This is a genomic window from Streptomyces sp. E11-3, from assembly GCF_046540415.1.
In the GTDB taxonomy this organism is placed as follows: Bacteria; Actinomycetota; Actinomycetes; order Streptomycetales; family Streptomycetaceae; genus Streptomyces.
Window position 1 is genome coordinate 100275 of sequence record NZ_JAZGRL010000003.1, and the last position, 112425, is coordinate 212699.

The window sequence follows — 112425 nt, forward strand, 5'->3', positions numbered from 1 at the left end:
ACCACACCCCTGGCCGGGGGCCCCCCGCCGGGCGGGGGGGGCCCCCCACGTCATGTCAGCCGGGGCCGAGGCTCAGCCGCAGCAGCCGCCGCACTGGCAGGGTGCCCCCTGCTGGCAGCCGCAGCCGCAGCCCGAGCCGCAGCCGCAGGCGCCGAGCAGGGGCAGGTGGACCACTTCGACCGAGTGGTCGTCCTGGTGGGCATCGGGCGTGGGGGTATCGGCCATGGGACCCTCCTCGAAGGCACTGTTGGCTGCCCCCATTGCATGCCCGCCCAACCCGGCGCATCAACGGCGCACGGAGGCTCGACGGCGGAGAACCCGGGCCGAGTGGCCCGTTACGCGCCCTCGACCGGGGCCGACGCGCTCTGCAGCTCGTCCGCGTGCTCACCCGTCACCAGGTAGACCACCCGCTTGGCGACCGAGACCGCGTGGTCCGCGAACCGCTCGTAGTAGCGGCCGAGCAGGGTGACGTCGACGGCCGTCTCGATGCCGTGCTTCCAGCGGTCGTCCATCAGGTGCTGGAAGAGCGTGCGGTGCAGCAGGTCCATCTCGTCGTCGTCCTGCTCCAGCTGGAGCGCCAGGTCGATGTCCTTGGTGATGATGACCTCGGCCGACTTCGCCATCAGGCGCTGCGCCAGCTGGCCCATCTCCAGGATGGTGGCGTGCAGGTCGTTGGGCACGGCCGACTCGGGGAAGCGCAGCCGGGCCAGCTTGGCGACATGCTGGGCCAGGTCGCCGGAGCGCTCCAGGTCGGCGCTCATCCGCAGCGAGGTGACCACGATGCGCAGATCGGTCGCCACGGGCTGCTGGCGGGCCAGTAGGGCTATGGCCCTGGCCTCCAGGTCGTGCTGCAGATCGTCGACCTTCTGGTCGCCGGCGATCACGCTCTCGGCGAGCTTCAGATCCGCGTCGAGCATGGCCGTCGTGGCGCGCCCGATCGCCGACCCGACCAGCCGGGCCATCTCGACCAGCCCTTCGCCGATCGAATCCAGTTCCTCGTGGTACGCGTCCCGCATGGAAGGTCCCTTTCCTGATACGTGCCGGGGCTATGACCCCCACGCTCCCATGTTCGAGCCGCAACGCGACCGATAACGGCCCGCCGTATGAATCGACCCTGTCTCCGAGGTGAACTCTGGGAGACGGCCCACGGTTCCCATGCGCCCCGCAATTCCGTCCCTTCGCGGCCTGCCGGGTGGATCTCACCACCCAAATGAACCAACCGCATATCCATGGTGAACTCTCGGCGACGAGTGTCCGAGATGACACGGGCATCGCTGTGGCCGGGGCTTATCCCATGCCTAACCTGGAGACATGGACGTGAACGCGGCGGTCGCCGCAGCTGCAGCGATCGCCGGAGCGTGTACCGGCGCCATCGCCATGCTGGCGTTTCGCTGGAGCGAGCGCGACCAGAGACGCCCCACCCGAACCTCCCTGCACACCGACGCCGTCCTGCCGCCCGGCGTCGACACCGTGCTCTCGGTACTCCGCTCATCCGCGGTCGTACTCGACGAGGGCGACGCCGTGGTCAAGGCGAGCTCGGCGGCGTACGCCCTGGGTCTGGTGCGCGGCGGGAAGCTGGCCGTCGAGCCGATGCTCCAGATGGCCCGTGACACCCGCAGGGACGGCGAAATACGCCAGGTCGAACTGGACCTGCCCCGGCGCGGCACCGGCCGCGGCGAGGCGCTCGCCGTCTCCGCCCGTGTCGCACCCCTGGGCTCACGGCTGATCCTCCTGCTGGTCGAGGACCTCACCGAGGCCCGCCGGATCGAAGCCGTACGCCGCGACTTCGTCGCCAACGTCAGCCACGAGCTCAAGACGCCCGTCGGCGCGCTCTCGCTGCTCTCCGAGGCCGTCATGGACGCCTCGGACGACCCCGAGGCCGTAGAGCGCTTCGCGGGCCGTATGCAGATCGAGGCCACCCGCCTGACCAACCTGGTCCAGGAGCTGATCGACCTCTCGCGCGTGCAGAATGACGACCCCCTGGAGGACGCCGAGGCCGTACGCACCGACGAACTCGTCGCCGAGGCGATCGACCGCTGCCGCCACCAGGCCGGTACGAAGGAGATCACCATGGCCGCCGGAGGCACCGGCGACCTGCGCATCTGGGGCAACCGGGGCCAGCTCGCCGCGGCCCTCGGCAACCTCGTCGAGAACGCCGTGAACTACAGCCCGGCCCGCACGCGCGTGGGGATAGCCGCGCGCCGGGTCAACGCCCCTGGCGGCGATCTGATCGAGATCGCGGTCACCGACCAGGGCATCGGCATCTCGGAGAAGGACAAGGAACGTATCTTCGAGCGCTTCTACCGCGTCGACCCGGCGCGCTCCCGCGCCACCGGAGGTACCGGCCTCGGCCTGGCGATCGTGAAACACGTAGCCGCCTCGCACGGTGGGGAAGTAACCGTGTGGAGCTCCGAGGGACAGGGCTCCACCTTTACGCTGCGGCTGCCGGAAGCAGGCTCCGTACGCGACCGCAGAAAGCCACTCATAGCCGGGGGCCTCGACGAAGAGGGCCGCCCCGAAGACGGCGACGAAGCCGTCAACGAAGCCACCAACGACACCACGAACGAACAAGCTCGCGAGACCCGCGCGCCCATTCCTGCCCCGGAGGTCCTTCCGTGACCCGAGTGCTCGTCGTTGAGGACGAGGAATCCTTCAGTGACGCCCTGTCGTACATGCTCCGCAAGGAGGGCTTCGAAGTAGCCATCGCGGCCACCGGCCCCGACGGGCTCGACGAGTTCGAGCGCAACGGCGCCGACCTCGTACTGCTCGACCTGATGCTGCCGGGGCTGCCCGGCACGGAGGTCTGCCGCCAGCTGCGCGGCATCTCCAATGTGCCGGTCATCATGGTGACCGCCAAGGACAGCGAGATCGACAAGGTCGTGGGCCTGGAGATAGGAGCCGACGACTACGTCACCAAGCCCTTCTCGTCCCGCGAGCTGGTCGCCCGGATCCGCGCGGTGCTGCGCCGCCGCGGTGAGCCGGAGGAGGTCACTCCCGCGGCCCTGGAGGCGGGACCGGTTCGGATGGACGTCGACCGGCACGTGGTCACCGTCTCCGGCGGCAAGGTCGACCTGCCGCTGAAGGAGTTCGACCTGCTGGAGATGCTGCTGCGCAACGCGGGCCGGGTGCTCACCCGGATGCAGCTGATCGACCGGGTCTGGGGCGCCGACTACGTGGGCGACACCAAGACCCTGGACGTCCATGTGAAGCGGCTGCGGGCCAAGATCGAGCCGGACCCGGGGGCGCCGCGTTACCTGGTGACGGTGCGCGGGCTCGGGTACAAGTTCGAGCCGTAGGCCGTACGCGCCACCACGTAGAGGCACGTGAAGGGCCCCACCGCGGGAAGCGGTGGGGCCCTTCACGTGTCGGTCCGCGTGTCAGTCGCGGTGTGCTCAGTGCGAGGCGTCGCTGTCGGCCCCGTCGGTGGCGCCGCCGGTGGCCTCGCCCACGGCCCCGTCAGCGGCCTCGTCCGTGGCGTCAGCGCCGGGAGCCCCAGTGGCCTCTCCCGTGCCGTCTGTGCCCGGCGTGGCCGCGTCCGTGGCCCCGTCCTCGGGCTCCTCGACGGGCTCGGTGGTGGCGGACGCGTCCGGCTTGGGGGACTTCGGCGCCTTCGGGGCCTCGGGGCCCCACTCGCTGAAGTAGCCCGTCGCCGGGACGACCGCGGACTTCAGCGTGATGTCGCCGGTCTTGCTGAAGGTGAAGGTGATCGGCTGGGCGTTGCCCTCGGCGGCCGTGCCGTTGCCCTCGGCCAGTACGGCGGACGCGTTGCCCTTGCCGCCGATGACGACGGAGCCGCCGGCCGGCACGGTGATCGGCCCGGAGCCCTCGGCGGGCTTGAGCTCGGCGTCCTCTTCGATGCCCTTGACCTTGATCGCGTCGAGGGTCTGGTCCTTGTCGCCCTCGTTGAAGAGCGTGGCGTTCACGACGGCCGGGCCCTCGGCGCCGGGCTCGGGCTGGGTGATCAGGGTCGAGTTCTGGATCTTGATGTCACCGACCGAGGTCGCGGCGTTGTCCGGGCGGACACCCAGCGTCTGAGCGTCGTTTCCGGCACCGCACGCGGTGAGAGTGGCGAGCGAGAACGCGAGGGCGGTGGCGGCGATGGCGCCGCGTCGAAGGCTGCGGCTCACGGCGGCGGCAACTCCTAAGCGTGGACGGTAGGGCCGCCCGTAAGGCCGCCCTAAAGGTCTTTCAGCGGGCTCAGGTTACCGAGCCGTCCGCGCGCCGCCGCACCCGACCCGCCCCCAGTGACCAGGAGGCCCGTCCGGCCGTGCCTATACGAGCCAGCCCGGCTGGCCTGTTTGTCCGGCTGCGGGTCCGGGGGGCGTCCCCCGGGAAGGCGCGGCACATATCCGTGCGGACGGTGGTGGATGTGGAGGCTTTCGGGTTTCGGGTAAGGAATGCGGGTCGGTCCGGAGGCGGCCGGGGGAATTGATCATCAAGGATGATCGCGGGTGCTTCCGCCGGCTCACGTGATCAATTCCGGATTCGCCCCACACCCGCCTCGCACACTCTGTCTCGTACGCCTCTGTTGTCACCGAACGGAGTAGCGGAAGCCACGGGCGTCGAAGTGTGCAAACCGGGACGTTCGGCCGCCCAGACGGCCCATCGCCGCCCGGTAACGGGCACGTTTCAGCTTCCCCGGACAGCGGCTCCGACCTGCGAATACCCGCCTCCACAAAGCCTCCGCAGCACGTTCCTGTTGCTGTTGTCAAGCCCCGAGATATGCCCTGACCTGCGAAAACGCCATTCAGAAGACGCCGTTCTCGTGTTACCCTGGATAGCCACGGAAGGGGTACCTGTCACATGACGTTCAAGGTTGGCGACACCGTGGTCTATCCCCATCACGGGGCCGCGCTGATCGAGGCCATCGAAACTCGTCAGATCAAAGGCGTGGACAAGACCTACTTGGTGCTCAAGGTCGCCCAGGGCGACTTGACTGTTCGTGTGCCAGCGGACAATGCAGAGTTCGTCGGCGTGCGCGACGTTGTCGGTCAGGACGGGCTGGACCGGGTCTTCGAGGTGCTGCGTGCACCGTATGCCGAAGAACCGACCAACTGGTCCCGGCGCTACAAGGCAAATCTCGAAAAGCTCGCCTCCGGCGACGTCATCAAGGTCGCCGAAGTGGTGCGTGACCTGTGGCGTCGTGAGCGTGAGCGCGGACTGTCCGCGGGTGAGAAGCGCATGCTCGCCAAGGCGCGCCAGATTCTGGTGAGCGAGCTCGCCCTCGCGGAGAACACCAACGAAGACAAGGCCGAGGCCCTGCTCGACGAGGTTCTCGCGTCCTAGCGTCCGCCTACGCGAACGCATCCGGACCACACGCAACCGGATAGTACGAAAGACATGCCGCGGTGCCCGCTGGCCAGCTCTGTCGCAGAGACTGTGTTGCCGGGCACTGCGGCACGTCTGTATCCGCTTACCCTGGCCTACCCCGCGCGGCCTGCCCCGCTTACTCTCGCCTGGTGTGAGCCGGGCGCCTGGTGTGCCGGGCCCGGACGGCTGGTGCTTGACCGGTTGTCACGGAAGGGTCCGGTCAGAAAGGCTCGCGCCCGGCACGCTGTGGCCATACCCATGTCGGCTGAGGACACAAACCTGAACGCGCACCTGATGTCAGACGAATCGCACGCTTCTCCGCAGTCCACCGCCCCGCACCTGACCGCCGCGGTCATCCCCGCCGCGGGCCGCGGGGTACGGCTCGGCCCCGGCGCCCCCAAGGCGCTGCGCGCGCTGAGCGGCCTGCCCATGCTGATCCACGCCGTACGGGCGATGGCCGCCTCGCGCGGCGTCTCGCTGGTGGTCGTCGTGGCCCCGCCCGACGGCGCCGTCGAGGTCAAGAACCTCCTCGACGAGCACGCACTGCCCGAGACCACCGACTATGTGGTCGTGCCCGGCGGCGACACCCGCCAGGAGTCGGTACGGGCCGGCCTCGACGCGCTGCCCCCCGGCATCACCGAGGTCCTGGTGCACGACGCGGCCCGCCCACTGGTGCCCGTCGACACGGTGGACGCGGTGATCGAGGCGGTACGCGGGGGAGCCCCCGCCGTGGTCCCCGCGCTGCCGCTGGCGGACACCGTCAAGCAGGTCGAACCCGCGACGGAGTCCGGGGCGCCGGAGCCGGTCGTGGCGACGCCCGAGCGTGCTCTGCTGCGGGCCGTACAGACCCCGCAGGGCTTCGACCTCGCGACCCTGATCCGCGCCCATGAGCAGGTCGCCCTGAACGGCGAGGGCGCCACCGACGACGCGGGCATGGTCGAGCAGCTCGGGGTCCAGGTCGTGGTCGTACCGGGACACGAAGAGGCCTTCAAGGTCACCCGGCCGCTGGACCTGGTACTCGCCGAGGCCGTACTCGCACGCAGGAGGGCCAACGATGGCTTCTGACACACAAGGGAGCCAGATGCTGCCCCTGGTCGGCATCGGCACCGATGTGCACGCCTTCGAGGAAGGGCGTGAACTGTGGTGTGCGGGCCTCCTCTGGGAGGGGGAGCGGTACGGCCTCGCCGGGCACTCCGACGGGGACGTCGCCGCGCACGCCGCCTGCGACGCGCTGTTCTCGGCGGCCGGGATCGGCGACCTGGGGGCGCACTTCGGCACCGGCAGGCCCGAGTGGGCCGGAGCGTCCGGGGTCGCCCTGCTCACCGAGGCCGCGCGGATCGTACGGGCCGAGGGGTTCGAGATCGGCAACGTCGCCATCCAGGTGATCGGCGTACGCCCCAAGGTCGGCAAGCGGCGGGACGAGGCGCAGAAGGTGCTCTCCGCCGCCGTGGGCGCGCCGGTCTCCGTCTCCGGGACCACCACGGACGGGCTGGGGCTCACCGGGCGCGCGGAGGGCCTGGCGGCGATCGCCACGGCGCTGGTCGTACGCGGTAGGTAGGCAGGTAAGCAGGCAGGTAAGTAGGCAGGCAGTACGCGCGCGTCGCAGGGCGCCCCACACCATCGGGTGAACTCACGCCGCAGGGGCGCTCTGTTTCCCTGATCGGCCGTGGGTTATCCACAGGCGGCACAGGGCACTGCCGCGAGCGCACTACCCTTGTCGCGTGACTATTCGGCTGTACGACACCAGCGCCCGGCAGATCCGTGACTTCTCCCCGCTCGTCCCGGGCTGCGTCTCGATCTACCTGTGCGGCGCGACGGTGCAGTCAGCCCCGCACATCGGGCACATCAGGTCGGGGCTGAACTTCGACATTCTCCGCCGTTGGTTCGCCTACCGCGGCTACGACGTGACCTTCGTGCGGAACGTCACCGACATCGACGACAAGATCATCGCGAAGTCGGCCGAGCAGGGCCGCCCCTGGTGGTCGATCGGGTACGACAACGAGCGCGCCTTCAACGAGGGCTATGACGCGCTCGGCTGCCTGCCGCCCACCTACGAGCCGCGCGCCACGGGCCACATCACCGAGATGGTCGAGATGATGCGCGGCCTGATCGAGCGCGGCCACGCCTACGCCGCCGACGGGAACGTCTACTTCGACGTGCGCTCCTTCGAGGGCTATCTGCAGCTGTCCAACCAGGAGTTGGACAACCTGCTGCAGCCCTCGGGGGAGGGCGAGACCGGCAAGCGCGACCCGCGCGACTTCGCCATGTGGAAGGCGGCCAAGCCGGGCGAGCCCAGCTGGGAGACCCCGTGGGGCCGCGGGCGCCCCGGCTGGCACCTGGAGTGCTCGGCGATGGCCCACAAGTACCTGGGAACCGCCTTCGACATCCACGGCGGCGGCCTCGACCTGGTTTTCCCCCACCACGAGAACGAAATCGCGCAGGCCAAGGCCTTCGGCGACGACTTCGCCTCGTACTGGGTGCACAACGCCTGGGTGACCATGGCCGGCGACAAGATGTCCAAGTCGCTGGGCAACTCGGTGCTGGTCAGCGAGATGGTCAAGAACTGGCGCCCGATCGTGCTCCGGTACTACCTGGGCACTCCGCACTACCGCTCGATGATCGAGTACAGCGAGGAGGCGCTGCGCGAGGCCGAGTCAGCGTTCGCGCGGATCGAGGGGTTCGTCCAGCGCGTCGTCGAGAAGGCCGGGGCCGTCGAGCCTGCGGCCGAGGTCCCGGCGGCCTTCGCCGAGGCCATGGACGACGACCTCGGGGTCCCGCAGGCGCTCGCCGTGGTGCACAACACCGTGCGCCAGGGAAACTCCGCGCTCGCCGCCGATGACAAGGACGCGGCCGCCCAGCACCTCGCCGAGGTGCGCGCCATGCTCGGCGTACTCGGGCTCGACCCGCTGGACGCGCACTGGGCCGGCGAGGCCGAGAGCGGCCAGGACCTCCACAGCGCCGTGGACACCCTCGTACACCTGGTGCTGAAGCAGCGTGAGGCGGCCAGGGAGCGCAAGGACTGGGCCACCGCCGACGCCATCCGCGACCAGCTGAACCAGTCGGGCCTGGTCATCGAGGACGGCCCGGACGGACCGCGCTGGAGCCTCGGAGCGCGCTGAGCCACCGGCTCCATGTGCCGCGCGGCCCGCAGGGCGGCACACTTTCCATACGTAACGCACATTCGCAGAAATCAGGTAGGTCATGGCCGGGAGCAGCAGCAGCCGCCGTACGTCCAACAAGAAGGGCGCGCAGGTCGGCAGCGGCGGAAAGCGCCGCCGCGGCCTTGAGGGCAAGGGCCCGACCCCGCCCGCCGAGATGCGCAAGAAGCACAAGAAGAACCGTATGGCCACCGCCCAGGCGAAGAAGGCCGCGGCCCGCCGCCCGGTCGCCCGGCGCGGCGGCAAGGGCACATCCGAGCTGGTCGTCGGCCGCAACTCGGTCGTCGAGGCGCTGCGCGAGGGCGTACCGGCGAACACGCTCTATGTGCAGCAGTTCATCGACAACGACGAGCGGGTGCGCGAGGCGCTGCAGCTCGTGGCCGAGCGCGGCGGCATCAACCTCATGGAGGCGCCGCGCCCCGAGCTCGACCGGATGACCAACGGGCTCAACCACCAGGGCCTGGTCATGCAGGTCCCGCCGTACGAGTACGCCTTCCCCGAGGACCTCGCGGCCGCCGCCTTCGACGAGGGCGAGGACCCGCTGATCGTGGCCCTGGACGGGGTGACCGACCCGCGGAACCTGGGCGCCGTGGTGCGGTCGGTGTCCGCGTTCGGCGGCCACGGCGTGGTGGTGCCCGAGCGGCGCGCCGCCGGTATGACCGCGGGCGCCTGGAAGACCTCGGCCGGTGCCGCCGCGCGTACCCCGGTGGCCCGGGCGACCAACCTCACCCGCGCCCTGGAGGCGTACAAGAAGGCGGGCGTCGCCGTGGTCGGCCTCGCCGCCGACGGCGAGCACGAGGTCGGTGAACTCGAGGCGCTGCGCGGCCCCGTGGTGATCGTGGTCGGCAGCGAGGGCAAGGGTCTGTCCCGGCTGGTCGGCGAGACCTGCGACTACCTGGTGCGCATCCCCATGCCGGGCGGAACCGAGTCCCTGAACGCCGGTGTGGCGGCGGGCGTCGTGCTGTACGAGGCGGCCCGGCACCGGAGCTGACCGGCGCAGGCGCTGGGCCGAACGGCGCAGTGAGCCGGTAAGCCGTACGGCGCAGAGCGCCCGTAGCCCGTACGGCCCCCGGTGACCTTGACGCGACCCGGACAGATCAGGCGGGTCAAGGCAGTGTCCTAAACACACATCACTCGGTTAGATGAGTGTGGACACCAGAACGCCCCGCACACCCACGGGGGGACCCTCGGGATTCGACGACGGCCCCGCGCTGAGCATGGTGAAGGTTCCGTGCGACCCGGCGCAGGTCATCGTCAATCACGCGAGCTTCCGCGTGCAGCTCCCCGCCGCGCAGCCCCCGTCCCCGCGCATCACCCGGCCCATGGCGGGCGCCGAGGCGCAGACGGCGCGGATTCCCGTGGCCGCCGCCGGAGCCGCGGCGGGCGCCGTCGGGGGAGCCGCCGCTGGCGCCGCCGCGGCCGGACGGCGCCGCGCGCCGGTCGTCTGGAGCGGGAGGTCCGAGCCGGGCGATCTCGCCGCGACCGGTCTGCTGCAGGCCGTACGGAGTTCCGGGGTGCGGCACGGCGACACGTTCGACGACGTCTTCGACGCGGACGCCACCCAGGTCATCCCGCGCATCGACGCCGACGACGACGCCGCGCAGACCGTCGAGACACCACAGGTCTACGGCCAGCGCGGCCCCAGCGGCGACGAGACCCGGATGCTGCCCGTGGTCCCGGAGGCGGGCGACGGATACGCCGACGGGCTCTTCAGGCCGGACCCCGAGGACGAGTTCGACCGCTACGAGGACGACGCGGACGACGAGCCCGTGGTCGTGCGCAGGCACGGGGCCGACCCCGTGCGGCACGCCTACTACCCCGGGCGGCGGATGAACCTGGGCGTGGTGCTGCTCCCGCTGCGCGTCTTCCTCGGGTTCATCTCCATCTACGCCGGCATGGGCAAGCTCTGCGACCCCGTCTACTTCGACGGCGGCGAGCGCGGCTCCATGGTCAAGTGGCTGAGCTCGCTGCAGCCCTGGGCGCTCGCCGAGCCGATGCGGGACTTCGCCCTGTCGCACCCGGTCGGCGCCGGGCTGACCATCGCCTTCCTCCAGGTCATCGTCGGCGTGCTCACGGTGCTCGGCCTCTGGCAGCGGGTCGCCGCCTCGGTCGGCGCCCTGCTGTCCGCCGCGCTCCTGGTCACCGTCAGCTGGAAGGCCGTCCCGGCCTACGACACCCCGGACATCATCTACCTCGCCGCCTGGAGCCCGCTGATCATCGCCGGGGCGCCGGTGTACTCGGTCGACGGGCGGCTGGCCAGCGAGGCCTGGCGCAGGCTCGGGCCGCGCGTGGGGATCTGGGAGCTGCGCCGTCGGGTACTGCGCCGCGGGTTCCTGATCGGCACCGTCGTGGTCGGTCTGACGCTGCTCATCGGCGCGCTGCTCGGCAGTGCCGTACGCGACTCGGGCCGGGTGATCGTGCCCGGGCCCGGCGAGCCGCCGCGCAACGTACAGCCTGGGTCCCCGCTGCCCAGCGAGCCCGGTGCGCGGACCAGTGAGAGCGTGGGTCCCACCGCCTCGGAGGGGCCCACGCGGGGCAACACCACCAGCCCCTCGACCTCGGCGGCGACCCCGGAGCGGGCTCGCGAGTCCAGTACGGCCGGCGCCGAGCAGCCCGCCCAGACCCAGCCCGCCCAGACCCAGGGCACCGTCGGCCAGGAGTCGCCGCAGCAGCAACAACAGCAACAGCAGGCGCCCCCGCCGCCGGCGACCAGCGCCGGGCCCACCACCAGCGGTGGCACCGACAGCGGCGGAGGCAGTACGGGCGGCCCCGACGACGGCGCGTCCGGTGGCGCGACATCGGGCGGGCGTCCGGGCCTGGTGGGCGGCCTGCTCGGCTGAGGAGCCCCGTACGGCGTGCTGAGCGGTACGCGAAGGGGCCCGGCACACATCGCGTGTGCCGGGCCCCTTCAGGCCGTTCAGCGGCGTCTCAACGGTCCTGTGCGGCCAGTTCCTTGGCGGCCTCCGTCAGGTCCTTGGCCGTGTCGATCGCCCGCCAGTACGCGCCCTGCGGCAGCGGATACCCGGCCAGTCGGCGCTCCCTGGCGAGGCGCGGGAAGGTGGTCCGCTCGTGGTCGCCGCGGTCCGGCAGCAGCGAGGCGAAGGCGGGCGAGAAGACGTAGACGCCCGCGTTGATCTGGTACGAGGTCGGCGGGGACTCGACGAAGTCCGTGATGTGGCCGAAGTCGTCGGTCTCGACGGCGCCCCACGGGATGCGCGGGCGGGCCAGCGCGAGGGTCGCCGTGGCGTCCCGCTCGGCGTGGAAGGAGGCCATGTCGCGGAGCGAGAAGCGGGTCCAGATGTCGCCGTTGGTGGCGTACCAGGGCTGGTCCGGGTGCGGCAGGTGGGCGGCGGCGTACTTGAGGCCGCCGCCACGGCCCAGCGGCTCCTTCTCGACGACGGTGGTGACCCGCAGCGGCAGGTCCGCCGTCTCCAGCCACTTCTGGAGCACCTCGGCGAGATGCCCGCAGGAGACGACCGCGTCGGTCACACCCTCCGCCGCGAGCCAGGAGAGCTGATGGCCGATGATCGGGGTCCCCGTGCCGGGGATCTCGACCATCGGCTTGGGCCGGTCGTCGGTGTACGGGCGCAGCCGCGACCCCTGGCCCCCGGCCAGGACGACGGCCTGCGTCGGGAGGGACAGCGGGGCGGCTGCCGCGTGGTTGGGTACAGGGAAGTCACCGGTCATGACCGCACCTTATGCGGCGTGCCCCGGCGGCTCCCAGTGTGGGCCGCAGCGCGGGCCTCGGCCTGGGTCTCAGCTTGGGCCTCAGCGCCTGACGGGAAGGCCCGCTCAGGACTGCTGGGCCGCTACCCCGGAGGCGAAGGCGGTGTCGCACACCGGACGGGCGAAGGACTGGGCGCGGGTGGGGCCGTAGTACTGGACGGCGGCGCGGCCCAGCGCACGGGCGAGCGAGACGCAGTGCGCGGCGAGCGACGGCCTGCGGTCGACTTCCTGCTGGAGGTGGGTGAGGGCGACGCCCGGGTCCTTCTCCTGCAGCTCGGTGAGCAGCTGGTCGCGCAGAACATCCTGCGGGGCGCGGGACTTGGCGCGCGAGGAGACATCCTGGGACGATGCGGTGAGCGTCGACTGCGGGTTGCCCGACCAGTCGACTCGGGTCACCGCCAGCGTTCCGGACAGGACCAGGACAACGGGGAGTACGAGAGCGAGGGTGCGGCCGATACGGCGGGCGGTGGAGTTCAAGGGTGTTCCTCGCGGTGTCGATTCCGGGTGGCCCCCGGCCGCTGGCCGACGGTGTCGTCGGGCCGGGAAAGGGAGCCGGGGAAGCAGTACGCGAGTGAGCGTAGCGGTCGGTGATGATTTGGCGACATTTAGTCACCCTGTCGGGGGATGGTTCGACGCCGTTTTTCGAATTACGGGTTGACGTACGAAATCGAAACGGCCGGTGTGCCGGGGTATTTGTCGACTCTCGGTTTATCGGGGGTGGACGACGACAGCGGCCCCGCACCGAAGTGCGGGGCCGCTGTCGTCGTAACGGGAGGAGCCTCAGTCGGTGAGGCGCTCACCGGACGAGGTCGCGAACACGTGGGTCTCGCCCGGACGCGGCACCACGTGCAGCTGGGAGCCCTTGTCGGGGACCTGGCGGCCGTTGACGCGGACGACGAGGTCCTTCTGCTCGCCGCCGACCTCGGCGGTGCCGTACACAAAGCCGTCGGCGCCGAGCTCCTCGACGACGTTGACCGTGACGGCGAGGCCCGCCGGGGCGTCCTCGGAGTCCTTGGTCAGCGACTTCGCGACGCCGCCGTTCTGCTCGACGATGTCGAAGTGCTCCGGGCGGACGCCGACCGTGACGGTCCGGTCGCCCTTGTCGGCGGCCGTGGCCAGCGCCTCGCGGTTGACCGGGACGACGGAGTTGCCGAACTTCACGCCGCCGTCGGTGATCGGCACCTCGACCAGGTTCATGGCGGGGGAGCCGATGAACCCGGCGACGAAGAGGTTGGCCGGGCGGTCGTACATGTTGCGCGGCGAGTCGACCTGCTGGAGCAGACCGTCCTTGAGTACCGCGACGCGGTCGCCCATGGTCATGGCCTCGACCTGGTCGTGGGTGACGTACACCGTGGTGATGCCGAGGCGGCGCTGCAGCGACGCGATCTGCGTACGGGTGGAGACGCGGAGCTTGGCGTCGAGGTTCGAGAGCGGCTCGTCCATGAGGAAGACCTGCGGCTCACGGACGATCGCGCGGCCCATCGCGACACGCTGGCGCTGACCGCCGGAGAGCGCCTTGGGCTTGCGGCCCAGGTACTCGGTGAGGTCCAGGATCTTCGCGGCGTCCTCGACCTTCTGCCGGATCTCCGCCTTCGGCACGCCCGCGATCTTGAGCGCGAAGCCCATGTTGTCGGCGACCGACATGTGGGGGTAGAGCGCGTAGTTCTGGAACACCATGGCGATGTCCCGGTCCTTCGGCGGCAGGTGCGTGACGTCGCGGTCACCGATGTGGATCGAGCCGCCGTTGACGTCCTCCAGGCCCGCGAGCATGCGCAGGGAGGTGGACTTTCCGCAGCCGGACGGGCCGACGAGGACGAGGAATTCGCCGTCCGCGACGTCGAGCTCGAGCTGGTCGACGGCGGGCTTGTCGCCACCCGGGTAGATGCGGGTCGCCTTGTTGAACGAGACAGTGGCCATGGGTATGGGCCCCCTTCACCGGCAGGAACGTGCCGGACGATCCGAGTAAAGGAAGAAAATGGGTCTAGTCCACCTGGGTGAACCTTCCGTGACGCTACCTGGTGCTTTCGCGTCTGTCAGTACCTGAACGACAACGAAACTATTCGCGGCAGGGGCATGTCACCTCTCATTACCTCCCGTCACCTCCCGTCGCCTTCACGCCGCGATCCGTACCCGGCGCCGGTGGGCAACCTCGTAGCCCTGGGAATGGGGTGCTGTGTAGAGTGAGCAGGCCCTTCGCGCGCGGTCGTCGATCGTGCGCGATGCCCCCTTAGCTCAGTTGGCCAGAGCAACGGTCTTGTAAACCGTAGGTCGTCGGTTCGATTCCGACAGGGGGCTCCATCAGGCAAAATGCCTCGGACCTTGACTGGTCTGGGGCATTTGCTTTGCGCAACGCCGATACTGGTCGGTATGCGATCAAGAGTCCCGTTGTCCGTCGATCAGAGCCCGTTCGCCGCTCCCGGGGAGCGTGGGTGGCGGTTGTGGCGGGCGCTTGCCGAGGCGTTCGGCGGCGGACTGCTGATGATCTTGACGTACGGCCTGATGGCTGAGCTCGGCAGTTCGTTTGATGCCGGGCCAACGCTGCTGTTCGGGGCCGGCGCGCTGGCGCTGCTCGTGGTGCGGCGGCGGTTCCCGGTGCTGAGCCTGTTGGGGCTTGCGGCGGTCATGGGGGTGCTGCAGGCCGTCGGGCTGCTGACGGCGGTGGTGGCGTACACGACGACGCGGCAGATCGCGGAGCCCCGGCGGCGTGTCGTGGTGCTGGCGGGCGCGTCGGCGCTGACGCTGCTGGCCAGCGTCGAGCTCGGGTCGGGGATATGGGGCGGCGGCAGGACGTACGCGCTGGCGCTCGGTGCGGTGCTCGCGGCGACCACGGTGATCCTGCCGGGTCTGGTGGGCACCGCGGCGGGGCAGCAGGACCGGCTGCTGCGGGCGCTGCGGGAGCGTACCGCCGCTGCCGAGGAGGCCCACCGTCTCGCGGAGAGCGAGTCGCGGATGCATGAGCGGTCGCGGATCGCCGCCGAGATGCACGATCTGCTGGGGCACCGGCTGAGTCTGATCTCGCTGCACGCGGGCGGGCTGGAGATGGGGCTGGAGAAGCAGGCCCCCGAGTTGCGTGACGAGGCGGTCCTGGTGCGCCAGGCCACCCGCGACGCGATGCGCGAGCTGCGTGAAGTACTGGGTGTGCTGGGGCCGTTGGGGCGCGATACCGGGACCGATGCCCTCACCGATGCGACGGGTACCCGGGCGGATATCGCGGCGCTGGTGGAGGAGTCGCGCGGCGGGGGCATTTCGGTGGAGCTCAGCTGGGAGGGCCCCGATGTGGACGGGCGCGCGGCGCGGGTACGGCGGGCGGTGCACCGGGTGGTGCGCGAGTCGCTGACCAATGTGCACCGCTACGCGGCCGGTTCCCATGTGACGGTGGCGGTCGCGCACACGGAAGAGCAGGTGGCGATCCGGGTGCGCAACGGGGTGCCGCACACCCCGCCGGACGCGGTCACCGGACTCGGCTCGGGGCGGGGTCTGACCGGTCTGCGGGAGCGGGTCGCGCTGCTCGGCGGGAGCCTGGTGGCGAGTGGGACGCCTGGGGGTGGGTTCGAGGTGGCGGCGGTGATTCCGGCTGATCCCGGCGATACCGTCGAGGCTGATCCCCGTGATCCCCGTGATCCCCGTGATGCCCGTGAGCCCGGCGATGCCGTCGAGGGGGGCGCTTCCTCCCTGGCCGTCTCGGAGCAGCGCGCCGCCGGCGCCCCGGAGCGCGTCGCGTTGCGGGAGGCCGGGGGTGTCCAGCGGCTGGCGGGGCTCACCACCGGGCTGCTGGGACTCGCCGGGATCGGCGTGCTGATGGTGCTGGGGATGGCGCTGGTGGAAGCGGCGCAGCCGGGGCCCGACTACGTGGAACCCGAGGAGATCAGGATCGGGATGTCGGAGTCGGAGGTACGGGACATCGTCTTCGGGGACGACGACGCGGTACGGGCCGCTGCGGCGGGGCGTGAGCCGGACCGGCCGGAGGGGACGACCAGCTGTCTGTACCCGTACTCGGGCAGCGAGTACGCGAGCGGTGACATCAGGGACGAGCGGTTCGAGATCGTTCGCTACTGTTTCGATCGTCACGGGCTGACGGCAGTTGATCGGTTCACGGTGCCGATGGTGCCGGTCGAGGGCGGCGGGAGCGGTACGGATGGCTGACCAGGTACGCGATGGGGCCGACCGGTCCGGTGGGGCGGTCCGGGTTCTTCTCGCCGACGACGAGGAGATGATCCGGCACGGCGTGCGGCTGATCCTGCGGCATGCCGACGGGATCGAGGTGGTCGGCGAGGCGGCCAACGGCGCCGAGGCGGTGGCGCTCGCCGCGGAGCACCGTCCCGATGTGGCGCTCGTCGATATCCGGATGCCGGTGCTCGACGGGCTCGCGGCGATCGAGCCGCTGCTCGCGCTTGATCCCGCGCCGCAGGTCGTCATGCTGACGACCTTCGGCGACGAGGAGAACGTGACGCGGGCGCTGCGGGCCGGGGCGACGGGGTTTCTGCTCAAGGACGAGGGCCCGCAGGAGCTCATCAGCGCGGTGCGGGCGGCTGCGGCGGGGGACGCGGTGTTGTCGCCCGGGGTGACCGGGGCGGTGATCCAGCGGATGCTGCGCGGGGCCGCGCCCGCGGATACCGGTGCTCGCGCCGACGCGTCGGGCGGGCAGCGGCTCGCACAGTTGACGGGGCGTGAGCGGGAGGTGCTGGCGTTGCTTGGCGAGGGGCTGTCCAACGTGGACATCGGGCGGCGGCTCGGCATTGGCGTGGGGACGGTCAAGACGCACGTCGGGGCGATTTTGGAGAAGACGGGGAGTGGGAGTCGGGTGCAGGCGGCCGTGCTGGCGCATCGGGTGGGGTTGGTGGGCTGACGCCCTCCGCTGCGGCCGGACCGGAATCCGCCGGCGATGGTGGATGAAGCCTCTGCCTGAAGCCTCTGCCTGAAGGCAGACCCGGTGTAGTCCTGAGGGACTACGTGCCCCGCCCGGCCCGACCTTTGGCAGGTAGGAGATGCACGCCCTGCGGGGTACGGAGTGGAGGGTGCGGCGCGCTGAGGATTAAGGGGAGTTGACCGCCCCCCTCAGGAGTCTTCATGTCCCAGGCCGCCTCTGCCGTCGTCCCCACCCTCGCCGCCGCCCGCGCCGTGGACCTGAGCAAGATCTACGGCACGGGCGAGACCCGGGTCGTCGCGCTGGACTCGGTGTCCGTGGAGTTCGGGCGGGGGCGGTTCACCGCGATCATGGGCCCTTCGGGCTCCGGCAAGTCGACGCTGATGCACTGCATGGCGGGCCTGGACTCGGTCTCCTCCGGGTCGGCCCGTATCGGCGAGACCGAGCTGTCCGCGCTCGGCGACAAGCGGCTCACCCACCTGCGTCGGGACAAGGTCGGCTTCGTCTTCCAGGCCTTCAACCTGCTGCCCACGCTGACCGCGTACGAGAACATCACGCTCCCGATGGACATCGCGGGCCGCAAGCCCGACAAGCCGTGGCTGGAGCAGGTCATCCAGACCGTCGGCCTGTCCGGACGGCTGACGCACCGGCCCAGCGAACTCTCCGGTGGTCAGCAGCAGCGGGTCGCGGTGGCGCGGGCGCTGGCCGCCAAGCCCGACATCATCTTCGCGGACGAGCCGACCGGCAACCTCGACTCCCGCTCCGGTGTCGAAGTCCTGGGGTTCCTGCGGGAGTCCGTACGGGAGCTGGGCCAGACCGTCGTCATGGTCACCCACGACCCGGTGGCCGCCTCGTACGCGGACCGCGTCGTGTTCCTCGCCGACGGCCGCATCGTCGACGAGCTGCACGAGCCGACCGCCGACGGCGTACTCGACCGGATGCGCCGCTTCGACACCGCCGCCCGTACGAGCTGACCTCCGCGAACTCCGCCACCAAAGCACCCAGGACTGACCAACCATGCTCCGTACCGCCCTGCGCAACGTCCTCGCGCACAAAGCCCGACTGGTGATGACCGCGCTCGCGGTCCTGCTCGGTGTCGCCTTCGTCGCCGGGACCCTCGTCTTCGGCTCCACCGTCGGCGAGGCCTTCAAGAACCAGTCGGCGAAGAATCTGAAAGACGTCGCGGTCTCCGTCCAGCAGGAGTACGTCCCCGGTCCCGACGGGGACGAGTCCGACGAGGGCAAGACCGCCCTGGACCGTGAACTGGCCGACCGGATAGTCAAGTTGCCCGGCGTCGCCTCCGTACGGCCCATGGTGAACGGCACCGCCACCATCGCCAAGAAGAGCGGCGGACCCGTCAACGACGCGGGCAGCTGGCAGAACATCGCCGCCAACTACGTGCCGGGCAAGGACGGCAAGGACAGCCGCTACCCCCTCAAGGACGGTCGCGGTCCGGCCGCCAAGGGGGAGATCGCGCTCGACGCCAAGACCGCCGACAAGGCCGGGTACCAGGTCGGCGACACCGTGCGCTTGGCCACCGAAGGGCCGACGCTCACCAAGAAGCTGGTCGGCATCGTCTCCACCGACGACCCGGCGGTCACCGCGGGCGGCACCCTGGCGCTGTTCGACACGGCCACCGCCCAGCAACTCTTCCTGGCCCCCGGCTACTTCGGCGAGATCGTCGTCGCCGCCAAGCCCGGCACCGACCAACTGGCCCTCACCGGCGACGTCCAGCACGTACTGCCCAAGAAGGGCGCCACGGCCGTCAGCGGCAAGCAGCTGGCCGACGACCAGGCCAAGCAGATCGCCCAGGACAGCAGCGCCATGACCAAGACGCTGCTGGTGTTCGCCGGAATCGCCCTCTTCGTCGGCGTGTTCATCATCGCCAACACCTTCACCATGCTGATCGCCCAGCGCAGCCGCGAGATCGCCCTGATGCGCGCGGTCGGCGCGTCCCGCCGCCAGGTGGTCCGCTCCGTACTGGTCGAGGCCGGGCTGCTCGGACTCGCCGCGTCCGCCGCCGGGTTCGCGCTCGGGCTCGGCATCGCGGCGGGCATGCGGCCGCTGCTCAACGCCGGGGGCGCGGGGCTGCCGGACGGTCCGCTGGTCGTCGGCGCGGACGCGGTGCTCGCCTCGCTGGCGGTCGGTGTGCTGGTGACCGTACTGGCCGCGTGGCTGCCGTCCCGCAAGGCCGCGAAGATCGCCCCGGTCGAGGCGATGAGCACCGTCGACGCGGCCCCCACGACACGCTCGATGGTCGTACGCAACGTCATCGGCGCCCTGCTCACCGCGCTCGGTGTGACGGTCATGCTGTACGTGTCCACACTCGACGGCAGCGACGCCAGCGACGTCGGCCTCTACCCCGCGATGCTCGGTTCCGCACTCACGCTGACCGGCATGATCGTGCTCGCCCCGCTGCTTTCCCGCCCGCTGGTCTCCCTCGCGGGCCGGGTCACCACGCGTCTGTTCGGCGCCAGCGGCAAGCTGGCCAAGGAGAACGCGCTGCGCAATCCGCGCCGTACCGCCGCGACCGCTTCCGCGCTGATGATCGGGCTCACCCTGATCACCGGCCTGACCGTGGCGGGCAACTCGGCCCAGGCGGGCATCGACAAGATGGCGACCGAGGGGCTGCGCGCCGACTACAAGGTCGCCCAGACCAACTACCGGCTGCCCGACGACTCCGCCCAGAAGCTGGCGAAGGTGCCGGGCGTGGCCGCCGCCGCGCCGATGAGCTCGGTGGGCTTCGACACCGGCGCCGGGTACGCCACGCTGACCGGTACCGACCTGGACGAGTTCGGCAAGGTCGTCGACCTGAAGTTCCGCAGCGGAGCGCTGGCCGACCTCGGCGACGGGCGGATCGGGGTCTCCCGGCAGATCGCCGAGAAGTTCGGCTGGGGGACCGGCGACACGGTGAAGCTGGAGTTCTACGAAGCCAAGGACGGCGCGGAGAAGAAGCGCACGTTCCAGGTCGCGGGCGTCTACGAGGGCAACGACTACGCGGGTGACGTACTCGGCACCGCCAAGGACATCGCGCCGCACCGCTTCCGCGACGACGCGCTGGACAACGTGCTGGTGAAGGCCGAGGACGGCGCGTCGGCCGGGCTCGACAAGCAGCTGCGCGACGCGCTCGGCGACAGCCCGCTGCTCACCGTCCAGGACCACGACCAGCTCAAGGAGGAGAGCGCCGGATTCATCAGCACGATCCTCTACATGATGTACGGACTGCTCGGGATGGCCGTGGTGATCGCGGTGCTCGGCGTGGTGAACACCCTGGCCATGTCCGTCTTCGAGCGCACCCGGGAGATCGGGATGCTGCGCGCCATCGGCCTCGACCGCAGCGGCGTGAAGCAGATGGTCCGCCTGGAGTCGGTGGTCATCTCGCTCTTCGGCGCGGTGCTCGGCATCGGCGTGGGCATCTTCCTCGCCTGGGCGGGCGGCAGCCTGACGGGTCCCGGGTTCGCGGAGTACGAGACGGTGCTGCCGTGGGGCAGGCTCGGGCTGTTCCTGCTGATCGCCCTGGTGGTCGGCGTACTGGCGGCGATCTGGCCCGCGCGCAGGGCCGCGCGGCTGAACGTCCTGGGGGCGATCAGCGCGCAGTAGGGACGCGGTGCGTAGGAGCGACGCGGTGTGCGCCGGGCGGGCCGAACTCGGCCCGCCCGGCAGGATTATTCTGCGGGCATGATCCGTTTCGCCACGCCCGCAGACATCCCCGTCATCCACGCCATGGTCCGCGAACTCGCCGAGTACGAGAAGGCGCTGGACGAGGCCAGGGCCACCCCGGAGCAGCTCCACGAGGCGCTGTTCGGGGAGCGCCCGGCCGCGTACGCGCACATCGCCGAGAACGCCGACGGCGAGCCGGTGGGCTTCGCGCTGTGGTTCCTCAACTTCTCGACCTGGCGCGGCGTGCACGGTATCTACCTTGAGGACCTGTACGTACGCCCCGAGGCGCGCGGCGGTGGCCACGGCAAGGCGCTGCTCACCGAACTCGCCCGGGAGTGTGTGGAGCACGGCTACGAGCGGCTTGAGTGGTCCGTCCTGGACTGGAACGAGCCGTCGATCAACTTCTACCGGTCGCTGGGCGCGCTGCCGCAGGACGAGTGGACCGTGTACCGGCTGACGGACGAGGCGCTGACAAAGCTGGGGTCGTAGGTCTCAGCTCCTCTCTTCCCCTTCCCTCCTCTTCTCCACCTAGAACTCATCTACCGTGTGCGGGAGTTGGGCCGTGCGCAGGGCCGCGTCGAGTGCCGCCGCCGTCCCCGGCGTGTGCTCGGTGGCCAGGCCCGCCTGGACCAGAGTGCTCACGCGGGTGTCGCCCAAGTAGCACGTGGCGAGATCCCGTACGTCGATCGACAGGTCCGCGGCGGCCTGCGTGCTCTCGTACTTGCAGCCGTCGGGGCCCGCGGTGAGGCGGTGCGGGCCCGAGTTGTCCGGCAGATGGCCGTCGTGTACGTCCAGCACGACGTCGACCGGGGCGGCCCAGGACCGGCTGCGCAGTGCCGTACGTACGTCGATCAGGCGCACCCACAGGGCGGGGAGTTCGGTGGTCACCCGCACCTGGTCGCGGTCGGCGGCGAACAGCAGCAGCGGATCGTCCGCCGGGCGCCACCAGGCACGCACCTTGTCGGTCAGGTCGACCGTGGTGAGATAGCGCCACAACGCGGCGGCCACGGCGGGGGTTTCGGCCTCCAGCTCGTCCAGCCGGACCAGGCCGGGGGCGTCGTCGCCCGACTTGGTGCGGTAGATCGCGTACCCGGCGAGCGGCTCGCCGAGCGCCACGATCCGGGGCGGGGACAGCGCCTCGTCCTCGTCGTCCTTCTCCGCCATCCACTCGTCTCGCCACCACTGCTCGGTGCGGGCGAGGCGTCCGGCGCGTGCCGTGCGGGTGCGGTCGTAGAACGGCGCGAGCAACTCGGGCGCGTCGGCCGGGTCGACCAGGCGCAGCGGGCGCTCGTCCGGCTCGATGCGCAGCCGCAGCGGGGTCCGGGAGTCGATCTCGACCGTGCGGCCCCGGGTGCCGGGCCCGAAGCCGAACCGGCCGTAGATGGCGTCCTCGGAGGCCCAGAGCGACGCGGTCGGCCACCCCTCGGCGGCGCAGGTGCGGTACAGCTCCGCGATCATCCCGGAGAGGACGCCGCGGCGCCGGTGGGTGGGGGCGACGGAGACGAAGGACAGCCCCGGGGAGGGGAGTTCGCCGCCGGGCACGGACATCGTGAAGGGGTTGGCCGCGGCGAAACCGACCAGCTCGTCACCGTCGTACGCGCCGATGCGCAGGCAGTCGCGGAGCACCTCGTGGTAGTGCTTGCGCTTGTCCTCGGCGGGTGAGGCATGGAAGACGAGGTAGGAGAGGGAGAGTGCGCGGTCGATCTGGGTCTCGGGGACCTCGCGGAACTCGATGGCGGGGGCGTTGTCCGGTGCGGAACTGTGGTCCATATTCCGGACGATAGTCTCAGGAAGTCGTACGGGCCTCCGGTTTTTGTACGGACGTACTGATTTCGGTCAGGTGTCTGGCGTGCGTGGCGCGTGCCACCGCCCCCAAGTCCGCTTGAGGTCAAGCGGTGATCTGCCGCCGCACGGCACCGAGCGCCAGCGTCGCCGCCTCCACCGCGCTGGTGAAGGACACCTCCGAGAGCACCCCGGGCGCCGCGACCTGGTCGCCCGCGAGATAGACACCGTCGCCGCGGTCGATCGCGGGACGGTCACGCCAGGTGGTGCCGGGCCGGTCCACGGCCCCCGTGCGACCGGTCGCCAGTGCCTCACGGCGCCAGGTGGTGCGCTCGCGCCAGCCGGGCATGCCGAGGTCGAGCAGTTGCTCGGCGCGCAGGACGCCGTCCTCCTTGGACTCGCCTGGCCCGACCGGTACCTGACCCTGGATGAGTTGCTCACCCTGCGGCGCGAGGCTGGGGTCCGCGGCCGAGAAGCGCTCGATCCAGCCGGGGGCGTCGAGGTCGGAGACCACGAAGGCGTCACCCCTGTGGCGGCGTACGGCCAGATCGATCAGGGTCGTACGGCCGCTCTCCCCGCGCAGCGACGCGTCGCCGAGTAGGCCGCGGGCGGCGTCGAGTGAGGTCGCGACGATCACTGGTCCGTCCTTGGCGCGGGCGGCGAGGGTGCCGCTGTCGACACGGACCGTTGTCTCGATCCGTACGCCCAGGTCCCAGGCGCGCCCGGCCATCTTGTCGATCAACGAGCTCCAGCCGCCGCGCGGGTAGTGCGCCTCGGGCGGCAGTGCGGTGGCCCGGCGCAGCCGCGCGTGCACGAAGGCGGCGGAGAGTGCGCCGGGGTCGTGGTGGAAGAGGGCCACGGCGGCGTAGTGGGCGGCGGCCCTGGCCCCTTCGTCGCCGACCTCGTCCGTGGCCCAGGAGAGGAAGTCCCGGTCCACGGGGGCCTGTTCCGGCTTGCGGCGCAGCAGCCTGAGCATCGCCAGCGGTGGGATGCGGCGCAGGGCGCCCCGGTGGCGCAGGCGCAGCCGGGCGGCCTCGAGCGGGGGCAGCGGGGCGAGCGGTGGGAGCAGGCCGCGCTGCTTCAGCCAGGTCCAGTGCGGGCCGCCGTTGTAGAGGGCGTGCGGTCCCTCGTTCGTACGGTACGGGCCTGCCTCGGCGGTGCGGGCGCGGCCGCCGAGGGTGTGGTGGGACTCGAAGAGGGTGACCTGGGCTCCGGACTCGGCGATGGTGATGGCCGAGGTGAGTCCGGCGAAGCCGCCGCCGATGACGGTGATGCGGTGGGACATGGCTTCGGTCTCCTTGGGGCGCTGTGGGTGGGTGTCACTGCGGGTGTCACTAAGGAGACGTGCTGGGGGGTCGGGGATGTGACATCGCGGGTCGCGGTGTCAGGGCGCGTTGTCAGTGGGGTGGTCCAGCATGGGGACATGGCAGCGAAACAGGGAGCGGCGCGAGCGGCGAAGGTGCGGCAGGCACGGCGGCCGGAGGTCCGGCTGCCGCCGCTGACGCCCTTCGACGGCGGCGCGCTGGAGCCGGACGGTGACTACGACGGCCTGTCCTTCCGGGACCTGGACCTGGCGGGGCAGGAGGGCCGGGGCGCCCGGTTCCTGGACTGTGCGCTCGACGGATGCGCGCTGGACGAGACCTCACTGACGAACGCCCGCGTCATCGACTCCCTCCTCACCGGTACACGGGGCGTGGGCACATCACTGGCCGGTGCGTCGCTGCGTGACGTGGAGCTGGTGGACGCGCGGCTTGGCGGGGTGCAGATGCATGGTGCGGTGCTGGAGCGGGTGGTGATCCGGGGCGGCAAGATCGACTACCTGAACCTGCGGGCGGCGCAGCTCAAGGACGTCGTCTTCGAGGGGTGCGTGCTGGTTGAGCCCGACTTCGGCGGGGCGTCGCTTGAGCGGGTCGAGTTCGTGGACTGTGCGGTGAAGGGGGCGGACTTCAGTGGCGTTCGGATGCGGGACGTCGACCTGCGGCGGGCCTCGGTGGTGGAGATCGCGCGGGGTGCGGATCGGCTCGCGGGGGCGGTGATCAGTCCGGCGCAGCTGGTTGAGCTGGCGGGGGTGTTCGCGGCGGAGATCGGGGTGCGGGTGGAGCCGGCGTAGGGGGCTCGAATGGAGCCCGTCCGGCGGTTGAGGACAATCTTTGAGCCCGGCCGGTGTCTGAGGCCTTTCGGGAAGGGGCGGGGTGGGGGCCGAAATCCCACCCCTGGAGCGGAAAGCAGGGGGACGGGCTGTGCGCGAGCGGATGTGGGGGCGCGTGCGCGCCGGGGTCGCGGCGCTGCGGGAGCGTGGCACCGCCGGGTTCGGGGACGGGGCCATGNACGGGGCACCGCAAACGGCGCAGGGCCCCGGCTGGTGGCCGGGGCCCTGCGCGTGGTTGAGCCGGGTCGGGTCAGACGCCGACGCCGAAGTCCTGGGCGATACCGGACAGGCCCGAGGCGTAGCCCTGGCCGACCGCGCGGAACTTCCACTCCGCGCCGTTGCGGTACAGCTCGCCGAAGACCATCGCGGTCTCCGTCGCGGCGTCCTCGCTGAGGTCGTAGCGGGCGATCTCCGCCTCGCCGGCCTGGTTGATGACGCGGATGAACGCGTTCCGCACCTGGCCGAAGTTCTGGCTGCGGGTCTCCGCGTCGTAGATGGAGACCGGGAAGACGATCTTGTCGACCTCGGGCGGCAGGCCCGCGAGGTTGACCTTGATCTGCTCGTCGTCGCCCTGGCCCTCGCCCGTGACGTTGTCACCGGTGTGGACGATGGTCTGGTCCGGAGTGGACTTGTTGTTGAAGAAGACGAAGTGGCCGTCCGAGACGACCTTGCCCTCGGCGTTGACCGCGATCGCCGAGGCGTCGAGGTCGAAGTCGGTGCCGGTGGTCGTGCGGACGTCCCAGCCGAGGCCCACCGTGACGGCGGTCAGGCCAGGTGCCTCCTTGGTAAGCGAGACATTGCCGCCCTTGGACAGGCTTACAGCCATGGAAGTCCCTTTCCCCTAGACGTGATGCGGGCTTCGCACCGGACACGAAGCTACCGTCATCCGCATTAACGCGGACAGGGGACCCAGAGGTTCCTCAAGCGTGGCGATCTTCTGGGTGATCTTCCCGAAGCGTGAAGTGGACTAGACCTTTCGCGATGCTCGGGCCAAACTGTCCGGGTGAGACACGTCATCGCCCTCGATGTGGGCGGCACCGGGATGAAAGCCGCCCTGATAGGGGCGGACGGCAGCGCGCTGCACGAGGCACGCCGGGCGACCGGGCGCGAGCGCGGCGCGGATGCCGTGGTCGCGTCGATACTCGAGTTCGCCGACGAGCTGCGTGCCTATGGGGAGAAGCACTTCGGGGAGCCCGCGGTGGCTGTGGGTGCGGCCGTTCCCGGCATCGTCGACGCCGAGCGTGGGGTCGCCGTGTACGCGGCGAACCTGGGCTGGCGCGACCTGCCGCTACGGGAGCTGCTCAGTCACCGGCTCGGCGGCGTGCCGGTCGCGCTCGGCCACGATGTGCGCACCGGCGGGCTCGCCGAGGGGCGGATCGGCGCGGGCCGGGGTGCCGACCGGTTCCTGTTCGTTCCGCTCGGTACCGGGATCGCCGGAGCCATCGGGATAGACGGTGTGATCGAGCCGGGGGCGCATGGGTGCGCGGGCGAGATCGGGCACATCGTCGTACGCCCTGGTGGTGCGCTCTGTGGGTGCGGTCAGCGCGGCTGTCTGGAGCGGCTGGCCTCGGCGTCTGCTGTCACGCGCGCGTGGGCTGAGGCGAGCGGTGACCCGGACGCGGACGCCGCCGACTGCGCGCGCGCCGTCGCCGCGGGTGAGGCGAAGGCGGTCGCGGTGTGGCAGGAGGCAGTGGACGCGTTGGCCGACGGGCTGGTCACCGCGCTCACCCTGCTGGACCCGCGCACCCTGATCATCGGTGGCGGTCTCGCCGAAGCGGGGGAAACCTTGTTCACACCGCTGCGGGCGGCCGTGGAAGAGCGCGTGACGTTCCAGAAGCTGCCCGACATCGTTCCTGCCGCCCTCGGGGACACGGCGGGCTGCCTGGGCGCGGGCCTGCTCGCTTGGGACCTGCTGACATCCATTCCTTCCACGGAGGTTCGTGCCTGATGGCCGCACGCAAGGTACTCACCGGCGCCCGGGTGGTGCTGCCCACCGGAACCGTCACCGGCGGCCGGGTGATCGTCGACGAGAGCGGCCGGATCGCGGGCCACGCGCCGGACGGCACCCCCGCCCTCGACCTCTCGGGCCACTGGGTCGTCCCCGGCTTCGTGGACATCCACAACCACGGCGGCGGCGGTGCCTCCTTCACCTCCGGCACGGTGGGCGAGGTCCTCACGGGTGTGCGGACCCACCGTGAGCACGGCACCACCACGCTGGTCGCCTCCACCGTCACCGGTGACATGGACTTCCTCGCACAGCGGGCCGGGTTTCTGTCCGAGCTGGCCGAGCAGGGTGACATCGCCGGGATTCATTTCGAGGGGCCGTTCATCGCGCCCTGCCGGAAGGGTGCGCATAGTGAGGAACTGCTGCGTGACCCTGATCCGGCCGAGGTCAGGAAGCTGATCGACGCCGCGCGCGGCACCGCCAAAATGGTGACGCTGGCTACTGAGCTGCCTGGCGGTGTCGACTCCGTGCGGCTGCTGGTCGAGCATGGCGTGATCGCCGCCGTTGGGCACACTGACGCCACGTACGAGCAGACCGTCGAGGCGATTGACGCGGGTGCCACCGTTGCCACGCATCTGTACAACGCCATGCCGGGCCTCGGGCACCGTGCCCCGGGGCCGATCGCGGCCCTCCTGGAGGACGAGCGGGTCACCGTCGAGCTGATCAACGACGGCACCCATCTGCACCCGGCCGCCCTGGAACTCGCCTTCCACCGCGCGGGCTCCGAGCGCGTCGCCTTCATCACCGACGCGATGGACGCGGCCGGGTTCGGAGACGGCCGGTACATGCTCGGCCCGCTGGAGGTCGAGGTGAAGGACAGTGTGGCGCGGCTCGTCGACGGCGGCTCCATCGCGGGCTCCACACTCACCCTGGACCGCGCCTTCAAGCGCGCCGTGACGGTGGATGAGTTGCCTGTTGAGGACGTCGTTCGCGCGATCTCGGCCAACCCGGCGAAGCTGCTCGGGATGTACGACACGGTCGGCTCGCTGGAGGCGGGCAAGGACGCCGACCTGGTGGTCCTGGACGCGGCGTTCGACCTCAAGGGCGTGATGCGCAAGGGTGAATGGGTGGTGGAGCCCCAAGTGGGGTGATTTGCCCGTACGTTGTCGGGGGGGATGGTGTGTAGGCGGTTGGCTCCGGAGTCTGGGCCAACCGCCTTCTGTTTGGCATGATCAGGCCCGCACGCGCGTTCCTCACGCACTTCATGTACTTCACGTTCTTCCGGGGGTGGCACCCGTGATCCTCACGGTCACGCTCAACACTGCCCTCGATGTCACCTACCGGGTCCCCCGACTGACTCCGCACGCCTCGCACCGCGTCCGTGAGGTCACCGAACGCCCTGGCGGCAAGGGCCTGAACGTGGCGCGGGTGTTGGCCGCGCTCGGGCACGAGGTCACGGTCACCGGGTTCGCGGGCGGCGACACCGGGGCGACCGTACGGCATCTGCTGGCGCGGGACGCCGCGACGGGGCCCGGGTTGCTCACCGACGCGCTGGTGCCCGTGTCAGGTGCGACGCGGCGCACCATCGCCGTGGTCGACGCCGCGTCCGGTGACACCACCCAGCTCAACGAGCCGGGGCCCTTCGTCACCTCCGACGAATGGGCCACCTTCCGCACCCGGTACGCGGAACTGCTCGGCTCCGCGCGGGCCGTGGCGCTGTGCGGCAGCCTGCCGCCGGGGGTGCCGGTGGGGGCGTACGCCCACCTCATACGCGCCGCCCGCACCGCGCGCGTGCCCGTCCTGCTCGACACCAGTGGGGAGCCGCTGCGGCGGGGGATCGCCGCGCGGCCCGACATCGTCAAGCCGAACGCCGCGGAGCTGGCCGAACTGACCGGCTCCCAGGAGCCCCTGCGCGCCACCCGCGACGCGCGGGGGCGGGGCGCCCACGCCGTGGTCGCCTCACTCGGTCCCGAGGGGCTGCTCGCGGTCACCCCTGAGGGCGGCTGGCGGGCCGCACCGCCCGCGCCCGTGTCCGGCAATCCGACGGGAGCGGGGGACTCCGTGGTCGCGGGGCTGCTGGCCGGTCTGGTCGCGGGTGAGCCGTGGCCACGGCGGTTGGCGCGAGCGGTCGCGCTGTCGGCGGCGACGGTGCGGGCGCCGGTGGCGGGGGAGTTCGACAGCGGGGCGTACGAGGGGGTGTTGGCACAGATCATGGTGACTGGGGGTGTCACCACCGCATGACCAGCCCTCTGACGCGAAATGACCTTTCTGGAAGTTGACATGACCAGATATGATCATGTGCATGTCTCTTTCGAAGCCTCGATTCCGCAGGACTGTCCAGCTCGCAGGCACTGCCCTGGGAGCCCTCATTCTGACAGTGGCGACGTCGAGTTCCGCCCAGGCCTACCCCACGCGAGCAGAATGCTCGACCACCGGTGCCTGGGGGTACGTCTATGCGGATTGGTATGGCGCTGATACCCGGATCGACTTCAGCATGACCTTCGCGGACACGAAGGCCGATGGGCACCACGCCAGAGCCCGACTCATCACCAAAGATGTCAACGGCGTGAGGAAGAACTGGGCGTGGCACAAGGATACGAACGGTGCCAATAACGGCGGCGTCAATTACAACTCCTACGCCATCAACAGCTCGGGTATCTTCGACTGGGGCATACAGGTAGCTAGGTATGAAGGAAACACCTACCTGAACTCGTGCACAGATTGGGCCATCGGCTGACCTGAAGGACTGAGGGGCGTCATGGTTTCTCTACGACCGTGCCGCCCCTCACCCATTGCTCGGTCGCGCCCCCTTCCCGAAAGGCCTCGCCGACCGGGCTCAAAGACGGCCTCAAGCATCGGCGGGCTGAGATCCAGAGGAGCAGCATGCCGATCGTCCGCACTGGTGAACTCGTCGCGGAGGCCCAGGAGAAGGGCCACGGGCTCGCCGCCTTCAACGTCATCACGCTGGAGCACGCCGAGGCCATCGCCGCCGGTGCCGAGCGGGCGGGCGCGCCCGCCGTGCTGCAGATCTCCGAGAACGCCGTGAAGTTCCACGGCGGCAGGCTCGGCGCGATCACCGCTGCCACCGCCGCCGTCGCCCGCGCCTCGTCCGCCCGCCTCGGGCTCCACCTGGACCACGTCGAGTCGGTCGAACTGCTGCGGGCCGCGCACCCCGAGGGGTTCAGCTCGGTGATGTTCGACGCCTCGAAGCTGAGCTACGGCGACAACGTCAAGGCGACGGCGGACGCGGTCCGCTGGGGCCACGAGCGCGGCATCTGGATCGAGGCCGAGCTGGGCAAGGTGGGCGGTAAGGAGGGCGAACCGCCGCTGGACGCGCACGCGCCCGGCGTCCGTACGGAACCGGCCGAGGCCGCCGCGTACGCCGCCGCGACCGGGGTGGACGCGCTGGCCGTCGCGGTCGGCTCCTCACACGCGATGACGGAGCGCACGGCGGCCCTGGACCACGCGTTGATCGCCCGGCTGCGGGATGCTGTGCCGGTCCCGCTGGTGCTGCACGGCTCAAGCGGCGTACCGGACGCGGAGATACGGCGTGCCGTCGCCTCCGGCATGGTGAAGGTCAACGTGGGCACGGCCCTCAACACGGCGTTCACCGCCGCGGTACGCGCCTTCGTCGAGGCCCACCCGTCGACCGTCGACCCCCGGAAGTACCTCGCCCCGGCGCGTGAGGCGATGGCCGGGACGGTGGCGCATTTCCTGGGGCTGACCAGCTCCCGGGCCTAGCGCCAGCCCTTTTCGAGTGACAGCTGGTCGAGGTTGACCTCGCAGGCGTTGCCGGTCTCGCAGGAGATCTTGATGATGTTGGTGCCCTTGGTGAGAAGGACGTTGGACCAGGTGTTGGTCCAGCCCCGCTCCCATTCGCCTTCCTTGGCCTTGGCGAAGTTCTCCATGTTCAGCGGCCGGTCGTGCGCCTTGCCGTTGACCGTGAGCGTGGTGTTGGCGTCCTTGCCCGGCACGCCGTAGGTCACGTTCAGCGTGTACTTGCCGTTCTTCGGGATGTCGTTGACCGTCCAGGTCGCCGACGCGCCAGGCGTGTTGAGGCCCGCCACATACGTGCCACCGGTGGCCTTCGCGCCGTCGACGTCCGACGCCGTGACGGCGCCGCCCGCCAGGGTCAGGGAGTTCGCGTCGGACTGAGGCAGCTCCACCTCGTCCTCAGGATCCTTCGCGTCCTTCGACGGCTCGTCGGACGGCTTCGCCGTGTCCGCCGGGCCCTGGGTCTGCTTCTGCTCGTCCTTGCCCGCCTGGTCGTCCTTTTCGCCCGAGTCCCCGTTGATGACCGCGACACCGATGCCGATGACCACGGCGGCGACCACGGCCAGCGCGCCGATCAGCAGCATCTTGGTGTTGGGGCCGCGGCCCCGGCCGCCGCCGCCCTGGGCGGGCTGCTGCGGCGGAGTGGCGGGAGGGCCACCCGGGAACGTCTCCGGCGCGGCGTAGTGCGCCTGGTTGTACGAGGGGGCCTGCTGCTGGCCTGGGATCTGGGGGGCGTGCGCGGGTGCCTGTGGGGGCTGGCCGTACTGGCGCTCGCCGACCGTGCGGACCTGGTTGTAGGAGCGGCCGCCGCCCGGGTAGCCATAGCCGCCGCCACCGCTCGGTGGGGTGGCACCGGCGGCCTGGCCGTCGGCGTACAGGTAGCCGAACGGGTCGTCGTCCTCGGGCTTGCTCGCGCCGTTGTCGCCGGGCGTCATGCCAACCGCTCCTCTTACAGGTCGAGTGTCAGGCGAGCCTACCCGCTCTGAGTGACACTTCACGGGGCTGTTACCGGCATGACATCGCTGACCTGCGACTATCCCGCGCGCCTGTGCTGCTTCGCACGAGATCGTTTCTCTACGTACATCCTTTGGTCAGCTGACTGCAGTACTTCCTCCGCCGACATCCCGCAGTGTGCCCATCCGATGCCGAAGCTGGCCCCGACCCGGACCGCCCTGCCGTCCACCCGGATCGGCGGGATGATCGCGTTCCGCAGGCGTACGGCCAGGTCCTGGGCGTCCGCGCGGCCGAGTCCGTCGGCCAGGACGACGAACTCGTCGCCGCCGAGCCGGGCGACCGTGTCGCCGTCCCGGACCACGTTGGTCAGTCGGCGCGCGACCTCGATGAGTACGGCGTCGCCCGTGTGGTGCCCGAAGCGGTCGTTGATCGACTTGAAGCCGTCGAGGTCGCAGAAGAGTACGGCCAGGCCCTTGGTGCCGTCGTCGGTGTCCCCTTCGGGCGCGACGGTGTGTACGTGGTGGTCGAACGCCTCGTCGTAGGTGCCCGACCCGAGGCCGGAGCCGAAGGGGTGGGAGCCCGTGTCGTAGCCGTTCGTGTCGTAGCCGTGGGCGGGGTAGGCGTGGGTGTCGTACGCGGTGACGTCGTAGCCGGCCGCCAGGGGAGCGCCGCCGTACGCCGCGTCCAGGGTGTCCACCGCGCTGGGCTGCACGGACTGCGGGCGGCGGCACAGGCGGGCGCCGAGCCGGGCGCGGAGTTCGGCGTTGTTCGGCAGGCCGGTGAGCGAGTCGTGCGAGGCGCGGTGCGCGAGCTGCAGCTCGCGGCGCTTGCGCTCCTCGATGTCCTCGACGTGGGTGAGCAGGAAGCGCGGCCCGTCGGCGGCGTCGGCGACCACGGAGTTCCGCATCGAGACCCAGAGGTAGGTGCCGTCCCGCCGCCCCAGTCTCAGCTCGGCCCGCCCGCCCTCGGCGGACGTACGGAGGAGGGTGCCTATGTCCTCGGGGTGGACGAGGTCGGAGAAGGAATAGCGGCGCATCGCGGACGCCGGGCGGCCGAGCAGGCGGCACAGGGCGTCGTTGGTGCGCAGGATCCGGCCGTGCTGGTCGCCGCCCATCTCGGCGATGGCCATGCCGGACGGCGCGTACTCGAAGGCCTGCCGGAAGGATTCCTCACTGGCCCGCAGCGCCTGCTGTTCCCGTTCGAGTCTGACCAACGCGCGTTGCATGTTTGCCCGCAAGCGAGCGTTACTGATTGCAATGGCGGCCTGGAACGCGTACATCTGGAGCGCCTCGCGGCCCCAGGCGCCCGGCAGGCGGCCGTTGCGCGGCCGGTCCACGGCGATGACGCCCAGAAGCTCGCCGCCGGCCGAGCTCGCCGCGTACATCGGCGCGAACAACCGGTCCGACGGATGCCACTCGTCCTCGAACCGCGGCTCGGGTCCCTCGGTGTACCACTGCGGTACGTCGTCGTCGTCGAGTACCCAGCCCTCGGTGTGCGGAATGAAGCGGAGGTCGCCCCACGCCTCGCCCATGCTCAGACGGCGCTCCCAGGAGGCACGGGAGCCCACGCGGCCGGTGATGAGCGCCTCGGCAGCGGCGTTACCTGCGAAGGCGGCGACGACGAGGTCGCCGTCGGGGCGTACGAGATTGACACACGCCAGCTCATAGCCGAGGCCGTTCACGATGCCGTCGGCGACCGTCTGCAGCGTGTCTGCCAGGCTTCGCGCCGTGTTCAGGTCGGCGACCACCTGATGCAGCTGCCGCAGGGTCGCAAGACGGACGTAAGGCTCCGACTCGGTCTCCATGCTTCGCTCTCCCCGAGACCTCGACAGCAACTCCAGGATTCGCAGTGTCCTCAGTGTCTGTTGGCTCCCACGTGGCCTCAGCCACTGAATCACAGCGAGCAGCTCACCCGGTACACAGGGTCAACGAAATATGAGTCCTGTGACTCAAGTCACAGGAAGGGGTGAAGGGGTGGGGAGTGAGTGCGGGGCGCCTCTGTACGTTTTCTGAACGCAAACTCAGTGGTATGTGAAGGTGGCGTGCGAGTGGGGTGGGAGCGGCGCGCGGAGGCGCCGCGTGCTCGGGCTGTGGTCCTAGGACCGGGCTCCGCCCAGGGCCCGATGCGGGGTCGGGTCCGGCGCGGCTAGCGTTTCCGGCGTGCTGAAGACTCCTGCCGTCCCACGCGTCCCCCACCCCTCAGAGCAGCCCGCTGTGCATCCTGATGGGGTGAGCAACGACGACTTCCGCGCCGCCATGTCCCGGCTGGCCGCAGGCGTGGTGCTGGTGACCGCGCGCGAGGCAGCACTGGCCGACGACGGGCCGGCGGGGGAGGACGTGGGTATGACGGCGACCGCCTTCGTGTCCGTCTCGCTCGATCCGCCGCTGGTCATGGTCAGTCTGCGGGAGGGCTCCCGGATGGACGACCTGCTCGCCGAGCAGCCGCTGTGGGGGGTTTCGGTGCTCGCCGAGAGCCAGCGGCACATCGCGGGGCGGTTCGCGATGAAGGGGCGGATCAGCGACCGGCTGCTCTTCGCGGACATCCCGTACGCCCGTGGGGAGGTGTCCGGGTCGCCGCTGGTGGGCGGTGCGCTGGCGACCCTGGAGTGCCGTACGGAGCAGATCGTGCGGGCGGGGGACCACACGCTGGTGATCGGGCGGGTGCTGAGCGCGTCGCTGCCGAGTGCGGAGGGCGGGCCGTTGATGTACTTCCGGGGCCGGTACCGGCAGTTGGGCTGACTTCCGGCTGCCGGGCCGACCGGGAGGGGTTCGGTCCCGTCACCATCGGTCCCGTCACCATCGGTTCCGTCACCAATCGCGGCCGGAGCGGCCCCGCTTCGTCTCGCTGCGGGCCTTCTTCTGGCGCAGCCGCCGCTCGTTGATGCCCCGGGGGATCCTCGTCGCGCGCCGCGGCTTCGGTGGCGGCGCGGTCGCCTCGGCCAGCAGCGAGGCCAGGCGGGTGGCCGCCATCTCGCGGTTGCGCCACTGCGAGCGGTGCTCGGATGCGCGGACCGCGATCACTCCGCCGATCAGCTTGGGCGCGAGCCGCTCCAGGGCGCGCTGCTTCCACACCTCGGGCAGCGACGAGGTGTTCGCCAGGTCGAAGCGGAGCTCCACCTGCGAGTCGCTGGTGTTCACATGCTGCCCGCCGGGCCCGGACGACCTGGAGAAACGCCAGACGAGCTCGGCCTCCGGCAGGGAGACCGAACCGCGGATGACATAGGGACCAGGCATGCGCACCATGATTCCGTGCGCCCCCGGCCCCCGTCACCCCGTTTTCGGCCCGGCGGCCGTGATTCTCAGCTCAGGATCACGCTGCGGGACAGGTTCCGCGGGCGGTCCGGGTCGTAGCCCTTCGCCTCGGCCAGCGCCACCGCGAGGCGTTGCGCGCGGATCAGGTCGGCCAGCGGGTCCGCGTCCTGGCGGGCGACCAGATGGCCGCCGACGCGGTCCACGTCACCGGCGAGCCCCTCGGGCAGCGTGCCGAACATCCATGCCACCCGGCCGGGACCCGTGATGGAGATCGGGCCGTGCCGGTACTCCATCGCGGGGTACGCCTCGGTCCAGGCCCCCGCCGCCTCGCGCATCTTCAGCCCGGCCTCGAGCGCGAGCCCGTACGTCCAGCCACGGCCCAGGAACGTCCACTGCTCGGCGCCGAGTACGGCTTCGGGCAGTGGCTCGGTGACCGCGAGCTCCGCGTCGACGGCGGCCTCGGCGATCGACTTCACACCTGGTACGCCGTCCCCGAGCCCGGCTCGCAGGAAGGCCAGGGCCGTGGTCGCGAAGCGCGTCTGGACCACCGACTCCTCGTCCGCGAAGTCGAGCACCGCCACCTGGTCCGCCGCGTCCATCACGGGGGTCTTGGGGTCGGCGGTCAGCGCCACCGTCGCGGTGGTGCCGCGCAGGTCGCCGAGCAGGGACAGCACCTCGGTCGTCGTACCGGAGCGGGTGATCGCCACCACCCGGTCGTACGGGCGGCCCACCGGGAACTCCGACGAGGCGAAGGCGTCCGTCTCGCCCTGGCCCGCGGCCTCGCGCAGCGCGGCGTACGCGATCGCCATGAACCAGGACGTGCCGCAGCCGGTGACGGCGACCCGCTCGCCCGGTCGCGGCAGCCCGTCGAAGTCGGCGGCGGCCTTGGCCGCTCGGCGCCAGCAGGTGGGCTGGGTGGCTATTTCGGCTGCGGTACGGGACATGCGCGGCGGCTCCTCGAACGGGCGGTGCGGCAGGACGAGATGTGCATAGCAGCCGTGGCGACCGAGGGGCAACGGTGCGAGTGGTGTAGACCTCCAGGCAGAGGTGGTGTAGACCTCCCTGTGAACAACAGGAAAACTCGCAGTTCATACAATCAGGACGTCACGGGGGGACCGACTGAAACAGATGAGAGTAGGAAAAGCTGTGCACCGGCGGACAACAGGGCTGATCGCGGCGGTAGTCGCACTGGGCATGACGGCCACGCTGGCCGGCTGCGGCAGTACCGGTTCTGATGAGGTGACCCTCAAACTCGTGGCCGCCGACTACGGCGACAGCGCGGACAACAGCTCCAAGAAGTACTGGGACGACCTGGTCGAGGAGTTCGAGAGCAAGAACTCCGGCATCAAGGTCGAGGTCACCGTGCTGCCCTGGACCGACGTCGACGCCAAGGTCGCCGAGATGGCCGAGAAGGGCGAGGCGCCCGACATGGCGCAGATCGGCGCCTACGCCGATCACGCCGCCAAGGACCGCCTGTACACCGCCGACGAACTGCTCTCCATCTCCGTGCAGTCCGACTTCCTCTCCCCGCTCACCGCCGCGGGCGAGGTCAAGCGGGTCCAGTACGGCATCCCGTTCGCCTCGTCGACCCGGCTGCTCTTCTACAACAAGGAGCTGTTCAAGGCCGCCGACGTCGAGCCGCCGACGACCTGGAACGAGCTCGCGGCCGCCGCCCAGTCCCTGAAGGACACCGGGGTGAAGACGCCGTTCGCGCTGCCGCTCGGCCCGGAGGAGGCGCAGGCCGAGACCATGCAGTGGCTGCTGAGCGGTGGCTCCGGCTACACCGACCAGATCGGTACGTACACGCTGGACTCGCCGCAGAACATCGACACCTTCAGGTGGCTGAAGAGCGAGCTGGTCGCCAAGGACCTGACCGGCCCGGTCCCGCCTCAGAAGCTCAACCGGCAGAAGGCCTTCGACGCCTTCGCGCGTGGCGAGGTCGGCATGCTCAACGGCCACCCCACGCTGATGAAGCAGGCCGAGAAGGGCGGCGTGAAGTACGGCATGGTGCCGCTGCCCGGCGTCAACGGCAAGGCCAAGGCCACCATGGGCGTGGCGGACTGGATGATGGCCTTCAAGGCGAACGGCCACCGCGACGAGATCGGCACCTTCCTCGACTTCGTCTACAGCGAGGAGAAGGTCCTGGACTTCTCCGCCCGCTACGACATCCTGCCGGTCACCAGTTCCGCGGCCGAGGCGCTGGCTGCCGATCCGAAGCACAAGGCGCTGCGCGCGTTCCTGGAGGAGCTGCCGACGTCGGAGCTTTACCCGGTGGGCAAGACGTCCTGGGCGAAGGTGAGCGCGGACATCAAGAAGAGGATCGGCGCGACGGTCGAGCGGGGCGGCGACCCGGTGACGACCCTCAAGGAGATGCAGAACGCGGCGGTGGCGGCGGACAACAGCGCGGGCTAGGCGGGGCTGTCAGTGGGCGCGGCTACGGTTTGGGTATGACGGAACAGACCGGTCCCTCCGAACGCTCCGGTCCCTCCGAACGCTCCGGTCCCTCCGAACGCTCCGGCTCCTCCGGTCTCTGCGAGCGCGATGCCGCCGTGCTCGCGGTGGAGCGGCAGAGCTGGCCGGGGGCCGGGGCCAAGGAGCGCGCCATCAGGGAGCGGCTCGGCATCTCGCCCACCCGCTACTACCAGTTGCTCGGCGCGCTCATAGACGACCCGCGTGCCCAGGCCCACGACCCGGTGACGGTGAACCGGCTGCGGCGGCTGCGGGACGCGCGGCGGGCTCGGCGCTGATTGGTCCCGGCGTTGATTGGTCCCGGCGTTGATCGGTCCCGGCGGCGCGGCCCGCCGACGCCCCGCATATGCGTCCGTACGCGGGGCGTGCGCCCGGCCGTAGCTGGATAGGGTCGGGGCATGGGCAGCCAACCGCACTCCCGTTCGTCCGACCCCGCGTCTGACCTGCCGACGCCCGTGACCGCCGCCGGGCGCGAGGGGCTCGCCGCGCTCCTCGACCGGCCCCGGCGTGCCGTCGTGGCTCTCGACTTCGACGGTACTCTCGCCGAGATCGTCTCCGACCCGGAGCAGGCGCGGGCCCACCCCGACGCCGTCCCCGCGCTGGCCGAGCTGGCGCCGAAGCTCGGCTCGGTCGCGGTGCTGACCGGGCGTCCGGCCGGGGTCGCCGTACGGTACGGCGGCTTCGCGGGGGTGCCGGGGCTTGAGCACCTGGTGGTGCTCGGGCACTACGGCGCCGAGCGCTGGGACGCGGTGTCCGGGCAGGTGCAGGCGCCCGAGCCGCACCCCGGAGTCGCGGCGGTCCGCGCGGAGCTGCCGGGCTTCCTGGACGAGCTGGGCGAGTGGCGGGGCACCTGGATCGAGGAGAAGGGGCGGGCGGTCGCCGTCCACACCCGGCGTGCGGCGGATCCCTCCGCGGCCTTCGAAGCCCTGCGCGGTCCGCTCGGTGAGCTGGCCGAGCGGCACGGGCTTGTCGTCGAGCCGGGCCGCTTCGTACTGGAGCTGCGTCCGCCGGGCGTCGACAAGGGCGCGGCGCTCACCTCCTACCTCCGCGAGGTGTCCGCGGAGGCGGTCCTCTACGCCGGGGACGACCTCGGCGACCTGGCGGCGTTCGCGGCGGTCGAGAAGTTGCGGGGGGAGGGGGTGGCGGGGCTCCTGGTGTGCAGCGGCAGCCAGGAGGTGCCGGAGCTGGCGGACCGGGCGGACGTGGTGGTCGACGGCCCGTCGGGTGTGGTGGCGCTGCTGGGCGCGCTGGCGTCGCGGTTGCCGTAACAGACGGAAGATTCCCCAATCCCGCCCCTTCCCGAAACTGGGGGCAAGCCCCCAGACCCCCTTTGGCCTCAAACGCCGGCCGGGCTGAATTTCTGACCTCAGCCGCGTAGCTCCGTCAGCTGATCCAAGAACCACTGCGCGGGCGGCAGCGAAGTCGCCGCCGCGGCCAACCGCTTCGTGCGCTCCGCCCGCTCCGCGGACGGCATCACCAGCGCCGAGTGCAGCGCCGCCGCCGTACCGGACACATCGAACGGGTTCACCACCACCGCGTCATCGCCCAGCTCCTCGAACGCCCCCGCCTCCCGCGACAGCACCAGCGCACACCCCTCGTCCGAGACGACCGGCACCTCCTTGGCGACCAGGTTCATGCCGTCCCTGATGGGGTTGACCAGCGCCACGTCGGCCAGCCGGTACGCCGCGAGCGACCGCGCGAAGTCGTCCTTGACGTGCAGGACGACGGGGGTCCAACCAGGCGTCCCGAACGTCTCGTTGATCTCGGAGGCGACCCGCGAGACCTCCGCCGTGTACGCGCGGTAGATCTCCAGGTCCTGCCGGGACGGATAGGCGAAGGCGAGGTGCACCACCCGCTCCCGCCACTCGGGGTGCGATTCGAGCAGCAGCCGGTACGCCTGCAGACCGCGCAGGATGTTCTTGGACAGCTCGGTGCGGTCGACCCGGACGATGGTCTTGCGGACGTCACCGGAGGGACCGGTGCCGATCTGCGAGCGCAGGCCGACGAGCCGCTCCTCGACATCGTCCCGCCGCGACCGCTCCCGCAGAAAGTCGGCGTCGGCGCCCAGGCCGTGCACCCCGATCCGCGTAGCGCCCAGCGCGTCCGGGCCGAGCACCCCCGAAACGCACCCCACGAACGCGTCCGCCCAGCGCCGGGTCAGAAACGCGAGGCGGTCCGCCCCGAGCATCCCCCGCAGCAGCTGCGCGGCGATGTCGTCCGGCAGCATCCGGAAGTAGTCGAGCGGCGCCCACGGGGTGTGCGAGAAGTGCCCGATCCGCAGATCCGCGCGCAGCTCGCGGAGCATCCCCGGCACCAGGGCCAGGTGGTAGTCCTGCACGAGCACGGCCGCGTCCGGCGCCGCCTCCGCGGCCAGCGCCTCGGCGAAGGCGCGGTTGTAGGCCTCGTACGCGGCCCACTGGCGCCGGAACTCCGAGCCGAAGGCGGGCTCCAGCGGCGTCTGGTAGAGGAGGTGGTGGACGAACCACAGGACCGAGTTGGCGATGCCGTTGTACGCGTCGGCGTGCACCTCGGCGTCGATCGCGAGCATGCGCACGCCCGCCTCACCGACTCCGCGCCGTACCGCCTCCCGGTCCCCGTCGGTCAGCGCCGCGCAGACCCACAGCGCGTCCGTGTCGGGGCCGATCGCGGAGAGCCCGGAGACCAGCCCACCGCCGCCGCGCTTTGCGTCGAGCGTGCCGTCGTCGCGTACGGCGTACGAGACCGGTCCGCGGTTGGAGGCGACGAGGACCTGGGCGTGGTGCCGTGCGTGGTGCTCGGAAGACATGCGCCCTACCTAGCCCGTGGCGTAATGGTTCAAACGTGCGGAAGGCCGAAGCTGGAAGGCCGACGCACTCGGACGTGTCACGCTACGCGCCGGGTCGTGTACTCGACGATGTCCTCCATGGGCGGGCGCTCCTCCGTGTCCACCGAGTGGGTCAGCGGCTCGAACCCGTCCGCGCCCCGCTCGAACTGCGTCAGCCTGGGGCGTACGAGATGTCCGCGGGCCAGCCGCAGCTGCGCGGTCCGGTAGATCGCCGCGGCCATCCGGCCGAGCGCCCGCCCGTCCTGGTGCCGGTGCTTGCGCACCCCGATATCCACCTGGGCCAGCGCGTCAAGACCCACCGTGTGCAGCGCGTCCACCAGCAGCCCGAGCTCCACGCCGTACCCGACGGGGAACGGCAGCCGCTCAAGCAGCGAGCGGCGGGCCGCGTACTCGCCGCCCAGTGGCTGCACGAAACCGGCGAGGAGTGGCCAGTGGAGGTTGAGCAGCGGCCGTGCCACCAACTCGGTCACCCGGCCGCCCTGGCCGGTCGCCTCGCCGAGCGGACGGTCGTACATGCCCTTCACGAACTGCACATCGGGCTCGGTGAGCAGCGGTCCGACGATCCCGGTGACGAAGTCCGCGGAGAACTCGCGCAGGTCCGCGTCGATGAAGCAGACGATGTCGCCGCTGGTCACCAGGAGCGAGCGCCACAGCACCTCGCCCTTGCCGGGCAGCGCGGGTATTCGGGGCAGAATCGTGTCCCGGTGCACCACGCGGGCGCCCGCGGCGGCGGCCACCGCGGCCGTACGGTCGCTCGACCCGGAGTCGACCACGACGAGCTCGTCGACGAGCGGGACGGCGCGCGTCATCAGCTCGCGCCGGATCGTGGCGACGATCTCGCCGACCGTCTCCTCCTCGTCGAGCGCGGGCAGGACGACACTGACCCGGTTGCCGTGTCGTGCCTTGGCAGCCAGCAGTTCATCGAGCGAGCGGTCGGACACGGACCAGGAACGCCTGGTCAGCCAGCGCTCCACCTCATCGAGCACGTTCGAGGTCCCCCTGGAAGTGAGGTGTACGTGGGGTATGCATGTGATCCATCTCGCGGTTCGGACGACTATCTCAAGTGTCAGGGCCTTCGGTTACAGTCTTGAACAACGCGGATGACCGTCGCATGTCGGGGGCCGTCCAGCGCACAACTTCATACCGCTCATCCAGAGGGGCAGAGGGATACGGCCCGTTGAAGCCCCGGCAACCCTCCAGTCAGTGCTCGTGTGTCGCGAAGCGAGGCTCCTGACTAGGGAAGGTGCCAAATCCGTCTTACGGCGAAGTGCGTCGTAAGGAAGATGAGGAGAAAGGGCCTCGCCTCCATGGCTGTGCAATCTGTCGAAGCAACCACTGCCGACACCACTGGCACCCCCGCCGCGACCGTCTCGCTCGGTCCCGCCGCCGCCCTCTCCTGTCGCGAATGCGGCGAGCGTTTCGCGCTCGGCCCGATCTTCGCCTGTGAGCTGTGTTTCGGCCCGCTCGAAGTCGCGTACGACCTGCCGACCGGTGACCCCGAAAGCCTGCGCAAGCAGATCGAGGCGGGTCCGAACAGCATCTGGCGCTATGCGCCGCTGCTGCCCGTCCCGGCCGACGTCGCCGAGAAGCAGAATCTGAACCCCGGCTTCACCAAGCTGGTCAAGGCCGACAACCTCGCCCGTGAACTGGGTGTCACCGGCGGCCTGTTCATCAAGGACGACTCCGGCAACCCGACCCACTCCTTCAAGGACCGGGTCGTGGCGATCGCCGTCGAGGCCGCCCGCGCCTTCGGCTTCACCACCCTGTCCTGCTCCTCGACCGGCAACCTCGCGGGCGCCGTCGGCGCCGCCGCCGCCCGCTCCGGCTTCCGTTCCTGCGTGTTCATCCCGCACGACCTGGAGCAGGGCAAGGTCGTCATGGCCGCGGTGTACGGCGGCGAACTGGTCGGCATCGAGGGCAACTACGACGACGTCAACCGCTTCTGCTCGGAGCTCATCGGCGACCCGCTGGGCGAGGGCTGGGGCTTCGTCAACGTCAATCTGCGCCCGTACTACGGCGAGGGCTCCAAGACCCTGGCGTACGAGATCTGCGAGCAGCTCGGCTGGCAGCTGCCCGACCAGATCGTCATCCCGATCGCCTCCGGATCCCAGCTCACGAAGATCGACAAGGGCCTGCAGGAGCTCATCAAGCTGGGCCTGGTCGAGGACAAGCCGTACAAGATCTTCGGCGCCCAGGCCGAGGGCTGCTCGCCGGTCTCGGCCGCCTTCAAGGCCGGGCACGACGTCGTACGGCCGCAGAAGCCGAACACCATCGCCAAGTCGCTCGCCATCGGCAACCCGGCCGACGGCCCGTACGTGCTGGACATCGCGCGGCGCACCGGCGGCGCGGTCGAGGACGTCAACGACGAGCAGGTCGTCGACGCGATCAAGCTGCTCGCGCAGACCGAGGGCATCTTCGCGGAGACCGCGGGCGGGGTGACCGTCGGCGTGACGAAGAAGCTGATCGAGGCCGGCGTGCTCGACCCGGCGCTGAGCACGGTCGTACTGAACACCGGTGACGGCCTCAAGACGCTGGACGCGGTGGCTCCGACGACCGGTCCGACCGCGACGATCCGCCCGAGCCTGGACGCGTTCCGCGACGCCGGGCTGGCCCGCTGAGCGGCTCGCCGACCGCCGGCACCGCCGACCCCCCGAATTCCGAAAGGCTGAACACCCCATGAGCGTCAAGGTCCGCATCCCCACCATCCTGCGTACGTACACGGGCGGCGAGTCCGAGGTCTCGGCCGAGGGCGCGACCCTCGCCGAGGTCATCGCCGACCTGGAGAAGAAGCACGTCGGCATCGGCGCCCGCGTCCTGGACGACACGGGCAAGCTGCGCCGCTTTGTGAACGTGTACGTGAACGACGACGACGTGCGCTTCGAGCAGGGCCTTGAGACGGCCACGCCGGACGGCGCCGGCGTCTCCATCATCCCGGCCGTCGCGGGCGGCTGACCCGCCGCCGGTCCGAACCGACAGAATCACCCCCTCCGCAAGAAGCGGAGGGGGTGATTCTGCATGGTTGAGCGCGGTACAGTTGGGAATACTGCTCCGCTTTGCGCGATGAGTGTGCCGAGAGCATATGAGAAGTGCCCGGCATGCCGATAAGAAGCAGCCAAAGTGACGCCGCCATTTGTACCTTGCGTTCCTTTTGCCTGGCCCGACTTGCCCCGACTGTGTCGAATTCTCCAGGTATTTCCGATCAGGCGTGCCCAGATTTCTCGTCCGATTGACCTGTTGCAGAGGGCAGTTGGGCAGATACATTCAGCCGCGGTCGACGCGTTCCGGCGCACACCCCCACCTGTTCTGGGGAGTGAGGTCTGACCCGGATTCGCGAAGTGCGGATCCGCGCAAGGGCCAGTAATAGGGGAGTTAGGCATGGCTCAGGGCACCGTCAAGTGGTTCAACGCGGAGAAGGGGTACGGCTTCATCGCGGTCGACGGTGGTGCGGATGTTTTCGTCCACTACAGCGCGATCCAGATGGACGGGTACCGCACCCTGGAAGAGGGTCAGCGAGTCGAATTCGAGATCTCGCAGGGCCAGAAGGGTCCGCAGGCGGACATGGTCAAGCTCGCCGTCTGATCTCGGCGCGATCGACCACCGACGCACTCACACACGAGAGGTCCGTACTCCTGACGGGGTACGGGCCTCTCGTGCGTCCTGGCGAGCGCGCCTGGACCGCGCCCGGTATCTGCTGTAGTCGCTTGCACTCGCAGGGGTCGAGTGCTAATCATTGGCGTTAGCACTCTCCCAGTGAGAGTGACAGAAGGACTGGGTCGGCGAGGCCCGCTGGCCGGGTGGGGCAAGGAACCACGCAGGCACGCAGGTCGTCCGTCGCGGGCGCCGCACAGTCCATCGACCATCCACCCCAGTCCGGGAGGACCACTTCACATGGCAAAGATCATCGCGTTCGACGAGGAGGCACGGCGCGGTCTCGAGCGCGGGATGAACCAGCTCGCCGACGCCGTCAAGGTCACCCTTGGCCCCAAGGGCCGCAACGTCGTCCTCGAGAAGAAGTGGGGCGCCCCCACGATCACCAACGATGGTGTTTCCATCGCCAAGGAGATCGAGCTCGAGGACCCGTACGAGAAGATCGGCGCCGAGCTGGTCAAGGAGGTCGCGAAGAAGACGGACGACGTCGCCGGTGACGGCACGACGACCGCGACCGTCCTGGCCCAGGCCCTGGTCCGCGAGGGCCTGCGCAACGTCGCCGCCGGCGCCAACCCGATGGCCCTCAAGCGCGGCATCGAGAAGGCCGTCGAGGCCGTCTCGGGCGCCCTGCTCGAGCAGGCCAAGGACGTGGAGACCAAGGAGCAGATCGCTTCGACCGCCTCCATCTCCGCCGCCGACACCCAGATCGGCGAGCTCATCGCCGAGGCCATGGACAAGGTCGGCAAGGAAGGCGTCATCACCGTCGAGGAGTCCCAGACCTTCGGTCTGGAGCTGGAGCTCACCGAGGGTATGCGCTTCGACAAGGGCTACATCTCGGCGTACTTCGCCACCGACATGGAGCGTATGGAGGCCGTCCTCGACGACCCGTACATCCTGATCGCGAACTCCAAGATCGGCAACGTGAAGGACCTCCTTCCGCTGCTCGAGAAGGTCATGCAGTCCGGCAAGGCGCTGCTGATCATCGCCGAGGACCTTGAGGGCGAGGCCCTGTCGACCCTGGTCGTCAACAAGATCCGCGGCACCTTCAAGTCCGTCGCCGTCAAGGCCCCGGGCTTCGGCGACCGCCGCAAGGCGATGCTGAACGACATCGCCATCCTCACCGGCGGCGAGGTCATCTCCGAGGAGGTCGGCCTCAAGCTCGAGAACGCCACCATCGACCTGCTGGGCCGCGCCCGCAAGGTCGTCATCACCAAGGACGAGACCACCATCGTCGACGGTGCCGGTGACAGCGAGCAGGTCAACGGCCGGGTCAACCAGATCCGCGCCGAGATCGAGAACAGCGACTCGGACTACGACCGCGAGAAGCTCCAGGAGCGCCTGGCGAAGCTGGCCGGCGGCGTGGCCGTCATCAAGGCCGGTGCCGCCACCGAGGTCGAGCTCAAGGAGCGCAAGCACCGCATCGAGGACGCCGTTCGCAACGCGAAGGCGGCCGTCGAGGAGGGCATCGTCGCCGGCGGTGGCGTGGCCCTGCTGCAGGCCTCCTCGGTCTTCGAGAAGCTGGAGCTCGAGGGTGACGAGGCGACCGGCGCCAACGCCGTGAAGCTCGCCCTGGAGGCCCCGCTCAAGCAGATCGCCGTCAACGGCGGCCTTGAGGGCGGCGTCGTCGTGGAGAAGGTGCGCAACCTGGCCGTCGGCCACGGTCTGAACGCCGCCACGGGCGAGTACGTCGACATGATCGCCGAGGGCATCCTGGACCCGGCGAAGGTCACGCGTTCCGCGCTGCAGAACGCCGCGTCCATCGCCGCGCTCTTCCTCACCACCGAGGCCGTCATCGCCGACAAGCCGGAGAAGGCCGCCCCCGGCGGCGCTCCGGGCGGCATGCCGGGCGGTGACATGGACTTCTGATCCCTCGCGGATCAACTGTCCTACGCCGTACGCGGTTAGCGGTACGCAGGGGCGGTGCTCTCCCTCGGGAGGGTGCCGCCCCTGTCGCGTGCCCGGGCCCTCCTCTGTGGCGTTTCTCTCGACTGGTCGGCCAGGGCCTGTTGTGGCGGCTGAGGGGTGTTTTGCACGGCTAAAGTCCCGTACGTGAACACGCTCGACACCGTGATCGTCAACATCAACGATTACTTCTGGACCTATCTGCTCATCCCCCTCGTGGTCGGTGCGGGGCTGTACTTCACCTTCCGCTCCCAAGGCGCGCAGTTCCGGATGTTCCCCGAGATGCTGCGCGTGATGCGGGACAAGCCGACCCCCGGCGCCGACGGACGTAAGCCGATCTCGTCCTTCGGCGCCTTCACCATCTCCGCGGCCGCCCGCGTCGGCACCGGCAACATCGCCGGTGTGGCCACCGCGATCACCGTCGGCGGGGCCGGTGCGGTGTTCTGGATGTGGATGATGGCGCTCATCGGCGCCGCGTCGGCGTTCGTCGAGTCGACCCTCGCGCAGCTCTACAAGGTGCGCGGCGCGGACGGCTCGTTCCGCGGCGGGCCCGCGTACTACATGCGGTACGGGCTCCGGCGGCCCTGGCTGGGCGTGCTGTTCGCGGTCACCATCACGGCGACCTTCGGCTTCGTCTTCAACGCGGTGCAGTCCAACACCATCGTCGCGGTGGCCTCGGGGTCGCTCTCGGGCGGCGACGCGGACTGGTTCCCGGCCGCCGTGGGCCTGACGCTGATGGTGCTGCTCGGCGCGGTGATCTTCGGCGGCGTACGGCGGATCGCCACGGTCACCAGCTGGCTGGTGCCGATCATGGCCGTGGTCTACCTGCTGCTCGGCGCCGCCGTCGTCCTGCTGAACATCGGTGACGTACCGCGCGTGTTCACCGACATCGTGGGCGGCGCCTTCGGGCTCCGCGAGGTCACCGGCGGCGCGATCGGCGCGGCGATCCAGCAGGGCATCAGGCGCGGCATGTTCTCCAACGAGGCGGGCCTGGGCTCCGCGCCGAACGCCGGTGCCACCGCCGACGTCACACACCCGGTCAAGCAGGGCCTGGTCCAGTCGCTCGGCGTCTTCTTCGACACGATGCTGGTCTGCACGATGACCGCGTTCATCATCCTGACCACCAACCCGGCGCTGTCCGGGCGGCAGGGCGCCGACCTCACCCAGAACGCGCTCTCGGACACCCTGGGCGGCTGGGCGGGACATGTCCTGACCGTCGTCGTGTTCATGCTCTGCTTCAGCACCCTGATCGGCAACTACTACTACGGCGAGTCCAACATCCAGTTCATGAACGGCGGCAAGAGCGTGCTGATCGGCTACCGCGCGCTGGTCCTGGGTGTCGTCTTCCTCGGCGCGCTGGGCTCGGTGAGCGTGGTGTGGAACCTGGCCGACGTCTTCATGGGCTTCATGGCGCTGGTCAACCTGGCCGCGATCCTGCCGCTGTCGCTGATCGCCCTCCGGCTGCTGAACGACTACCAGGCGCAGCGCAGGTCGGGCCTGGATCCGGTGTTCACCCGGGACCGCGTTCCCGGTCTGCCGGGCGTGCAGTGCTGGGAGCCGGTGGCGGCCGACGGCGAACGCGCCAAGCGCCCAGCCTGACCTGCGACGTCTCACCGTGTGAGATAGCGCACCGCTGTGAGGTCTGGGCAGGGACCAAAGTCCCTGCCTAGAGTCCTGTCACTTGTTAGAAGTGGAAGCGCGTCTTCCACGGTCGGCGGCCATCTACGTACGCGATCCGTACCGTGCCGTCCGAACCGATCCCCCACCCACAGGACCGGGACGCACCTCGCATGAGCACGTTGAACACCTGGATCGTTGACATCAACGATGCCTTCTGGACCTACCTGCTGATCCCCCTCGTGGCCGTGGCAGGCCTCTGGTTCACCCTCCGCTCCAAGGCCGTCCAGCTGAGGCTGGTCCCGGAGATGTTCCGCCTCATCAAGGAGAAGCCGAAGAGCGGCGTCAGCCCCTTCGGTGCCTTCACGATCTCGGCCGCCGCCCGTATCGGCACCGGCAACATCGCCGGTGTGGCCACCGCGATCACCATGGGTGGTCCCGGCGCGGTGTTCTGGATGTGGATGATGGCGCTGGTCGGCGGCGCGTCGGCGTTCGTCGAGTCCTGCCTCGCGCAGCTGTACAAGTCGCGCGGCAAGGAGCCCGGCACGTACCGCGGCGGCCCCGCGTACTACATGGAGCGCGCACTCGGGAAGCGCTGGCTCGGCGTCCTGTTCGCCGTCCTCATCACCCTGACCTTCGGCTTCGTCCTCACCGCGGTGCAGTCGAACACGATCACGGTCGCCGCTGACGGCTCCTTCGGCGGCGTCGACGCGGCCTGGTTCACGCCGGTGCTCGGCATCATCCTGGCCGTACTGCTCGGTCTCGCGGTGTTCTTCGGCGTGAAGCGGATCGCCTCGGTCACCCAGGTCCTGATCCCGGTGATGGCGACGGTCTACCTGCTCCTCGGCCTGGTCGTCGTCCTGCTCAACATCACCTCGGTCCCCGGCATGTTCGCCGACATCATCGGTGGCGCGTTCGGCTTCCGCGAGGTCGCGGGCGGTGCGGTCGGTACGGCGATCCTGCAGGGTGTACGGCGCGGCATGTTCTCCAACGAGGCCGGCATGGGCTCGGCCCCGAACGCCTCGGCCGCGGCCGAGACCTCGCACCCGGTCAAGCAGGGCCTGGTCCAGACCCTGGGCGTCTACTTCGACACCCTGGTCATCTGCACCATGACCGCCCTGGTCATCCTCAGCGCCAACCCGACGCTGGGCACCCGCGGCGGTGCGGACGTCACCCAGTCCGCCTTCAACTCCGCGCTCGGCGGGTGGGCCGGACACATGCTCACCGTGGTCGTCTTCATGGTCGCCTTCAGCTCCATGATCGGTAACTACTACTACGGCGAGTCCAGTCTTCATGGTCGCCTTCAGCTCCATGATCGGTAACTACTACTACGGCGAGTCCAACATCCATGGTCGCCTTCAGCTCCATGATCGGTAACTACTACTACGGCGAGTCCAACATCCAGTTCATCACCCGCAGCAAGTCGGTCATGACCGGCTACCGCGGTCTCGTCCTGGCCTGCGCCGTGCTCGGCGCGATGGGCTCGGTCAGCGTGGTCTGGAACCTCGCGGACATCACGATGGGCGCGATGGTCCTGGTCAACCTGATCGCGATCCTCCCGCTCTCGGTGATCGCCTTCCGGCTGCTCGACGACTACCTGGCGCAGCGCCGGGCGGGCCTGGACCCGGTCTTCACTCGGGACCGCGTGCCTGGTCTGAAGGGTGTGGAGTGCTGGGAGCCGGCCTCGGTTTCCGACACGGAGAAGGCCACGGCGGACGCGGTGCGCTGACCCGCGCCTGTCCTGTCCTGAACCGCCGAAGGGCGGCATCCCACCTGCCGGGGGTGCCGCCCTTCGGCGTTGTGGCGCGGCTCAGCGGGAGTACTCCTTGAGTTTGGCGGTGTCCAGGGTGATGCCGACGGGGTCGGGGAGGCTGACGGCGGCCCCGTACGGGTACGCGGGGCTCTGCGTGTACGCGCCGTTCTGCGGTTCGCTGAAGACGGTCAGGGTGTCGTTGTCGCGGTCGATGAGCAGGTAGACGGGGATGTCTGCCTGTGCGTAGGCGTCGCGCTTCTCGATGCGGTCGCGGCGGTCGGCGTCCCGGTCGTACGACGTCACCTCGANGCGGGTCTTCGGTCCTGGGGTGGGTGGGGCGCACAATGGCTCCATGGACGATCCGACCAGCCTTCCCGGTCCGCCCAGCCCTCTTGAGCAGGCGCTGCACGCCGCTCGTGCGCTGGTGCTCGCGGACCTCGTCGCGCATGACGTGGCCGATGCCGATGTCGTCTCGCTGGTCGAGGACGCGGTTCGGCACCGGCGGTGGTGGGTCGAGCAGTGGCCGGACGGTGTGGAGTTCGTCGCGGGGCTGGTCGCCCAGGACGTTCAGGACGCCCTCCTTGAGCGGTACGGGCGGTGGCCGCTGTGTCCTGTTTGTGGTTCTGGTGATCCGCATGCGCTTGATGTGGAGCCGGAGTTGGGGCCCGATCCGCACTGGGTGTGCGGCAAGGCGGGTGTGGTCGTGACGGCGGTGGGGTCGCTCGGGGCCGTCGCCCGGTGACCCTTTACATTGACCCGCCTACCTGGCCCGGGCACGGGCGCCTGTGGTCGCACCTGGTGAGTGACGTGTCGTTTGATGAGCTGCACGCGTTCGCGGAGCGGATCGGGTGCCCGCGGCGGGCGTTCGAGCGCGATCACTATGACGTGCCGGAGTTCCGGTACGCGGATGCGGTGCGGGCGGGGGCGGTCGAGGTGTCGCCTCGGGAGGTTGTGCGGGTGTTGGTGGGGGCCGGGTTGCGGCGCCCGAAGGGCCGGCCCGCGTAACCGCCGCGCTGGTCTGCCAGTATCGGCGGATGGGGATACCGGGAGTACGGGGAGGAAGGGCCGCTCTCGCGGCCATGGCGGTGCTGGCGGCAGTGGGATGCCAGCCCGACGACCAGCCGACGAGGGCCACATGGGAGCGGGTTGTCAGAGTGGATCTGGTCCGCGCGCTGGACGCGGACAAGGCCGGATACCTGGCGACCGTGGAGCCCGAGACCGAGCCGCAGTGGTTCTGCCGGGCAGAGATCATCGAGCATTCGACGAGCGGCGCCGGGGTGCGCGCCGGGCTGCTCGCGCACTGCCAGGAGTACGGAGCGCGGGACGGGACGCTGGTTCGCGGCACGGGCGAGGTGGTGCCATGGACGGTACTGCTGGACAAGAGGTCGGGGTCGGCGTATTACCGGGTGGTGGAGAAGGAGCGCGCTCCGGACGGCGAGGGCTACACACGGTGGCTTGGGCGGAACTTCTCCGACCACAGCGTCCGGAAGGTGCTCCGCCTGACTTCGGGGGACTGGGACGCCGAGAGCCGTCTGGAGGACGAGGCCCGCAGGCACCACAGGCTGGCGACCGACTCCCCGGTCGCCGACGCTTGACGGACAAAGCCGCCAGAGCCGCTCGGGTTCACCCGGGAAGGATCAGGTACTCGGTGGTACGGTGACGGGCTGTCCACGCCCATCCCCGCCGATTCCCTTCCGGCGGCGCTGGTACGTCGCCCAGGCGCTGCGCGTCGGCGCCAGCGGTTTCCCACCCCGAGATCGCCGAAAGGCTCGTGGTCAGCCCGCTGGCACCGATCGCGTTACGCGCGCAGCTCGTAGGCGATGTTCTCGGGTGTTTCGGAGGTGCGGTGGAACGCCGCGCGTTCCAGGACTGCCTGGGAAGCCGTGTTCGTGGGCAGGGTGTTCGCGGCGACGACGGCCACGTCAGGGGTGGCCAGGGCCCAGGTGCTCAGGGCGCGCAGGGCCTCCGTGGCGTAGCCGTGGCCGCGTGCCGCCTCCACCAGGTCGTAGCCGATCTCGACGCGGCCGTCGAGCGGCGGGCCGTGGAAGCCCATGGCGCCGAGCGCGAGGCCGTCCTCGGTGCGGACGAGCGCGTACATGCCCCAGCCGGGGACGTATGAGCCCTCCGCGGCCGTCTTCGCCACCAGGCCCGCGCCGGTCCGGCTGCCCTCCGCGGGGCCGCCCTCGATCCAGGTGAAGCCGCCGGGGGCGCCCCCGCTTAGGGCGGCGGCCGAGATCGGGGTGATCTCCCGCAGGGTGAGGCGCGCGGTGTGGAGGGTGTGGGTATCGGTGGTCGTCACGGGGCGATTATGCGGTGAGCAGGCGTAGTTCGGTACCGAGATTGTGGCGGGCCTGGTCCTCCCACTGCTCCGCGCCGTACGGAGTGCGGAACAGGCGGGGGAGGGCGAGGAGTTGGCGCAGGATTCCCGCGCGGCCCTCGCGGAAGGCGTCGTCGGGGACGAAGGCGTACTCCTTGCGTACGGCGGCCGCGTAGGCGGCGTATGCGTCGGGGGGTGAGGCGAGGATCGCCAGGTCCGCGTCGCATAGGACCTCGCCGTTGCGGTCGCCGTCCGAGGGGTCGTGCGTGATCGTGAGGCGGACCAGGCGGGTGACCTCGGAGATGTGGGTCTCGGTCAATCCGGCTTCGGTGAGGGCGCGTTCGGCCAGTTGGGCGGAGCGCTCCTCGTTCTCGGAGCGGTCCGGGCGGTAGACCGCGTCGTGGAACCAGGCGGCCAGGCGGACCAGTTCGGGGTCGGTCGCGTGGTCCGCCAGTACGTCGATGTGGTCCAGGACCGCGGTCAGGTGTTCGGGCGTGTGGTAGTGGCGTTGAGGCTCGGACCAGCGGGCGAGCAGGGCGTCCGCGTACCGCTGCGGGATGTCCGGGGTGTCGCTCAGGGCGCGCAGGGTTTCGGTCCAGCGGCGGCGCAGGCCTTCTTGGTCGGTCATGGGCTCATCATCTCTCCTCTATACCCCGGAGGGGTACAGATGGGAGCAGTCGGCCGCCCAGCGCCTCGATGCCGTGCTGCTCGGCAGCCGGGTCCGGTGAGCCGAGGTCGAAGTGGATGCGGTTCTTGCCCGCTTTGGGCTCGGAGACCTTTTGGAAACCCATCCCTGGGCCGCTGCCGCGGGTGAGCCAGATGTACGGCCCGATCCTCGCCGCGATCGGCCTGTCGAGGAGCTGCGCCCAGAACGTGGCCAGGCGTTCGGGATCGGTGCAGTCGGTCACGAGGTCTTTGATGGTCAGGTGGGTGGCCGTCATTCCCTGATGCTCCCCGATGCCTTCGGGGCGCGGGCACTCGGGTGTCCCGGTTGGTGGTCCGGCTGGTCTTCGCACAGAATGTTCGACCATACTGCCGTCGCGTGGAGCAGCAGAAGAAGAACATCGCGCCCTTGCCCGTTGCGGCCGACCCCGTGCACATCCCGGGACTGACGGCACCGGCCGCCGCCAAGCAGGCGGAGGCTGAGGCGGAGCCCGAGGTCGAAGTGGCCGGAGCGGGCGACGTCCAGCCTGACGCCGAGTCCGAGCCCGAGTCCGAGTCCGAGTCAGATGTCGTAGGGGAGGACGCGGCGGCGGATGACGGGCCGGTGTTCTCCGTTTCCGATCGGCGGGGGTCGATCGTCGCCGATCGTGCGGGCGTCCGGTACACGCTGGACGATCAGGAGGCCGACTTCCGCTGGGACGAGATCCTCGCGGTGGAGATCGGCCACTCCCGATTCGGCCGCCGCTTCATGGTCACGGTCCACACCGAGGGCAGCCGGTGGTACCCCAGCGAGATCGTCGCGCCCGACAAGGCCTCCCTGGTGAAATGGGAGGAGGAGCTTGACGCGGTACTGGACGCCTATTTCGAGGAGGAGTAGGCCGGCCGGCCCCTCCGGGGTATGCCGGACGCGTCCCCTCGCGGGTGTCGGTGGGCGCGGCTAGCGTTGGTGTCACACCCGCCCGCCCTGAAGGAGGGGATGGCGATGGGCACCGAAGCCGCCCTCGACGAGGCCCGTGTCGAGGCGTTCGCCGGGAAGCTGATCGACATGTATGCCGCGAGCACGGTCACACTCATGATCGATCTCGCGCATCGCAACGGCCTGTTCGAAGCCCTGGCAGCCGGACCCGGCACCAGCGAGGCACTCGCCGACCGTGCCGGGCTCCAGGAGCGGTACGTACGCGAGTGCCTGGCCGCCCTGGCCACCAGCGGCCTCGTGGAGTACGAGCCGAGCGACCACCGCTACACGCTGCCCGCCGAGCACGCCGTATGCCTCACCGGCGAGGGCTCGATGAACATGTCCACGTTCGCACAGATCACCACCCTGCTGGCGAAGCACGTCGACGGGGTCAGCCGGGCCTTCAAGGAGGGCGGCGGTGTCCCGTACGAGGACTTCCGGCCGGAGTTCACCGAGGTGATGGATGCCGAGTCGCGCGGCACGTTCGATGGTCAACTGCTCACCGGCATGCTGCCGCTGGTCGACGGACTGCCGGAGCGGCTCGAAGCGGGCGGCGTCCGCGCGGCCGACGTCGGCTGCGGCACCGGACACGCGATCAACCTGATGGCCCGGGCCTACCCGAAGTCCACCTTCGTCGGCTACGACCTCGCCCCCGAGCCGATCGAACGGGCCCGGGCGGAGGCCGCCGAGTACGGGGTGTCCAACGCCACGTTCGAGGTGCGGGACATCGCCGAACTGCCCGCGCGGCCACCCTTCGACGTCATCTTCGCGTTCGACTCCATCCACGATCAGGCCGCCCCGCAGGCGGTGCTCGACCGGGTCTGCGAGGCGCTGGTGCCCGGTGGTCTCTTCGTGATGGTCGATGTGCGGGTGTCCAGCCGCCTGGAGGAGAACATCGGCAATCCCCTCGCGCCGTGGGTCTACTCGGTCAGCACCCTGCACTGCATGACGGTGTCCCTGGCTCGCGGAGGCGCCGGGCTCGGCACCGCGTGGGGTGAGGAACTCGCCCGGCAGATGCTCACCGACGCGGGCTTCACGGACATCAAGGTGCACCAGGTGCCGGACGATCCGGTGAACGGTCTCTACGTGGCACACAAGCCTGGGTAGGGATCTGGGCGCCGGACCGCGACCGGTGCCCGGGCGCGACACCGTACGGGGCATCGCCCCCGTATACCTGGTGCCGGTATACGGGGGCGATGCCGAGGGTCGGGTCTCTCCTTCCCCTCACTCGCCCGCGGCCCGGAAGCCGCGCAGCCGCAGGCTGTTGCCGACCACGAAGACCGACGAGAAGGCCATCGCCGCTCCCGCGATCATCGGGTTGAGCAGGCCCATCGCGGCCAGCGGCAGGGCGCCGACGTTGTAGGCGAAGGCCCAGAACAGGTTGGTCCTGATGGTGCCGAGGGTCTTGCGGGAGAGCCGGATGGCGTCCGCCGCAGCCCGCAGGTCACCTCGTACCAGGGTCAGGTCGCCCGCCTCGATCGCGGCGTCCGTGCCGGTGCCCATGGCCAGACCCAGGTCGGCCTGGGCCAGTGCGGCCGCGTCGTTGACGCCGTCGCCGACCATCGCCACCGAACGGCCCTCGCCCTGGAGCCTCTTGACCACGTCGACCTTGTCCTGCGGCAGCACCTCCGCGATCACCTCGGTGATCCCGACCTCGGCCGCCACCGACTCGGCCACCGCCTTGTTGTCACCGGTCAGCAGGATCGGCGTCAGACCGAGCCCGCGCAGCCGGGTGATCGCCTCCGGGCTGGTCTCCTTGATCGCGTCGGCCACCTCCAGCACCGCACGCGCCTCGCCGTCCCAGGCCACCGCGATGGCCGTACGACCGGCCGCCTCGGCCTCGGCCTTGGCGCGCTCCAGCTCCACCGGCAGGTGGATCTCCCACTCGGCCAGCAGCTTGGAACGGCCGACCAGCACCGCGTGGCCGTCGACGATGCCCTGGACACCGAGTCCGGGGATGTTCGCGAAGTCCTCGGGGGTGGGCAGTTCGCCGACCTCGGCGGCCGCGCCCGCGGCCACGGCCTGGGCGATCGGGTGCTCGGACGCGTGCTCCAGCGAGCCCGCGAGCCGCAGGACCTCGGCCTCATCCGTGGACTCGGCGGTGTGCGTGGCGAGCAGCGTCATCTTGCCGGTGGTGACCGTGCCGGTCTTGTCCAGGACGATCGTGTCGACCTTGCGAGTGGTCTCCAGGACCTCAGGACCCTTGATCAGGATGCCGAGCTGCGCGCCGCGCCCGGTGCCGACCATCAGCGCGGTCGGCGTGGCCAGGCCCAGGGCGCACGGGCAGGCGATGATCAGTACGGCGACCGCCGCGGTGAAGGCGGCGGCCAGGCCCGAGCCGTTGCCCAGCCAGAAGCCGAGAGCGCCGAGGGACAGCGCGATCACGATCGGTACGAAGACCGCGGAGATCTTGTCGGCGAGCCGCTGGGCCGCCGCCTTGCCGTTCTGCGCGTCTTCCACCAGCTTGGCCATCCGGGCCAGTTGGGTGTCGGCGCCGACGCGGGTGGCCTCGACGACCAGTCGGCCGCCCGCGTTCAGCGTGGCCCCGGTGACCGCGTCACCCGGGCCGACCTCCACCGGCACGGACTCACCGGTGAGCATGGAGGCGTCGACCGCCGACGAACCCTCGACGACCACACCGTCGGTGGCGATCTTCTCGCCGGGACGGACCAGGAAGTGGTCCCCGACCTGCAACTGCGCGGTGGGGATGGTCTCTTCACGGCCACCGTCGCGGAGTACGGTCACGTCCTTGGCGCCCAGCTGCAGCAGCGCCTTGAGCGCCGCTCCCGCCTTCCGCTTCGACCGGTGCTCGAAGTACCGGCCCGCGAGGATGAACGCGGTCACCCCGGCCGCGGCCTCCAGGTAGATGTTGGAGCTGCCGTCGCTGCGCTCGATGGTGAACTCGAAGGGGTGCGTCATGCCGGGCACCCCGGCGGTACCGAAGAACAGCGCCCACAGCGACCAGAGGAACGCCGCCCACGTACCGACCGAGATCAGCGTGTCCATCGTCGCCGCGCCGTGCTTGGCGTTCGTCCAGGCGGCCTTGTGGAACGGCCAGCCCGCGTAGATGATCACCGGCGCGGTCATGGTCAGCGACAGCCACTGCCAGTACTCGAACTGCAGGGCCGGGACCATCGCCATCGCGATGACCGGCACGGCGAGCAGCACGGCGGTGGTCAGCCGCTGCCGCAGCGGCCGCAGCGCCGCGTCCTCCTCTTCCTCCTCAGACGGCCCATCGGACCCGGCGTCGGTGCCGGACCCCGATCCGGTGTCGGCCGGTGGCGGGGGCTCCTTCGCCGTGTAGCCGGTCTTCTCGACCGTGGAGATCAGCTCCTGTACGGCGATGTCTTCCCGGAAGGTGACCTTGGCCTTCTCGGTGGCGTAGTTGACGGTGGCCTCGACGCCGTCCATGCGGTTGAGCTTCTTCTCGATCCGGGCGGCGCACGAGGCGCAGGTCATGCCGCCGATGGCGAGTTCTACTTCGGTGGCGCCGGGTGTGGTGGTGGTCATGTCTCCTGCTCCTCGGACTGACTCGGCTGCGCGGTGGACGTCCCGATGGAATACCCTGAGGGGGTATCTCGCCTTCGGTCTCCATGTATACCCCCCGCCCGTATCTGACGCAAGGGTGATCCCGACTTGACTTCATACCCCGTGGGGGTATGTTCAATGGCGACGGCCGCCTGCTGGAGCGGCCCCTTTCGAGGGAGACCCACCATGAACACAGGACTGCGCATCACGGTCTTCGCCGCCGCACTCGCCGCGACCTTCGGTACGGCGTACGGAGTGGGCTCGGGCGTCGACCCCGTGGTCGCGAAGGAGGGCCAGGGTCAGCAGCACGGAGGTGGCGGCCACGGCCGGGAGGGCGGCGACGGCGACGGCGATACGAAGAAGGCGAAGGGTCAGCAGGGGGGCGGGCACGGGGTACATGAGGCGACCCCGCCCGGCGGACTCCAGATCTCCGACGGCGGCTACACCCTCGACCTGCTGACCGACCGCGTCGCGGCCGGCGAGAAGGGTGGGCTGAGCTTCGCCATCGAGGACGGCGACGGCCGCAAGGTCACGGCCTTCAAGCGCGAGCACGACAAGGAACTGCACCTGATCGTCGCCTCACGCGACCTCACCGTCTACCGCCACCTGCACCCCGTCCGCGCGGACGACGGCACCTGGTCGGTCCCGGTGAAGCTGCCCAAGGCCGGTGGCTACCGCGTCTTCGCCGACTTCACCCCCGACGCCAAGGGTGCCGAGGGCCTGACCCTGGGCGCCGACCTCGCCGTATCGGGTACGTACAAGCCTGAGAAGCTCCCCGCGCACAACACCGCGACGAAGGTCGACGGCGATGGCGCTGGCGGCTACGAAGTCACGCTCGACGGTGACCTGCGCCCAGGTAGGCCGGGCGAACTCACACTCAACGTCAGCAAGGACGGCAAGCCGGTCAAGGACCTCCAGCCCTACCTCGGCGCGTACGGCCACCTGGTCGCCCTGCGCTCCGGCGACCTCGCCTATCTGCACGTCCACCCGAACGGCGAGCCCGGCGACGGCAAGACCGAGTCGGGCCCCGAGGTCTCCTTCACGGCGACCGCCCCCAGCGCGGGCGCCTACCGCCTCTTCCTGGACTTCCAGCACGAGGGCAAGGTGCGTACGGCGGCGTTCACGGTGCACGCGGCGGGCGGCGCGACGGCGGATTCCGGTGGCGGTGGGGGCGAGAAGGCGGACGACGGTCACGAGCACTGAAAGCCTTCGGCGCCACGCGGCGAAAGCTGAGCACGCGGCGAAAGCTGAGTACGAACCTTCGCGGGGATGAGTATCCGCGCGCAGGCCGTAGCGGTGACCCGGCGACGAGCATGGGGCCACTGCTCGCGGAAGGAGCCGACCGAAGGTGAACCCCCAGACGTACGCGACCCTTTACGGACCCTGGCAGCCCACACCACGGCGTCGGCGGGGGCAGACCGCCGTCGCGGTGCTGGGCGCCGTGCTGTGGGCGGTCACCCTCACGTCGCTCGCCGGGCTGACGTTTCTCGTGGGCCTGTCCGCGCTCTTGGGCTCGGCGGCCGGGGTGCCGGTCGGGGGCTTCCTGCTGAGGTTCGCCCTGGCGGTCGCCGGGGCCGCCGCCGCGCTGGCCGCGCTGGGCTTCGCGCCCGGCGTCCGCCGACTGGAGTGGCCGAACCGCATGCTTCTCCTGGGCTCCCTGGCCTGCCCGGTCCCCGCGGTCCTCGCGATATCGACCTGGATCCAGGCCGGCTGAAAGGCAGGCTCTGAGGACGTGGCGCGCCCGGAGGCGTTCTGGACGTAGGCTGGATATTGGACTAGACCTGTGCAGGGTAGTGCTGGTCTGCGCTGCCTTGTCTCGCCCTGCCCTCATCCGACCAGCCAGAAGGAACCCACCCATGAGCAAGCGTGCAGTCCTGGAGGTGATCGCCCTCGACGCCGAGGACGCCATCGCCGCCCAGGCCGGAGGCGCGGACCGCCTTGAGCTGGTCACGGACATGGCCGCGGACGGGCTCACCCCGCCGCTGGCCGCCTTCGCCGAAATCCGCGCCGCCGTCGACATCCCGCTGCGGGTGATGCTGCGCGCGGCGGACGGCTTCGCCGCGGGCGATGTGGACGCGCTGGTACGGGACGCGCGCGCCCTGCGCACGGCGGGCGCGGACGAATTCGTCCTCGGCTTCCTCGACGAAACGGGCGCGCCCGACATCACCGCGATCGAGCGGCTGGTGTCCGCCCTGGACGGCGCCCGCTGGACCTTCCACCGCGCCATCGACCGCGCCGCCGACCGCGACGCCCTCCGCAAGCAACTCGCGGACCTGCCCGGCCTGGACACCTACCTCACCGCGGGCTCCGCGGCCGGCGTCGACGACGGTCTGCCGACGCTGCTCGCGGAGGCGGCGCGCCGGGGCGAGCCGGGTTACGGGCCGCAGATCCTGGTGGGCGGCGGCCTCGCGCTCGGCCATGTGCCGGGCCTCCTGGCTGCGGGCATCGACGCGTTCCACATCGGCGGCGCGGCGCGGCCGGGCGGCTGGTCGGAGCCGGTCTCCGCGACGGCGGTCGCACAATGGCGCGCGGCGCTTGACGGATAGCCCTACTTCCCCCGGCCTCGCCCTTCTCGGGCTCTCTTCCAGAGCTCGGGAGGGGCGAACCGACGTACCTGCCGCGCATCAGGCCTTACGGACCGCTCCGGTGAATCCGGCGACAAGTTCCTGACCGTTCGCGGCGTTATCCGCCAGGCCACGGGGGTGGAGACGGTCCCTACAGGCCTGACGCCAGCCGACCCGGCAGCTCAGTGCCGTGCACCACCGTCAGACCCGACACCGCCCGCGTCAGCGCCACGTACAACCGCCGCAGTCCCGTCCGCTCGTCCGGCTCCCCGTCGACCACCGCCGACGGCTCGTCCAGCACCACGTAGTCGTACTCCAGACCCTTCGCGAGTGACGCGGGCACCAGCGTCAACCGGGTGTCCGGTGTCGTCTCCTCGCCGGGTGAGAGGTACGTCAGCCCCGCCGCGCCCAGCGCCTCCGCCAGAACCGGGACGCGCGCGTCGGCCGCGATCAGGCCGATGGAGCCCTCGTGTCGGAGGGACGCCACGCACGCCGAGACGGCCGCCGCGGCGAGGTCACCGGCGACCCGCCGCACCTCCAGCGAACCCGGAGCCTCCCGGACCGACTCCACCTCCGCCAGCCCCGGCGCGATCTCCGGCAGCAGCCGCGAAGCGAACGCGATCACCTCGCGGGGGACGCGGAAGCCCGCCGTCAGCTCCTCGACCGCCGCGTCGCCCTTGCCGAGATGGGACAGCGCTTCGGCCCAACTCCGGGTAGCCCAGGGCGTGGTGCCCTGGGCCAGGTCGCCAAGTACGGTCGCCGACCCCGTCGTACAGCGGCGCCCCACCGCCCGGTACTGCATGGGCGAGAGGTCCTGCGCCTCGTCGAGTACGACATGCCCGAGCGAGTGCGTACGGGAGACGAGGTCCGTCGCCTCGTCGATCAGCACCGCGTCCGCCGCGGCCCACTTCGCCGACTTCACCGAGCGCGCGGGCTTCGCCCACAGGATCGCCTTCTGTTCGTCCTGGCTCAGCACGCCCTCCGCGTGCGTGGCGAGGAAGTCCGGGTCGGAGAGGAGCCGGAGCACCAGCTTCGCCGGGTCGACCGGTGGCCAGATCGCCTTGACCGCCGCCTTCACCGCCGCGTTGCGGGCGACCGCGTCCTGCACCCGGTCGTCCGGCGCCTCGCCCGACTGCTCCATCCGCACCAGCACGGCGTGCGCGATCCGCTGCGGAAGGGCCTCGCGCGCGGCCCCGTAACGGATGTCCCGCTCCAGCAACTCGCTGACGATCTCCTCCAGTTCGTAGGCGGGGATACGCCACCGCCGCGAGCCGCGCACCACCATCAGCGCTTCCGTCGGCTGCGTGACATGTGAGCGGACCGCCTGGCGCAGCACCTCGGCCATCCGGGCGTCGCCCTTGATGACCGCGGCCTCGGCCGAGTCGGCCCCGCGTACCTCCACATGGGCCACCAGGTCGTCGACCGTCGCCTGCTTGACCTCCAACTCACCCAGGGCGGGGAGCACTTGCTCGATGTAGTGGAGGAAGGACGCGTTCGGGCCGATGACGAGGGTTCCGGTGCGGGCCAGCCGCTCGCGGTGCGCGTAGAGCAGATAGGCCACCCGGTGCAGGCCGACCGCCGTCTTGCCCGTACCGGGGCCGCCCTGGACGCACACCGTGCCGCCAAGGCCGCTGCGGACGATCTCGTCCTGCTCGGGCTGGATGGTGGCCACGATGTCGCGCATCGGGCCCACGCGCGGCCGCTCGATCTCCTGCTGGAGCAGTTTGCTGGTTCGGGCTGCCTCGGCCGGGTCGGACAGGTGCTCGTCCTCGTACGCGGTGAGGTCACCGGCCGTGTAGCCGAAGCGGCGCCGCAGCCCGATGTCCTGCGGGTCCTTCTTGGAGGCCCGGTAGAAGGGCTGGGACACCGGGGCGCGCCAGTCGATGACCATCGGATCGCCGTCACCGTCGTGGACGTGCCGCCGCCCGATATAGAAGCGCTCGCCGTCCGCCCCCTCCGCCTGGTCGGCGCCCACCGCGTGCAGATAGTCCAGCCGCCCGAAGAAGAGCGGCGTGTGGGAGAGGTCCGCGAGCGACTTGATGCGTTCGTCGATCTGGTGCTGGAGTACGGCGGCGTTGACCCAGTTCGCCGTGACGTCGCGGATGTCCAGCGCCTCGGCATCCGCCCGCATGGCGCTCAGCGCGGCGCGCGACGCGGCCAGGTGGGCGCGCTCGCGGGCCAGCGGATCGGCTGCGTGGTCGGTGTCGGCGTGGGCGGGCGCGGGCACGGGTTGCCTCCGGAGGTGGGCGCGAGTGACGCGGGTCAGGGCGCCGACCGGTTTCCGACCGGGCGGTGGCACTCCGTGAGGGAGGCGGGCAGACGGAGGATTTTAGGTCAGGGCCTCCGGCGCGGGCGAATGGTTTTCGACGCCCCGCGCGTCGAACCCTGAGCCGCCGCGTCCTCCCCGTAGGGGACCCCCTCTGCCCTTGGTCGTAGGCGGCCGACCAGGCGATTCAACCCGCAGGCCGATGTGCGGGAAATGTCGGAATTCCATGATGGATACATGAGCACCGCAGCCCTCACCCCAGCCCCCGCCGCCCGCCCGAGCCCGCCAGGCGGCGCCACCGCCGCCACCGGCGCCCGGCACACCCACCACGTCGGCAACGCCCTGCGCGCCGTCAAGGTCTTCGCGGCCGNCGTCGGCGCTGCGCGCGCACCCCCCGCCCCGTCCCCTCCGGCCGGTTGCGCGTCTTACGCCCGGTGGGGGCGGACGCGCTCGCCGCCGGACAGCCTCCGGTCGGCATCGCGACCGCGGGTGGGTGGGGGCTGCGCCCCGCGCCCATTGCCTCCGGTCGCTTCCGTGGCTGCGGGTGGGGTCGCCCCGCCCTCACACCCCGGCGCGCAGCGTCTCCGCTGGCAGCACCCGAGCTGCCGCGACTGCTGGGTACAGGCCCGCCAGCAGGCCTACGACAAGGCCGATCGCCGGTCCGGCCGCCGTCAGAGAGGGGTCCAGTACTACGACCCAGCCCTTCGCCAGGCAGGTCAGTGCCGTGATCTGGATGCCGATCACCGTGCCCAACGCCCCTCCGGCTGCCCCGACAAGGCCGCTCTCCACACAGAACTGGCCTGCCACGGCTCGCCGGGACGCGCCCAGCGCGCGCCGTAGGCCGATCTCCGCGCGGCGTTCCAGTACGGAGACGTACGAGGTGTTGCTGACGCCCAGCGCGCCCACTCCGAGCGAGACCGCCGCGAGGCCGAGGAACAGCGCCCGAGTCTGTGACTCGACGCCCTGGCGTAGTGAGCGCGGGTCCGGAGGTACGAGGGCCGCCAGCTTCTCCGGAGCGCCTGGTGCCAGGGCGAGTGGCGCTTCGCTGCCTACCTGGTCGGCGGCGCCGAGGTCAGTGTGGATGACCATTTCGGCTGGTGCGAACTCCAGCTTCGCGGGTGCCGCCCGTGCTGCCCAGTAGGGCAGGACGACTGCGCTGGTGAGGTCGGTGTTGCCCGCGGGCGCCTGGTAGACCCCGATGATCGTGAACGCCGTCCCGTTGATGTACACCGTGGGGTTGGGCGTCGCGCCGTCGACGGTGAGCCGGTTCGCCGCGGCCGTGTCCAGGAGGGCCACCCGGTCGCGGCGTCGCTCATGGCCCGCGTCGAACCAGCGGCCGCGGTCCAAGGTGGCCGAGAGCGCCCGTAGGGCCTCGGTCTGGGCGGCGGTGACGGTGCCCTCGGGCAGCTCGTTCTCCGTCCCCGTGGCCAGCCGGGACACCAGTGGGTGATCGGCTGCCCGGCTGAGCAGGCCCGCGGCGCGTACCCCGTTCAACTCACGTGCCTTGCCTGCCGCGGACGGCTCTGGGTGAGGCTGGACGCCGCCGGCGGGGTCTGCCGGGTACTTCACCGTGACCTGGGTGGCCTTGAGCGCGTCGAACTGGTCCGAGACCGCCGAGGCGGCGCTCGCGGTGATCCCGAGCGTGGCGAGTGCCGCGGCCAGGCCGACCGCGATGCCGACCGTGGTGAGCAACGTACGGACCCGGCGGCCGGCGAGGGCGAGGAACGCCTGGGCCAGCAGGTCCAGCGGATGGGTGTGCGGACGCTGGGGCTTGCGGGCACGGCGCCGGTCGGTCCGCGCCCCCGGCGGACGGGAAGCTCTACGCCTGCGAGACACGGCCGTCCACCACCTTGAACACGCGGTCGGCGCGTGCCGCCACATCGAGATCGTGCGTGACCACCACGACCGCCCGGTCGGCGCCCACCAGCCCGTGCAGCAGGTCCATGACGCGCCTGGAGTTGGCCGTGTCCAGATTCCCGGTCGGCTCGTCGCAGAGCACGACCGCGGGCCGGTGGACGATCGCCCGCGCCACGGCGACGCGCTGCTTCTCGCCGCCCGACAGGGTGCCCGGCCTGGCGTCGAGCCGGTGCCCGAGGCCGACCGATTCCAGGGCCTCGACTGCCTGGGGCCTGCGCTGGGCGCGTGGCACGCCCAGGTGGACCAGGGCGAGCGCGACGTTCTGTACGCACGTCAGGTGCGGCACGAGGTGGAAGGCCTGGAAGACGAAACCCAGCGTCGCGGCGCGTAGCGCGGTGCGTTCACGCTCGGCGAGGGCGGTGGTGTCGGTGGCCCGTAGGAGATACCGGCCCCCTGTGGGAGTGTCGAGCAGCCCCAGCACGCTCAGCAGCGTCGACTTGCCGGAGCCGGACGGGCCGACGATGGCGGAGAGTTCCCCGGTACGGATCGCGAGGGTCACGTCGGCGAGCGCGTGCACCGGCGGCGGACCGGGGAAGGTCTTGCCCACACCGGACAGTTCGATGACCGATGAGGTGTCAGCCATCGGTACCGTCCATCCGGCTGAGCAGGACCTTGTCCCCGGACCGCAGGCCGTCCTCGGTAGCGCGTACGGCGGCGAGCCCGTCGAAGGTGAAGACCACCTCGACCGGCACCTCGTGCTGCTCCTTGCCGCGTACCACCGTGACGACGGAGGAGCCTCCGACATCGGTCCAGACCGCGGATACCGGGAGCTTGAAGGCGTCCGCCGGGCTGCGGCGCAGCTCGACCGTGACGTGCTGGCTGGTGCCGCTGGGCACCGTGGCGGGGCCGCCCTTCGGTTTGAACAGGGCTTCCTGCTGGGCCGACTCGTCGTCCTTCGAGCCGCCCGCCGACTCGCCTTTCGCGTTCTCGTCGGAACCCTTCACCGCTCGCAGGGTGTGCAGGCGACCGGAGCGTCCCTTGTACGGGCCTTCGCCGAAGAGGATGCGAGCTCCGTCCGGCAGGTCGCGCAGCTGAGTGCGCTGGTCAGCGGTGAGCGTGGCGCTGATGTGCTGTCCGCCGTTGCCCAGGACCACCAGGGGCTGCTCGGCGTCGCCGCCGACGCGGCCGCCGACTTCGACGACGGTCACGGGGAACGAGCCGATGAAGGCGACCTCGGCGGCGGGCAGCAGTCCACCGGCCACGGTCTGGTCGGATGTGTGGGGTTTGTTGTTCGGGGTGGTGTCCGCGGAGCTCGTTCCAGGGCCTGGGGTTTCCGCCGTACCCGTGCCTCCGTCGGTCTCCGCCCCGTTCCCGGCGTCCGCGTCGCCCTTCTGGTTCCCGGCGGCCGCATCCCCGCCCTGCGCACCGCCGTCGGATGATCCCGTTTCCACGGGCCTCTCGGCGACGGGGGCGTCGTACTGGGCGGCCTCGTACAGCCGCTTCACCGCGGCGGCGGTCGCCGGGCCGTATGTCCCCGTGACCGGCACGCCGTAGGGGGTGTGCAGCGCCTGCTGCAACTGGCGTACGTCCGGTCCCTTGTCTCCGATGCGCAGATCCCGGTATGCGGGGAACCGGCCCGGCAGTACGAGGATGGGACGGCCGGACACCTCGGCCACGGCGGAGCCCGCGGTGACGCTGTCGCCGACCTTCACGGGCAGGGCCGTGACGACAGCGCGTGCGGCTCCTGAGGGCGCGGAGCCGGTGATGGCGCTACGGCTGGCCGCCGCGACGCTGCCGGTGAGGTCGAGCCGTTCCACGAGCGGCTCCTTCGACACCTCGGCGGTGGTCTGCGAGGCGGGCGGCGGCGCGGTGTTGGCGGCGCGCTGCTCCGGGGTGCGGGCCTGAGCGGCGATCCACCACACGGAGGCGCAGCTGCCGAGCAGCACCAGGGCCGAGATGGCGACGGCGGCTGAGCGCCGGGAGAGGCGGAGCCGCTTGGAACGCTCGGTCACCGGGTCGCTCACGAGGTCTTCTGGAGCAGGCGCTGTGCGTTGCCCGAAGCCTTGCTCATCAGATCGCGCCACGCGATGATCTCCGACTCGTGCTCGGCGAGGACCTTGGCGGCGGCTTCGGCGCGGGCCTTGGTCAGGGACTGGTTGAGCTGGCTGTCCTGGGCGCACTTCGCGTCGTCCACGGCGATGGCGATCTCGCGGTCCTGGGCCTTGTCGAGTGCCGGCTCGTCCGTGGGGGCGAGCCCGTCGTAGCCGGTGGACGCCTTCTTGGCCGCGTCGTCGGGCGACTTGATGCCGGACCGCCCGGCGTCCGCCATGCAGGCTGACCACTTCTTGGTCGCCTTCTTCACGCCGGGGTTCTTGGCTATGCCGTTGCCGGTATCGGAGTTCACCGTGTTGGTGACGGTCCAGTGCAGCCGCAGATAGGTCTTGAGGTCGCCGTAGAGCTGCTTGCGGACGTCCGCCATGCAGCCCGACTTTCCGATGGACACCTTTCCCTTGCCGAACTCGTAGGTGACCTGTTCGTCGTCGGGCCCGTACATCGCCAGTGTGTGGGCGGCCTTCTTGCTGCTGGGGAGCTGGTCGAAGGCGTCGGAACTGGTCTGCGTGCCCTCTTCGTTCTCGGTGCGGCGCGGGTCGAGTCCGTAGCCGATCTTCTTCGCGGTCTCCATGGTCGGCGAGCCGAAGGAGCGCTCGGGTTCGGGGGCGCTCGCGCCGCCTTCCTCGGGGAAGACGGTGAAGCCCTTGCCGACCATGCAGCGCCGGATCAGCTTCAGTTCGGCGTCCAGGGCCTGCTGCCTGCTCTCCCGAGAGGCGTCGAGCGCGGCCTGGGCGCGCTGAGCGGACTTGCGCTCGTCGGGGCTCGCCTCCTGGTCCGTGGAACAGCCACTGAGAACCAAGGCCAACGTCACGGGAGCCAGCAGAGCGATGGCTTTGGGTTTCACAGGTGTATTCACTCCGTACTCACCACGCTGAGGTGGCTGCCCCCGGGTCCTGGCGGGCAGCCACCTCAGCGGACTTCAGTTGATACCGGGTCAGCAGCTCTCGTTGAGGCGGTGGCTCGCACCGTCGTCGTTGGCGTCCCAGTAGTAGTTGACCTGGCCGCCGCCGATGAGGCAGATCTCGGTTCCGTAGCTCATCCAACGACCGCCGAACACCCGGGAGCCCTTGGCGCGGCGGTTACGCCACGAGCTGTCGTTCTCGTACACCGCGGGCATGTCGATGTCCCAGCGGGCCGACTCGTACTTCGTCCGGTACATCGAGTTACTGGTACTGAAGTCCCGGTCCTTGTAGACACAGAAGTTGCCGTCGTAGCAGTTCCGGTCGACAGCGTGCGCGGCCGGGGCCACGGCCATGAGGCCGACGACGGCGGACAGGCCGACGAGCGAGGCAGTGATCTTCTTGTTGAGCATGAGTGCTCTCCCTCTCCTTGAGGATGCGATCTGGGCAATCCAGGACAGGAGGAAGGAAGGCAGCCGCCAGGCCTTCCCGCCCCCCCGGCGGCTTCCATGATCATATTTGATGATCGTGGGCACGTCAAAACGCAACGTTGCAGGTCGGGGCTTTGTGGGCCTGCTGGACCACCGGCAGCTCTAGGGCATGGGAAGGGCCGCGTCGGCGGGCTCCGCGGCCGTCGCGTGCCACGGCGCGCCCGGGACCACCAGAGGGGACCCCGTGACCGGGTCGGGGACGACCACGCAGTCGAGGCCGAAGACATCGCGGACCATGTCGGCCGTGACGACGTCCGAGGGTGGGCCGGAGGCCACGATGCGGCCGGACTTCATCGCGACCAGGTGGTCGGCGTAGCGGGCCGCCTGGTTGAGGTCGTGGAGGACGATCACGATGGTGCGGCCGCGGTCGTGGTTGAGCTGGCGGACCAGGTCCAGGACCTCCACCTGGTGGGAGATGTCCAGGTAGGTGGTCGGCTCGTCGAGGAGGAGGAGTTCCGTTTCCTGGGCCAGGGCCATCGCGATCCAGACGCGCTGGCGCTGGCCGCCGGAGAGCTCGTCGACCGAGCGGTCCGCCAGTTCGGCGACGTCCGTGCGGTCCATCGCCTCGGTGACCGCGCGCTCGTCGTCGTCCGACCACTGCTGCCACCAGTGCTGGTGCGGCTGGCGGCCGCGGGCGACCAGGTCCGCGACCGTGATCGCCTCGGGGGCCACGGGAGTCTGGGGGAGGAGGCCGATCTGCTGGGCGATGCGCTTGGTGGGGAGTTTCGTCAGCTCGGTGCCGTCCAGGATGACCGCGCCGGTCTTCGGCTTCAGAAGGCGGCCCAGTGCGCGGAGCGTCGTCGACTTGCCGCAGGCGTTCGGGCCGACGATGACCGTGACCTCGCCGTCGGGGACGGCCAGGTCGAGCTCGTGGACGACCGTGCGGTCCTCGTAGGCGAGGGTGAGGCCTTGGGTGCTGAGCCGGGTCACGACTACTTTCCTCCGGTACGGCTGCGGACGATCAACCAGATCAGGTACGGGGCGCCGACGGCCGCGGTGAGGACGCCGACCGGGAGTTCGATGGGGGAGAGCAGGCGCCGGGCCAGCAGGTCGGCCAGTACGACGATCAAGGCGCCCATGAGGGCGCTGGAGAGCAGCGGGATCTGGGCGGTACGGGTCAGGCGCCGGGTGATCTGCGGGGCGAGCAGCGCTACGAACTCCACGGGGCCCGCGGTGCCGGTCGCCACCGAGGCGAGGATGACGCCGAGCGCGACCAGGCCCAGGCGTACCCGGTTCAGGCGCACCCCGAGCGCGGTCGCCGTGTCGTCGTCCATGGTCACCGTGCGCTGCGCGCGGGCGGCCCAGGCGATCGCGGGCGTCAGGGCGAGCAGCACCCAGCCGATGGGGGCGGCCTGGTCCCAGCCGAGGCCGTTGAGCGAGCCGGTCATCCAGATCATGGCCTGCTGGGCGACGAGGTAGTCGCCCTTGGTCATGAAGAGTGTGGTGAGGGCACGCAGCGCGAGCGCGAAGCCGATGCCGATGAGGACGAAGCGGGTGGCGTGCAGTCCGCCGCGCCAGGCGAAGACGTAGACGAGGGCGGCGGCCAGGACGCCGCCGGTTACGGATACGTACGGCAGGGTGCTGTACGAGGTCAGACCGAAGGTGATCGCGGCGACCGTGAGGGCGCCGGCGCCCTGGCTGATGCCGATGATGTCGGGGCTGGCCAGCGGGTTGCGGGCGACGGTCTGGATCAGCGCGCCCGCGACGCCGAACGCGGCGCCGACCAGGAGGCCCACGACCATACGGGGCAGGCGGAGGGTGCCGACGACCAGTTCCTCGGAGGACGGCCGGCCGAGGATGACCTTGAGTACTTCGGCGGGCGATACGTACGTCTCCCCAGTGGAGAGGTACGCCACGCATACGGCCGCCAGGAGCACGGCGAGGGTGGTCGCGACCATCGCCGCGCGCTTGTGCAGGAGGAACGTGGCCCGGTTGGCGCGGACCACCACGTACCCGGCCGGACGTATTCGGCCTGCGGTGGCCGGTTGCTCGCGTGCGGTGGTGGGTTCGTCGCGCAGGTCCGTGGTCATGCCGGCACCGCCTTCCGGCGTACCAGCGCCACCAGGAACGGGACTCCGATCAGGGCTGTCATGACGCCCGCGGGTACTTCGCCGGGCGGGAAGACGATCCGGCCTATGCAGTCCGAGACCAGCAGCATCACCGGGCCGATCAGCGCCGCCATCGGCAGCACCCAGCGGTGGTCGCTGCCCACGATGGCGCGGGTGATGTGCGGTACCGCGAGGCCGATGAAGGCCACCGGACCCGCGGCCGCCACGGCCGTACCGGTGAGGACCGTCGCGCCCAGGCCGCCGACGATCCGTACCACCGCGACGTTCTGGCCGAGGCCCTTGGCCACGTCGTCGCCGAGCGCGAGGGCGTCCAGGCCGCGGGCCACCGAGACGACCAAGAGCGTTCCGATCAGGAGGAAGGGCCAGATCTGGCCGACGATCTCGGTGTCCCGGCCCGCGATCGAGCCCACCTGCCAGAAGCGGAACTCCTCCAGGGCCGATGCCTTGGTGGTCAGTACGGCCATGATCACGGAGAGCAGGAGTGCGTTGATCGCCGCGCCGCCCAGCGCGAGCTTCACCGGGGTCGCGCCGCCGCGCCCGCTGGAGGCGATGGCGTACACCGCGACCGAGGCGACGGCCGCGCCGACGAACGCGTACCAGATGTAGTCGGCGAGTGTGCTGGCGCTGGTGAACGCGATCGCCAGGACGACCGCGACCGAGGCGCCCTGGCTGATGCCGAGAATCCCGGGGTCGGCGATCGGGTTGCGGGTGATGCCCTGCAGGGCGGTGCCGGTGACCGCGAGGGCCGCCCCGACCATCAGGCCGATCAGCGTGCGGGGTACCCGAAGCTCGCGCACGACTTCGGCGTCGTCGCTGGTTCCGCCGTGCAGCAGGGCGTCGAAGACGACCGACGGTGCGATCGGGCGGGCGCCTACCGCGAGTGAGAGCAGCACCGCGACGGCGAGTGCCGCGATGGCGGCCACCGTCCAGGCGATGCGTCGGACCACTAGCGAGCGTCGTGCGGTCGCGGGGGACACGGGAGACTCGGGAGTCGCAGGGGACTCGGGTGATACGACGGCCATCTGACCCTTTTCGCTGTGAGCTTAGGCTTGGCTAAGTGTACGGGTCGGGGGTCTGGTTCGAGTCGGCAGAATAGGCGCCATGGCATCGCATGAGCTCACCGGCCCTTCCACCCGCCCGTTCACTGTCGGCTTTGACCTGGATATGACCCTGATCGACTCACGGCCCGGGATCAGGGCGGCCTATCAGGAGCTTTCCGCCGAGACCGGGGTGTGGATCGACGCTGATCTCGCGGTCACCCGGCTCGGGCCGCCGCTGGAAGAGGAAGTGGCGCAGTGGTTCCCCGCGGAGCGGGTTCAGGCCATGTGTGAGCGGTACCGCGAGCTGTACCCCACCTATGCGATCGAGCCAACTCTCGTCATGCCCGGCGCCCGTGCCGCCGTCGCCGCCGTCCAGGAGCAGGGCGGCCGCGCGATCGTCGTCACCGCCAAGCACGAGCCCAACGCCAAGCTGCATCTCACCCACCTCGGGATCGAGCCCGACGCGGTGATCGGCTGGCTCTGGGCCGAGGCCAAGGCGGAGGCGCTGCGCGAGTACGGGGCCTCGGTGTACGTCGGCGACCACTTGGGGGACATACGCGGTGCGCGGGCCGCCGGGGCGCTGTCGGTCGCCGTGCCGACCGGGCCCTGCGACGCCGGCGAACTGCGCGCCGAGGGCGCGGATGTGCTGCTCAGCGACCTGACGGAGTTCCCTGGGTGGCTGGCGCGGCACCGCGCCGGGCGAGGCTGAGCGCCCCGGCCAGGGCCGCGCTAGGCGCTACGGCGATCTGCCTTTACGGCGCTACAGCGCTTCGCGGGCCGCGCGGCGCTGCGCCGCGATCGACCGCAGCACCCCCGCACCCGCGATGGCGAACCCCACGCCCATCAGCATGCACACGGCATACGCGACGGGTGGGAACGGCTCCGTGCCCAGGAACAGCGGGGCCACGGTGACCAGAGTGGCCAGCGCTCCCACGAAGAAGACGATCGCGCCGATGCGGACCAGCCGGTCACCCGCGCCATTAGGTGTGTCGCTCACCCGACCAGGGTAGTTCCCTGCGGGCAGGAACCGGACGGGGACGTCTTGTCACCGGCTCACGGACCAATAGTCTTGGTGGTGGCGGGTCAGTCGGCCCGCTGTAGTGCTATCCAGAGCCGTTTCCGTCCGGAGATCCGGGTGGCCCGGCATCGGACCGACGAGTACGAGGACGAGGACAGACGTGCCTACCGGCAAGGTCAAGTGGTTCAACAGTGAGAAGGGCTTCGGCTTCCTCTCCCGCGACGACGGCGGTGACGTCTTCGTTCACTCGTCGGTGCTGCCCGCGGGAGTGGACTCGCTCAAGCCTGGCCAGCGCGTCGAGTTTGGAGTCGTCGCAGGTCAGCGCGGTGACCAGGCGTTGTCTGTGACGATCCTCGACCCCGCGCCCTCAGTGGCGGCCGCCCAGCGCCGCAAGCCGGACGAGCTCGCCTCGATCGTCCAGGACCTGACGACCCTGCTGGAGGGCGTCGCGCAGCAGCTGGAGCGCGGGCGCTACCCCGACAAGGCGCATGGCGCGCAGATCGCCGGGATGCTGCGGGCGGTCGCGGACCAGTTGGACGTCTGAGTCACAGGAGCTTGAGAGCGTCGCGGCCGAGGGGCGGCAGAAGTCCCTCGGCCGCCGCGCGCGTGAGCAGGCCCCGTACCGCCGCGTAGCCGGACTCGCCCAGGTCGGCCGTGAACTCGTTCACATAGAGCCCGATGTGCTGGTCGGCGACGTGCGGGTCCATCTCCTGAGCGTGCTCGAGTACGTACCCGCGAGACGCCTCGGGGTCGTCCCAGGCCATCCGTACGGACGTGCGCGCGGCGTCGGCCAGGGCCCGCAGCGTCGCCTCGCCCAGCGAGCGCTTGGCGATGATCGCGCCGAGCGGGATCGCCAGACCGGTCGTCTGCTCCCAGTGCGCGCCCATGTCCGCCAGGCAGTGCAGCCCGTACTCCTGGTACGTGAACCGCGCCTCGTGGATGACCAGACCGGCGTCCACGCGGCCGTCACGTACGGCGGGCATGATCTCGTTGAACGGCAGCACGACGATGTTGCCGACCCCCGCGTCCAGCGTGTCCGCGGCCCAGAGGCGGAACAGCAGGTACGCGGTCGAGCGCTCGCTCGGTACGGCCACGGTCTTGCCGGTCAGGTCGGTGCCGGGTTCGCGGGTGAGGACGAGGGGGCCGCAGCCTCGGCCCAGCGCGCCGCCGCAGGGGAGCAGGGCGTACTTGTCCAGTACGTAGGGGAGTACGGCGTAGGAGACCTTGAGGATGTCCAGCTCGCCGCGCTCGGCCATGCCGTTGGTGATGTCGATGTCGGCGAAGGTGACGTCGATCTCGGGGGCGCCGGGGACCAGGCCGTGCGCCCAGGCGTGGAAGACGAAGGTGTCGTTGGGGCAGGGCGAGTAGGCGATGCGTAGCGTCATGGAGTCTCCCTCGGCCGGGCGTGGGGGTCCGGGTGGCTCTCCACGTGGCTCGTCATGTGGTTCTCCACGTGGTTCTTTGCGTGGCTCTCCAGTACGGGGGCGAGCCTGCCGCATGCCTGCGTCAGCGCCGCCAGCGCCTCGCCGATCCGCCACGCCGCGCGGTCGCGCGGGCCCACCGGGTTGGAGACCGCGCGCAGCTCCAGCACCGGGCAGCCCCGCGCCGCGGCCGCCTCGGCGACCCCGAAGCCCTCCATCGCCTCGGCGACGGCGCCCGGGTGCCGGGCCTTGAGCCGCGCGGCCCGCTCGGCGGTGCCGGTCACCGTGGAGACGGTGAGTACGGTGCCGGTGCGGGCCCCGGTGGCCGCGGCCGCGTCCCGTACGAGCGCGGCGGGCGGCCGGTGCTCCACGGTCCCGAAGCCGAGCTCGGTCACCGGCAGGAACCCGTCGGCACTCTCGGCGCCCAGGTCGGCCGCGACGATCGCGTCGGCGACGACCACGGACCCGACCGGCGCGTCGGGCTGGAAGCCCCCGCCGATCCCGGCCGACACCACCAGGTCGTACGGGTCGCCCGCGAGCGCGGCGGTGGCCAGCGCCCCCGCCGCACCGGCCGCGGCGGCCGCGGGCCCGACGCCCGCGGCCAGCACGTCGACGCGGGGGGAATCCGGCAGGCCGGCGGTGACGGCGTCCGCCTCCGCGGCGACCGCGGTCACCATCAGTACCCGCATCGGCCGTGCCTCCGCTGGATCAGGTGTCTGGATCAGGCGTCTGGATCAGGCGTCGTCGTTGACGAGCTTGAAGTTCCAGACACCCTTGAACTTGGTGCCGGCCTCGTTCTGCTGCACGACGCTGATGTAGAGCTTGTCCTCCACCTTGCCGTCCTGCTGCGGCGCGAACACGTCGATGCCCGGGAAGCTGCGGAAGGTCTTCTTGAACGGGTTGGGGCTGATGACCTGCTGGCCGTTGACCCACACGGTCCAGCCACTGTCGGAGACCTCCGGGTCCACACCGATGCGCATCGTCTCGCCCTGCGACACCTTGACGGACTTCTTGGACTTCTTCAGGGCGCACTCCACGGCCTTTTCCCGGCTGAAGCCCTTGCCCTCGTCGTAGCAGGTGGCCTCGGCGCTCACCGTGTCGTCGCCGAACGTCATCGTCGTCATGGGGGTCGGCTTTTCGCAGGCCGAGAGAACGAGGAGTCCGGCGGACACGGCACCGAGGGCGGCAACGGTGCGGCGGCCCTTGGCCGCGAGCAGGAAGGTCATGACGCGAAGGCTATCGGGAGCCGGCGGACGTCATGCCACGCGGGGGTGCGGCGTGCCCCGTCTGGCGGCGGCCAACAGCCCGCGTACGGTCGTCAGCCAGCCGAGGCCGACGATACCGGCGCCGACCGCCAGGCCGAGGCCGCCGTTGAGCGGCAGGGCGATTCCGATGGCGCCGCCGATCACCCAGGACATCTGCAGGATCGTCTCGGAGCGCGCGAAGGCGGAGGTGCGGACCAGTTCGGGGACGTCCCGCTGGATCACCGCGTCCAGCGAGAGCTTCGCCAGTGCCTGGGCGAAGCCCGCGGCCGCCCCGAGGCAGGCGATCACCACCGTGCCGTACAGGAGCGTCGCGGCGACCGCCACGGCCAGCACGAACGCGACCACCGTCACGATGATCAGCTCCGGCGCGCGCGCCCTCAGCGCCGAGCCGACCGCCGTACCGATCGCGTTCCCGACGCCCGCCGCGACGCCCACGATGCCGAGGGACACCGCGGCGCTCTGGCCCGCGAGCGGCTCCTCGCGCAGCAGGAACGCCAGGAAGAAGATCAGGAAGCCGGAGAGGCAGCGGAGCGTGGCGTTGGCGACCAGGCCATGCGTCACCGACGGGCCGACCGTACGCAGGCCGATCTTGCGCGGCGACTCCTTCGGGGTGCCCGGCAGGTGTACGTGTACGTGCTCCGCGTCCGCCGCGAGCAGCGCGCGGCGCTCGCCCCTCGCCGAGTCGACCTTGTGCGGCAGTGTGAAGGAAAGGACCATGCCCGTGACGAAGAGCGCGAAGGCGCCGTAGAGCGGCCATGCGGGGCCGATCTGATGCAGCCCCGCGGCGATGGGCGCCGCGATGCCGGTGGCGAGCAGGCCGCCGAGCGTCACTCGCGAGTTCGCCTTGACGAGCGAGAAGCGTGGCGGCAGCAGGCGCGGGACGATCGCGCTGCGGACCACGCCGTACGCCTTCGACGACACGAGCACGCCGAGTGCCGCCGGGTACAGCTCGATACTGCCTGTCGCGACCGCGCCCGAGAGCATGAGGGCGAGCAGCGCCCTGGCCATCATCGAGCCCGCCATCGCTGCGCGGCGGCCGTGCGGAATACGGTCCAGAAGCGGGCCGATCACGGGGGCCAGCAGAGTGAACGGGGCCATGGTGATCGCCAGGTAGAGGGCGACTCGGCCGCGTGCCTCGTCGGTCGGTACGGAGAAGAACACGGTGGAGGCGAGGGCCACGGTGACCATCACGTCGCCGGCGCCGTTCACCGCGTGCAGCTCGATCAGTTTGCCCAGGCCCGACTCGCCCGCGCCGTGCGCGTGAGTGGCCTTTCTGATGCCCTTCGCGGTCCCGGTGAACGGCAGGTGCAGGGCGCGGCCGACGGCGCGGGCTGCCCTGCGTACCGGGCCCGCGTTCTCCGACGACCTTGCGGTGGTCACCCCGACATAGTGCCCCAACACCTGCCACACCGGAGTCGTCCAGACGCCCGGTCGTCGCTTTTGTGGCTGTCCGGCTGTCCGGCTGTCCGGCTGGGGGGCCGGGGGTTATCCCCCGGGTAAGCGCGGTACCGACGCGCTTACCCGGTTCTCGGGACCTTGATGTGGGCCTTGGCCCGCGGAAGAGGTAGCGTGCGTAGCGCGCCCGCGGCGGTTGTTCTTGGCCGCGCGCCTCTTCGCGATCCCGCAGAATGGATGGCGTAGGCGCGCCCGAGAGTGACCGGGCGCGGACGTCGACGCGGCCCATCGGTCCGCTCCGTCCGTGCCCCGTGCCAGGTGAAGGCGCACTCGTGACGGCGTAGGAGAGAAGCGATACCTGTGAGCGCAGCGACAACGCGAAGCCGCACCCCCGACCGCCTGTGCGCCGAGGCGGTCGACCTCGCCAGGGCCGCGGCCGAGGAGGCTGCCGCGCCTGGGGTCGTCGGGGAACATGTCGACGCCGTGTGGGAGGGCGATCGGGTCGTCACTCATCTATTTGAGTGCAAGGAGTTGGGGTACCGGGGGTGGCGCTGGGCCGTGACCGTGGCCCGCGCGTCCCGTGCCAAGGTCGTCACCCTTGATGAAACGGTGCTGCTGCCGGGGCCGGATGCGTTGCTTGCCCCTGAGTGGGTGCCGTGGAGTGAGCGGCTGCGGCCTGGTGACATGGGGCCGGGTGATCTGCTGCCCACGGACGCGGAGGATCTGCGTCTGGAGCCTGGGTTCACCGGTGAGGACGTGCCGCCGCCCAACTCCGCCGTGTCGGAGGAGATGGCCGAGCTGGTCGAGGCGGAGGACGCTGAGCTGGCCGGTGGGGCGCCTGCTGAGCTGCCGATCGCTCCTGTTCGCGGGTCGATCTCCGCCGTGGCCGAGGAACTCGGGATGCGGCGGGCGCGGATCCTTTCGCGGTACGGGCTGCATGTCGCGGCCGATCGGTGGGAGGAGAGCTTCGGCGCGAAGACTCCGATGGCGCAGGCCGCGCCCGCGAGCTGTGTGTCCTGTGGCTTCCTGGTGCCGATCGCGGGGTCGCTGCGGCAGGCCTTCGGGATCTGCGGCAATGAGTTCAGTCCGGCGGATGGGCGGGTTGTGTCGCTGGCGTACGGGTGTGGGGGGCACTCCGAGGCGGCGGTCATGCCTAAGCCGCCGCGGCCGGCGCCGCATGTCTTCGACTCGATGCAGGTCGACCTGATGCCGCTGCGGCCACCGGCCGACTCGGGGTCGGTGGAGCCGGAGGGGCCTGCGGAGGACTTGGGCCACTCGTAGGGCGGCGCCGCGGCGAGGTGGGCCGGTTGCGCGCTGTTTCGTTGTGGGGCGGGGCCGCGCGTCGGGGTGCGTGCTCCGCGCCGGGCCGTGGTGCGGGGTGCGCTCTGTTTGTTGTGGGGCGGGGCCGCGTCGGGGGGTACGTGCTCACGCCGACGTCTGATCCGGTGGTGGCATAGGGATCCCGGTGTGGACCGTCGGCGCTGCGCGCGCACCCCCCGCCCCGTCCCCTCCGGCCGGTTACGCGCCTTGCGCCCGGTGGGGGCGAACGCGCTCGCGACCGGGCACCTCCGCCAGTCGTGCGCCTCACGGCCCGGTGGGGCGGACGCGCTCGCCGCCGTGCACCCTCCGCCAGTCGTGCGCCTGAGGCCCGGCGCCACACCCACCCAGCCCCCACTCGCTACGGGCAGCACCCGTCGCCTACCGGTTGTGGGCAATCGTTCCGCAGGGCGGAACGGGTGGGCACAACCCCTCGCTACGGGGTACCCGTTTCACCAAGCCCGGAGGGCAACACCCTCCTCTTGCCGCGGGGGCACCGTGCAACCAAGCCCGAGGGGCACCCTCACCCCGCCACGGGGCACCGTGCAACCAAGCCCGAGGGGCACCCTCACCCCGCCACGGGGCACCGTGCAACCAAGCCCGAGGGGCACCCTCACCCCGTCACGGCGCACCGTGAAGACAAGCCCGAGGGGCACCCTCACCCCGCCACGGCGCACCCGGGGGCGCCCCGGGTCGGTACGGGGCACCGTGTAAGTAAGGCCCGGGCACCCGCACGCGGTACCTTCGGGCGGCAGCCACCGTGAGAAAGGCAGACCCCCGTGAGGAAATTCGTGCGGCCCGCCCCCGAAGGGACCGACCCCTTCGGTACCGCGCGTCTGCGCCGGGCGGTGCTCGACGCGTGGAGCACCGCCCCGGCCCGCTTCCGGGAGGACGCGAACGCCGAAGAGGATCTCGCGCTCGGGGGGTACCGGGACCGGCTCGTGGTCGAGCTGGCGCAGAACGCCGCCGACGCGGCGGCCCGCGCGGGGACGCCGGGCCGGCTGAGCCTCACCCTGCGCGACGGAGTGCTCGCCGCCGCCAACACCGGCGTGCCGCTCGACGCCGCAGGGGTCGAGTCCCTCAGCACGTTGCGCGCCTCCGCCAAGCGGGAGGGCCACGAGTCCTCCGTGGGACGCTTCGGCGTCGGGTTCGCGGCTGTGCTCGCGGTGAGTGATGAGCCAGCCGTCGTCGGACGTACCGGCGGCGTGCGGTTCTCGCTCGCCGAGGCGCGGGAACTGGCCCGGCAGGCCGCCGCGTCCAGTCAGGGGCTCGATGACGAACTGCGTCGCCGGGACGGGCATGTGCCGCTGCTGCGGCTGCCGATGGCGGCCGAGGGCACCGCCCCGGAGTCGTACGACACCGTGGTGATCCTGCCGCTGCGGGACGCTGCCGCCGAGGCGCTCGCGGAGCGGCTGCTCGACGCGGTCGATGACGCGCTGCTGCTGGCCCTTCCGGGGCTGGCTGAGGTCGTTGTCGAGACGGCGGACGGTACGCGGACTCTCAGGCGGAGCCAGGAGAGCGAGCAGTGCGTTCGGATTGAGGACAGCAGGGAGGGTGTCACCCGGTGGCGGGTTGCCACGGGAGGTGGGGCGCTGGACCGTACGCTCCTGGAAGGACGGCCCGTCGAGGAGCGGCTGCGGCCCCACTGGTCGGTCACCTGGGCCGTCCCGGTGGACGGGCAGGGCGCTCCGGCCCGGCCCCGTACCGGCCCTGTCGTGCACGCGCCGACGCCGAGCGACGAGCCGCTGGGTCTGCCCGCGCTGCTGATCGCCTCCTTCCCGATGGACGCCGCGCGTCGGCATGTCGCCCCGGGCCCGCTGACCGACTTCCTGGTGGAACGTGCCGCCGAGTTGTACTGCGGGCTGCTGGCCGACTGGCGGCCGTTGACCGTCGGAACGGTTGATCTGGTGCCGGGGCCGCTGGGGCAGGCCGAGCTGGACGGCGCGCTGCGGGCGGCGGTTCTTAAGCGGCTGCCGCGGGTGGCGTTCCTGGTGCCGGCGATTCCCGGTGCGGAGGACGACGGCGACGGCGAGGGCGTACGGGGAGAACGGCCTGTGGTGCTGCGGCCGTTCGAGGCGGAGGTCGTGGAGGGGGCTGGTGCCGAGACCGTACGGGTGCTCGCCGAGGTGCTGCCGACGTTGCTGCCCGCCGGGCTTGAGCGGCGGGTCGAGCTGCGGACGCTCGGTGTCGCGCGGGTGTCGTTGCAGGACGCCGTGGACCGGCTGGCCGGGCTTGAGCGGGAACCCGGCTGGTGGTGGCGGCTGTACGAGTCCCTGGCCGGCGTCGACCCGGACCGGCTGACCGGGCTGCCGGTGCCGCTGGCCGACGGACGGACCACCATCGGACCCCGGCAGGTGTTGCTGCCCGGTGCCGACACTCCGGGCGATCTGGCCCGGCTCGGCCTCAAGGTCGCGCATGCGGATGCGGCGCACCCCTTGCTGGAGAAGCTCGGCGCGCTGGCCGCCACCCCGCGTGCCGTGCTGACCACGCCCCAGGTGCGGGCCGCCGTCGCCGGGTCGCTGGATGACGATGTGTGGGACGAGGACGCGCCGGATGCGGAGGAGTTGGCGCGGGTCGTGCTGACTCTGGTGCGGGAAGCGGGACTTGAGCCCGGTGACGAGCCGTGGCTCGGTGCGCTCGCGCTGACCGACGAGGACGGAGAGCTCGCTCCGGCCGGTGAGCTGGTGTTGCCCGGCAGTCCCTTCGCGCAGGTCATGCGGGAGGGTGAGCTGGCCGCGGTGGATGGCGAGTTGGCCGACGAGTGGGGCGAGCAGCCGCTTGCCGCGTGCGGGGTGCTCGCCAACTTCGCCCTCGTACGGGCCAGTGATGTCGTTCTCGATCCGGATGAGCTTGAGCCCAGGGAAGGCGACTTCGCCGAGCCTGATGATGCCGGGCTGCTCGACGCGGTGGATGTGTGGAGCGAGGACGTACTCGACCAGCTGCCGGATTCGCCGGTGCCGCCGGTCGCCACGGAGATCGTCGCCGTGCGGGATTTGGATCTCGTCGATGACGAGCGCTGGCCGCAGGCGCTCGCGCTGCTGTCGCAGCCGCCGCTGCGGGACGCGCTGACGCAGCCGGTGCGGGTGCTGCTGCCGGACGGTACGACCGAGTCCGTACGGCCTTACACCGCCTGGTGGCTGCGCGGCCATCCGGTGCTCGACGGGCGCCGTCCTGCCGGGCTGCGGGCCGCGGGTGGTGACCCGCTGCTGGCTGGACTGTACGAGGATGTGGACGCGGCCGGTTTTGACGACGAGCAGGTGCTGCGGGCGCTGGGCGTACGCACCTCGGTCGCGGCGCTGCTGGACGAGCCCGGCGGTGCGGCCGAGCTGCTCGAGCGGCTCGCCGAGCCGGAGCGGGTTGTGTCGGCTGCCCAACTGCACGCCCTCTACGGGGCGCTGGCCGACCTGGACCCGGAGCAGGTGACGCTGCCGGACGAGCTGCGGGCCGTGGTGGACGGCGAGGTGCGGGTGGTGGACGCGGCGGACGCGGTGGTCGCGGACGCGCCCGATCTGCTCCCCCTGGCCGCGGGGTTGGCGCTGCTGCCGGTGCGTCCGGCGCGGGCGGCGGAGCTGGCGGAGCTGTTCCAGGTGCGGCGGCTCAGCGAGGTGGGCGCTGCGGCGGTTCCGGGCGAGGGTGTTGAGCGGGTGGTACCGGACTCGGTGCGGGTGCTGCTCGGGCCCGCGACCCCGGCGACGTACCGCGAGCACGAGGAGCTGGGTGACCTGGACTGGCGCCGGACGCCGGACGGGACGGTCCATGCGGCGACCCTGGAGGGCGTGGCGGCCGGTTTGGCCTGGGCCACGGCCCAGTGGCCGCGTCGCTTCGAGGTGGCGGCGCTCCTGGAGGACCCGTCCCGTACGGAGGAGCTGGCGCGGGACCGCTGGTTCGACTGACGGCCCTCTCCGGCCGCCGGACCTGGGTGCGTCCCCTCACCTCGGTGGCGAGGGACGCGGTCCTGGCCACCGCTCCTATAGGTTCGATCACATCCCGTTGGAGGACAGACTCGGACCTACGTGAGGGAACTCGCATGAGCACCATCCACCGCACGACCATGACGCCCACCAAGCTGGAGCTGCTCACCGACTGGCTGCCGAAGCAGAGCTGGTACGTGGGCGACGCGCAGACGCCGGAACTGGTCAGGGCCGGAGGCTTCCGTCTGGATGATCCGGAGGGTGCGGTCGGGATCGAGTTCATGGTGGTGGTGGACACCAGCGCGCCCGAGCCGGTGGCGTATCTGGTGCCGATGGCCTACCGCGGTACGGCACTGTCGGACGTCCCCGGCGAGGCGCTGATCGGCACCTCCGAGCACGGGGTGCTCGGCACCCGATGGATCTACGACGGCGTCCACGACCCGGTGGTGAGGGCGCGGTTGCGCGCCCTCCTGCGCGGCGAGGCGATACCGCAGCACCAGAATGAGAGCGACACCCCTGACCCGACCGTCACCGTGCACGGAACCGACGACGGGCTCGACGTTCACATCAACCGCGTCCTGCGGCCGACGGAGGCCGCGCAGGAGCCGTCCGGACGCCTCGTCGCAGGGTGGACCTGGCCGGACGGAACGGCTGCGCGGGGCGTACTCGCCTAAGGCTTTCGGTGGCCCGGCGTCTCGTCGGACTGGCGTCCCGTCCGTACCGCGCGACCTCACTTTCACCCGGCGCATCAACAACGCCTATTCTCATTCGAGTTACGCCGTTGACCAGGCGGAAGAGTCGGGGGGATTCACACCATCATGGGCGGTACGGGTGGGGATGGGCGCGACGAACGGGATGAGCGGGACGAGCGGAACGGCAGCGTCGACGGGGGTATCAAGCCGCTCACGGTGAGCGACCCCGCACGCATCGGGCCGTATCTGCTCCTCGGGCGGCTTGGTGCCGGTGGCATGGGGCGGGTGTTCCTCGCGCGGTCGGACAGCGGGCGGACCGTAGCCGTGAAGGTGGTCCACGAAGAGCACGTGTCCGACGAGCAGTTCAGGGCGCGGTTCCGGCGCGAGATCGAGGCGGCGCGGAAGGTCGGGGAGCGGTACACGGCGCCGGTGCTCGACGCGGGTCCGGGCGACGAACCCCCGTGGGTCGCCACGGGGTACGTTCCCGGGCTCTCGCTTGAGCAGGTCGTGCGGCGGCACGGGCCGTTGCCGGCCGAGTCCCTGCACGCCCTCGCCGACGGGCTGCTGAGGGCGCTGGGGGACATTCACGGCGCCGGGATCGTGCACCGCGACCTGAAGCCGTCCAACGTGATGCTCACCGTGGACGGTACGAAGGTCATCGACTTCGGGATCGCGCGGGCGCTTGAGACGTCCGTCGAGTCCTTGCTGACCAGTACGGGGATGGCCGTCGGATCCCCCGGGTTCATGTCGCCGGAGCAGGTGCGCGGGCAGCGCGCCGGGGTGAAGAGCGATGTCTTCACCCTCGGGTGCGTACTGACGTACGCGGCGACCGGGCAGCTGCCGTTCGGGCAGGGGGCCAGCAACCAGCACGCCGTGATGTTCCAGATCGTGGAGGGCGAGCCCGATCTGACGCGGGTCGCGGACGCCTCGCTGCGGGCGCTCATAGCCCGGTGTCTGACGAAGGACATCGACGGACGGCCGGGCGTCGACGAGCTGTTGGAGGACCCCGGGCGGACGCGTGCCCCTGCCGGGCGCGGCGCCTGGCTGCCCGCCGACGTTGTCGCGCACCTCGCTCAGCAGTCCGCCCGGTTGCTCGACGCCGAGGCGGTGCCGATGCGGGAGGAGCCGGTGGACCTGGCGACCGTCGGGCTGCGGCGTAAGGACGGGCCTCCCGAAGTCGACCCGGCGGGCGACGGCGCCACGACACGGGAGCGGGAACAGGAGCAGGAGCAGGAACGGCGGCCCCGTCGGCGGCGCACGTTCATCGCGCTGCCCATCGTCGCCGTCATCACCGTCGGCGGCGGCACGGTCGCCGTGCTCCAGCCCTTCGGGGGCGGGGACGGAACGCGCGCCCAGCCGCCGGGCAGCAGCGCGAGTGCCACGCCCGGTGTCAGCAACTCGCCGAGCACGCCCAGCAGCTCACCTTCCACGGACGGTAACGGCAAGGGCGAGGAGGACGCCAAGGGCGAGGACGACAAGAAGGAGCAGGACGAGGACAACGGCAAGGACGACGGCAAGGACGACGGCAAGGACGACGGGGACGGGCCGGACAAGCCGAAGGCCCAGGAGAGCGACGGCGGTTCCGGGGCGCCGGTCGCCGACAGCGGTGGTAGTTCATCCGGTGCCGACAGCGGCTCCGGCGGTGGCGGCACCGGCACCAGCGGCGAGACCGACTCGGCGGGGTCGTCCGGCTCTTCGGGCTCGGACGGCGGAGGTTCCTCCGACTCCGGCGGCTCGTCCTCCGACTCGCCGCCGCCCGCCATGAAGGGCTACGAACTCGCGTACACCAACTCCTGTATCGGCGCGTGCGACATGCCGATCAAGGCGAGCTGGTCAGCGATCGACCGAGCGACCAGGTACGACATCCACTACACCAACAAGGGCAGCAACTTCACCGAGAAGAACGTCGACACCATCTACTCCACCGGCAGCACCAGCTACACGATCAAGGGCCCGTTCTCCGGCGACGAGATCTGCGTGACGGTGCGCGCGGCCAACAAGCACGGTGCCTCTGCCTGGGCGGAGACCTGGTGCGACACCGTGCCCTACTAGAACAGGGCCCTGAGAGTCCCTCGCCAGCGCTGCGGGACCTCTACGCCGGCACCCGCCGATCCACCCACCGGAACGCCAACTCGATCCCCAGCGCCGCGACCGCCGCGATCCCGACCGCGCCCCACGGCATCGTCGTACCGACCAGCTGCAGCTTGAAGAAGTCCTGCAGCCAGGGCACGACCATGACCAGGAGGAAGCCGAAGCCCATCGTGCCGATCAGCGCGATCCGCCACCAGGTGTACGGGCGCGCGATGATCGCCAGCACCCAGATGGCGATCAGGAACAGGGTCAGGGTCGCCGCGCTGGTCTCGGCCTCACGGGCGGCGGGCCCGGTGTAGTGGTGGCGGGCCAGCAGGTACGTGGCGAAGGTGGCCGTCGCCGCGATCGCGCCGCCGGGGATCGCGTACCGCATCACGCGTCGTACGAAGTGCGGTTGCGCGCGTTCCTTGTTCGGCGCGAGGGCCAGGAAGAAGGCGGGGACGCCGATGGTGAGGGTGGAGAGCAGGGTCAGGTGGCGGGGGAGGAAGAGGTACTCGACCTGGGTGCAGACCACCAGGAGGGCCAGGAGGACCGAGTAGACGGTCTTGACCAGGAAGAGCGTCGCCACGCGGGTGATGTTGCCGATGACGCGGCGGCCCTCGGCGACGACCGACGGCAGCGTCGCGAAGCTGTTGTTGAGGAGGACGATCTGGGCGACCGCGCGCGTCGCCTCGGATCCCGAGCCCATCGAGACGCCGATGTCGGCGTCCTTCAGGGCCAGTACGTCGTTGACGCCGTCGCCGGTCATGGCGACCGTGTGGCCGCGTGACTGCAGCGCGCCGACCATGTCCCGCTTCTGCTGCGGGGTGACCCGGCCGAACACCGCGTTGTCTTCCAGAGCCTGGGCCATCTCGCCCTGGTCGGCGGGCAGCGTACGGGCGTCCACGGTGTTCTCGGCGCCGGGCAGGTCGAGCTTGCCCGCGACCGCGCCGACCGACACCGCGTTGTCGCCGGAGATGACCTTCGCGGCGACGTTCTGCTCGTCGAAGTAGCGCAGGGTGTCCGCCGCGTCGGGGCGCAGCCGCTGCTCCAGGACGACCAGAGCGGCCGCCCGCGCGCCCTGGGAGACCGTGGGGGAGTCCAGTTCCCCGGCCGCCTGGGCGAGGAGCAGCACGCGCAGGCCCTGCTCGTTGAGGTGGTCGATCTCGGTGAGGGTCGGATCGCCGGTGGGCAGCAGCACGTCGGGGGCGCCGAGCAGCCAGGTGGAGCTCTCGCCGTTGCCCTCGCTGAAGGAGGCGCCGCTGTACTTGCGGGCGGAGGAGAACGGCAGCGACTCGGTGCAGCGCCACTCCTCGTTGTCCGGGTACGAGTCGATGATCGCCTGGAGGGACGCGTTCGGGCGCGGGTCGGACTCGCCGAGTGCGCCGAGGACCTTGCGTACGTACGAGTCGTCCGAGCCGTCCAGCAGGCGCAGCTCGGTGACGTCCATGCCGCCCTCGGTGAGGGTGCCGGTCTTGTCGAGGCAGACCGTGTCCACGCGCGCGAGGCCCTCGATGGCGGGCAGCTCCTGCACCAGGCACTGCTTGCGGCCGAGCCGGATGACGCCGATCGCGAAGGCGACCGAGGTAAGCAGCACCAGGCCTTCGGGGATCATCGGGACGATGCCGCCGACGGTGTAGGCGATGGACTCCTTGAAGTTGTCGTCCTTGACGACCAGTTGGCTGATGACGAGGCCGATCGACGTCGGGATCATCAGCCAGGTGACGTACTTGAGGATGGTGGAGATGCCGGAGCGCAGCTCGGAGTGGACGAGCGTGAAGCGCGACGCCTCCTCGGCGAGCTGCGCGGCGTAGGCCTCTCGGCCGACCTTGGTCGCGGTGAAGGAGCCGCCGCCCGCGACCACGAAGCTGCCGGACATCACCGGGTCGCCGGGCTTCTTCAGGACCGGGTCGGCCTCACCGGTGAGCAGCGACTCGTCGATCTCCAAGCCGTCCGCCTCGACGACGGCGCCGTCCACGACGATCTTGTCGCCGGGGCCGATCTCGATGAGGTCGCCGAGCACGATCTCGGAGGTGGAGATCTCGGCGGCGACGCCGTCCCGGCGGACCGTCGGCTTGGCCTCGCCGATGACCGCGAGGTTGTCCAGGGTCTTCTTGGCGCGCAGCTCCTGGATGATGCCGATTCCGGTGTTGGCGACGATCACGAAGCCGAACAGGCTGTCCTGGATCGGCGCCACGATCAGCATGATCACCCATAGGACGCCGATCAGCGCGTTGAACCGGGTGAAGACGTTGCCGCGGACGATCTCGCCGATGGAGCGACTGCTGCGGACGGGGACGTCGTTGACTTCTCCGCGCGCGACCCGCTCGGCCACCTCGGCGGTGGTCAGGCCGCGGGTGCTGACGGCTACGGCGGTGGCCCCGGTGCGCTGTGCCGTGTCGGGCTCACCTGACGACTCCGGTGAGGGGACCGGGTGTACGGGGTCGAGTTCGGACCCCGCGTCGATGGAGCGCTGCCGCCCCCCGCCTCCCGGCTCAGGTCCGTCGGTGTCGAGATCTGCCCGCTGCGTCATGCCTCTGACGGTACGGGGCCGAGGAGCCGTTCACTCGCCGAGGGGGCCGTAATCAGGGTTCTGGTGGCGCAAGATCAGACCTGGGTACTACGGGGGTGCTAGGAGGGGTCGTCCTTCGGGGCCGTCGCTGCCTCGGCCGCCGCCTGCGCCTCTGCTGCCCGCGAGCGCTTGATCGCGGTGTCGCGCTTGCGCACGTACCAGATGCCGATCAGCCCGAGGCCCGCACCGGCCAGCGGGGTCCACACCCACCACAGGCGGTCGTTGTCCTCGAACCAGCCGTAGAACGGGAGCTGCGCGAGGAACAGCACAAACCAGAGGAGGGTGCCGCCGATGATGGTGGCGACCACCGGGCCCTCCAGGGGCTCCGGCGCCTCGTGCTTGATGGGTCCCGAGAAGAGTCCGGCCATGCGACCAGCTTACGAGGGCGCGGGCACGGGGTGCGCGCACCCCGTCGGTCCCGTACGCCCCAGGGGTCTACGCGCGGAGATAGCGATTTCTTCCTTATGTATTCATACTGAAACGACTTCGGCCTGGCCGCTTTCGTTCGTCGGAAGCCACAAGTGATGCCGGGCTTGAGGTGATTTCTCCCTCTCCCCACGCCTCGAAGGTCACGCATGTCCCCCTCGGCCCCCGCCCAGGCCGCTGCCTCCGGGCCGCCGCAGTCACCGTCGCAGCCGCAGCCCACGCGGGGCGCCCTCGACCGCTACTTCAAGATCTCGGCGCGGGGCTCCACGCTCGCCCGTGAGGTGCGGGGCGGGTTCGCCACCTTCTTCGCGATGGCCTACATCATCGTGCTGAACCCGATCATCCTCGGCAGCGCCAAGGACATGTACGGCAACCAGCTCGACAACGGCCAGCTGGTCACCGCCACCGTCCTCACCGCGGCCTTCACCACCCTGCTGATGGGCGTCATCGGCAATGTGCCGATCGCGCTCGCCGCGGGCCTCGGCGTGAACACCGTGGTCGCGCTGCAGCTCGCGCCCAGGATGAGCTGGCCGGACGCGATGGGCATGGTGGTGCTCGCCGGGTTCATGGTGATGCTGCTGGTCGCCACGGGGCTCCGGGAGCGGGTGATGAACGCGGTGCCGCTGGGGCTGCGGAAGGGCATCGCGATCGGCATCGGCCTGTTCATCATGCTGATCGGGCTGGTGGACGCGGGCTTTGTCTCCCGTATCCCGGACGCGGCGCAGACCACCGTTCCGCTGCAGCTGGGCGGCGACGGCCACCTCAACGGCTGGCCGGTGCTGGTCTTCGTGCTCGGCGTGCTGCTCACGCTCGCCCTGATCGTCCGCAAGGTGCCCGGCGCGATCCTGCTCAGCATCGTCGTGATGACCGTCCTCGCGATGGTCATCAACGCGGTCGCCACGGTCCCGTCCTGGGGGCTGACCACCCCCGAGTGGCCCGGCAATCCGGTCGCCGCCCCGGACTTCGGGCTGATCGGCGAGGTCAGCGTCTTCGGCGGCTTCGGCAAGGTCGGCCTGCTGACCGGTGTCCTGTTCGTCTTCACGGTGCTGCTGTCGACGTTCTTCGACGCGATGGGCACGATCATGGGCGTCAGCGACGAGGCCGGGCTGACCGACAAGGACGGCTATATGCCGGGCATGAACAAGGTGCTGTTCGTCGACGGCATCGCCGTCGCCGCGGGTGGCGCCAGCTCGTCCTCGGCCACCACCTGCTTCGTGGAGTCCACGGCGGGCGTCGGCGAGGGTGCGCGTACCGGCTTCGCGAACGTGGTCACGGGCGGACTGTTCACCGTGGCGCTCTTCCTGACGCCGCTCGCCACGATGGTGCCGTCCCAGGCCGCCACTCCGGCGCTGCTCGCGGTCGGGTTCCTGATCCTGTCCGGTTCGATCGGTGCGATCGACTGGACGGACTACACGATCGCGATCCCGGCGTTCCTCACGATGGTGATGATGCCCTTCACCTACTCGATCACGAACGGCATCGGCATCGGCTTCGTCAGCTTCACCGTGCTGCGGGTCGTCGCCGGGCGGGGGCGTGAGGTGCCGATCGCGATGTACGCGGTGTCGGCGGTCTTCGGCTTCTACTACCTGATGCCGGCGCTCGGGCTGACCTGAGCCCCCACTCCTTTACGCCCCTCCCTCACGGCACGCCGTAGAACTTCTCCGTCTCGTCCACCGCCGCCTTGAAGCGTTCGTCGAAGTCATCACGGGTGAGCGTCCGGACCACGTAGTCCTGGACGCTCATTCCTCTTTTGGCCGCGTGTCGCCGGAGCCGCTCAAGCAGCTCCCCGTCTATGCGCAGGCTGAGCACGTTGGTCCCCATGCGCTTCAGGGTCGCCGGGCGGGGGCGGTCGGTGCGTCACTTTTCGGAATCAGCTCACTCGTATGGGTGATGTTGGTGGCACGTTCAAACTCACTGGTCCTTAGTCAGGGTAATGAGTTACCCTAACGACATGCCGGACCTTTCCCATGGCGACAACGCTGCCGCCGTGAACGCCCTGCGCTCCGCGATCATGCGGCTCAGCCGCCGACTCAAGCACCAGCGGGTCGACGAGTCGCTGAGCCCCACCGAGATGTCGGTACTCGGCACGCTCGCCCGCTGCGGCTCCGCCACGCCGGGCGAGCTCGCCCGCAAGGAGCATGTGCAGCCGCCGTCGATGACCCGCATCGTGGCCCTGCTCGAAGCCAAGGGACTGGTCAGGCTGGAGCCGCATCCCGAGGACCGCCGCCAGAAGGTGGTCAGCCAGACGGAGACCGCCGAGGCGATGCTCGAAGAGAGCCGCCGCAAGCGGAACGCCTGGCTGGCCGGTCTTGCCGCGGACCTGGACGAGGAGGAGTGGGCGAAGCTTCGCGCCGCCGCGCCCGTCCTGGAGAAGCTCGCGCATCTGTAGTTACTGACGGAAACGACGTACCTGAGCCGCAAGGAGGCGAACCTTTTTGAGTACGGGATCCGGAGCAGACTCCGCCCCCGGACCAGCCACCCCCGACCCCATCACCCGCNGATGTACGGGTCCGAGGGCGAGCGGAGCCCGGTGCGGGCCGTCGCGGTGGCGGGCAAGGGGAGCCCGTCGCCCTCCGGAGGCAAGGGGGAGGGCGAGAAGGGGAGTTCGGCCGGTGCGGGTGAGGGGGGTGGCGAGGACGAGGGGAGCCCGAACTACGCGCTGGGGGCCGTCGTCCTCGCCGTCGCGTTCGGGGTGACCTTCGGGCTCAAGCGGCTGCTGCGGCGGAAGTGAGTCGTTCGCCCGGCCGCTCGTCCGGTCACCTGCCCGGTCATACGCTCGGTCACTCGCCCAGGACGCGCACCTCGTAGTGCAGCGTCTTGTCGCGCTTCACCTTGTGGGCGAGCGGCACCAGGAAGCCGTGCAGGAACGGGTACTTGCGGGCGATGAGTTTGGCCGCGTGCCTGTTCTCGTCACTGCCCGCGTCGAGCAGGCGCACCCGTGCCTTGATCTCCGGGCCGGTCGGGGCGCCGCGCAACGTTGAGGGGGCGATCTCGACCTCGGGGTTGTTCCGCATCCGCTTGACCTTCCAGGCCTTGGCGTAGGTGCGGAAGTACGCGTGGTCGCCCTCGACCGCGATGTTCACGGGGGTGCCGACTCCCGTGCCGTCCTTCTTGTGGCTGGTGAGTAGTACGGCGTACTGCTTGACGAAGGGGGCGAGTGCTGGGCTGGTGGGGGTGTCCGGTGTCGTCATGCCTTCCATGCATGCACGGTCCGGGTGTGATGTCACCCGTCCTTTCAGCCCTGTCGCGGTGATTCCCTCTGCTGGGTGCGCTCCGCCGCCAGCTTCGCCAGGCCGTCGAGCAGCAGGCGCAGGCCGAACTCGAAGTGGTCGTCGAAGTCGGTGGAGAACGTGTCCGGGGACAGCGCTGCCTGGAGCGGGAACTCGCCGCTCGTCATGGCCCTTTCGAGATACGGGGCCTGGCTGGCCCAGAACTCGTCGTGGGTCAGGCCGGTCTCCTGGACCGCTTCGGCGGTCTGGATCTCCATTCGGGCCATTCCGGTCGCGTAGTTCTGGGCCGAGACGATCACCGAGATCATCTCGGGGTCGCTGAGTCCCATGTCCTTGAGTGGGGCCAGGGCCAGTTCGAAGCCGCGCAGGGCGCTGGGGCCGAGGAGCATCCGGGCCTGGTTGACCTTGAGCAGCCAGGGGTGACGGCGGAAGAGGTCCAGGAAGCCGCGGGCCATGCCGTCGACGGCTGTGCGCCAGTCCTGGTCCGGGGCGCTGTCCGAGCCCAGGGATTCTCCCTGTACGCGGTCGATCATCAGGTCGAGCAGCTCGGCCTTGCCCGGCACGTACCGGTAGAGCGACATCGCACCGGTGCCCAGCTCGGTGGCCAGGCGGCGCATCGAGAGGGCGGCCAGGCCCTCCGCGTCGGCGACCTCCACGGCGGTCGTGACGATCCGGTCGATGGACAGGCCCGGCTTGGGGCCGCGGCTGGGGCGGGTCCCGGTGTTCCAGAGGAGGTCCAGGCTGCGCGCGATCTTGCCGGCGTCGTCGGTCGCTTCGGTGCTGCTCATAGGGCCAGCTTAGGGCGTCCGAAGAAAAGTGGGTACACCGTACGCGAAATCGGGTACGGTGTACTCGGTTATGGGTACGGCGTACCCAGTTTGGTTGTACGCGTGGTCGTTCTAGTGGTGGGAGAGACCGTGGACACGTATGCCGTGCACGCCGAGGGGCTGCGGAAGAGGTACGGGGGCAAGGACGCGCTGGCGGGCTTCGACCTCGCCGTACGCAGGGGCACCGTGCAGGGCCTGCTCGGCCCGAACGGCGCGGGCAAGACCACCGCCGTACGCATCCTGGCCACGCTGCTCAGGCTGGACGGCGGACGGGCCACGGTGGCCGGACTCGACGTGGCCAAGGAACCGCGGGCGGTACGCCGCAGGATCGGACTCGCCGGGCAGTACGCCGCCGTGGACCAGGTTCTCACCGGGCGGCAGAACCTGGAGATGTTCGGGCGGCTCTTCCACCTGGACGGGCGGCGGGCACGGCAGCGGGCCGCGGAGCTGCTGGCGCGGTTCGACCTGGTGGACGCCGCCGACCAGGGCGTTGAGGGGTACAGCGGGGGCATGCGGCGCCGCCTGGATCTGGCGGCTTCCATGATCCTCGCGCCCGACGTGCTCTTCCTGGACGAGCCGACGACCGGGCTCGATCCGCGCGGTCGGGGTGAGGTCTGGGACTCCGTACGGGCGTTGGTCGCGGACGGCACGACCGTGCTGCTCACCACCCAGTATCTGGACGAGGCCGACAAGCTGGCCTCACAGATCACCGTCATCGACCGGGGGCGCGCCATTGCCGATGACACGCCTGACGGGCTGAAGAGTGCGGTCGGTGGGGATCGGATCGAGGTGGTGGTGGGGGAGGCCGCCGACATTCCGCGGGCCTGGCAGGTGGTCGCCGGGGTGTGCCGGGAGGCGCCCGAGACGGACCACGGGGAGCGGCGGGTGCACGGGCTGGTGCACGACCGCGTCGCCGCGCTCACCGAGGCCGCGCGCAGGCTGCGGGACGAGGGGGTGGCGGTGGAGGATATCGGGCTGCGTAGGCCGAGTCTTGACGATGTGTTTCTGCGGCTGACCGGACACCGTACGGCCGAGGAGAAGGCGGGGGCCGCGGTATGAGTGTCGAGCTGCGGGCGGAGGTGGAGGTGAAGGCGGAGCGTCGGGTGTTCTGGGCGCTCTGCGACAACTGGAACGTGGTGCGTCGCGAGCTCACCCACTATCGGCGCCAACCTGTCAACATCGCCTGGCAGTTGGGGTTTCCGATCATCTCGGTGCTGCTGTACGGGTATGTGTTCGGCGGCGCGATGAAGCCGCCCGGCGAGGGTGGCGACAGTGGTCGGTACCGCGACTACCTGATGGCCGGGATGTTCGTGATGACCATGACCTTCGGGCTGATGAACACCGCGATCACCGTGGTCAATGACGCGGTGAAAGGGGTCATCGACCGCTTTCGGTCGATGCCGATGGCGCCGTCCGCCGTGGTCTCCGGGCGCGGGGTGACCGATCTGATCGTGGCCGGTGCGGAGTTGACGATCCTGGCGCTGACGGCCGTGGCCATGGGCTGGCGCTCCGGCGGCGGGTTCGGCGCGACGCTCGGGGCCTTCGCCCTGGTGCTGCTGCTGCGGTTCTCGCTGATCTGGGTCGGTGTGTGGCTGGGACTGACACTGCCGAACCCGGAGGCGGCCGGGGCGCTGTACGTGGTGGTCTTTCCGCTCACCATGATCTCCAGCATCTTTGTGCCGACGTCGTCGATGCCCGGCTGGCTGGGCACGGTCGCGGCATGGAACCCGATCTCGTCCACGGCCGTGGCCGCGCGTGAGCTGTTCGGCAACCCGGTGGCCGGTGACGGGAGCTGGGTGCAGGAGAACGCCGTGCTGATGGCGGTCGTGTGGCCGCTGGTGATCACGGCTGTCTGTCTGCCGATGGCCGTACGGCGCTTTCAGCGGCTGAGCCGGTAGGGAACGCGCGGTAGGGGCCGCGCCAGTGGCGGGCCCCTACCGGTGACGAAGACTGCTTACTGCTGCTGCTCGATGACGTAGTCGATGCACTTGGTGAGCGCCTCGACGTCGGCCGGGTCGATGGCCGGGAACATCGCGACCCGCAGCTGGTTGCGGCCCAGCTTGCGGTACGGCTCGGTGTCCACGATGCCGTTGGCGCGCAGCGCCTTGGCGATCGCGGCGGCGTCGATCTCGTCCGCGAAGTCGATGGTGCCGATGACCTGCGAGCGCTGCGCCGGGTCCGTGACGAACGGCGTCGCGTACTTGGAGTCCTCGGCCCAGCCGTACAGCGTCCGGGACGAGGCGGCCGTGCGGCCCACCGCCCAGTCCAGGCCGCCCTGGCTGTTGATCCAGTCCAGCTGCTCGGCGAGGAGGAAGAGCGTGGAGAGGGCGGGCGTGTTGTACGTCTGGTTCTTGCGGGAGTTGTCGATCGCCGTGGGCAGGCTGAAGAACTCCGGGATGTGGCGGCCGCTCGCGTGGATGCGCTCGGCGCGCTCGATCGCGGCGGGCGAGAACACGCCGAGCCAGAGGCCGCCGTCCGAGGCGAAGGACTTCTGCGGGGCGAAGTAGTAGACGTCGGTCTCGGCGATGTCGACCGGCAGCCCGCCCGCGCCGGAGGTGGCGTCCACCAGGACCAGGGAGCCCTCGTCGGCGCCCGCGACCCGCTTGATGGGGGCGGCGACACCGGTCGAGGTCTCGTTGTGGGTGTAGGCGTAGACGTCGACGCCCGCCTCGGCCTGCGGGGCCGGGTGGGTGCCCGGGTCGCTGCTGACCACGGACGGCTCGGCCAGCCAGGGCGCGAGCTTCGCGGCCTTGGCGAACTTGGAGGAGAACTCGCCGAACGTGAGGTGCTGCGACTTGTTCTCGATCAGGCCGTGGGTCGCGATGTCCCAGAAGGCGGTGGAGCCGCCGTTGCCGAGGATCACCTCGTAGCCCTCGGGGAGGGAGAAGAGGTCGCGTACGCCGTCCCGCACACGGCCGACCAGGTCCTTGACCGGGGCCTGGCGGTGGGACGTGCCGAGCAGGGAGGTACCGGTGGCGGCCAGGGCCGCCAGCGCCTCCGTGCGCACCTTGGAGGGGCCCGCGCCGAAACGGCCGTCGGCGGGCTTGATGTCAGCGGGAATCCGGATCTCAGCCACGGAAGGAGGGTATCCGGTCCCGCTCGCCGGACGGACGTGTTGTCCGTCCGGTGAGACACGGGGATGAGACGGGCGTGTGGGGCGCGCGGCTCGCGCGGGGCCGGAGGGGCTCGTCAGGCGTGAGGGGCTGGTCAGGCGTTGAGGTGAACCGGGAGCTCGAAGAGGTCGTTCTGGGTGACGACCGGCTTGTTGCGCAGCTCCGTGTGCGGCACCGCGAGGGTGAGGTCCGGGAAGCGCTCGTACAGGGCGGGCAGGGCGACGCCCGCCTCCAGGCGGGACAGGGCCGCGCCGGGGCAGACGTGCGGGCCGTGGCCGAAGGAGATGTGGCGGTTCGGCGAGGTGCGGGTGAGGTCGAAGTCGCCGGCCGTCGGGCCGTGCGCCCTCTCGTCGCGGCCGATCGCGCCGTACGAGACGATCAGCGCGTCGCCCCGCGCGATCACCTTGTCGCCGACCGGGACGTCCTCGGCGGCGAAGCGGATCAGGACGTGCGAGGTCGGGGTCGAGTAGCGCAGGGTCTCCTCGACCACCGCGTCCCAGCTTGCCGCGCCGGTGCGGACGAGGGCCAGCTGGTCGGGGTGGGCGGACAGGTTGACCACCGCGTTGACGATGAGCGAGATCGTCGTCTCGTGACCGGCCGCCACCATCAGCTGCAGGGTGCTGACGATCTCCTCGTCGGTGAGGTGGTCGCCGTCCTCGGAGGCCAGGATCAGAGCGCTGGTCAGGTCGTCGCCCGGCTCGGCGCGGCGGGCCGCGACCACCTTGGCCATCATCTCGGCGAGCTCGCCGAGGGTGGCCACGACCTCCGCGGGCGGGGTCTGGGTGGAGAAGAACTTGTCGAAGAGGACCTTGAGGCGGGGGTGGTCGGCCGCGTCGATGCCCATCAGGTCGCTGATCACGTACATGGGGAGGGGGTAGGCGAACTCGGCCTTCAGGTCGATGGCCTCGGAGGTGGCGGGGAGGCGGTCGAGCAGGCCTGTCGTGAGTTCCGTGATGCGGTCGCGCAACTGCTCGACCCGGCGCGGGGTGAGGGCCTGGGCGACCAGGGTGCGCATCCGGCGGTGGTCGTCGCCGTCGACCGTGAGCATCGAGCGGCCGGGGTTGGCCAGCCCGATCAGCGGCCAGTCGGCCGGTATCTCGCCGCGCTGCCAGGCGCCCCAGACGTTGATGTCCTTCACCAGACGCTTGTCGGTGAGCAGTTGGCGGGCCTCGGCGTGGTGGGTGACCGCCCACACCGGCACCCCGCCCGGCAGCTCACACTCGGCGAGCGGGCCCGCCGCGCGCAGCCGGGCGCTCTCGCCGTCCAGGTCGGTGACGAACGGGTCGAGGGCGATGCGGGTCATCTGGGTTCTCCTGAAGGTGAGGGCGATGAGGCCGTGGTGGGGGTGAACGTCACCGGGAGTGCGGTGAGGCCGCGCAGCCAGGGCGAGGGGCGGCGGGTCAGCGCGTCGGCGGTGGTGGACAGGTCGATGTCGGGCAGCCGGTCGAGCAGCACCTCGATGCCGGTACGGGCGATGACCTCGGCGACCTCCTGGGCCGGGAACGGGCAGCGGTGTTCGCCGTGGCCGAAGGAGAAGTGCGCGTTGTTGCCGCCGGTGAGTGCGGAGCCGTCGGTCCGTACCTGGGGGTCGGAGTTGGCGGCGCCGAGGCCGAGCAGTAGCAGGTCGCCCGCGCTGACGCGGCGGCCGCCGAGCTGGGTGTCCCGCGAGACCCAGCGACCGGCGACGTTCTGCGTCGGGGTGTCCTCCCACAGGACCTCGTTCATGGCCTCGGCGACGCTGTGCCGACCACCGAACAGGGAGGCCGCGAAGCGGTCGTCGGTCAGCATCAGGCGCAGCGAGTTGCCCATCCAGTCGGCGGTCGGCTGATGCCCTGCGGCCATCATCACCATCAGGTCCTGGGCGATCTCCTCGTCCGTGAACCCGGCGGGGTCCCGCAGCATGTGCGAGGCGACGTCGGGGCCGGGGGCGGCGTGCTTGGCCGCCAGCAGCCGCACCATCGACTCGGCCAGGTGCTGCTGGCCCGCCAGGGCGCGCTCCCGGCCGTCGATCATGTCGTTCATCGCGGTGACCAGGCCGGGGCCCTGATCGTCGGGGAAGCCGTAGATCCGGGCCAGGACACGTACCGGCAGCAGCATCGCGTACTCGGTGATGATGTCCGTGTCGCCCTTGCCGCAGAACCGGTCGATCAGCTCGTCCGCGAACTGCTCGGCGTGCGCCTTGAGTTCGAAGGGGTCGATGGCCTCCAGGGCGTGGCTGATCATCGCCGCGCGCTCGCGGTGCCGCTCGCCGACCGTGTAGAGGATCGACGGCTGCTTGCGGCCGATCATCGGCAGCAGCGGCCAGTCGGCGGGGATGTGCTCCCACTGGTTCCACAGGTCGGAGTCGCGGCTGAACAGGACCGGGTCGCCGGTCACCTGGTGCAGTTCGCGGTAGCCGAGTACCAACCACGCCGGGATGTCGCCGTCCAGGAGTACGGGCGCCACCGCACCGTGGTCACGACGTATCTCCCGGTACAGCTCGGCGGGTTCGGTCTGGAACCGGGGGCCGGAGAGGGAGACGGGCGGCGGTCCCGGGGGTGTGCTGGTCGCGGGGGTGGTCACGGGGCGGTCTCCTGAACGGTCTGTGCGGCGGGCTCCCGGTGGGTGTGCTGGGCGTACCGGGTCCTGAGGTGCTCGACGAGGGTGATCAGTACNGGCGCGGTCCGGGGCGATCGTGTCGCGTACGTCGTCGGGGGCGGCGGGGCTCGTGCGGCCGTACGCGGAGGCGGCCGGGCCCCGTACGCCGTCGCCGAGGTGCGCGTCTGCCGGGCCCTGGACCTCGACCGGGGCCGTGTCCCGCGCCGTGGCCACGCCCTGCGTACCGCCTGGAGACGACGCCTCGGCCGGGGCCCCGCCCGCGCTCCGGACGCCGGGCGAGCCCGACGGCGCGTCCTGGTCTTCGGCCAGGGGCCGGGCCGTGGCCTGGCCGCGCACGGGCGCTGGCTCGGGCGCGCTCGGTGATTCGGCTGTGCTGTGTGCCCCGCCGGGGATCCGGTTCGGTGCATCGGTCGACGCCGTGCCCTGTGTCTCCTCCGTGCTCCGCGCTCCGGACCGGCCGTGCGTGTCCGACAGGATCTCGCGTGGCCGGGTCAGAAGTTCCTGCGGGATCAGGAGCAGCACCCCCGTACCGCCGCGTGCCGAAGGGCGGAAGGACACCGTCAGGCCGTACTTGCGGGCCAGGCGGCCGACCACGGCGAGTCCGAGGCGGGTGCCGGAGAGGCCGCCCAGGCCCGTCGCCTCGCCGGACACGGCTCGTTCGGCGCGGCGCAGCTGCACCGGGCCCATGACCAGACCGCTGTCCTCGACGGAGGCGATGACACCGGCCGGCACCTCCTCCACGTACACATGGACCTCGGCGGTCGGCGGTGAGAAGTTGGCCGCGTTGTCCAGGAGTTCGGCCAGTACGTGCATCACACCCTCGGCGGCGTGGCCCGCGACCGCGGCCTCACTCGCCGAGTGGACCCGCACCCGCTGGTAGCCGCCGATGCGGCCCATCGCGCCGCGGAGGATGGACTCCATGACGATCGGCTTGGCCCAACGCCGCCCCGAGCGGGCGCCGGTGAGCACCGCGACCGAGTCGGCTATGCGCCCGGCCTGCGCGGTCCTGTGGTCCAGGTGGAGCAGGTCGGTCAGGACGTCCTCGTCCGCGTGCCGGTTCTCCATCTCCCGCAGATCGGCGAGTGTGCCGGTGGCCAGCGCCTGCATCCGGCCCGCCGCGTTGGCGCAGGCGGCGAGCGCGGCGGCCCGCTCGGACTCGGCGGCCCGCAGCCGCTCGGCCAGCGCGTCCTTCTCGTCGCCCAGCGCGGCTCGCTCGCGGGCGTGGTCCTCGGCCAGCGCGGCCCGCTCGCGGGCATGGTCCTCGACCATCCGGGCCCGCTCCTGGAGCAGCATTCCGGCGTCGTGCTGTACGGAGTTGACCCGGCGCCGCAGCGCACCGGCGGTGCGCGAGGCGTACACCGCCCAGGCCACGGCGGCACTGAGGCCGAGCGCCCCGGCGCCCGCGCCCCAGGCGAGGGGAACGCGCACGGAGTCGGGCGCGAGGAACACGGCCCCCGCGCAGAGCAGTCCCGTGGCGAACACGGAGGTCAGCAGGGCCAGCACGGCCGGGCGCAGCGGAGCGGTCTGCTCGGTCCGGGGGCGCGCGAGGGGGGTTGGCGCGGTCATCAGTCGGTCCTTGATCGGGATCGGCACACTCTGCTCAAGTTGCGGTCACTATAGGAGAGTTAATGAACAAGTTGGGAACGTTCTGGGTCGGACGGCAAGGAAACGGGTGTGGCCATGCGGTCGTGAGGGGTCTCTGCGGGGGCATCCTGAGGAGATGGGTGACCTCAACGACGACCTGACCAGTGACCTGCGGACGGCCGTACGCGGCGAGGTGGACTTCTCCGTCACCGCGCGGGCGCTGCACACCATGGACGCGTCCAACTACCGCCGGGTGCCCAGAGGAGTGGTCGCCCCGAGGGACGCCGACGACGTGGCCGCGGCGCTCGCGGTGTGCCGGGAGCATGCCGTGCCGGTGGTGGCGCGCGGCGCGGGCACGTCGATCGCGGGCCAGGCGACCGGGACCGGCGTGGTCCTGGACTTCACCCGGCACATGCGGCAGATCGTGAGCCTGGACCCACAGGCGCGCACCGCCGTCGTCCAGCCGGGGGTGATCCTGGACGACCTGCGCGGCGCTGCGGGTCGGCACGGACTCACCTTCGGGCCCGACCCGTCGACCCACAGCCGCTGCACCCTCGGCGGAATGATCGGCAACAACTCCTGCGGCTCGCACTCCGTGGCCTGGGGGACGACGGCCGACAACATCCACCGGCTGTCCGTCGTCACCTACGGCGGCGACCCGCTGCGTCTCGGGCAGGACTGGCAGGGCGCCCCGGACGGCCTGCGGGCCCTCGTCGACAGCGAACTGAAGCTCCTGCGCACCGGCTTCCCCGAGCTCCCCCGCCGGATCTCCGGATACGCCCTGGACGCGCTGCTCCCCGAGCACGGCGGCGACGTCGCCCGCGCCTTCTGCGGCAGCGAGGGCACCCTCGGGGTGCTCACCGAGGCGACCGTACGCCTGGTCGACGCACCCCGCGCCCGCGCCCTCGCGGTACTCGGATACGCCGACGAGAGCGCGGCGGCCGAAGCGGCGGCCGGACTGCTGCCGCACGGGCCGCTGACCGTGGAGGGCATGGCGGCCGACCTCGTACGAGACGCGCAGGGCCTGCCGCGCGGCGGGGCCTGGCTGTTCGTGGAGACCGGTGGCACCACCCACGCGGAGGCCCGCGCCCGAGCGGAGGCGATCGCCAGGGCATCGGACGCGCTGGACACGGTGACCGTTACGGACCCGGCCGGGCAGCGCGCCCTGTGGCGCATTCGCGAGGACGCGTCCGGCACCGCGACCCGGATGCCGGACGGCAGTGAGGCCTGGCCGGGCTGGGAGGACTGCGCGGTGCCCCCTGCCCGACTCGGCGCGTACCTCCGGGACTTCCGCTTCCTCCTCGCCGAACACGCGCTGCGCGGCACCCCGTACGGCCACTTCGGCGACGGCTGCATCCACGTACGCATCGACTTCGACCTGCTCTCCGAGCCGGGCGTGGCCCGCTTCCGGCGCTTCTCCGAAGACCTCGCCGAACTCGTCGTCGCGCACGGCGGATCGCTCTCCGGCGAACACGGAGACGGCCAGGCGCGCGCCGAACTGCTCCCCAAGATGTACGGCCCGGACCTGGTCCGGCTCTTCGAGCGCGCCAAGGCCCTGTGGGACCCGGCGAACGGCCTCAACCCCGGCATGCTCGTCCACCCGGCCCCGCTGGACGCCAACCTGCGGTTCGCGGTCCTCCCGCGCGAGCCGGTGGACGTCGCCTTCGGCTATCCGCACGACGGCGGCGACTTCTCGGCGGCGGTCCGCCGCTGCGTGGGCGTCGCCAAGTGCCGCACCACGTCGACGGCGGGCGCGGGCGTCATGTGCCCGTCGTTCCGGGCCACCGGCGAGGAGGAGCACTCCACGCGGGGCCGCGCCCGGCTGCTGCACGAGATGCTCGCGGGCGCGGCGGGCGCGGCGGGCGCGGCGGGTGCGGTGAAGGGCTCCGGCGGCCCGGACGGGACCGGCGCCACGGACGCCGTCGTCACCGACGGCTGGCGCTCCACAGAAGTACGGGACGCGCTGGACCTGTGCCTTTCCTGCAAGGGCTGCCGCTCCGACTGCCCGGTCGGCGTCGACATGGCCACCTACAAGGCGGAGTTCCTGCACCACCACTACGCGGGCCGACGTCGCCCCCTGGCCCACTACTCCATGGGCAGGCTCCCCGTCTGGCTGCGCCTCGCGGCCCCCTACGCGCGCGTGCTGAACGCCGCGACACGCGTGCGCCCACTCGCCGCGCTGGCCAAACGCCTCGGCGGGATCGCCCCCGAGCGGGACATCCCCCGCCTCGCGCCACAGACCCTGCGCCGCTGGTTCGCGGCACGCGCGCGTAGGCGGTCGCAGGCGCCGCGCGACAGCCGGACCGTCATCCTCTGGCCCGACACCTTCACCGACCACCTCTCGCCCTCGGTCGGCCAGGCCGCCGTACGCGTACTGGAAGCCGCGGGCCTCACCGTCGCCCTCCCGCCGAAGGGCGTCTGCTGCGGCCTGACCTACGTCTCCACCGGCCAGCTCGACCAGGCGCGTACGGTCATGCGCCGCACCCTGACCGCCCTGGCCGACATCGGCCCCGACACACCCCTGGTCGTCCTGGAACCGAGCTGCGCGGCCGCCCTCAAGACCGACCTCCCCGAACTGCTCGGCCCCGACGACCCCCGCGCCCAGCGCCTGGCCGACTCGGTCCGCACCTTCGCCCAAGCCCTTGAGGAGCTGGCCCCCGGCTGGACCCCACCGCGCCTGGACCGCCCCGCCGTCGGCCAGACCCACTGCCACCAGCACGCGGTCCTGGGCGACGCGGCCGAACGCCGCCTGCGCGAGAAGGCGGGCCTGACGGGTGAGCTGAGCGGCGGCTGCTGCGGACTCGCCGGGAACTTCGGCTTCGAGGCCGGGCACTACGAGGTGTCGGTGGCATGCGCGCAGGAGCAGCTGCTGCCGTCCGTACGGGATGCCCCCGAGGACGCGGTTCTCCTGGCGGACGGATTCTCCTGCCGTACGCAGCTGGAACAGCTGGCCGGGCGGCGGGGACGGCACCTGGCGGAGGCCTTGGCGGAGGCGCTGGAGGGCAGGGACGGGGACGAGGACAGGGGCGGGGACGAGGAAGGGGCGGGGACGGCTCGCTGACGCCCCACTCGGGCGTCCCGTAACCTGCAAAAGGTGAAGACGGGACTGACTAGGTCCAGTATCTTCGACTGCAAAGTGCCCCGCAGTGAACTAGAGGACAGTCCCGTGAACACAGGCCCGCAGACCGAGCCACAACCCGCCGCGCCCGTCGGTGCCGCGGTCGCGCAGCCCGAGTCGGCCGGGGCGACCGCTGAGCCCGCGGGGCCGGGACGGCGCGTCGGGCGGTGGGGATCGCTCGGGCCGGTCGGGCTGGTCCTCGCGAGCGGGGTCTCGGTGCAGTTCGGGGCCGCCGTCGCGGTGATGCTCATGCCGCGGGCCGGTGCCATCGGTGTGGTCACCCTGCGGCTGGCCGCCGCCGCCGTCGTCCTGCTGCTCATCTGCCGCCCCAGGCTGCGCGGCCACTCGCGCGCCGACTGGGGCACGGTCGTGGCCTTCGGCTTCGCGATGGCCGCCATGAACGGGCTCTTCTACCAGGCCGTCGACCGCATCCCGCTCGGCCCGGCCGTCACCCTTGAGGTACTCGGCCCGCTCGCCCTCTCCGTGTTCGCCTCCCGCCACGCCATGAACGCGGTGTGGGCCGCGCTGGCACTGGTCGGCGTCTTCCTGCTCAGCGGCGGCGGCTCGGGCGGCTTCGGTGGGCTCGATCCGGTGGGCGCGGCGTTCGCGCTCGGCGCCGGGGCGATGTGGGCGGCGTACATCGTCTTCAGCGCCAGGACCGGACGCCGCTTCCCGCAGGCCGACGGGCTCGCGCTCGCCATGGCGGTCGCGGCGCTGCTGATGCTGCCGCTGGGCATCGCCGAGGCCGGGTCGAAGCTCCTTGTTCCCAGCACCCTGGCGCTCGGCGCCGCGGTCGCCGTGCTCTCCTCCGTACTGCCGTACACGCTCGAACTGCTCGCGCTGCGCAGGATGCCCGCCTCCACCTTCGCGATCCTGATGAGCCTGGAGCCCGCGCTCGCCGCCGCCGCCGGATTCCTGGTCCTCAGTCAGGCGCTGTCGGCCACCGATGCGCTGGCGATCGCGCTGGTCATCGTGGCGAGCATGGGCGCGGTACGAACTCAGATGGGGCGCGCGAAGAGGTAGAAGCAGAAGAGGTAGAAGCAGAAGGGGTAGGAGTCCGGGGACGCGCGGGGTGGCCCCGGCGGTTCCCGAGAGGACCCTGAATAGTCCCAGGTACCCATCGGGGCGTGCTCACGTCACAGTGGTGACATCGACCGGACGGCGGCCGCAGGCTCCGTCCCTGCCCCGATTAACGGGGGTGGGCAGGGACAGCAGGTGCACGACAGCACACGCGGCGCCGGCCGGTCGCTGCTCTAGGCGTGCGGTGCGGGAGGGGCGGTGAGGACGGCCAGGTGGTCCTCCCGTACGAGGTTGAAACGCAGCGCGAGTGACACCAGCGCCTCCTTCTTGCCGTGCAGCCGGGTGCCCGGATCGCCCTCCTCGCCCGGGCCGGGCTTGAGGTGCAGCTTCACCGCCAGGTAGTCGATGCTCCAGTTCACCGCGGTACGGCTCACCTCGGGCCAGACCGGGCGCAGCCGTTGGACGACCTGGTCGGCCGTCGGGGCGGGGGCGTGCGGGGCGCCGCGCAGCCGGGGCTCGCAGAGCGCGGCGAGCACCATGAAGTACCGCTTGCTGTGGTCGAGCGGGAAGCCCAGCACGGTCGACGGATAGCCGGAGCCGGAGCCGGAGCCGGAGCGGGGGCCGGAGTCCGCGCTGGTGCCGGGGCCGTGCCCCGTGGCGGTGGGCTCGGCGTCGGGCGCGTCGTGATCCACGTAGTCATGGCGCGGCGCCCATACGTCGAAGGTGAGGAACTCCTCCGCGGCGGGCAGCACGACCCGCGAGAACTCGAACGGTATCGGCGCGCCGAGACGGCCTGGCGCCACCTTGATGTGCTCGCCCGCGCCTTCCGGGTTCTCCACCACGTACGTGGCGACGCGGCTGAGGTTGCTGAGCGTCCAGAAGGTCTTCTCGGCCGTGATGGTCCCGGCCTTGCGGGACACACCGAGGTGCGCGATGCTCAGCTGCCGCGCGCCCTGCTCGGTGGGAAGAGCGCGGCCGAAACGGAGTACCTCGCCGGGCTCCAGCCTGATCTGCCCGCTCTGCTGGGCGTCTGCCATCGGTACCACGATGATGCTGAACACGGTCGGTCTTCCTTCCCGGCTGTCCTGCGAGCACGGCTGCTTCCCGATCCCGCCCCTCTGACCCTAACAACGGCTGCTAAATGGGCGAGAGGCCGTTCAGGGCAGGGGACTTGGGGCCAGCCGCTACCGCCCGGGCGCCCTTCGGAGAGGGGCCGGTGCACGATAAATAATCCAGCACGCTTGATTGTTTATCTGCGGGCTGCCATGCTCGCGGACACATCGACGTCCCGTGAGGGGAGCGCGCCATGTCTGGCTCCATGGCTGTGTCCGTGCTCGACGATCTGCGCGACGAGAGTGAGGAACTCGACCTCGCGGTAGGGAAGTCGAGCGTCCAGAAGTGGGCGTGGCGCACCAGTGCGGAAGGCTGGACGATCGCCCACCAGATCGCCCACCTCGCCTGGACGGACCGGGTCGCGCTGCTCGCGGCCACCGAGCCCGACGCCTTCGCCAAGGAGGTCGAGAAGGCGCTCGCGGCCCCCGAGTCGTTCGTCGACGAAGGCGCCGAAGAGGGCGCCGCACTGCCGCCCACCGAACTGCTGGCCCGCTGGCGCGACGGCCGCGAAGAGCTGCAACGGGTCCTGCGCGCTGCCCCGCCGGGCACCCGGATTCCCTGGTACGGGCCGCCGATGGGGGTCGCCTCGATGGCCACCGCCCGGCTGATGGAGACCTGGGCGCACGGCCAGGACATCGCCGACGGCCTCGGACAGCGGCGGGAGCCGACCGTACGCCTGCGGCATGTGGCGCGGATCGGAGTACGGGCGCGGGACTACGCGTACGGGGTACGGGGGCTGCCGGTGCCCGGCGAGGAGTTCCGGGTCGAGCTCGACGGGGTGGACGGCGAGGTCTGGGCGTACGGGCCCGAGGACGCCGCCCAGCGGGTCACCGGGCCCGCGTACGACTTCTGCCTGCTGGTGACCCAGCGGGCACACCGCGCGGACCTGGCGGTACGGGCCGAGGGCGCGGACGCGGACCGCTGGCTGGACATCGCGCAGGCCTTCGCGGGGCCGCCCGGGAAGGGGCGGGCGCCGAAGCGGGGAGCTAGGGCAGCCACCGGTGAGCCCACGGCGGCCTCCGATGAGTCCGGGGCAGCCACCGATGAGTGAGGCCCCGCGTCGCGGTCCGCTGAGGATCGGCAACGCCTCCGGCTTCTACGGCGACCGCTTCGACGCCATGCGCGAGATGCTCACCGGCGGCCCCCTGGACGTCCTCACCGGCGACTACCTCGCCGAGCTGACCATGCTCATACTCGGCCGCGACCGGCTGCGCGACCCCGCGCGCGGATACGCCAAGACCTTCCTGCGGCAGCTGGAGGAGTGCCTGGGCCTGGCGCGCGAGCGAGGCGTACGGATCGTCGCCAACGCGGGCGGCCTGAACCCGGCCGGACTCGCCGACGCGATCCGTGAGCTCGCCGGGCGGGTCGGGGTCCCGGTACAGGTCGCGCACGTGGAAGGCGACGACCTGCTCGCGCGCGGAGGCTGGGGCGACGGCGTTCTCACCGCCAACGCCTACCTCGGCGGCAGCGGCATCACCGAGTGCCTGCGCGCCGGGGCCGATGTCGTGGTCACCGGGCGCGTGACCGACGCGGCGCTGGTGAGCGGGCCCGCGGCGTGGTGGTTCGGCTGGGGGCCCGAGGAGTACGACCGGCTCGCGGGCGCGGTGGTCGCCGGGCATGTCCTGGAGTGCGGGACGCAGGCGACGGGCGGCAACTACGCCTTCTTCACCGAGCACATGGAGCGCGCGGAGCACGCGGAGGTGTCGCGCCGACCAGGCTTCCCCCTCGCCGAGGTGTACGCCGACGGGTCCAGCGTCATCACCAAGCACCCCGGCACCGGTGGCGTCGTCGACACCGGCACCGTCACCGCCCAGCTCCTCTACGAGACGGGCCCGGCCCGGTACGCGGGCCCCGACGTCACGGCCCGTCTCGACTCCGTACGGCTGACGCCGGACGGCCAGGACCGGGTGCGGATCGAGGGCGTACGGGGAGAGCCACCGCCGCCCACGCTCAAGGTCGGGCTCAACCGGGTCGGGGGCTGGCGCAACGAGGTCGTCTTCGTCCTCACCGGGCTGGACGTCGAGGCCAAGGCGGCCTTGGTACGGGCGCAGTTGGAGGACGCGTTGGGCAAGTCCCGGCCGGTGGAGGTGCGGTGGGAGCTGGCCCGTACGGACCGGCCGGACGCGGCCACCGAGGAGACGGCGAGTGCGCTGCTGCGGCTGGTCGTCCGCGACCCGGACCAGGAGGCAGTGGGGCGCGCGGTGAGCGGCGCGGCGATCGAGCTGGCGCTCGGCAGCTATCCCGGATTCCATGTGACGGCTCCGCCGGGGAAGGGGGCGCCGTACGGGGTCTTCGAGGCGGCGTATGTGGAGCGGGGGACGGTCTCGCACACGGCCGTGCTGGGGGATGGTCGGCGGGTCGCGGCGCCTGGGCCTGGACGGACGGCCGAACTGGCCGAGGTGGAGCCGCCGTTGCTGCCCTCGCCGCTGCCGTCGGGGGTGTGTCGCCGGGCCCCCTTGGGGCTGGTCGCGGGTGCCCGCAGCGGCGACAAGGGCGGTGACGCCAACGTCGGTGTATGGGTGCGGTCCGATGAGGCCTGGCGGTGGCTCGCCCACGCGCTGACGGTCGACCGCTTCCGTGAACTCCTCCCGGAGACAGCCTCCTTGCCGGTGGTCCGGCACGTCCTGCCGAACCTGCGCGCGCTGAACTTCGTGGTGGAGGGGTTGCTGGGCGAGGGTGTCGCGGCCCAGGCACGCTTCGATCCGCAGGCGAAGGCGGTGGGGGAGTGGCTGCGGTCGCGGGAGGTCGACGTGCCGGTGGGGTTGCTGCCGTGAGGTTTCCTTCCCCAATCCCGCCCCTTCCCGTAAAGGATTTCAGCCCGTCCGGCGCTTGAGGGCATCTCTTAAGCCGTCCGCAGGACTTACGGGAAGGGGCGGGGTGGGGGCTAGATCTCTGACCCGCACCCACCCACTCACAGCCCCACCACTCACAGCCCCACCCACACCGGAGGTGACCCCGTGACCACCCTCCCCACCACCCTCGACCCAACATCCCCCGACTACACCGCACACCGCGAGGCCGCGCTCGCCAAGCTCGCCGAGCTGGACACCGAGCACGCCAAGGCNCCATCCACCCCCACCAACCCGCACCCACCGCACCCGTCCGCACCCCATCGCCCCGGAGGCCACCATGGTGTTCCACAGCGAGTTCGCAGACGTACCGGCAGTCGAGCAGCCCATCCACGACGCCGTTCTCGGCCGCGCCGCGGAGTACGGCGAAGCCCCGGCCCTGATAGACGGCGTGGACGGCACCACCCTCACCTACGCCCAGCTCGACACCTTCCACCGCCGTATCGCCGCGGCCCTCGCCGACGCCGGAGTCCGCAAGGGCGACGTGGTCGCGCTGCACAGCCCGAACACCGTCGCGTACCCGGTCGTGTTCTACGCCGCGACCCGCGCGGGCGCGACCGTGACGACCGTCCACCCCCTCGCCACGGCCGAGGAGTTCGCCAAGCAGCTCCGTGACTCCGCCGCGGCGTGGATCGTCACCGTGTCCCCGCTGCTCGCCACCGCGCGCGCCGCCGCCGAACTCACCGGCGGCATCCGGGAGATCTTCGTCTGCGACCAGGCGGAGGGGCACCGGTCGATGCTCGACATGCTCGGGTCCACCGCGCCGGAACCCGTCATCGACATCGACCCGGCCGAAGACGTCGCCGTACTGCCGTACTCGTCGGGCACCACCGGCATCCCCAAGGGTGTGATGCTCACCCACCGCTCCATCGCCACCAACCTGGCGCAGCTCAACCCGGCCATACCGATGGGCCCGGAGGACCGCATCCTCGCGATCCTTCCGTTCTTCCACATCTACGGGCTCACCGCCCTGATGAACGCCCCGCTGCGCAACGGCGCCTGTGTGGTTGTCCTGCCGCGCTTCGAGCTGGACACCTTCCTCGCGGCCATCGAGAAGCACCGCATCACCTCGCTCTACGTCGCACCGCCGGTGGTGCTCGCGCTCGCCAAGCATCCGGCGGTCGAGCAGTACGACCTGTCGTCGGTGCGCTACCTGATCAGCGCGGCCGCCCCGCTGGACGGCGACCTGGCGGTGGCCTGTGCCGAGCGCCTGAGGGTGCCGTTCGTCGGCCAGGCGTACGGGATGACGGAGCTCTCGCCCGGTACGCATGTGACGCCGCTCAACGCGGAGAGCACCCCACCCGGCGCCGTCGGCAAGCTCATCGCCTCCACCGAGATGCGGATCCTGTCCCTCGACGACCCGTCCCAGGACGCCGAACCCGGCGCGGACGGCGAGATCGCGATCCGTGGCCCGCAGGTGATGAAGGGCTATCTGGGGCAGCCGGACGCCACCGCCGACATGATCGACGCGGACGGCTGGGTGCACACCGGGGACATCGGCCGGGTCGACGAGGACGGCTGGCTGTTCGTCGTCGACCGGGTCAAGGAGCTGATCAAGTACAAGGGGTACCAGGTCGCCCCGGCCGAGCTGGAGGCGCTGCTGCTGACCCATCCGCAGGTGGCCGACGCGGCGGTGATCGGCGTGTACGAGGCGGACGGTACCGAGGTCCCCAAGGCGTTCGTGGTGCGGCAGCCCGGCGAGGAGCTGTCGGCCGACGAGGTCACGGCGTACGTCGCCGATCGGGTCTCCCCGTACAAGAAGGTCCGGCGGGTGGAGTTCATCGAGACCGTGCCGCGGGCGATCAGCGGGAAGATTCTGCGGCGGGAGCTGCGGACCAGGGAGAAGGAGACCGGGTGAGCGACGAGAAGGCCGTCGGGCGGCGGGACGAGCGGGGGATCGCGACCCTCACGCTGGACTCGCCGCACAACCGCAACGCACTCTCCGCCAGCCTCGTCGAGGGCCTCGGTGACGCGCTGCGGGCCTGCGCGGACGATCCGGAGGTGCGGGCCGTGGTCCTCACCCACACCGGGGGCACCTTCAGCGCGGGCGCCGACCTCAAGGAACCGCCGAACCCGTACGCGTTCGTCGCGCTGCTGCGGCAGCTGGTCGGGCTGCCCAAACCGGTGGTGGCACGGGTGGACGGGCACGTGCGGGCGGGCGGGCTCGGTCTGGTGGGCGCCTGCGACATCGCGGTCGCGTCGGCGGGGTCCGACTTCGCGTTCACCGAGGTACGGATCGGGGTCGCCCCCGCGGTGATCTCGCTGCCGCTGCTGCCCCGGCTCGAACCCCGCGCGGCGTCCCGGTACTACCTCACCGGAGAGCGCTTCGACGCGGCCGAGGCGGCCAGGATCGGGCTGGTCACCGAGGCCGCGCCGGGGGGTGTTGACCAAGCGCTCGCTCCGATCTTGGACGGGCTGCGCAGGGCAGCGCCGAGTGCCCTGGCCGCGACGAAGGAACTGCTCGCGGCTAGTGTGCTGAGAGTCTTCGACCGGGACGAGGAGCAGCTCGTACTGGAGTCGGCGCGGCTCTTCAAGTCTCCCGACGCGCGCGAAGGCATCACCGCATTTATCGAACGACGGGACGCCGCATGGGTGTTGTAACCCCGCCAAACCGCTTTGACCACGTTGCCCGCTCGGGTCAGCCCGACCGGGAGCCGAAACAGGACCGCAGCCGGGTCACCCGGCAGCGGCTGCTCGAGGCCGCCGTGGCCTGCCTCGCCGAACGCGGCTGGGCGGGCTCCACGGTGTCCGTGGTCGCCGAGCACGCCGGTGTCTCGCGCGGCGCGGCGCAGCACCACTTCCGGACCCGCGAGGACCTGTTCACGGCCGCCGTCGAGTACGTCGCCGAGCAGCGCTCGCACGCGCTGCGCGCGCTGCCGGGGCAGGACCGGGCGGCGGTCGTGGCGGCCCTGGTGGAGCTCTACACGGGGCCGCTGTTCCGGGCCGCGCTGCACCTGTGGGTGGCTGCCTCCAACGAGGAGCAGCTGGGCGCGCGGGTGACGGAGCTGGAGGCACGCGTCGGCCGGGAGACGCACCGCATCGCCGTGGAGCTCCTCGGCGCGGACGAGTCGCGGCCCGGCGTACGGGAGACGGTCCAGGGGCTGCTCGACATGGCCCGCGGCCTGGGACTCGCCAACCTGCTCACCGATGACGCGGCCCGCCGCGACCGGGTGGTGGCCCAGTGGGCGAAGCTCCTGGACGAGGCGCTCGCCTGAGGCCGTACGTGCCTCACGGGTTACGTGCCTTACGGGGCCAGTCGCTCGACGGTCCACCCGGTGCCGCCCGGCGCCGGGACGTACCGGAGGCGGTCGTGCAGCCGGTTCTCGCGGCCCTGCCAGAACTCCACCGTCTGCGGTGTCACCCGGTAGCCGCCCCAGTGCGGCGGCACCGGCACCTGCTCGCCCTCCGGGTAGCGGGCCGCCAGCTCCTCGTACGAGCGGTCGAGTTCCGCGCGGTCGGCGACCACCGACGACTGCGCGCTGGCCCAGGCACCGAGCTGGGAGCCGTGCGGGCGGGTGCGGAAGTACGCCGCGGTCTCGTCGCGGCGCACGCGCGCGGCGGTGCCGGTGACCACGACCTGGCGGGCCATCGCGTGCCAGGGGAAGAGCAGCGCGACGGCCGGGTTGGCGTCGATCTCCTGGGCCTTGCGTGAGTCGTAGTTGGTGTAGAAGACGAACCCGTGCGCGTCGTAGCCCTTGAGCAGCACCGTACGGGAGCTGGGGCGGCCCTGGATGTCGGCGGTGGAGACGACCATGGCGTTGGGCTCGTACAGCCCGGCGAGGTCGGCGTCCCGTACCGCCTGCTTGAACCAGTGGGCGAACTGCTCCATCGGGTCAGCGGCGAGCGAGGATTCGGCGAGTCCCTCCGCGCGGTAGTGCTCACGCATGGCAGCGGGATCGAGAGGGCCGTCGATGGCGGGATCAGTCACCTGTTCATCTTCCCGCACTCGGCCGACACACCACTCCCCGGTAGGGGCATCGTGTGGCACTGAGTGCCGCCACCCCTCCCCAAAGGTGGCACTAAGAGATATCGTCCTGACTTCCCGGAGTTGGTTGGGTGACCTCCCGCCGCACGGGGCATCACCGGTGTACCCGATCCGGACCGCTTGTCGCCCCGAACGCGAGCGGAACCAACAGCGTCCCAGCGCGCCAGTCACCGTCTGCCGCACCGACCATGCCGCACAGATCACGAGGAGCCGCCTGATGTCCGACTTCGTACCCGGGCTCGAAGGAGTCGTCGCGTTCGAGACGGAGATCGCCGAACCCGACAAGGAAGGAGGCGCGCTCCGCTACCGCGGCGTCGACATCGAGGACCTGGTGGGCCATGTGTCCTTCGGGAACGTGTGGGGCCTCCTCGTCGACGGTGCGTTCAATCCGGGGCTGCCGCCGGCCGAGCCCTTCCCGATCCCGGTGCACTCCGGGGACATCCGCGTCGACGTGCAGTCCGCGCTGGCCATGCTGGCCCCGGTGTGGGGTCTGAAACCGCTGCTCGACATCGACGAGGCCCAGGCCCGCGACGACCTCGCGCGGGCCGCCGTGATGGCGCTCTCCTTCGTCGCCCAGTCGGCCCGCGGGCAGGGGCTGCCGATGGTGCCGCAGCGTGAGATCGACAAGGCCGCATCGGTGGTCGAGCGCTTTATGATCCGCTGGCGCGGCGAGCCCGACCCCAAGCACGTCAAGGCGGTCGACGCCTACTGGACGTCGGCCGCGGAACACGGCATGAACGCCTCCACCTTCACCGCCCGGGTGATCGCGTCGACCGGCGCCGACGTGGCCGCCGCGCTGTCCGGGGCGGTCGGCGCGATGTCGGGGCCGCTGCACGGGGGCGCGCCCTCGCGGGTGCTCGGCATGATCGAGGAGATCGAGCGCACCGGGGACGCCAGGGCGTACGTCAAGCAGGCGCTCGACAAGGGCGAGCGGCTGATGGGCTTCGGGCACCGGGTCTACCGCGCCGAGGACCCGCGGGCCCGGGTGCTGCGCCGTACCGCCGAGGAGCTGGCGGCGCCGCGCTTCGAGGTCGCCAGGGCGCTGGAGGAGGCCGCCCTGGAGGAGCTGCACGCTCGCCGCCCGGACCGCGTCCTGGCCACGAACGTGGAGTTCTGGGCGGCGATCGTGCTGGACTTCGCGGAGGTCCCGGCGCACATGTTCACCTCGATGTTCACCTGCGCCCGTACGGCGGGCTGGAGCGCGCACATCCTGGAGCAGCGCCGCACCGGTCGCCTGGTCCGGCCGTCGGCGCGCTACACGGGGCCCGGCAGCCGCGGCCCGCGCGAGATCGCGGGATTCGACGACATCACGGACATCGTGCACTGACCGTTGCCTGGCCGGACGGGCTCGTAGAAAGCCCGTCCGGCGAGCCACTCGCTCAGCTGTCAGTCAGCCGGTCAGCACGCCGTCCAGGAACGGCTGGACGGCCGTGCGCCAGCTGTCGGGCTGGTCGTAGTGGACGAGATGCCCGGCGTCCGGCACCTCCGCGTACTCGCCGCGGGGGAGTACGCGGACCATCTCCTGGGCTTCGGCGCGCCCCAGTTCGCCGTCGAGGCCGCGTACCACCAGGGCGGGGCACTGCACCTGCGCCAGCTCCTCCCAGTGCGCGTCGTACACCCAGGTGGCCCGCGAGGCGAGCATCTGGTCGCGGGAGAAAACGGGGTGCCAGCCGTCCTCGTGCTCGGCCATCACCTCGGCGTAGAAGGCGCCGCGCGCCGGATTGGGCCGCTCCACCCACGGGTCGTCCTCGCCGAACCACTTGCGGACGTCGGCGAGCGTGGCGAACGGCACCGGCCAGGTCTTGAACCAGTCCTCCCACTCGCGTTGCGAGGCCGCGCCGAGCGCGGAGGCGCGCATATCGCAGATGATCAGGCCGCGCACCAGGTCGGGGCGGCGGGCGGCGAGCTGCCAGGCGGTCAGCGCGCCCATGGAGTGGCCGATCAGTACGGCGGGGGCGAGGCCGAGCTGGACCAGTGCGGCCTCGGCGTCGTCCACATAGGCCTCGCGGGTGTACGGGCCGTGCGGCGGTTTGTCGCTCTGGCCGTGGCCGCGCTGGTCGAGTGCGACCGCGCGATGCCGCTCGGCGAGCCAGCGGGCGGTGCCCGCCCAGTGTGAGGCGCGGCCCATCAGGCCGTGCAGTAACAGCACGCCAGGCGAGCGGTCGACCTCCCTGGTCTTGGGCGGGTCGGCGAATTCCCAGGCAGCCAGGCGTGCGCCGCCGGCTCCGGTTACCTCGATGCGCCGCACCATCAGTTCTGGCACCCCCCAAACTGAGGTCTTACGTTCCTTGAACCACCCGGTACGTCCCACCGTACGGGCACGTTATCGAACCCCTATTCGGGAATGCCGTTTCTGTCGGCAACACCCCTCGTTCGAGTGACCGTACTCAAGGATTGATCGGCGCGGCCGAGGGGAGATCTTCTGCGGGAGGCGGGCCGCTCGGGGAAAACGGTCCGAGGGGAATGACCCTGGGAGCTCGGGGCTCCGGGTCAGCACAGGGGAGGACAGGCCCCGGCGCCGCAGGGCGCCGGGGCCCTCTGCGTCGTGGCCGTGCCCACGGCTTGTGCGGCGTCTACGGCACATCGTCCCGCCCCTCCTCGACCGCATGGGGCGCACTCGGGCAGACGTGGCCAGACACCGCCACCACCCGGTCAAGAGCCCTCAGGTCATATGCCTCACGCGACAGCCTTGCACGCAAAATGTTCGGCCGCTGCGATTCTGCGCAGTGAATCTTGGAATCGTACCGCCAAGTCCCCGCATACACGCGGTGGTTGAGGCGGGAGTGACGGATTCCGTAAGGGCCGGGCGCGGTGTGCGGCCCGGTCCCTTCACGTTCGGCCGGTCAGCGCTTGGCCACGAAGACATGCGAGGCGATCTCCGCCTCCAGCTCCGCCGCCTCGCCGCTGCTGCCCACCAGCACCCCGCCCGCGGCCTGTGTCACGCTCACCACGGCGCCCGGCTGCACACCGGCCCGACGCAGCGTGTACATCAGCTGGGCGTCGGTCTGGATGGGCTCCCCGATCCGCCGCACCACGACCGTCTTGCCTTCGTCGCCCGGGTCCAGGTCGGCGAGGCTGACCATGTTCTCGTCCAGGAACGGGTCGGCCTCGGCCTTCTCGCCCAGCTCCTCCAGGCCCGGGATCGGATTGCCGTACGGAGACTCGGTGGGGTGCCGCAGCAGTTCGAGCACCCGCCGCTCCACGGCCTCGCTCATCACGTGCTCCCAGCGGCAGGCCTCCGCGTGCACCTGCTCCCACTCCAGCCCGATCACGTCGACCAGCAGGCACTCGGCGAGCCTGTGCTTGCGCATCACGCGCGTGGCCAGCCTGCGGCCCTCGTCGGTGAGCTCCAGG

Annotated in this window: 103 protein-coding genes, 1 tRNA gene, 1 pseudogene and 1 riboswitch (1 of these 106 cut by a window edge); of the genes and pseudogenes, 58 read left to right on the top strand and 47 right to left on the bottom strand. The window is 70.9% G+C overall.

Features of this window, described 5'->3' with window-relative positions:
- Positions 1-72: 72 nt before the first annotated feature.
- Positions 73-225, bottom strand: coding sequence for a hypothetical protein (locus U9R90_RS30020; protein ID WP_411059941.1), 153 nt, complete (start codon positions 223-225; stop codon positions 73-75).
- 110 nt (positions 226-335) lie between these two features.
- Positions 336-1016, bottom strand: coding sequence for a phosphate signaling complex protein PhoU (gene phoU / locus U9R90_RS30025; RefSeq protein ID WP_411059943.1), 681 nt, complete (start codon positions 1014-1016; stop codon positions 336-338).
- Between the two features lie 295 nt (positions 1017-1311).
- Between phoU and U9R90_RS30030 the strand changes: the two genes are divergently transcribed.
- A complete protein-coding gene (locus U9R90_RS30030) occupies positions 1312-2619 on the top strand; it encodes a sensor histidine kinase (RefSeq protein ID WP_411059944.1) in 1308 nt (435 codons plus the stop codon).
- Entirely contained in the window at positions 2616-3296 is a 681-nt protein-coding gene (locus U9R90_RS30035; RefSeq protein WP_411059945.1) for a winged helix-turn-helix domain-containing protein, read from the top strand. Before U9R90_RS30030 ends, U9R90_RS30035 begins: the two co-directional genes overlap by 4 nt.
- Before the next feature lie 96 nt (positions 3297-3392).
- Here U9R90_RS30035 and U9R90_RS30040 read toward each other — a convergent pair whose 3' ends face one another.
- Positions 3393-4127, bottom strand: a complete 735-nt coding sequence (locus U9R90_RS30040) for a DUF461 domain-containing protein (protein WP_411059946.1) — start codon at positions 4125-4127, stop codon at positions 3393-3395.
- 676 nt (positions 4128-4803) lie between these two features.
- Here U9R90_RS30040 and U9R90_RS30045 point away from each other — a divergent pair.
- The 6 genes from U9R90_RS30045 to U9R90_RS30070 all read left to right on the top strand — a co-directional run bounded on the left by U9R90_RS30045 (position 4804) and on the right by U9R90_RS30070 (position 11308).
- A complete protein-coding gene (locus U9R90_RS30045; RefSeq protein WP_003953493.1) occupies positions 4804-5286 on the top strand; it encodes a CarD family transcriptional regulator in 483 nt (160 codons plus the stop codon).
- A 318-nt stretch (positions 5287-5604) separates the two neighbouring features.
- Positions 5605-6375: a 2-C-methyl-D-erythritol 4-phosphate cytidylyltransferase gene (ispD, locus tag U9R90_RS30050; RefSeq protein ID WP_411059947.1), complete on the top strand. Its 771-nt coding sequence runs from the start codon at positions 5605-5607 to the stop codon at positions 6373-6375.
- Positions 6365-6868, top strand: coding sequence for a 2-C-methyl-D-erythritol 2,4-cyclodiphosphate synthase (gene ispF, locus U9R90_RS30055; RefSeq protein ID WP_411059948.1), 504 nt, complete (start codon positions 6365-6367; stop codon positions 6866-6868). The genes ispD and ispF overlap by 11 nt, the downstream gene beginning before the upstream one ends.
- 163 nt (positions 6869-7031) lie before the next feature.
- Positions 7032-8429 (top strand): cysteine--tRNA ligase, encoded by a 1398-nt coding sequence (cysS, locus tag U9R90_RS30060; RefSeq protein WP_411059950.1) that lies wholly within the window; start codon positions 7032-7034, stop codon positions 8427-8429.
- Between the two features lie 82 nt (positions 8430-8511).
- A complete protein-coding gene (gene rlmB, locus U9R90_RS30065) occupies positions 8512-9459 on the top strand; it encodes a 23S rRNA (guanosine(2251)-2'-O)-methyltransferase RlmB (RefSeq protein WP_411059951.1) in 948 nt (315 codons plus the stop codon).
- Between the two features lie 151 nt (positions 9460-9610).
- Positions 9611-11308, top strand: coding sequence for a DoxX family protein (locus U9R90_RS30070; RefSeq protein ID WP_411059953.1), 1698 nt, complete (start codon positions 9611-9613; stop codon positions 11306-11308).
- A gap of 88 nt (positions 11309-11396) precedes the next feature.
- On the opposite strand, the gene U9R90_RS30075 is transcribed toward U9R90_RS30070, so the two are convergent.
- The 3 genes from U9R90_RS30075 to U9R90_RS30085 all read right to left on the bottom strand — a co-directional run bounded on the left by U9R90_RS30075 (position 11397) and on the right by U9R90_RS30085 (position 14111).
- A complete protein-coding gene (locus U9R90_RS30075) occupies positions 11397-12155 on the bottom strand; it encodes an NDP-sugar synthase (protein ID WP_411059954.1) in 759 nt (252 codons plus the stop codon).
- 105 nt (positions 12156-12260) lie between these two features.
- Complete coding sequence (locus tag U9R90_RS30080) at positions 12261-12671, bottom strand: hypothetical protein (protein ID WP_411059955.1); 411 nt, start codon at positions 12669-12671, stop codon at positions 12261-12263.
- 303 nt (positions 12672-12974) lie between these two features.
- The gene (locus U9R90_RS30085) at positions 12975-14111 is read right to left on the bottom strand and encodes an ABC transporter ATP-binding protein (protein WP_411059957.1); all 1137 of its coding nucleotides are present in this window, start codon (positions 14109-14111) and stop codon (positions 12975-12977) included.
- A gap of 304 nt (positions 14112-14415) precedes the next feature.
- Here U9R90_RS30085 and U9R90_RS30090 point away from each other — a divergent pair.
- The 6 genes from U9R90_RS30090 to U9R90_RS30115 all read left to right on the top strand — a co-directional run bounded on the left by U9R90_RS30090 (position 14416) and on the right by U9R90_RS30115 (position 21207).
- Positions 14416-14492 (top strand) — tRNA-Thr (locus tag U9R90_RS30090).
- Positions 14493-14579: 87 nt separating this feature from the next.
- Positions 14580-16337, top strand: a complete 1758-nt coding sequence (locus U9R90_RS30095) for a sensor histidine kinase (protein WP_411059959.1) — start codon at positions 14580-14582, stop codon at positions 16335-16337.
- Positions 16330-17040 (top strand): response regulator, encoded by a 711-nt coding sequence (locus U9R90_RS30100; protein ID WP_411059960.1) that lies wholly within the window; start codon positions 16330-16332, stop codon positions 17038-17040. The genes U9R90_RS30095 and U9R90_RS30100 overlap by 8 nt, the downstream gene beginning before the upstream one ends.
- 221 nt (positions 17041-17261) lie before the next feature.
- Positions 17262-18032: an ABC transporter ATP-binding protein gene (locus U9R90_RS30105; protein WP_411059962.1), complete on the top strand. Its 771-nt coding sequence runs from the start codon at positions 17262-17264 to the stop codon at positions 18030-18032.
- Positions 18033-18075: 43 nt separating this feature from the next.
- On the top strand, positions 18076-20658 hold the full coding sequence (locus U9R90_RS30110) for an ABC transporter permease (RefSeq protein ID WP_411059964.1): 2583 nt from the start codon (positions 18076-18078) through the stop codon (positions 20656-20658).
- Positions 20659-20685: 27 nt separating this feature from the next.
- Entirely contained in the window at positions 20686-21207 is a 522-nt protein-coding gene (locus tag U9R90_RS30115; protein WP_411059966.1) for a GNAT family N-acetyltransferase, read from the top strand.
- A gap of 39 nt (positions 21208-21246) precedes the next feature.
- Here U9R90_RS30115 and U9R90_RS30120 read toward each other — a convergent pair whose 3' ends face one another.
- Both U9R90_RS30120 and U9R90_RS30125 read right to left on the bottom strand, forming a co-directional pair.
- Positions 21247-22488 carry a GNAT family N-acetyltransferase gene (locus tag U9R90_RS30120; RefSeq protein WP_411059968.1) on the bottom strand — a complete coding sequence of 414 codons (1242 nt, stop codon included), beginning with the start codon at positions 22486-22488 and terminating at the stop codon, positions 21247-21249.
- Positions 22489-22606: 118 nt separating this feature from the next.
- Entirely contained in the window at positions 22607-23785 is a 1179-nt protein-coding gene (locus U9R90_RS30125) for an FAD-dependent oxidoreductase (protein WP_411059970.1), read from the bottom strand.
- Positions 23786-23923: 138 nt separating this feature from the next.
- On the opposite strand from U9R90_RS30125, the gene U9R90_RS30130 reads away from it, so the two are divergent.
- On the top strand, positions 23924-24610 hold the full coding sequence (locus U9R90_RS30130; protein WP_411059972.1) for a pentapeptide repeat-containing protein: 687 nt from the start codon (positions 23924-23926) through the stop codon (positions 24608-24610).
- Between the two features lie 289 nt (positions 24611-24899).
- Here U9R90_RS30130 and U9R90_RS30135 read toward each other — a convergent pair whose 3' ends face one another.
- Positions 24900-25475 carry a TerD family protein gene (locus U9R90_RS30135; protein WP_411059974.1) on the bottom strand — a complete coding sequence of 192 codons (576 nt, stop codon included), beginning with the start codon at positions 25473-25475 and terminating at the stop codon, positions 24900-24902.
- 177 nt (positions 25476-25652) lie between these two features.
- Here U9R90_RS30135 and U9R90_RS30140 point away from each other — a divergent pair, with 177 nt between their 5' ends.
- The 5 genes from U9R90_RS30140 to U9R90_RS30160 all read left to right on the top strand — a co-directional run bounded on the left by U9R90_RS30140 (position 25653) and on the right by U9R90_RS30160 (position 30335).
- A complete protein-coding gene (locus U9R90_RS30140; RefSeq protein WP_411059976.1) occupies positions 25653-26597 on the top strand; it encodes an ROK family protein in 945 nt (314 codons plus the stop codon).
- Positions 26597-27745: an N-acetylglucosamine-6-phosphate deacetylase gene (gene nagA / locus U9R90_RS30145; RefSeq protein ID WP_411059977.1), complete on the top strand. Its 1149-nt coding sequence runs from the start codon at positions 26597-26599 to the stop codon at positions 27743-27745. The genes U9R90_RS30140 and nagA overlap by 1 nt, the downstream gene beginning before the upstream one ends.
- Positions 27746-27890: 145 nt before the next feature.
- Positions 27891-28835, top strand: coding sequence for a 1-phosphofructokinase family hexose kinase (locus tag U9R90_RS30150; RefSeq protein WP_411059979.1), 945 nt, complete (start codon positions 27891-27893; stop codon positions 28833-28835).
- Between the two features lie 61 nt (positions 28836-28896).
- On the top strand, positions 28897-29331 hold the full coding sequence (locus U9R90_RS30155) for a hypothetical protein (protein ID WP_411059981.1): 435 nt from the start codon (positions 28897-28899) through the stop codon (positions 29329-29331).
- A 146-nt stretch (positions 29332-29477) separates the two neighbouring features.
- On the top strand, positions 29478-30335 hold the full coding sequence (locus U9R90_RS30160) for a class II fructose-bisphosphate aldolase (RefSeq protein ID WP_411059983.1): 858 nt from the start codon (positions 29478-29480) through the stop codon (positions 30333-30335).
- Here the strand turns inward: U9R90_RS30160 and U9R90_RS30165 are convergent.
- Together U9R90_RS30165 and cdgB are read right to left on the bottom strand one after the other, a co-directional pair.
- Positions 30332-31303 (bottom strand): carbohydrate-binding protein, encoded by a 972-nt coding sequence (locus U9R90_RS30165; protein ID WP_411059985.1) that lies wholly within the window; start codon positions 31301-31303, stop codon positions 30332-30334. The genes U9R90_RS30160 and U9R90_RS30165 overlap by 4 nt on opposite strands.
- A 98-nt stretch (positions 31304-31401) precedes the next feature.
- Complete coding sequence (cdgB, locus tag U9R90_RS30170) at positions 31402-33126, bottom strand: diguanylate cyclase CdgB (RefSeq protein WP_411059987.1); 1725 nt, start codon at positions 33124-33126, stop codon at positions 31402-31404.
- Between the two features lie 355 nt (positions 33127-33481).
- On the opposite strand from cdgB, the gene U9R90_RS30175 reads away from it, so the two are divergent.
- The gene (locus tag U9R90_RS30175) at positions 33482-34060 is read left to right on the top strand and encodes a flavin reductase family protein (RefSeq protein ID WP_411059989.1); all 579 of its coding nucleotides are present in this window, start codon (positions 33482-33484) and stop codon (positions 34058-34060) included.
- Between the two features lie 69 nt (positions 34061-34129).
- Here the strand turns inward: U9R90_RS30175 and arfB are convergent, their stop codons facing one another.
- Both arfB and U9R90_RS30185 read right to left on the bottom strand, forming a co-directional pair.
- Entirely contained in the window at positions 34130-34564 is a 435-nt protein-coding gene (gene arfB, locus U9R90_RS30180) for an alternative ribosome rescue aminoacyl-tRNA hydrolase ArfB (RefSeq protein WP_411059990.1), read from the bottom strand.
- 56 nt (positions 34565-34620) lie between these two features.
- Complete coding sequence (locus U9R90_RS30185) at positions 34621-35517, bottom strand: SIS domain-containing protein (protein ID WP_411059992.1); 897 nt, start codon at positions 35515-35517, stop codon at positions 34621-34623.
- A gap of 202 nt (positions 35518-35719) precedes the next feature.
- On the opposite strand from U9R90_RS30185, the gene U9R90_RS30190 reads away from it, so the two are divergent.
- The 3 genes from U9R90_RS30190 to otsB all read left to right on the top strand — a co-directional run bounded on the left by U9R90_RS30190 (position 35720) and on the right by otsB (position 38310).
- On the top strand, positions 35720-36985 hold the full coding sequence (locus tag U9R90_RS30190) for an ABC transporter substrate-binding protein (RefSeq protein WP_411059994.1): 1266 nt from the start codon (positions 35720-35722) through the stop codon (positions 36983-36985).
- A gap of 35 nt (positions 36986-37020) precedes the next feature.
- Positions 37021-37320 carry a DUF3263 domain-containing protein gene (locus tag U9R90_RS30195; RefSeq protein WP_411059996.1) on the top strand — a complete coding sequence of 100 codons (300 nt, stop codon included), beginning with the start codon at positions 37021-37023 and terminating at the stop codon, positions 37318-37320.
- Between the two features lie 120 nt (positions 37321-37440).
- Positions 37441-38310, top strand: coding sequence for a trehalose-phosphatase (otsB, locus tag U9R90_RS30200; RefSeq protein WP_411059997.1), 870 nt, complete (start codon positions 37441-37443; stop codon positions 38308-38310).
- A 98-nt stretch (positions 38311-38408) separates the two neighbouring features.
- Here the strand turns inward: otsB and U9R90_RS30205 are convergent, their stop codons facing one another.
- Positions 38409-39827 (bottom strand): trehalose-6-phosphate synthase, encoded by a 1419-nt coding sequence (locus U9R90_RS30205; RefSeq protein WP_411059999.1) that lies wholly within the window; start codon positions 39825-39827, stop codon positions 38409-38411.
- 77 nt (positions 39828-39904) lie between these two features.
- Positions 39905-40852 (bottom strand): glucosyl-3-phosphoglycerate synthase, encoded by a 948-nt coding sequence (locus tag U9R90_RS30210; protein WP_411060001.1) that lies wholly within the window; start codon positions 40850-40852, stop codon positions 39905-39907.
- A gap of 158 nt (positions 40853-41010) precedes the next feature.
- Positions 41011-41156: riboswitch (SAM riboswitch) on the top strand.
- Between the two features lie 17 nt (positions 41157-41173).
- Here U9R90_RS30210 and thrC point away from each other — a divergent pair.
- The 7 genes from thrC to U9R90_RS30245 all read left to right on the top strand — a co-directional run bounded on the left by thrC (position 41174) and on the right by U9R90_RS30245 (position 48762).
- Complete coding sequence (thrC, locus tag U9R90_RS30215; protein WP_411060002.1) at positions 41174-42484, top strand: threonine synthase; 1311 nt, start codon at positions 41174-41176, stop codon at positions 42482-42484.
- 58 nt (positions 42485-42542) lie between these two features.
- Entirely contained in the window at positions 42543-42818 is a 276-nt protein-coding gene (locus tag U9R90_RS30220) for a MoaD/ThiS family protein (RefSeq protein WP_411060003.1), read from the top strand.
- Positions 42819-43241: 423 nt separating this feature from the next.
- Entirely contained in the window at positions 43242-43445 is a 204-nt protein-coding gene (locus tag U9R90_RS30225; RefSeq protein WP_005315736.1) for a cold-shock protein, read from the top strand.
- A 309-nt stretch (positions 43446-43754) separates the two neighbouring features.
- The gene (gene groL, locus U9R90_RS30230; RefSeq protein ID WP_411060007.1) at positions 43755-45380 is read left to right on the top strand and encodes a chaperonin GroEL; all 1626 of its coding nucleotides are present in this window, start codon (positions 43755-43757) and stop codon (positions 45378-45380) included.
- A gap of 183 nt (positions 45381-45563) precedes the next feature.
- The gene (locus tag U9R90_RS30235; RefSeq protein WP_411060009.1) at positions 45564-47015 is read left to right on the top strand and encodes an alanine/glycine:cation symporter family protein; all 1452 of its coding nucleotides are present in this window, start codon (positions 45564-45566) and stop codon (positions 47013-47015) included.
- A 191-nt stretch (positions 47016-47206) separates the two neighbouring features.
- On the top strand, positions 47207-48355 hold the full coding sequence (locus tag U9R90_RS30240) for an alanine/glycine:cation symporter family protein (RefSeq protein ID WP_411060010.1): 1149 nt from the start codon (positions 47207-47209) through the stop codon (positions 48353-48355).
- Between the two features lie 26 nt (positions 48356-48381).
- Entirely contained in the window at positions 48382-48762 is a 381-nt protein-coding gene (locus U9R90_RS30245; protein WP_411060011.1) for an alanine:cation symporter family protein, read from the top strand.
- An 81-nt stretch (positions 48763-48843) separates the two neighbouring features.
- Here U9R90_RS30245 and U9R90_RS30250 read toward each other — a convergent pair whose 3' ends face one another.
- Positions 48844-49089, bottom strand: a complete 246-nt coding sequence (locus U9R90_RS30250) for a Uma2 family endonuclease (RefSeq protein WP_411060012.1) — start codon at positions 49087-49089, stop codon at positions 48844-48846.
- 49 nt (positions 49090-49138) lie between these two features.
- Here U9R90_RS30250 and U9R90_RS30255 point away from each other — a divergent pair, with 49 nt between their 5' ends.
- From U9R90_RS30255 to U9R90_RS30265, 3 genes are all read left to right on the top strand, one after another.
- The gene (locus U9R90_RS30255; RefSeq protein WP_411060013.1) at positions 49139-49528 is read left to right on the top strand and encodes a hypothetical protein; all 390 of its coding nucleotides are present in this window, start codon (positions 49139-49141) and stop codon (positions 49526-49528) included.
- Positions 49525-49791 (top strand): DUF4031 domain-containing protein, encoded by a 267-nt coding sequence (locus tag U9R90_RS30260; RefSeq protein WP_411060014.1) that lies wholly within the window; start codon positions 49525-49527, stop codon positions 49789-49791. The genes U9R90_RS30255 and U9R90_RS30260 overlap by 4 nt, the downstream gene beginning before the upstream one ends.
- Before the next feature lie 149 nt (positions 49792-49940).
- On the top strand, positions 49941-50381 hold the full coding sequence (locus tag U9R90_RS30265; RefSeq protein WP_411060015.1) for a hypothetical protein: 441 nt from the start codon (positions 49941-49943) through the stop codon (positions 50379-50381).
- Positions 50382-50584: 203 nt separating this feature from the next.
- Here U9R90_RS30265 and U9R90_RS30270 read toward each other — a convergent pair whose 3' ends face one another.
- From U9R90_RS30270 to U9R90_RS30280, 3 genes are read right to left on the bottom strand one after another with little or no spacing between them, the layout of a single operon-like run.
- Entirely contained in the window at positions 50585-51085 is a 501-nt protein-coding gene (locus U9R90_RS30270) for a GNAT family N-acetyltransferase (RefSeq protein ID WP_411060016.1), read from the bottom strand.
- Positions 51086-51092: 7 nt separating this feature from the next.
- Complete coding sequence (locus tag U9R90_RS30275; RefSeq protein WP_411060018.1) at positions 51093-51731, bottom strand: hypothetical protein; 639 nt, start codon at positions 51729-51731, stop codon at positions 51093-51095.
- A gap of 7 nt (positions 51732-51738) precedes the next feature.
- Positions 51739-52044: a VOC family protein gene (locus tag U9R90_RS30280; RefSeq protein WP_411060019.1), complete on the bottom strand. Its 306-nt coding sequence runs from the start codon at positions 52042-52044 to the stop codon at positions 51739-51741.
- A gap of 101 nt (positions 52045-52145) precedes the next feature.
- On the opposite strand from U9R90_RS30280, the gene U9R90_RS30285 reads away from it, so the two are divergent.
- Complete coding sequence (locus U9R90_RS30285) at positions 52146-52643, top strand: hypothetical protein (protein ID WP_411060020.1); 498 nt, start codon at positions 52146-52148, stop codon at positions 52641-52643.
- 105 nt (positions 52644-52748) lie between these two features.
- Complete coding sequence (locus U9R90_RS30290) at positions 52749-53828, top strand: class I SAM-dependent methyltransferase (protein WP_411060021.1); 1080 nt, start codon at positions 52749-52751, stop codon at positions 53826-53828.
- Positions 53829-53945: 117 nt separating this feature from the next.
- Here the strand turns inward: U9R90_RS30290 and U9R90_RS30295 are convergent, their stop codons facing one another.
- Positions 53946-56231 carry a heavy metal translocating P-type ATPase gene (locus U9R90_RS30295; protein ID WP_411060023.1) on the bottom strand — a complete coding sequence of 762 codons (2286 nt, stop codon included), beginning with the start codon at positions 56229-56231 and terminating at the stop codon, positions 53946-53948.
- A 204-nt stretch (positions 56232-56435) separates the two neighbouring features.
- Here U9R90_RS30295 and U9R90_RS30300 point away from each other — a divergent pair, with 204 nt between their 5' ends.
- From U9R90_RS30300 to U9R90_RS30310, 3 genes are all read left to right on the top strand, one after another.
- Positions 56436-57452: a hypothetical protein gene (locus tag U9R90_RS30300; protein WP_411060025.1), complete on the top strand. Its 1017-nt coding sequence runs from the start codon at positions 56436-56438 to the stop codon at positions 57450-57452.
- Positions 57453-57597: 145 nt separating this feature from the next.
- The gene (locus U9R90_RS30305) at positions 57598-57963 is read left to right on the top strand and encodes a hypothetical protein (RefSeq protein ID WP_411060027.1); all 366 of its coding nucleotides are present in this window, start codon (positions 57598-57600) and stop codon (positions 57961-57963) included.
- A gap of 142 nt (positions 57964-58105) precedes the next feature.
- Entirely contained in the window at positions 58106-58795 is a 690-nt protein-coding gene (locus U9R90_RS30310) for a copper homeostasis protein CutC (protein ID WP_411060029.1), read from the top strand.
- 169 nt (positions 58796-58964) lie between these two features.
- Here U9R90_RS30310 and U9R90_RS30315 read toward each other — a convergent pair whose 3' ends face one another.
- From U9R90_RS30315 to U9R90_RS30355, 9 genes are all read right to left on the bottom strand, one after another.
- On the bottom strand, positions 58965-61040 hold the full coding sequence (locus tag U9R90_RS30315) for a HelD family protein (RefSeq protein WP_411060031.1): 2076 nt from the start codon (positions 61038-61040) through the stop codon (positions 58965-58967).
- Between the two features lie 600 nt (positions 61041-61640).
- A complete protein-coding gene (locus U9R90_RS30320; RefSeq protein ID WP_411060033.1) occupies positions 61641-62915 on the bottom strand; it encodes an ABC transporter permease in 1275 nt (424 codons plus the stop codon).
- On the bottom strand, positions 62899-63579 hold the full coding sequence (locus tag U9R90_RS30325) for an ABC transporter ATP-binding protein (RefSeq protein WP_411060035.1): 681 nt from the start codon (positions 63577-63579) through the stop codon (positions 62899-62901). Before U9R90_RS30325 ends, U9R90_RS30320 begins: the two co-directional genes overlap by 17 nt.
- Positions 63572-64960 carry a peptidoglycan-binding domain-containing protein gene (locus U9R90_RS30330; protein WP_411060037.1) on the bottom strand — a complete coding sequence of 463 codons (1389 nt, stop codon included), beginning with the start codon at positions 64958-64960 and terminating at the stop codon, positions 63572-63574. The genes U9R90_RS30325 and U9R90_RS30330 overlap by 8 nt, the downstream gene beginning before the upstream one ends.
- Positions 64957-65859, bottom strand: coding sequence for a hypothetical protein (locus tag U9R90_RS30335; protein ID WP_411060039.1), 903 nt, complete (start codon positions 65857-65859; stop codon positions 64957-64959). The genes U9R90_RS30330 and U9R90_RS30335 overlap by 4 nt, the downstream gene beginning before the upstream one ends.
- Before the next feature lie 123 nt (positions 65860-65982).
- Positions 65983-66360 (bottom strand): hypothetical protein, encoded by a 378-nt coding sequence (locus U9R90_RS30340; protein WP_411060041.1) that lies wholly within the window; start codon positions 66358-66360, stop codon positions 65983-65985.
- Between the two features lie 180 nt (positions 66361-66540).
- Positions 66541-67368 carry an ABC transporter ATP-binding protein gene (locus U9R90_RS30345; protein WP_411060043.1) on the bottom strand — a complete coding sequence of 276 codons (828 nt, stop codon included), beginning with the start codon at positions 67366-67368 and terminating at the stop codon, positions 66541-66543.
- A gap of 2 nt (positions 67369-67370) precedes the next feature.
- Positions 67371-68468, bottom strand: coding sequence for a FecCD family ABC transporter permease (locus tag U9R90_RS30350; protein ID WP_411060045.1), 1098 nt, complete (start codon positions 68466-68468; stop codon positions 67371-67373).
- Entirely contained in the window at positions 68465-69529 is a 1065-nt protein-coding gene (locus U9R90_RS30355; protein ID WP_411060047.1) for a FecCD family ABC transporter permease, read from the bottom strand. Before U9R90_RS30355 ends, U9R90_RS30350 begins: the two co-directional genes overlap by 4 nt.
- A 79-nt stretch (positions 69530-69608) precedes the next feature.
- On the opposite strand from U9R90_RS30355, the gene U9R90_RS30360 reads away from it, so the two are divergent.
- Positions 69609-70256, top strand: a complete 648-nt coding sequence (locus U9R90_RS30360; protein ID WP_411060049.1) for an HAD family hydrolase — start codon at positions 69609-69611, stop codon at positions 70254-70256.
- Between the two features lie 51 nt (positions 70257-70307).
- Here U9R90_RS30360 and U9R90_RS30365 read toward each other — a convergent pair whose 3' ends face one another.
- Positions 70308-70544, bottom strand: coding sequence for a hypothetical protein (locus tag U9R90_RS30365; RefSeq protein ID WP_411060050.1), 237 nt, complete (start codon positions 70542-70544; stop codon positions 70308-70310).
- A gap of 181 nt (positions 70545-70725) precedes the next feature.
- On the opposite strand from U9R90_RS30365, the gene U9R90_RS30370 reads away from it, so the two are divergent.
- On the top strand, positions 70726-71109 hold the full coding sequence (locus tag U9R90_RS30370; RefSeq protein ID WP_411060052.1) for a cold-shock protein: 384 nt from the start codon (positions 70726-70728) through the stop codon (positions 71107-71109).
- A gap of 1 nt (position 71110) precedes the next feature.
- On the opposite strand, the gene U9R90_RS30375 is transcribed toward U9R90_RS30370, so the two are convergent.
- The 4 genes from U9R90_RS30375 to U9R90_RS30390 are packed head-to-tail and all read right to left on the bottom strand — an operon-like array spanning position 71111 to position 74631.
- Positions 71111-71950: a 1,4-dihydroxy-6-naphthoate synthase gene (locus U9R90_RS30375; protein WP_411060053.1), complete on the bottom strand. Its 840-nt coding sequence runs from the start codon at positions 71948-71950 to the stop codon at positions 71111-71113.
- Complete coding sequence (locus U9R90_RS30380; RefSeq protein WP_411060055.1) at positions 71947-72675, bottom strand: futalosine hydrolase; 729 nt, start codon at positions 72673-72675, stop codon at positions 71947-71949. The genes U9R90_RS30375 and U9R90_RS30380 overlap by 4 nt, the downstream gene beginning before the upstream one ends.
- 45 nt (positions 72676-72720) lie before the next feature.
- The gene (locus U9R90_RS30385) at positions 72721-73212 is read right to left on the bottom strand and encodes a hypothetical protein (protein WP_411060057.1); all 492 of its coding nucleotides are present in this window, start codon (positions 73210-73212) and stop codon (positions 72721-72723) included.
- A 30-nt stretch (positions 73213-73242) separates the two neighbouring features.
- Positions 73243-74631 carry an MFS transporter gene (locus U9R90_RS30390; protein ID WP_411060058.1) on the bottom strand — a complete coding sequence of 463 codons (1389 nt, stop codon included), beginning with the start codon at positions 74629-74631 and terminating at the stop codon, positions 73243-73245.
- Between the two features lie 375 nt (positions 74632-75006).
- Here U9R90_RS30390 and U9R90_RS30395 point away from each other — a divergent pair, with 375 nt between their 5' ends.
- The 4 genes from U9R90_RS30395 to U9R90_RS30410 all read left to right on the top strand — a co-directional run bounded on the left by U9R90_RS30395 (position 75007) and on the right by U9R90_RS30410 (position 82618).
- A complete protein-coding gene (locus tag U9R90_RS30395) occupies positions 75007-75927 on the top strand; it encodes a DUF3027 domain-containing protein (protein ID WP_411060060.1) in 921 nt (306 codons plus the stop codon).
- 815 nt (positions 75928-76742) lie between these two features.
- Entirely contained in the window at positions 76743-79856 is a 3114-nt protein-coding gene (locus U9R90_RS30400; protein WP_411060062.1) for a sacsin N-terminal ATP-binding-like domain-containing protein, read from the top strand.
- A gap of 134 nt (positions 79857-79990) precedes the next feature.
- Positions 79991-80548 (top strand): maltokinase N-terminal cap-like domain-containing protein, encoded by a 558-nt coding sequence (locus tag U9R90_RS30405; protein WP_411060064.1) that lies wholly within the window; start codon positions 79991-79993, stop codon positions 80546-80548.
- A gap of 144 nt (positions 80549-80692) precedes the next feature.
- Positions 80693-82618, top strand: a complete 1926-nt coding sequence (locus U9R90_RS30410) for a protein kinase domain-containing protein (protein ID WP_411060065.1) — start codon at positions 80693-80695, stop codon at positions 82616-82618.
- A 40-nt stretch (positions 82619-82658) separates the two neighbouring features.
- Here U9R90_RS30410 and U9R90_RS30415 read toward each other — a convergent pair whose 3' ends face one another.
- The gene (locus tag U9R90_RS30415) at positions 82659-85169 is read right to left on the bottom strand and encodes an HAD-IC family P-type ATPase (protein ID WP_411060066.1); all 2511 of its coding nucleotides are present in this window, start codon (positions 85167-85169) and stop codon (positions 82659-82661) included.
- 98 nt (positions 85170-85267) lie between these two features.
- Positions 85268-85576, bottom strand: coding sequence for a DUF2530 domain-containing protein (locus U9R90_RS30420; protein ID WP_411060067.1), 309 nt, complete (start codon positions 85574-85576; stop codon positions 85268-85270).
- Between the two features lie 207 nt (positions 85577-85783).
- Between U9R90_RS30420 and U9R90_RS30425 the strand changes: the two genes are divergently transcribed.
- The gene (locus U9R90_RS30425; protein ID WP_411060069.1) at positions 85784-87247 is read left to right on the top strand and encodes an NCS2 family permease; all 1464 of its coding nucleotides are present in this window, start codon (positions 85784-85786) and stop codon (positions 87245-87247) included.
- Between the two features lie 25 nt (positions 87248-87272).
- On the opposite strand, the gene U9R90_RS30430 is transcribed toward U9R90_RS30425, so the two are convergent.
- Complete coding sequence (locus tag U9R90_RS30430; protein WP_411060070.1) at positions 87273-87455, bottom strand: ribbon-helix-helix protein, CopG family; 183 nt, start codon at positions 87453-87455, stop codon at positions 87273-87275.
- Between the two features lie 130 nt (positions 87456-87585).
- On the opposite strand from U9R90_RS30430, the gene U9R90_RS30435 reads away from it, so the two are divergent.
- Together U9R90_RS30435 and U9R90_RS30440 are read left to right on the top strand one after the other, a co-directional pair.
- Entirely contained in the window at positions 87586-88023 is a 438-nt protein-coding gene (locus U9R90_RS30435; RefSeq protein ID WP_411060072.1) for a MarR family winged helix-turn-helix transcriptional regulator, read from the top strand.
- A 111-nt stretch (positions 88024-88134) separates the two neighbouring features.
- Entirely contained in the window at positions 88135-88365 is a 231-nt protein-coding gene (locus U9R90_RS30440; RefSeq protein WP_411060074.1) for a hypothetical protein, read from the top strand.
- 49 nt (positions 88366-88414) lie between these two features.
- Here the strand turns inward: U9R90_RS30440 and U9R90_RS30445 are convergent, their stop codons facing one another.
- A complete protein-coding gene (locus tag U9R90_RS30445) occupies positions 88415-88834 on the bottom strand; it encodes a PPOX class F420-dependent oxidoreductase (RefSeq protein ID WP_411060075.1) in 420 nt (139 codons plus the stop codon).
- Between the two features lie 35 nt (positions 88835-88869).
- Complete coding sequence (locus U9R90_RS30450) at positions 88870-89652, bottom strand: TetR/AcrR family transcriptional regulator (protein ID WP_411060077.1); 783 nt, start codon at positions 89650-89652, stop codon at positions 88870-88872.
- Between the two features lie 129 nt (positions 89653-89781).
- On the opposite strand from U9R90_RS30450, the gene U9R90_RS30455 reads away from it, so the two are divergent.
- A complete protein-coding gene (locus tag U9R90_RS30455; protein WP_411060079.1) occupies positions 89782-90750 on the top strand; it encodes an ATP-binding cassette domain-containing protein in 969 nt (322 codons plus the stop codon).
- Positions 90747-91589 carry an ABC transporter permease gene (locus tag U9R90_RS30460; RefSeq protein WP_411060080.1) on the top strand — a complete coding sequence of 281 codons (843 nt, stop codon included), beginning with the start codon at positions 90747-90749 and terminating at the stop codon, positions 91587-91589. The genes U9R90_RS30455 and U9R90_RS30460 overlap by 4 nt, the downstream gene beginning before the upstream one ends.
- Positions 91590-91645: 56 nt before the next feature.
- Here U9R90_RS30460 and serC read toward each other — a convergent pair whose 3' ends face one another.
- The 4 genes and pseudogenes from serC to U9R90_RS30480 all read right to left on the bottom strand — a co-directional run.
- Complete coding sequence (serC, locus tag U9R90_RS30465; RefSeq protein WP_411060081.1) at positions 91646-92767, bottom strand: phosphoserine transaminase; 1122 nt, start codon at positions 92765-92767, stop codon at positions 91646-91648.
- Between the two features lie 131 nt (positions 92768-92898).
- Positions 92899-94107 (bottom strand): cytochrome P450 family protein, encoded by a 1209-nt coding sequence (locus U9R90_RS30470; protein WP_411060083.1) that lies wholly within the window; start codon positions 94105-94107, stop codon positions 92899-92901.
- Positions 94104-95366, bottom strand: a complete 1263-nt coding sequence (locus U9R90_RS30475; RefSeq protein WP_411060952.1) for a cytochrome P450 — start codon at positions 95364-95366, stop codon at positions 94104-94106. The genes U9R90_RS30470 and U9R90_RS30475 overlap by 4 nt, the downstream gene beginning before the upstream one ends.
- A 549-nt stretch (positions 95367-95915) precedes the next feature.
- Positions 95916-96968 (bottom strand): annotated as a pseudogene (locus U9R90_RS30480) (ATP-binding protein); the annotation flags it as partial.
- Positions 96969-97122: 154 nt separating this feature from the next.
- On the opposite strand from U9R90_RS30480, the gene U9R90_RS30485 reads away from it, so the two are divergent.
- The gene (locus U9R90_RS30485; protein ID WP_411060085.1) at positions 97123-100047 is read left to right on the top strand and encodes an FAD-binding and (Fe-S)-binding domain-containing protein; all 2925 of its coding nucleotides are present in this window, start codon (positions 97123-97125) and stop codon (positions 100045-100047) included.
- Between the two features lie 105 nt (positions 100048-100152).
- On the top strand, positions 100153-101127 hold the full coding sequence (locus tag U9R90_RS30490; RefSeq protein WP_411060087.1) for an EamA family transporter: 975 nt from the start codon (positions 100153-100155) through the stop codon (positions 101125-101127).
- 230 nt (positions 101128-101357) lie between these two features.
- Here U9R90_RS30490 and U9R90_RS30495 read toward each other — a convergent pair whose 3' ends face one another.
- Complete coding sequence (locus tag U9R90_RS30495; protein ID WP_411060088.1) at positions 101358-102185, bottom strand: FHA domain-containing protein; 828 nt, start codon at positions 102183-102185, stop codon at positions 101358-101360.
- 245 nt (positions 102186-102430) lie between these two features.
- On the opposite strand from U9R90_RS30495, the gene U9R90_RS30500 reads away from it, so the two are divergent.
- From U9R90_RS30500 to U9R90_RS30520, 5 genes are all read left to right on the top strand, one after another.
- Positions 102431-103288, top strand: a complete 858-nt coding sequence (locus U9R90_RS30500) for a TIGR03084 family metal-binding protein (RefSeq protein ID WP_411060090.1) — start codon at positions 102431-102433, stop codon at positions 103286-103288.
- Positions 103281-105011: an acyclic terpene utilization AtuA family protein gene (locus U9R90_RS30505; protein WP_411060091.1), complete on the top strand. Its 1731-nt coding sequence runs from the start codon at positions 103281-103283 to the stop codon at positions 105009-105011. Before U9R90_RS30500 ends, U9R90_RS30505 begins: the two co-directional genes overlap by 8 nt.
- Positions 105012-105366: 355 nt before the next feature.
- Complete coding sequence (locus U9R90_RS30510) at positions 105367-106944, top strand: 4-coumarate--CoA ligase family protein (RefSeq protein ID WP_411060093.1); 1578 nt, start codon at positions 105367-105369, stop codon at positions 106942-106944.
- Positions 106941-107687 (top strand): enoyl-CoA hydratase family protein, encoded by a 747-nt coding sequence (locus U9R90_RS30515; protein WP_411060095.1) that lies wholly within the window; start codon positions 106941-106943, stop codon positions 107685-107687. The genes U9R90_RS30510 and U9R90_RS30515 overlap by 4 nt, the downstream gene beginning before the upstream one ends.
- Positions 107675-108301: a TetR/AcrR family transcriptional regulator gene (locus tag U9R90_RS30520; protein ID WP_411060096.1), complete on the top strand. Its 627-nt coding sequence runs from the start codon at positions 107675-107677 to the stop codon at positions 108299-108301. The genes U9R90_RS30515 and U9R90_RS30520 overlap by 13 nt, the downstream gene beginning before the upstream one ends.
- Positions 108302-108330: 29 nt before the next feature.
- Here the strand turns inward: U9R90_RS30520 and pdxH are convergent, their stop codons facing one another.
- Positions 108331-108972 carry a pyridoxamine 5'-phosphate oxidase gene (gene pdxH, locus U9R90_RS30525; RefSeq protein ID WP_411060954.1) on the bottom strand — a complete coding sequence of 214 codons (642 nt, stop codon included), beginning with the start codon at positions 108970-108972 and terminating at the stop codon, positions 108331-108333.
- 316 nt (positions 108973-109288) lie between these two features.
- On the opposite strand from pdxH, the gene U9R90_RS30530 reads away from it, so the two are divergent.
- On the top strand, positions 109289-110398 hold the full coding sequence (locus U9R90_RS30530) for a citrate synthase 2 (RefSeq protein ID WP_411060097.1): 1110 nt from the start codon (positions 109289-109291) through the stop codon (positions 110396-110398).
- Positions 110399-110461: 63 nt separating this feature from the next.
- Here the strand turns inward: U9R90_RS30530 and U9R90_RS30535 are convergent, their stop codons facing one another.
- Both U9R90_RS30535 and U9R90_RS30540 read right to left on the bottom strand, forming a co-directional pair.
- Complete coding sequence (locus U9R90_RS30535; protein ID WP_411060955.1) at positions 110462-111322, bottom strand: alpha/beta fold hydrolase; 861 nt, start codon at positions 111320-111322, stop codon at positions 110462-110464.
- Positions 111323-111914: 592 nt separating this feature from the next.
- Positions 111915-112425, bottom strand: the 3' portion of a protein-coding gene (locus U9R90_RS30540) for a metal-dependent transcriptional regulator (RefSeq protein ID WP_156725010.1). It continues 182 nt past the right edge of the window; the window shows 511 of its 693 coding nt (coding positions 183-693); its start codon lies off the right edge, out of view; it ends in the stop codon at positions 111915-111917.

What these genes read in the sequence shown, in the direction of transcription:
- U9R90_RS30020 (WP_411059941.1), bottom strand. Translation starts at nt 225, where the DNA reads ATGGCCGATACCCCCACGCCCGATGCCCACCAGGACGACCACTCGGTC.
- phoU (WP_411059943.1), bottom strand. Translation starts at nt 1,016, where the DNA reads ATGCGGGACGCGTACCACGAGGAACTGGATTCGATCGGCGAAGGGCTG.
- U9R90_RS30030 (WP_411059944.1), top strand. Translation starts at nt 1,312, where the DNA reads ATGGACGTGAACGCGGCGGTCGCCGCAGCTGCAGCGATCGCCGGAGCG.
- U9R90_RS30045 (WP_003953493.1), top strand. Translation starts at nt 4,804, where the DNA reads ATGACGTTCAAGGTTGGCGACACCGTGGTCTATCCCCATCACGGGGCC.
- ispD (WP_411059947.1), top strand. Translation starts at nt 5,605, where the DNA reads ATGTCAGACGAATCGCACGCTTCTCCGCAGTCCACCGCCCCGCACCTG.
- ispF (WP_411059948.1), top strand. Translation starts at nt 6,365, where the DNA reads ATGGCTTCTGACACACAAGGGAGCCAGATGCTGCCCCTGGTCGGCATC.
- rlmB (WP_411059951.1), top strand. Translation starts at nt 8,512, where the DNA reads ATGGCCGGGAGCAGCAGCAGCCGCCGTACGTCCAACAAGAAGGGCGCG.
- U9R90_RS30070 (WP_411059953.1), top strand. Translation starts at nt 9,611, where the DNA reads ATGAGTGTGGACACCAGAACGCCCCGCACACCCACGGGGGGACCCTCG.
- U9R90_RS30075 (WP_411059954.1), bottom strand. Translation starts at nt 12,155, where the DNA reads ATGACCGGTGACTTCCCTGTACCCAACCACGCGGCAGCCGCCCCGCTG.
- U9R90_RS30085 (WP_411059957.1), bottom strand. Translation starts at nt 14,111, where the DNA reads ATGGCCACTGTCTCGTTCAACAAGGCGACCCGCATCTACCCGGGTGGC.
- U9R90_RS30100 (WP_411059960.1), top strand. Translation starts at nt 16,330, where the DNA reads ATGGCTGACCAGGTACGCGATGGGGCCGACCGGTCCGGTGGGGCGGTC.
- U9R90_RS30105 (WP_411059962.1), top strand. Translation starts at nt 17,262, where the DNA reads ATGTCCCAGGCCGCCTCTGCCGTCGTCCCCACCCTCGCCGCCGCCCGC.
- U9R90_RS30110 (WP_411059964.1), top strand. Translation starts at nt 18,076, where the DNA reads ATGCTCCGTACCGCCCTGCGCAACGTCCTCGCGCACAAAGCCCGACTG.
- U9R90_RS30120 (WP_411059968.1), bottom strand. Translation starts at nt 22,488, where the DNA reads ATGGACCACAGTTCCGCACCGGACAACGCCCCCGCCATCGAGTTCCGC.
- U9R90_RS30125 (WP_411059970.1), bottom strand. Translation starts at nt 23,785, where the DNA reads ATGTCCCACCGCATCACCGTCATCGGCGGCGGCTTCGCCGGACTCACC.
- U9R90_RS30130 (WP_411059972.1), top strand. Translation starts at nt 23,924, where the DNA reads ATGGCAGCGAAACAGGGAGCGGCGCGAGCGGCGAAGGTGCGGCAGGCA.
- U9R90_RS30135 (WP_411059974.1), bottom strand. Translation starts at nt 25,475, where the DNA reads ATGGCTGTAAGCCTGTCCAAGGGCGGCAATGTCTCGCTTACCAAGGAG.
- nagA (WP_411059977.1), top strand. Translation starts at nt 26,597, where the DNA reads ATGGCCGCACGCAAGGTACTCACCGGCGCCCGGGTGGTGCTGCCCACC.
- U9R90_RS30155 (WP_411059981.1), top strand. Translation starts at nt 28,897, where the DNA reads ATGTCTCTTTCGAAGCCTCGATTCCGCAGGACTGTCCAGCTCGCAGGC.
- U9R90_RS30160 (WP_411059983.1), top strand. Translation starts at nt 29,478, where the DNA reads ATGCCGATCGTCCGCACTGGTGAACTCGTCGCGGAGGCCCAGGAGAAG.
- U9R90_RS30165 (WP_411059985.1), bottom strand. Translation starts at nt 31,303, where the DNA reads ATGACGCCCGGCGACAACGGCGCGAGCAAGCCCGAGGACGACGACCCG.
- cdgB (WP_411059987.1), bottom strand. Translation starts at nt 33,126, where the DNA reads ATGGAGACCGAGTCGGAGCCTTACGTCCGTCTTGCGACCCTGCGGCAG.
- arfB (WP_411059990.1), bottom strand. Translation starts at nt 34,564, where the DNA reads ATGGTGCGCATGCCTGGTCCCTATGTCATCCGCGGTTCGGTCTCCCTG.
- U9R90_RS30185 (WP_411059992.1), bottom strand. Translation starts at nt 35,517, where the DNA reads ATGTCCCGTACCGCAGCCGAAATAGCCACCCAGCCCACCTGCTGGCGC.
- U9R90_RS30195 (WP_411059996.1), top strand. Translation starts at nt 37,021, where the DNA reads ATGACGGAACAGACCGGTCCCTCCGAACGCTCCGGTCCCTCCGAACGC.
- otsB (WP_411059997.1), top strand. Translation starts at nt 37,441, where the DNA reads ATGGGCAGCCAACCGCACTCCCGTTCGTCCGACCCCGCGTCTGACCTG.
- U9R90_RS30205 (WP_411059999.1), bottom strand. Translation starts at nt 39,827, where the DNA reads ATGTCTTCCGAGCACCACGCACGGCACCACGCCCAGGTCCTCGTCGCC.
- thrC (WP_411060002.1), top strand. Translation starts at nt 41,174, where the DNA reads ATGGCTGTGCAATCTGTCGAAGCAACCACTGCCGACACCACTGGCACC.
- U9R90_RS30220 (WP_411060003.1), top strand. Translation starts at nt 42,543, where the DNA reads ATGAGCGTCAAGGTCCGCATCCCCACCATCCTGCGTACGTACACGGGC.
- U9R90_RS30225 (WP_005315736.1), top strand. Translation starts at nt 43,242, where the DNA reads ATGGCTCAGGGCACCGTCAAGTGGTTCAACGCGGAGAAGGGGTACGGC.
- groL (WP_411060007.1), top strand. Translation starts at nt 43,755, where the DNA reads ATGGCAAAGATCATCGCGTTCGACGAGGAGGCACGGCGCGGTCTCGAG.
- U9R90_RS30240 (WP_411060010.1), top strand. Translation starts at nt 47,207, where the DNA reads ATGAGCACGTTGAACACCTGGATCGTTGACATCAACGATGCCTTCTGG.
- U9R90_RS30245 (WP_411060011.1), top strand. Translation starts at nt 48,382, where the DNA reads ATGGTCGCCTTCAGCTCCATGATCGGTAACTACTACTACGGCGAGTCC.
- U9R90_RS30255 (WP_411060013.1), top strand. Translation starts at nt 49,139, where the DNA reads ATGGACGATCCGACCAGCCTTCCCGGTCCGCCCAGCCCTCTTGAGCAG.
- U9R90_RS30275 (WP_411060018.1), bottom strand. Translation starts at nt 51,731, where the DNA reads ATGACCGACCAAGAAGGCCTGCGCCGCCGCTGGACCGAAACCCTGCGC.
- U9R90_RS30280 (WP_411060019.1), bottom strand. Translation starts at nt 52,044, where the DNA reads ATGACGGCCACCCACCTGACCATCAAAGACCTCGTGACCGACTGCACC.
- U9R90_RS30290 (WP_411060021.1), top strand. Translation starts at nt 52,749, where the DNA reads ATGGGCACCGAAGCCGCCCTCGACGAGGCCCGTGTCGAGGCGTTCGCC.
- U9R90_RS30295 (WP_411060023.1), bottom strand. Translation starts at nt 56,231, where the DNA reads ATGACCACCACCACACCCGGCGCCACCGAAGTAGAACTCGCCATCGGC.
- U9R90_RS30300 (WP_411060025.1), top strand. Translation starts at nt 56,436, where the DNA reads ATGAACACAGGACTGCGCATCACGGTCTTCGCCGCCGCACTCGCCGCG.
- U9R90_RS30310 (WP_411060029.1), top strand. Translation starts at nt 58,106, where the DNA reads ATGAGCAAGCGTGCAGTCCTGGAGGTGATCGCCCTCGACGCCGAGGAC.
- U9R90_RS30325 (WP_411060035.1), bottom strand. Translation starts at nt 63,579, where the DNA reads ATGGCTGACACCTCATCGGTCATCGAACTGTCCGGTGTGGGCAAGACC.
- U9R90_RS30340 (WP_411060041.1), bottom strand. Translation starts at nt 66,360, where the DNA reads ATGCTCAACAAGAAGATCACTGCCTCGCTCGTCGGCCTGTCCGCCGTC.
- U9R90_RS30350 (WP_411060045.1), bottom strand. Translation starts at nt 68,468, where the DNA reads ATGACCACGGACCTGCGCGACGAACCCACCACCGCACGCGAGCAACCG.
- U9R90_RS30355 (WP_411060047.1), bottom strand. Translation starts at nt 69,529, where the DNA reads ATGGCCGTCGTATCACCCGAGTCCCCTGCGACTCCCGAGTCTCCCGTG.
- U9R90_RS30360 (WP_411060049.1), top strand. Translation starts at nt 69,609, where the DNA reads ATGGCATCGCATGAGCTCACCGGCCCTTCCACCCGCCCGTTCACTGTC.
- U9R90_RS30375 (WP_411060053.1), bottom strand. Translation starts at nt 71,950, where the DNA reads ATGACGCTACGCATCGCCTACTCGCCCTGCCCCAACGACACCTTCGTC.
- U9R90_RS30380 (WP_411060055.1), bottom strand. Translation starts at nt 72,675, where the DNA reads ATGCGGGTACTGATGGTGACCGCGGTCGCCGCGGAGGCGGACGCCGTC.
- U9R90_RS30385 (WP_411060057.1), bottom strand. Translation starts at nt 73,212, where the DNA reads ATGACCTTCCTGCTCGCGGCCAAGGGCCGCCGCACCGTTGCCGCCCTC.
- U9R90_RS30405 (WP_411060064.1), top strand. Translation starts at nt 79,991, where the DNA reads ATGAGCACCATCCACCGCACGACCATGACGCCCACCAAGCTGGAGCTG.
- U9R90_RS30410 (WP_411060065.1), top strand. Translation starts at nt 80,693, where the DNA reads ATGGGCGGTACGGGTGGGGATGGGCGCGACGAACGGGATGAGCGGGAC.
- U9R90_RS30415 (WP_411060066.1), bottom strand. Translation starts at nt 85,169, where the DNA reads ATGACGCAGCGGGCAGATCTCGACACCGACGGACCTGAGCCGGGAGGC.
- U9R90_RS30420 (WP_411060067.1), bottom strand. Translation starts at nt 85,576, where the DNA reads ATGGCCGGACTCTTCTCGGGACCCATCAAGCACGAGGCGCCGGAGCCC.
- U9R90_RS30425 (WP_411060069.1), top strand. Translation starts at nt 85,784, where the DNA reads ATGTCCCCCTCGGCCCCCGCCCAGGCCGCTGCCTCCGGGCCGCCGCAG.
- U9R90_RS30430 (WP_411060070.1), bottom strand. Translation starts at nt 87,455, where the DNA reads ATGGGGACCAACGTGCTCAGCCTGCGCATAGACGGGGAGCTGCTTGAG.
- U9R90_RS30435 (WP_411060072.1), top strand. Translation starts at nt 87,586, where the DNA reads ATGCCGGACCTTTCCCATGGCGACAACGCTGCCGCCGTGAACGCCCTG.
- U9R90_RS30440 (WP_411060074.1), top strand. Translation starts at nt 88,135, where the DNA reads ATGTACGGGTCCGAGGGCGAGCGGAGCCCGGTGCGGGCCGTCGCGGTG.
- U9R90_RS30445 (WP_411060075.1), bottom strand. Translation starts at nt 88,834, where the DNA reads ATGGAAGGCATGACGACACCGGACACCCCCACCAGCCCAGCACTCGCC.
- U9R90_RS30450 (WP_411060077.1), bottom strand. Translation starts at nt 89,652, where the DNA reads ATGAGCAGCACCGAAGCGACCGACGACGCCGGCAAGATCGCGCGCAGC.
- U9R90_RS30460 (WP_411060080.1), top strand. Translation starts at nt 90,747, where the DNA reads ATGAGTGTCGAGCTGCGGGCGGAGGTGGAGGTGAAGGCGGAGCGTCGG.
- U9R90_RS30470 (WP_411060083.1), bottom strand. Translation starts at nt 94,107, where the DNA reads ATGACCCGCATCGCCCTCGACCCGTTCGTCACCGACCTGGACGGCGAG.
- U9R90_RS30485 (WP_411060085.1), top strand. Translation starts at nt 97,123, where the DNA reads ATGGGTGACCTCAACGACGACCTGACCAGTGACCTGCGGACGGCCGTA.
- U9R90_RS30500 (WP_411060090.1), top strand. Translation starts at nt 102,431, where the DNA reads ATGTCTGGCTCCATGGCTGTGTCCGTGCTCGACGATCTGCGCGACGAG.
- U9R90_RS30505 (WP_411060091.1), top strand. Translation starts at nt 103,281, where the DNA reads ATGAGTGAGGCCCCGCGTCGCGGTCCGCTGAGGATCGGCAACGCCTCC.
- U9R90_RS30510 (WP_411060093.1), top strand. Translation starts at nt 105,367, where the DNA reads ATGGTGTTCCACAGCGAGTTCGCAGACGTACCGGCAGTCGAGCAGCCC.
- U9R90_RS30520 (WP_411060096.1), top strand. Translation starts at nt 107,675, where the DNA reads ATGGGTGTTGTAACCCCGCCAAACCGCTTTGACCACGTTGCCCGCTCG.
- pdxH (WP_411060954.1), bottom strand. Translation starts at nt 108,972, where the DNA reads ATGCGTGAGCACTACCGCGCGGAGGGACTCGCCGAATCCTCGCTCGCC.
- U9R90_RS30530 (WP_411060097.1), top strand. Translation starts at nt 109,289, where the DNA reads ATGTCCGACTTCGTACCCGGGCTCGAAGGAGTCGTCGCGTTCGAGACG.
- U9R90_RS30535 (WP_411060955.1), bottom strand. Translation starts at nt 111,322, where the DNA reads ATGGTGCGGCGCATCGAGGTAACCGGAGCCGGCGGCGCACGCCTGGCT.